Source organism: Ruminococcus bicirculans (ex Wegman et al. 2014), assembly GCF_000723465.1.
GTDB classification, from domain to species: Bacteria; Bacillota; Clostridia; order Oscillospirales; family Ruminococcaceae; genus Hominimerdicola; species Hominimerdicola aceti.
The window spans coordinates 461371-576713 of record NZ_HF545617.1 but is presented as its reverse complement, the minus strand read 5'-3'; the positions used below and the strand labels follow the sequence as shown (position 1 = coordinate 576713).

98 protein-coding genes, 4 tRNA genes and 3 pseudogenes (2 of these 105 only partly in view) are annotated in these 115343 nt (G+C 40.7%); 58 read left to right on the top strand and 47 right to left on the bottom strand.

All coding sequences use genetic code 11. From position 1 onward, the window contains the following. The 4 genes from RBI_RS13050 to iorA form a co-directional block, all read right to left on the bottom strand. Nucleotides 1–1077 carry the 5' portion of a phenylacetate--CoA ligase family protein gene (locus RBI_RS13050; RefSeq protein ID WP_041337511.1) on the bottom strand. 231 nt of this gene lie to the left of the window's left edge, so 1077 of the gene's 1308 nt are visible here — the first part of the coding sequence; its start codon is at nt 1075–1077; its stop codon lies beyond the left edge, outside the window. A gap of 64 nt (nt 1078–1141) precedes the next feature. Continuing rightward, nucleotides 1142–1639 carry an HD domain-containing protein gene (locus RBI_RS13045; RefSeq protein WP_041337510.1) on the bottom strand — a complete coding sequence of 166 codons (498 nt, stop codon included), beginning with the start codon at nt 1637–1639 and terminating at the stop codon, nt 1142–1144. Continuing rightward, nucleotides 1639–2214 (bottom strand): indolepyruvate oxidoreductase subunit beta, encoded by a 576-nt coding sequence (locus tag RBI_RS13040; protein ID WP_022287481.1) that lies wholly within the window; start codon nt 2212–2214, stop codon nt 1639–1641. Before RBI_RS13040 ends, RBI_RS13045 begins: the two co-directional genes overlap by 1 nt. Before the next feature lie 28 nt (nt 2215–2242). Then, the gene (gene iorA, locus RBI_RS13035; RefSeq protein WP_041337509.1) at nt 2243–3970 is read right to left on the bottom strand and encodes an indolepyruvate ferredoxin oxidoreductase subunit alpha; all 1728 of its coding nucleotides are present in this window, start codon (nt 3968–3970) and stop codon (nt 2243–2245) included. A 411-nt stretch (nt 3971–4381) separates the two neighbouring features. Here iorA and RBI_RS13030 point away from each other — a divergent pair, with 411 nt between their 5' ends. The 6 genes from RBI_RS13030 to RBI_RS13005 all read left to right on the top strand — a co-directional run bounded on the left by RBI_RS13030 (nt 4382) and on the right by RBI_RS13005 (nt 9482). Next, nucleotides 4382–5623, top strand: a complete 1242-nt coding sequence (locus RBI_RS13030) for a galactokinase (protein ID WP_051706952.1) — start codon at nt 4382–4384, stop codon at nt 5621–5623. Nucleotides 5624–5636: 13 nt separating this feature from the next. Further along, on the top strand, nt 5637–6173 hold the full coding sequence (locus RBI_RS13025) for a hypothetical protein (RefSeq protein WP_051706951.1): 537 nt from the start codon (nt 5637–5639) through the stop codon (nt 6171–6173). A gap of 18 nt (nt 6174–6191) precedes the next feature. Beyond that, complete coding sequence (gene trmB / locus RBI_RS13020) at nt 6192–6860, top strand: tRNA (guanosine(46)-N7)-methyltransferase TrmB (RefSeq protein ID WP_041337508.1); 669 nt, start codon at nt 6192–6194, stop codon at nt 6858–6860. Continuing rightward, a complete protein-coding gene (locus tag RBI_RS13015) occupies nt 6860–7354 on the top strand; it encodes a hypothetical protein (protein ID WP_041337507.1) in 495 nt (164 codons plus the stop codon). Before trmB ends, RBI_RS13015 begins: the two co-directional genes overlap by 1 nt. 110 nt (nt 7355–7464) lie before the next feature. Beyond that, nucleotides 7465–7956 carry an RNA polymerase sigma factor gene (locus RBI_RS13010; RefSeq protein ID WP_051707018.1) on the top strand — a complete coding sequence of 164 codons (492 nt, stop codon included), beginning with the start codon at nt 7465–7467 and terminating at the stop codon, nt 7954–7956. Then, nucleotides 7953–9482, top strand: coding sequence for a hypothetical protein (locus RBI_RS13005; protein WP_041337505.1), 1530 nt, complete (start codon nt 7953–7955; stop codon nt 9480–9482). The genes RBI_RS13010 and RBI_RS13005 overlap by 4 nt, the downstream gene beginning before the upstream one ends. Before the next feature lie 168 nt (nt 9483–9650). Here RBI_RS13005 and ilvC read toward each other — a convergent pair whose 3' ends face one another. From ilvC to ilvB, 3 genes are all read right to left on the bottom strand, one after another. Continuing rightward, on the bottom strand, nt 9651–10676 hold the full coding sequence (gene ilvC / locus RBI_RS13000; RefSeq protein ID WP_041337504.1) for a ketol-acid reductoisomerase: 1026 nt from the start codon (nt 10674–10676) through the stop codon (nt 9651–9653). 68 nt (nt 10677–10744) lie between these two features. Beyond that, the gene (gene ilvN / locus RBI_RS12995; protein ID WP_041337503.1) at nt 10745–11242 is read right to left on the bottom strand and encodes an acetolactate synthase small subunit; all 498 of its coding nucleotides are present in this window, start codon (nt 11240–11242) and stop codon (nt 10745–10747) included. Nucleotides 11243–11360: 118 nt separating this feature from the next. Further along, on the bottom strand, nt 11361–12986 hold the full coding sequence (ilvB, locus tag RBI_RS12990) for a biosynthetic-type acetolactate synthase large subunit (RefSeq protein ID WP_041337502.1): 1626 nt from the start codon (nt 12984–12986) through the stop codon (nt 11361–11363). 250 nt (nt 12987–13236) lie between these two features. Between ilvB and RBI_RS12985 the strand changes: the two genes are divergently transcribed. The 3 genes from RBI_RS12985 to RBI_RS12975 all read left to right on the top strand — a co-directional run bounded on the left by RBI_RS12985 (nt 13237) and on the right by RBI_RS12975 (nt 14517). After that, nucleotides 13237–14169, top strand: a complete 933-nt coding sequence (locus RBI_RS12985; protein ID WP_038671142.1) for an IS481 family transposase — start codon at nt 13237–13239, stop codon at nt 14167–14169. Between the two features lie 147 nt (nt 14170–14316). Beyond that, nucleotides 14317–14405, top strand: a tRNA-Ser gene (locus RBI_RS12980). Nucleotides 14406–14427: 22 nt separating this feature from the next. After that, nucleotides 14428–14517: transfer RNA gene (locus RBI_RS12975), tRNA-Ser, on the top strand. A 436-nt stretch (nt 14518–14953) separates the two neighbouring features. On the opposite strand, the gene RBI_RS12970 is transcribed toward RBI_RS12975, so the two are convergent. The 4 genes from RBI_RS12970 to RBI_RS14330 form a co-directional block, all read right to left on the bottom strand. Beyond that, entirely contained in the window at nt 14954–15361 is a 408-nt protein-coding gene (locus tag RBI_RS12970) for a hypothetical protein (RefSeq protein WP_041337500.1), read from the bottom strand. Next, entirely contained in the window at nt 15358–15930 is a 573-nt protein-coding gene (locus RBI_RS12965) for an ImmA/IrrE family metallo-endopeptidase (RefSeq protein WP_041337499.1), read from the bottom strand. The genes RBI_RS12970 and RBI_RS12965 overlap by 4 nt, the downstream gene beginning before the upstream one ends. 6 nt (nt 15931–15936) lie before the next feature. Further along, on the bottom strand, nt 15937–17334 hold the full coding sequence (locus tag RBI_RS14335) for a tyrosine-type recombinase/integrase (protein WP_051706949.1): 1398 nt from the start codon (nt 17332–17334) through the stop codon (nt 15937–15939). A 153-nt stretch (nt 17335–17487) separates the two neighbouring features. Beyond that, nucleotides 17488–18108: a helix-turn-helix domain-containing protein gene (locus RBI_RS14330; RefSeq protein ID WP_051706947.1), complete on the bottom strand. Its 621-nt coding sequence runs from the start codon at nt 18106–18108 to the stop codon at nt 17488–17490. Nucleotides 18109–18245: 137 nt separating this feature from the next. Here RBI_RS14330 and RBI_RS12950 point away from each other — a divergent pair, with 137 nt between their 5' ends. The 7 genes from RBI_RS12950 to RBI_RS12915 all read left to right on the top strand — a co-directional run bounded on the left by RBI_RS12950 (nt 18246) and on the right by RBI_RS12915 (nt 21416). After that, a complete protein-coding gene (locus RBI_RS12950; RefSeq protein WP_041337498.1) occupies nt 18246–18425 on the top strand; it encodes a hypothetical protein in 180 nt (59 codons plus the stop codon). A gap of 126 nt (nt 18426–18551) precedes the next feature. Further along, nucleotides 18552–18755 (top strand): hypothetical protein, encoded by a 204-nt coding sequence (locus RBI_RS12945; RefSeq protein ID WP_041337497.1) that lies wholly within the window; start codon nt 18552–18554, stop codon nt 18753–18755. 1 nt (nt 18756) lies between these two features. Continuing rightward, the gene (locus RBI_RS12940) at nt 18757–19050 is read left to right on the top strand and encodes a hypothetical protein (protein ID WP_041337496.1); all 294 of its coding nucleotides are present in this window, start codon (nt 18757–18759) and stop codon (nt 19048–19050) included. 3 nt (nt 19051–19053) lie between these two features. Then, nucleotides 19054–19824, top strand: coding sequence for a hypothetical protein (locus tag RBI_RS12935; RefSeq protein ID WP_041337495.1), 771 nt, complete (start codon nt 19054–19056; stop codon nt 19822–19824). A 137-nt stretch (nt 19825–19961) separates the two neighbouring features. Further along, nucleotides 19962–20357 (top strand): terminase small subunit, encoded by a 396-nt coding sequence (locus tag RBI_RS14325; RefSeq protein ID WP_051706943.1) that lies wholly within the window; start codon nt 19962–19964, stop codon nt 20355–20357. An 18-nt stretch (nt 20358–20375) separates the two neighbouring features. Then, nucleotides 20376–20939, top strand: a complete 564-nt coding sequence (locus tag RBI_RS12925; RefSeq protein WP_041337494.1) for a hypothetical protein — start codon at nt 20376–20378, stop codon at nt 20937–20939. Nucleotides 20940–21215: 276 nt separating this feature from the next. After that, nucleotides 21216–21416, top strand: coding sequence for a hypothetical protein (locus tag RBI_RS12915; protein ID WP_041337491.1), 201 nt, complete (start codon nt 21216–21218; stop codon nt 21414–21416). Nucleotides 21417–21809: 393 nt separating this feature from the next. Here RBI_RS12915 and RBI_RS12910 read toward each other — a convergent pair whose 3' ends face one another. The 5 genes from RBI_RS12910 to RBI_RS12890 all read right to left on the bottom strand — a co-directional run bounded on the left by RBI_RS12910 (nt 21810) and on the right by RBI_RS12890 (nt 30257). Then, nucleotides 21810–22460, bottom strand: coding sequence for a YczE/YyaS/YitT family protein (locus RBI_RS12910; RefSeq protein ID WP_041337490.1), 651 nt, complete (start codon nt 22458–22460; stop codon nt 21810–21812). Between the two features lie 121 nt (nt 22461–22581). Then, a complete protein-coding gene (pckA, locus tag RBI_RS12905) occupies nt 22582–24186 on the bottom strand; it encodes a phosphoenolpyruvate carboxykinase (ATP) (protein ID WP_022287493.1) in 1605 nt (534 codons plus the stop codon). Nucleotides 24187–24693: 507 nt separating this feature from the next. Then, a complete protein-coding gene (locus tag RBI_RS12900) occupies nt 24694–26226 on the bottom strand; it encodes an NPXTG-anchored protein (protein ID WP_041337489.1) in 1533 nt (510 codons plus the stop codon). A 206-nt stretch (nt 26227–26432) separates the two neighbouring features. Further along, complete coding sequence (locus RBI_RS12895; protein ID WP_041337488.1) at nt 26433–28349, bottom strand: GLUG motif-containing protein; 1917 nt, start codon at nt 28347–28349, stop codon at nt 26433–26435. 204 nt (nt 28350–28553) lie between these two features. Then, nucleotides 28554–30257, bottom strand: coding sequence for a GLUG motif-containing protein (locus tag RBI_RS12890; protein WP_041337487.1), 1704 nt, complete (start codon nt 30255–30257; stop codon nt 28554–28556). A gap of 225 nt (nt 30258–30482) precedes the next feature. Here RBI_RS12890 and RBI_RS12885 point away from each other — a divergent pair, with 225 nt between their 5' ends. The 3 genes from RBI_RS12885 to RBI_RS12875 all read left to right on the top strand — a co-directional run bounded on the left by RBI_RS12885 (nt 30483) and on the right by RBI_RS12875 (nt 33827). Further along, nucleotides 30483–31196: a LytR/AlgR family response regulator transcription factor gene (locus RBI_RS12885; RefSeq protein WP_022286578.1), complete on the top strand. Its 714-nt coding sequence runs from the start codon at nt 30483–30485 to the stop codon at nt 31194–31196. Beyond that, on the top strand, nt 31196–32518 hold the full coding sequence (locus RBI_RS12880; RefSeq protein WP_041337486.1) for a sensor histidine kinase: 1323 nt from the start codon (nt 31196–31198) through the stop codon (nt 32516–32518). The genes RBI_RS12885 and RBI_RS12880 overlap by 1 nt, the downstream gene beginning before the upstream one ends. Nucleotides 32519–32729: 211 nt before the next feature. Further along, nucleotides 32730–33827: a glycerol dehydrogenase gene (locus RBI_RS12875; protein ID WP_337795182.1), complete on the top strand. Its 1098-nt coding sequence runs from the start codon at nt 32730–32732 to the stop codon at nt 33825–33827. A gap of 160 nt (nt 33828–33987) precedes the next feature. Here the strand turns inward: RBI_RS12875 and RBI_RS12870 are convergent, their stop codons facing one another. Then, a complete protein-coding gene (locus RBI_RS12870) occupies nt 33988–34758 on the bottom strand; it encodes a hypothetical protein (RefSeq protein WP_148303625.1) in 771 nt (256 codons plus the stop codon). A 1277-nt stretch (nt 34759–36035) separates the two neighbouring features. Here RBI_RS12870 and RBI_RS12865 point away from each other — a divergent pair. Beyond that, nucleotides 36036–36224: a hypothetical protein gene (locus RBI_RS12865; RefSeq protein WP_041337485.1), complete on the top strand. Its 189-nt coding sequence runs from the start codon at nt 36036–36038 to the stop codon at nt 36222–36224. Nucleotides 36225–36246: 22 nt separating this feature from the next. Here RBI_RS12865 and RBI_RS14655 read toward each other — a convergent pair whose 3' ends face one another. After that, nucleotides 36247–36375, bottom strand: coding sequence for a LysM peptidoglycan-binding domain-containing protein (locus tag RBI_RS14655; RefSeq protein ID WP_242843700.1), 129 nt, complete (start codon nt 36373–36375; stop codon nt 36247–36249). Nucleotides 36376–36443: 68 nt separating this feature from the next. Between RBI_RS14655 and RBI_RS12860 the strand changes: the two are divergent. After that, a pseudogene (locus RBI_RS12860) lies at nt 36444–36707 on the top strand (IS66 family transposase); the annotation flags it as partial. A 209-nt stretch (nt 36708–36916) separates the two neighbouring features. Here RBI_RS12860 and RBI_RS12855 read toward each other — a convergent pair. The 3 genes from RBI_RS12855 to RBI_RS12845 are packed head-to-tail and all read right to left on the bottom strand — an operon-like array spanning nt 36917 to nt 40744. Next, nucleotides 36917–38140 (bottom strand): hypothetical protein, encoded by a 1224-nt coding sequence (locus RBI_RS12855; RefSeq protein ID WP_041337484.1) that lies wholly within the window; start codon nt 38138–38140, stop codon nt 36917–36919. Between the two features lie 19 nt (nt 38141–38159). Then, the gene (locus RBI_RS12850; RefSeq protein ID WP_041337483.1) at nt 38160–39713 is read right to left on the bottom strand and encodes a hypothetical protein; all 1554 of its coding nucleotides are present in this window, start codon (nt 39711–39713) and stop codon (nt 38160–38162) included. A 56-nt stretch (nt 39714–39769) separates the two neighbouring features. Continuing rightward, the gene (locus RBI_RS12845; protein ID WP_041337482.1) at nt 39770–40744 is read right to left on the bottom strand and encodes a helix-turn-helix transcriptional regulator; all 975 of its coding nucleotides are present in this window, start codon (nt 40742–40744) and stop codon (nt 39770–39772) included. Between the two features lie 335 nt (nt 40745–41079). Here RBI_RS12845 and RBI_RS12840 point away from each other — a divergent pair, with 335 nt between their 5' ends. Continuing rightward, entirely contained in the window at nt 41080–41391 is a 312-nt protein-coding gene (locus RBI_RS12840) for a helix-turn-helix domain-containing protein (protein WP_041337760.1), read from the top strand. Nucleotides 41392–41475: 84 nt separating this feature from the next. Here RBI_RS12840 and RBI_RS14320 read toward each other — a convergent pair whose 3' ends face one another. Further along, nucleotides 41476–45423 (bottom strand): fibronectin type III domain-containing protein, encoded by a 3948-nt coding sequence (locus RBI_RS14320; RefSeq protein WP_051706935.1) that lies wholly within the window; start codon nt 45421–45423, stop codon nt 41476–41478. Nucleotides 45424–45648: 225 nt separating this feature from the next. Between RBI_RS14320 and RBI_RS12830 the strand changes: the two genes are divergently transcribed. Together RBI_RS12830 and RBI_RS12825 are read left to right on the top strand one after the other, a co-directional pair. Further along, a tRNA-Pro gene (locus tag RBI_RS12830) sits at nt 45649–45725 on the top strand. A gap of 577 nt (nt 45726–46302) precedes the next feature. Next, nucleotides 46303–46650 (top strand): hypothetical protein, encoded by a 348-nt coding sequence (locus RBI_RS12825; RefSeq protein ID WP_041337481.1) that lies wholly within the window; start codon nt 46303–46305, stop codon nt 46648–46650. Between the two features lie 51 nt (nt 46651–46701). On the opposite strand, the gene cas13d is transcribed toward RBI_RS12825, so the two are convergent. Continuing rightward, the gene (gene cas13d / locus RBI_RS12820; RefSeq protein WP_041337480.1) at nt 46702–49458 is read right to left on the bottom strand and encodes a type VI-D CRISPR-associated RNA-guided ribonuclease Cas13d; all 2757 of its coding nucleotides are present in this window, start codon (nt 49456–49458) and stop codon (nt 46702–46704) included. An 805-nt stretch (nt 49459–50263) separates the two neighbouring features. On the opposite strand from cas13d, the gene RBI_RS12815 reads away from it, so the two are divergent. After that, nucleotides 50264–51442, top strand: a complete 1179-nt coding sequence (locus tag RBI_RS12815; protein WP_041337479.1) for a hypothetical protein — start codon at nt 50264–50266, stop codon at nt 51440–51442. Between the two features lie 228 nt (nt 51443–51670). Here RBI_RS12815 and bglS read toward each other — a convergent pair whose 3' ends face one another. From bglS to RBI_RS15460, 7 genes are all read right to left on the bottom strand, one after another. Further along, a complete protein-coding gene (gene bglS, locus RBI_RS12810; RefSeq protein WP_081856063.1) occupies nt 51671–52438 on the bottom strand; it encodes a beta-glucanase in 768 nt (255 codons plus the stop codon). Between the two features lie 114 nt (nt 52439–52552). After that, a complete protein-coding gene (locus RBI_RS12805; RefSeq protein ID WP_041337478.1) occupies nt 52553–53314 on the bottom strand; it encodes a helix-turn-helix domain-containing protein in 762 nt (253 codons plus the stop codon). A 119-nt stretch (nt 53315–53433) separates the two neighbouring features. After that, nucleotides 53434–54858 carry an ABC transporter substrate-binding protein gene (locus RBI_RS12800; RefSeq protein WP_022288049.1) on the bottom strand — a complete coding sequence of 475 codons (1425 nt, stop codon included), beginning with the start codon at nt 54856–54858 and terminating at the stop codon, nt 53434–53436. A 17-nt stretch (nt 54859–54875) separates the two neighbouring features. Continuing rightward, on the bottom strand, nt 54876–55733 hold the full coding sequence (locus RBI_RS12795) for a hypothetical protein (RefSeq protein WP_041337477.1): 858 nt from the start codon (nt 55731–55733) through the stop codon (nt 54876–54878). A 421-nt stretch (nt 55734–56154) separates the two neighbouring features. Continuing rightward, a complete protein-coding gene (locus RBI_RS12790) occupies nt 56155–57177 on the bottom strand; it encodes a glycoside hydrolase family 5 protein (protein ID WP_041337476.1) in 1023 nt (340 codons plus the stop codon). Between the two features lie 309 nt (nt 57178–57486). Further along, nucleotides 57487–58638: a M81 family metallopeptidase gene (locus tag RBI_RS15465; RefSeq protein ID WP_041337475.1), complete on the bottom strand. Its 1152-nt coding sequence runs from the start codon at nt 58636–58638 to the stop codon at nt 57487–57489. Further along, complete coding sequence (locus RBI_RS15460; protein ID WP_041337474.1) at nt 58628–58981, bottom strand: M81 family metallopeptidase; 354 nt, start codon at nt 58979–58981, stop codon at nt 58628–58630. Before RBI_RS15460 ends, RBI_RS15465 begins: the two co-directional genes overlap by 11 nt. Before the next feature lie 296 nt (nt 58982–59277). Here RBI_RS15460 and RBI_RS12775 point away from each other — a divergent pair, with 296 nt between their 5' ends. The 18 genes and pseudogenes from RBI_RS12775 (at nt 59278) to RBI_RS12690 (ending at nt 75982) form a co-directional block, all read left to right on the top strand. Next, nucleotides 59278–59616 carry a P-II family nitrogen regulator gene (locus RBI_RS12775; RefSeq protein WP_022288052.1) on the top strand — a complete coding sequence of 113 codons (339 nt, stop codon included), beginning with the start codon at nt 59278–59280 and terminating at the stop codon, nt 59614–59616. Nucleotides 59617–59634: 18 nt separating this feature from the next. Continuing rightward, nucleotides 59635–60756, top strand: a complete 1122-nt coding sequence (locus RBI_RS12770) for an ABC transporter ATP-binding protein (RefSeq protein ID WP_041337473.1) — start codon at nt 59635–59637, stop codon at nt 60754–60756. Beyond that, nucleotides 60757–61620 (top strand): ABC transporter permease, encoded by an 864-nt coding sequence (locus RBI_RS12765; RefSeq protein ID WP_041337472.1) that lies wholly within the window; start codon nt 60757–60759, stop codon nt 61618–61620. After that, complete coding sequence (locus RBI_RS12760; RefSeq protein WP_041337471.1) at nt 61621–62403, top strand: ABC transporter permease; 783 nt, start codon at nt 61621–61623, stop codon at nt 62401–62403. It abuts the gene before it with no gap. 1 nt (nt 62404) lies between these two features. Further along, nucleotides 62405–63478, top strand: a complete 1074-nt coding sequence (locus RBI_RS12755) for an ABC transporter substrate-binding protein (protein ID WP_041337470.1) — start codon at nt 62405–62407, stop codon at nt 63476–63478. Nucleotides 63479–63492: 14 nt separating this feature from the next. Next, the gene (locus RBI_RS12750) at nt 63493–64815 is read left to right on the top strand and encodes a M28 family peptidase (RefSeq protein WP_041337469.1); all 1323 of its coding nucleotides are present in this window, start codon (nt 63493–63495) and stop codon (nt 64813–64815) included. A 15-nt stretch (nt 64816–64830) separates the two neighbouring features. Further along, the gene (locus tag RBI_RS14315; protein WP_022288058.1) at nt 64831–65493 is read left to right on the top strand and encodes a cyclase family protein; all 663 of its coding nucleotides are present in this window, start codon (nt 64831–64833) and stop codon (nt 65491–65493) included. A gap of 19 nt (nt 65494–65512) precedes the next feature. After that, the gene (gene speB / locus RBI_RS12740; RefSeq protein ID WP_041337468.1) at nt 65513–66415 is read left to right on the top strand and encodes an agmatinase; all 903 of its coding nucleotides are present in this window, start codon (nt 65513–65515) and stop codon (nt 66413–66415) included. Nucleotides 66416–66550: 135 nt separating this feature from the next. Further along, nucleotides 66551–67102: a PucR family transcriptional regulator ligand-binding domain-containing protein gene (locus RBI_RS15310; protein ID WP_242843699.1), complete on the top strand. Its 552-nt coding sequence runs from the start codon at nt 66551–66553 to the stop codon at nt 67100–67102. Further along, complete coding sequence (locus tag RBI_RS15305) at nt 67096–67674, top strand: PucR family transcriptional regulator (RefSeq protein ID WP_041337466.1); 579 nt, start codon at nt 67096–67098, stop codon at nt 67672–67674. Before RBI_RS15310 ends, RBI_RS15305 begins: the two co-directional genes overlap by 7 nt. A 125-nt stretch (nt 67675–67799) precedes the next feature. Then, the gene (locus RBI_RS12725; protein WP_041337465.1) at nt 67800–69164 is read left to right on the top strand and encodes an aspartate aminotransferase family protein; all 1365 of its coding nucleotides are present in this window, start codon (nt 67800–67802) and stop codon (nt 69162–69164) included. A 28-nt stretch (nt 69165–69192) separates the two neighbouring features. Further along, on the top strand, nt 69193–70323 hold the full coding sequence (locus tag RBI_RS12720; RefSeq protein ID WP_041337464.1) for an iron-containing alcohol dehydrogenase: 1131 nt from the start codon (nt 69193–69195) through the stop codon (nt 70321–70323). 23 nt (nt 70324–70346) lie between these two features. Further along, the gene (locus RBI_RS12715) at nt 70347–71828 is read left to right on the top strand and encodes an aldehyde dehydrogenase family protein (protein WP_041337463.1); all 1482 of its coding nucleotides are present in this window, start codon (nt 70347–70349) and stop codon (nt 71826–71828) included. A 293-nt stretch (nt 71829–72121) separates the two neighbouring features. Beyond that, nucleotides 72122–72928 (top strand): hypothetical protein, encoded by an 807-nt coding sequence (locus tag RBI_RS12710; RefSeq protein ID WP_041337462.1) that lies wholly within the window; start codon nt 72122–72124, stop codon nt 72926–72928. Between the two features lie 50 nt (nt 72929–72978). Next, nucleotides 72979–73899 carry a TFIIB-type zinc finger domain-containing protein gene (locus tag RBI_RS12705; RefSeq protein ID WP_041337461.1) on the top strand — a complete coding sequence of 307 codons (921 nt, stop codon included), beginning with the start codon at nt 72979–72981 and terminating at the stop codon, nt 73897–73899. 117 nt (nt 73900–74016) lie between these two features. Then, a pseudogene (locus RBI_RS12700) lies at nt 74017–74145 on the top strand (AbrB/MazE/SpoVT family DNA-binding domain-containing protein); the annotation flags it as partial. Between the two features lie 146 nt (nt 74146–74291). Further along, nucleotides 74292–75242: a helix-turn-helix domain-containing protein gene (locus RBI_RS12695; RefSeq protein WP_041337459.1), complete on the top strand. Its 951-nt coding sequence runs from the start codon at nt 74292–74294 to the stop codon at nt 75240–75242. Continuing rightward, nucleotides 75236–75982, top strand: coding sequence for a hypothetical protein (locus tag RBI_RS12690; RefSeq protein ID WP_041337458.1), 747 nt, complete (start codon nt 75236–75238; stop codon nt 75980–75982). The genes RBI_RS12695 and RBI_RS12690 overlap by 7 nt, the downstream gene beginning before the upstream one ends. A 396-nt stretch (nt 75983–76378) precedes the next feature. Here RBI_RS12690 and RBI_RS12680 read toward each other — a convergent pair. The 11 genes and pseudogenes from RBI_RS12680 to RBI_RS12625 form a co-directional block, all read right to left on the bottom strand. Then, nucleotides 76379–77279 (bottom strand): annotated as a pseudogene (locus tag RBI_RS12680) (IS256 family transposase). A gap of 323 nt (nt 77280–77602) precedes the next feature. Next, nucleotides 77603–78064 (bottom strand): CFI-box-CTERM domain-containing protein, encoded by a 462-nt coding sequence (locus RBI_RS14855; protein ID WP_147337891.1) that lies wholly within the window; start codon nt 78062–78064, stop codon nt 77603–77605. A 13-nt stretch (nt 78065–78077) separates the two neighbouring features. Beyond that, nucleotides 78078–79250: a tetratricopeptide repeat protein gene (locus RBI_RS12670; protein ID WP_041337453.1), complete on the bottom strand. Its 1173-nt coding sequence runs from the start codon at nt 79248–79250 to the stop codon at nt 78078–78080. Nucleotides 79251–79289: 39 nt separating this feature from the next. Beyond that, entirely contained in the window at nt 79290–82022 is a 2733-nt protein-coding gene (locus RBI_RS12665) for a zinc ribbon domain-containing protein (RefSeq protein WP_148303622.1), read from the bottom strand. Nucleotides 82023–82365: 343 nt separating this feature from the next. After that, complete coding sequence (locus RBI_RS12655; RefSeq protein ID WP_041337450.1) at nt 82366–84279, bottom strand: protein kinase domain-containing protein; 1914 nt, start codon at nt 84277–84279, stop codon at nt 82366–82368. Further along, nucleotides 84269–85663 (bottom strand): protein phosphatase 2C domain-containing protein, encoded by a 1395-nt coding sequence (locus tag RBI_RS12650; RefSeq protein ID WP_041337449.1) that lies wholly within the window; start codon nt 85661–85663, stop codon nt 84269–84271. Before RBI_RS12650 ends, RBI_RS12655 begins: the two co-directional genes overlap by 11 nt. A 74-nt stretch (nt 85664–85737) precedes the next feature. Continuing rightward, entirely contained in the window at nt 85738–86430 is a 693-nt protein-coding gene (locus tag RBI_RS12645) for a vWA domain-containing protein (RefSeq protein WP_041337448.1), read from the bottom strand. A gap of 39 nt (nt 86431–86469) precedes the next feature. Next, on the bottom strand, nt 86470–87435 hold the full coding sequence (locus tag RBI_RS12640; protein WP_041337447.1) for a zinc ribbon domain-containing protein: 966 nt from the start codon (nt 87433–87435) through the stop codon (nt 86470–86472). Nucleotides 87436–87437: 2 nt separating this feature from the next. Continuing rightward, nucleotides 87438–88079 (bottom strand): zinc-ribbon domain-containing protein, encoded by a 642-nt coding sequence (locus RBI_RS12635; protein ID WP_041337446.1) that lies wholly within the window; start codon nt 88077–88079, stop codon nt 87438–87440. Nucleotides 88080–88092: 13 nt separating this feature from the next. After that, nucleotides 88093–88845, bottom strand: a complete 753-nt coding sequence (locus tag RBI_RS12630; RefSeq protein ID WP_041337444.1) for a zinc-ribbon domain-containing protein — start codon at nt 88843–88845, stop codon at nt 88093–88095. A 148-nt stretch (nt 88846–88993) separates the two neighbouring features. Continuing rightward, nucleotides 88994–90103, bottom strand: a complete 1110-nt coding sequence (locus RBI_RS12625; protein ID WP_041337443.1) for a tyrosine-type recombinase/integrase — start codon at nt 90101–90103, stop codon at nt 88994–88996. An 894-nt stretch (nt 90104–90997) separates the two neighbouring features. Between RBI_RS12625 and RBI_RS14310 the strand changes: the two genes are divergently transcribed. The 3 genes from RBI_RS14310 (at nt 90998) to RBI_RS12610 (ending at nt 94739) form a co-directional block, all read left to right on the top strand. After that, nucleotides 90998–91627 (top strand): BRO-N domain-containing protein, encoded by a 630-nt coding sequence (locus tag RBI_RS14310; RefSeq protein ID WP_051706933.1) that lies wholly within the window; start codon nt 90998–91000, stop codon nt 91625–91627. A 479-nt stretch (nt 91628–92106) separates the two neighbouring features. Continuing rightward, nucleotides 92107–92313 (top strand): hypothetical protein, encoded by a 207-nt coding sequence (locus tag RBI_RS12615; RefSeq protein ID WP_041337442.1) that lies wholly within the window; start codon nt 92107–92109, stop codon nt 92311–92313. Between the two features lie 230 nt (nt 92314–92543). Further along, the gene (locus RBI_RS12610; protein ID WP_041337441.1) at nt 92544–94739 is read left to right on the top strand and encodes a stage V sporulation T C-terminal domain-containing protein; all 2196 of its coding nucleotides are present in this window, start codon (nt 92544–92546) and stop codon (nt 94737–94739) included. A 248-nt stretch (nt 94740–94987) separates the two neighbouring features. Here RBI_RS12610 and RBI_RS12605 read toward each other — a convergent pair whose 3' ends face one another. From RBI_RS12605 to RBI_RS12595, 3 genes are all read right to left on the bottom strand, one after another. Then, the gene (locus tag RBI_RS12605; RefSeq protein WP_041337440.1) at nt 94988–96625 is read right to left on the bottom strand and encodes a recombinase family protein; all 1638 of its coding nucleotides are present in this window, start codon (nt 96623–96625) and stop codon (nt 94988–94990) included. A gap of 146 nt (nt 96626–96771) precedes the next feature. Beyond that, nucleotides 96772–97041, bottom strand: coding sequence for a hypothetical protein (locus RBI_RS12600; RefSeq protein WP_041337439.1), 270 nt, complete (start codon nt 97039–97041; stop codon nt 96772–96774). A gap of 554 nt (nt 97042–97595) precedes the next feature. Then, nucleotides 97596–98888, bottom strand: coding sequence for an AAA family ATPase (locus RBI_RS12595; RefSeq protein ID WP_041337438.1), 1293 nt, complete (start codon nt 98886–98888; stop codon nt 97596–97598). A gap of 399 nt (nt 98889–99287) precedes the next feature. On the opposite strand from RBI_RS12595, the gene RBI_RS12590 reads away from it, so the two are divergent. The 7 genes from RBI_RS12590 to RBI_RS12560 all read left to right on the top strand — a co-directional run bounded on the left by RBI_RS12590 (nt 99288) and on the right by RBI_RS12560 (nt 107290). After that, on the top strand, nt 99288–100265 hold the full coding sequence (locus RBI_RS12590) for a DUF6076 domain-containing protein (RefSeq protein WP_022126659.1): 978 nt from the start codon (nt 99288–99290) through the stop codon (nt 100263–100265). Next, entirely contained in the window at nt 100255–101070 is an 816-nt protein-coding gene (locus tag RBI_RS12585; protein ID WP_022126658.1) for a sigma-70 family RNA polymerase sigma factor, read from the top strand. Before RBI_RS12590 ends, RBI_RS12585 begins: the two co-directional genes overlap by 11 nt. 105 nt (nt 101071–101175) lie before the next feature. Further along, a complete protein-coding gene (locus RBI_RS12580) occupies nt 101176–101493 on the top strand; it encodes an RNA polymerase sigma factor (protein ID WP_041337436.1) in 318 nt (105 codons plus the stop codon). A gap of 707 nt (nt 101494–102200) precedes the next feature. After that, nucleotides 102201–104252 (top strand): N-6 DNA methylase, encoded by a 2052-nt coding sequence (locus RBI_RS12575; protein WP_041337435.1) that lies wholly within the window; start codon nt 102201–102203, stop codon nt 104250–104252. Continuing rightward, nucleotides 104249–105406, top strand: coding sequence for a restriction endonuclease subunit S (locus RBI_RS12570; RefSeq protein ID WP_347503463.1), 1158 nt, complete (start codon nt 104249–104251; stop codon nt 105404–105406). The genes RBI_RS12575 and RBI_RS12570 overlap by 4 nt, the downstream gene beginning before the upstream one ends. Before the next feature lie 37 nt (nt 105407–105443). Further along, a complete protein-coding gene (locus RBI_RS12565; RefSeq protein WP_041337433.1) occupies nt 105444–106358 on the top strand; it encodes a hypothetical protein in 915 nt (304 codons plus the stop codon). After that, nucleotides 106355–107290, top strand: coding sequence for a DUF1848 domain-containing protein (locus tag RBI_RS12560; RefSeq protein WP_041337432.1), 936 nt, complete (start codon nt 106355–106357; stop codon nt 107288–107290). The genes RBI_RS12565 and RBI_RS12560 overlap by 4 nt, the downstream gene beginning before the upstream one ends. Before the next feature lie 138 nt (nt 107291–107428). Here RBI_RS12560 and RBI_RS12555 read toward each other — a convergent pair. After that, nucleotides 107429–107504 (bottom strand) — tRNA-Thr (locus RBI_RS12555). Nucleotides 107505–107914: 410 nt separating this feature from the next. Between RBI_RS12555 and RBI_RS12550 the strand changes: the two genes are divergently transcribed. From RBI_RS12550 to RBI_RS12530, 5 genes are all read left to right on the top strand, one after another. Then, nucleotides 107915–108847: an IS481 family transposase gene (locus RBI_RS12550; protein WP_038671142.1), complete on the top strand. Its 933-nt coding sequence runs from the start codon at nt 107915–107917 to the stop codon at nt 108845–108847. 689 nt (nt 108848–109536) lie between these two features. After that, nucleotides 109537–110547: a LacI family DNA-binding transcriptional regulator gene (locus RBI_RS12545; protein ID WP_022287525.1), complete on the top strand. Its 1011-nt coding sequence runs from the start codon at nt 109537–109539 to the stop codon at nt 110545–110547. A gap of 78 nt (nt 110548–110625) precedes the next feature. Continuing rightward, a complete protein-coding gene (locus RBI_RS12540; RefSeq protein WP_041337431.1) occupies nt 110626–112140 on the top strand; it encodes a hypothetical protein in 1515 nt (504 codons plus the stop codon). Nucleotides 112141–112234: 94 nt separating this feature from the next. After that, entirely contained in the window at nt 112235–113164 is a 930-nt protein-coding gene (locus RBI_RS12535) for a carbohydrate ABC transporter permease (RefSeq protein ID WP_041337430.1), read from the top strand. A 6-nt stretch (nt 113165–113170) separates the two neighbouring features. Beyond that, on the top strand, nt 113171–114052 hold the full coding sequence (locus RBI_RS12530; protein WP_022287528.1) for a carbohydrate ABC transporter permease: 882 nt from the start codon (nt 113171–113173) through the stop codon (nt 114050–114052). A gap of 73 nt (nt 114053–114125) precedes the next feature. On the opposite strand, the gene RBI_RS12525 is transcribed toward RBI_RS12530, so the two are convergent. Both RBI_RS12525 and RBI_RS12520 read right to left on the bottom strand, forming a co-directional pair. After that, nucleotides 114126–115034, bottom strand: coding sequence for a hypothetical protein (locus tag RBI_RS12525; protein WP_041337429.1), 909 nt, complete (start codon nt 115032–115034; stop codon nt 114126–114128). After that, nucleotides 115034–115343, bottom strand: the 3' portion of a protein-coding gene (locus RBI_RS12520; RefSeq protein ID WP_041337428.1) for a hypothetical protein. Its footprint extends 35 nt past the window's final position; only the last 310 of its 345 coding nucleotides appear in the window; its start codon lies off the right edge, out of view; the stop codon is at nt 115034–115036. Before RBI_RS12520 ends, RBI_RS12525 begins: the two co-directional genes overlap by 1 nt.

Genomic DNA, 115343 nt, shown 5'->3' with positions numbered 1-115343 from the left:
CTGATAGTTAGGGCTTGCTTTTGATATCTTAAGAAGCACTGACTCTATCTGTGATGGGAACACGTTTACGCCCTTAATGATGAGCATATCATCGCTTCTGCCCATTGGCTTGCACATTTTGACGAGAGTTCTGCCACATGAGCATTTCTCTCTTGTAAGAATACAAATATCTCTTGTTCTGTATCTCAGCAGAGGGAAAGCTTCCTTTGTGATACTTGTGAATACAAGCTCACCCTTTGAGCCTTCAGGAAGCACCTCTCCTGTGTCAGGGTCGATTATCTCTGCGATAAAGTTGTCCTCATTGATGTGCATACCAGACTGTGCTTCGCACTCGAAAGCTACGCCAGGACCGCTTGTTTCTGTCAGACCATAGATATCGTAAGCCTTGATACCAAGAAGCTTCTCTATCTCATGACGCATTTCCTCCGTCCAAGGCTCAGCACCGAAGATACCAGCTTTGAGCGTAAGCTCCTCTGGCTTTATGCCCATTTCCTTTACAGTTTCACCTATATAAGCGGCATATGACGGAGTACAGCACAGGATAGTAGAACCGAGATCCTGCATGAACTGTATCTGTCTTTCTGTGTTTCCTGATGACATCGGCAGTGTAAGACAGCCCACCTTATGAGAGCCGCCGTTAAGACCTGCTCCGCCTGTAAAAAGTCCATAGCCGTATGCAACGTGGCAAACGTCGTCTTTTGTTCCGCCTGCGGCAACTATAGCTCTTGCACAGCAATTTTCCCAAAGGTCGATATCATGCTGAGTGTAGAAAGCCACAACTCTCTTGCCTGTGGTTCCGCTTGTGGAATGTATTCTCACGCACTCTGAAAGCGGCTTTGCAAGCAGACCGTAAGGATAAGCCTCACGCAGATCAGCCTTTGAAAGGAACGGCAGCTTGTGCAGGTCCTCAATGCCGTGGATATCATCAGGCGTTACGCCCTTTTCTTCCATAAGCTTCTTGTAGTATGGCACATTGTCCCAGACGTGCTTGACCTGTTTGACAAGTCTTTCGCTCTGGAGCTTTTTCATGTCCTCGTGTGCCATGCACTCGATCTCTTCGTTCCAATATTTTCCCATTGGAACACACCTCCTGTTAAAATGGTTTCGGTCATATTACTCGGGTATCAACTTTGCACAAGTATCATACGCCGTACATTTCTTCAAGCATCTTAATGCCTGTTTTCGTTTTGAACACCTTGTCACGGAAGCTTTTTATGCTCTCTTTGGAAAGGCTGTCCTCGAAAGCGTTCACAAGGAAATCGGCTTCCAAGAGTATCTGCCAGTCAAGCCCCTGGGCGCCCTCATAGGTGTGATGATGTGCGATAAGAAAGCACACCCTGTCTATGATATCCTCGTCAAAGTCAAGCTCTGTGAGCATTTTCCGTGCAGGCTCAGGACCTAACTGTTCCTGAAGCTTTCCGCCGCAGTGACCCTTGCCGTATCTCTCCTCCGCAGGCTTTATGCCTATATCATGCACCACCGACGCAACGTCAAGGCAGTACATAGTGCGGATATCAAGCCCCTCTGCCCTGCTGATAACACGGGCAAAGGTATGCACCTTTATAAAGTGCTGTATACGCTTAGGGTCGCCGCTGAAAAACTCGGTCATTTTTATGATAAGACCGCTTATCTCGTCCATTATTTTACCTCTCTGCCGAGAGCGAACGCCTTTTTATTCAGTTCAAGGAACTTTGCAGGAACACAGTTTTCAAGAGCCTTCTGCCAAACGTCCTCGTCAAAAGCCATTTTAGTTGACACAACGCCCATGAGAACAACGTTTGAAGCCTTTGCAGTACCAGCCTGCTCCGCAAGTGCCAGTGCGTCAACAGCGATAACGTCAACGCCCTCTGCTTTAAGCTTGCCTATGATATCCTCAGGATAAACAGCCGCACCTGTGATAACAGGCATTGGGTCTATCTGCTGAGTTGAAGTGATGATATGTCCGCCCTTCTTGAGATATGAAACATATCTTGCGGCTTCAAGCTGTTCAAAGCTGATGATGATATCAGCTTCGCCTTTTTCAACTACAGGCGAGCATACCTCGCTGCCGTACTTAACGTATGTAACAACAGAGCCGCCACGCTGGCTCATTCCGTGTACCTCGCTGACCTTGACATCAAACCCCTGTGAGAGAAGCACGTTTCCTATTATTCTTGACGCAAGCAGTGAACCCTGTCCGCCTACGCCCACTATCATAATTGATCTTGTTTTCATTATTTACACCTCGAAATATATGTTATCATTAGTCGCATATCGCACCCAGCTTACACATTTCCTTGCATATGCCGCAGCCTACGCACTGTGTATGGTCGATAACGCACTTGCCGTCATGGATAGATATAGCAGGACAGCCTATCTTCAGGCACTGCTTACAGCCAACGCACTTATCCTTGTTTACCTTGAGTGGTGGATTGTGCTTTACATATTTAAGAAGTGCGCATGGACGTCTTGAAATAATAACGCTTGGTTCTTCCTTGGCAAGCTCTTCCTTGATAACAGCCTCTGTTTCAGCCATGTGATATGGATCAACGACTCTTACGCTCTTGATACCAAGTGAATGGCAGAGCATTTCAAGGTCAACGGCATAAGCAGGGTCGCCCTTAAGGTTTTTACCAGTTGTAGGGTTCTGCTGATGACCCGTCATACCTGTGATAGAGTTATCGAGAATGATAACAGTTGAATTTGTGGAGTTATATGCAACGTTCACAAGACCTGTCATACCGCTGTGCATGAATGTAGAGTCACCGATAACGGCAACAGACTTCTTCTCAGCCTCTGCACCTCTTGCCTTGTTAAATCCGTGAAGTCCGCTGATAGAAGCACCCATGCAGATAGTTGAATCCATAGCACAAAGCGGTGCTGTTGCGCCGAGAGTGTAACAGCCGATATCGCCTGATACCATAACGCCCAGCTTATGCAGGCAATAGAACAGACCTCTGTGAGGACATCCCGGACACATAACAGGAGGTCTTACAGGCACGTTATCCTCAAATGTGATATACTCAGTCTTCTCGCCAAGTATCTTTTCAGCAACGATAGTCTGTGATATCTCGCCCATAAGGCTGAACAGTTCCTTGCCGATAACGTTCACGCCGTTCTTTTTGCAGTGTGTTTCGATAACATCGTCAAGCTCCTCGATTACATAGACCTTTTCGCACTTTGCGGCAAAGTCCTTTATTATCTGAATTGGCATTGGGTTTACGATACCGAGTTTGAGATATGAAGCCTTGTCGCCCAGAGCCTCTTTAGCATACTGATATGAGATACCGCTTGTGATAACGCCTATCTTTGTATCGTTCATCTCTACCTTATTGAGCGGTGAAGTTTCGGCATAATCAGCGATAGCTTTCATTCTTGCTTCAACGATAGGGTGACGGCGGATAGCGTTACCAGGCATCATAACATACTTCTGGATATTCTTTTCATATGGGATATTCTCCCTTTCCTCTCTCTCGCAAAGCTCAACGGCTGACTGAGAGTGAGAAACTCTGGTGGACAGTCTTACGATAACAGGAACATCGAACTTTTCAGAAAGCTCGAAAGCAGCCTTAGCAAACTCCTTGCACTCTCCTGAATCGGAAGGCTCTATCATCATTGTCTTAGAAGCGATAGCATGGTGACGTGAATCCTGCTCGTTCTGTGACGAGTGCATACCAGGGTCATCGGCGACAGCTATTACCATACCTGCCGTTACGCCTGTGTAGCCTGCTGTGTAAAGAGGGTCAGCAGCAACGTTAAGACCAACGTGCTTCATTCCGCAGAAGCTTCTTGCACCGCCTATAGAAGCACCAAGAGCCACTTCCATTGCCACCTTTTCATTAGGCGCCCACTCAGCATATACCTCGTCATATTTTGCAACAGCTTCTGTTATCTCAGTTGACGGAGTACCAGGGTAAGATGATACAACCTTACAGCCTGCCTCATACAGACCTCTTGCAAACGCCTCGTTTCCAAGCATTAGTTTTTTCATACAATAAATCTTTCCTTTCACTGCACCGACCATTTTTTCGTGGTCGGTAGAAATAAACAATAATTAAAATAGACATAAGTAATTATACCACAAATTTCACCAAAATGCAACAACTTTTTTGATTTAAAGCACCAATAGAGCGTTATAAAAAGTTTGCTTACGGCAATTTTGTCAGTTTGCATAAAATATCAAGGGAGCTTCTGTGCAAAAATTTATGCCAGCTTACACGTTTTGAGCAACAAAAAATAAATCGCCGCCAGGCGATACCATAATTCCTCATTCCTCACTCTTAACACTCCTCATTCCTCATTCTTACCTCCTCACTTGTTTAAAAAATTGTACTTGAAAAAAGAGCATAAATGTTGTATAATAACAAGGTATACTTATATTTACGTTCGGAGGATATACATAATGAAAAAATACACACTTGACGAGGTCTACACAGCCGATATGACAGCGTTTCAGAGAGAAAGATATAACAGAGTTGCAGATGAATTTGAAAAGCTTTTCGGTGAAAAGCCAACTGCTTTCTTCTCAGCTCCAGGCAGAACTGAGGTAGGCGGCAACCACACCGACCACAACTTCGGCTGTGTTCTTGCGGCAGGCGTTTCACTCGACGTTATTGCCGCTGTCGCTCCTGACACCGAAGAGAACGTTATTACAATAAAGTCCGAGGGCTTCCCAATGGACACTGTGAACGTTGATGACGACGCTATCTACGAGGAGCAGAAAAACACATCAGCGGCACTTATAAGAGGTATGTCCGCAGGCTTTAAGAAGAATGGCCACAATGCCGGGGGCTTCAAGGCTTATGCTACTTCAAACGTGCTCAAAGGCTCTGGACTTTCTTCATCTGCGGCTTATGAAGTGCTTATCGGAACTATCCTCAACGGTCTTTACAACGAGGGCGAGGTTTCTGCAGTGGAAATAGCTCAGATAGCTCAGTTTGCGGAAAATGTATATTTTGGCAAGCCGTCAGGTCTTATGGACCAAATGGCTTCATCAGTAGGCGGATTTATCACTATCGACTTTGCTGACGAAAAGCACCCTGTTATCGACTCTGTAAAGTTCGATTTCACAAAAAGCGGTCACGCACTGTGTATCGTTGACACAAAGGGCAACCATGCCGACCTCACCCCTGAGTATGCGGCTATCCCTGCGGAAATGAAGTCTGTTGCGGCTTTCTTTGGCAAAAAGGTGCTGAGAGAGATAACAAAGGAACAGCTTCTTGAAAACATCTGTGCTGTTAGAGAAAAGTGCAGTGACAGAGCTGTGCTTAGAGCGCTCCACTTCTTTGACGATAACGAGAGAGTTGGCAAGGAAGCTTCCGCACTTTCAGAGGGCGACTTTGACGCTTTCCTGAGCCTTATCAATGAATCAGGTGATTCATCATTCAAATATCTTCAGAACATCTATGCCTCTTCTGCTCCAAACGAGCAGGGTCTTTCACTGGCTCTGTATCTTGCAAAGCAGGCTCTTGGCGGTGAGGGTGCTTGCAGAGTTCACGGCGGTGGCTTTGCAGGAACTATCCAAGCGTTCGTACCCGAAAAGAAGCTTGAAGCTTTCAAGGCTGAAATGGAGAGAGTATTCGGTGAAGGCTCATGCTATGTGCTGTCCATAAGACCTGTTGGCGGCGTGCAGATCGACCTTTAATATAGGAGTTGTCATGAAAAATCCATTTGCAGGCTTGAAGAAAAAGCAGGTGAAGTTGCAGTTTTCCACCTGCGGAGAGATAATGATAGACGGACTTCCCTTTGCTTTCGGAGTGGAGAGTGCAGGGAAAGCGTCAGACAAAGGGCTTTGCGTTTCGATATCTGGTGAAGCTGTCAATGACGGACGTGTTACCTTTTCAAACCTTGAATACTACGAAAACCATGGCGGAAAGATAACCATTGTGAAGCATGGCTTTTCACTTGTCACCAAAAAGGACGGCAAGAAAATTTATCAGGCGAAGTTTACCAAAATACCTATCACCGAAAAGGACACCTCAATGCTTTTCAGAAAGCTCACCGAGGAAGAGGTCGTCCAACGGCTCAACTGCGAGATAGCTTTTAAGGTGACCCCTCATTTCAGCGGTGAGGACACACCCGAAGTCATGCTTACAGTTTATCCTTATGAAAATATGCTCACAGGGTCGGCTGTGCAGTGGCTAAAGGTCACGTCTGACAAGGACTATTTTCTGCACAAATATTCTAATAAATAACAGGAGAGTTTATCCCATATGAGAATGAGAAGAAAGAAAAATCTTGAGGCACGTCTTGAAGCCTGCGGAGATTATATTTTATATCTTGACCGTGACGAGAAGAATTTTCAGGACAAATCAAACAAACAGCTTATTGACTTTGAGAAGATATTCGGAAACAGCAATCCCCTTGTGCTGGAAATAGGCTGTGGAAAGGGTCAGTTTGCAAGAGAGATAGCAAAGAGAAATCCTGACAAGAATTTCCTTGCAGTAGAAAAAAGCAGTAACGTTATAGTTGATGCCGCACAAATGGCTATAGACGAGGGCATACCGAACCTGAGATTTGCAAGGGGCGAGGCTGAATATCTGGATTGCTTTATCCCTGAAAAGTCAGTGGAGTGTATCTATCTTAACTTTAGCTGTCCGTATCCTAAAAATACATATGCACGTCATAGGCTCACATACCGAGCTTTTCTTGAAATATACAGACGTATTCTTGTGGACAAGGGCGAGATATACCAAAAGACCGACAATATGCACTTCTTTGAGTTCTCCTTGGAGGAGTTCTCTGCGGCAAATTACGGACTTAAAAACATTTCTCTCGACCTTCACAACAGTGGCTTCGAGGGCAATATCGTAACGGAATATGAGAAGAAATTCTCAGACATGGGTATGCCTATCTACAGATTGGAGGCGTTCGTAAAATAATGAGCGAGCAGATAAATCCAATTGTCAGCGAGAAAGATATGGGTACTGACGGCAAGCTTCGCAAATGGTCAACAGGCAGAAAAGCCAAGTGGATAATTTGGATAGTCATAATCTTAGCAGTAGCACTCGGCTTCTGGCATCAGCACTATATGCGCTCCGACAGCCAGATAAAAGCCGTTTTCAATGACAATAAGACTAACTTTCAGACCACTGCGGAGTTTATGATAGAAAGCATTTCATGCGAAAAGCCGACACTACCAAAGGGCAAATGCTCCATTAAATCGCTCACTGAAAACAATGCCTGCAAGTCTGTGAAGAAAGAACTTGAGGAGTTGGAGCGCAGGAACGTTACATACATCGACAGCGACGGCTTGACAGTGAAATTCTATACCATTTATGATCATTACTATATTTACCGCTCACCCATAAGCTCATCAGGGGGCGAGGATAACCTCGGTGACGGGTGGTCTTATGTAAAAACAAGTAAAAGCTGATTTTTTATGGACGAAAAAATTTTTTCGTCCATTTTTTTATGCAATCAAACGGTCTTTACATTCGTGTTATAGATGAAAGGCTTTTCAAAACAACAAAGGAGGTGACAGCTTTGACAAGAGATATTGACTACATAGTTGACAAATTTTCAGACGATATCTACCGAGCGGCACTGGCAGTCACAGGCAGCGTTCACGAGGCGGAGGATATAGTCAGCGAGGTCATAATAAAATATTTCACAAGGCAGGGTGAGCTTTTCTTCAATGATGACGAGCATCTTAAAGCGTGGCTGCTGAGAACGGCGATAAATCTATCTAAAGACCTGCTAAGGTCGGCAGGCAGACGTCTACGTGCAGAAAATGAGGTAAGTGCAAGAAGCGATTTTTCATCACCTGATATGCAGATAGATGTGCAAAACGCTATAAACAGGCTGGATAAAAAATACAGGATAGTGCTTTATCTTTTTTATTATCAAGGCTGCAAGACCGATGAGATAGCCGACATTTTGGGAACAAGCAAGGGCACGGTCACATCAAGGCTGAAAAGAGCAAGAGAAAAACTAAAGCTTTCACTTTCAGACTACGAAAAGGAGATGAGCGTATGAACGAAAGAGATATAAAGAATTATTTTGCAAACGCAAGCCTATCGGAACAAAAGAAAGATCAGCTCAAAGAAACGCTCAAAAAGCGTTTTCCACAACAAAACGGAGATATAAATACGGATACTTTCACACCACAAACCGAGCCGACACAGCCTGCCATAGTCGCAAGACACAAGGGTGCAAAGGTAGTTGCGGCAGCGGCGGCAGTGGCGCTTGTAATGTCAGGCGGAATTTACATGACAAGAAATATCCATGACTACGAGCCGAACGCAGGCACAGCTCCACCTGCAAACAGCAGTGTATCCGGCGATACAGGTACACTGCAGTTGTGTTCAGCAGACTTTATAAAGCTTGCAGACACAGTGCTTGAAAGCGCAAATTCTACGGTAGGAAATCTCGACATAATACAAAACAGCCCTGCATACTGCGATATGGTCTACAGCGGCAACTATGACGAAAATATCGAGGGCAAGGAACACAGCACAAGGTATTACGTTGACCTGCTGGAGAAAACCGACAGCGGACTTCCAAGCGTGGATTTTTTGACAGATGATAACAGCTATGAGCCAAATTCTTTGGTAATCGATATCCTGTCGGAGATAAAAACCCTTGATGAGGACGCTTTTAACAAGGCGGTGAATTGCAGAATAGAAGCCCATATTGAGAATAACAACTGCAAGATAACCATTTCAGACAGCGATAACAGCGTTTCTCTCAAATACGGAAGCGGCGAAAGCTTCACTGAAAATGCCAAAATTATAGCTCAAACCCTCAAAAATGACCTGCTGGATATCTATGACGAAAGCTCTATGAAAAACCCAGACAATGCCATTTTTAGCTACTCCCCTGCTGACTATAATTATTACAACGATATCATGAACAGCAACAATACAACAGAATATGTAAAGTCAGACTATGCGCAAAATGGATATATCACAAACGAAAGTCTGAACCTCCTGGCCCTGAATATCGTCAACGATTCGGACATACAGTTCAATATGGCGACAGATTATTTCACTGTGGATATGTTCACAAACAGATTTACTCTGTATAGCTACGCCAATGACGGAAGCTGGGCGGTGTATGATTCCGCTCCGTTTTCAAGCACCAGCACTGTGGAAGCTGACCCGTCAGCCACGGCGCAGTATATTTTTGAAAAGGCGCAGGCGCTTGTAACAAAGTATAACACCAGCGGCAAGAAGCTTCACTTTGACAATGTGACCTCACTCGACCTTGCGAAAGAGCTTGCAATGTCGTATGTGCCAGATATGGACAAAGAAGATAACATCACGCCGGAGCTTTTCGCATATGGACTTTGGGTAGAAACTCTGCCATATGACAAAGAGTCCAGCTCCTATGATTTATCCGGACTTGACTTTTCAATATACTTTGAAAAGGATAAGGACGGCAGTGCATATGATGTAACCCAGGTGGATGTCACAGTTGAGGGGGATATGGTTTATTCATACACCACTGATGAGCATGACAGCGTTGAAACTTATGACCAAAATGACAGTGCATTATCTTAACAAAACAATGTTGGTAGCTCGGTTGCTCACTAAACAAAGGTAGAGTTACCGAGCCACAAAATAAAAGCTATGCTCCAAGATAGAGTAGCGAAGTAAAAAAAGAAAAAAAGTGACCTGCAAAGTTAATTGCAAGTCGCTTTTCTTTATGCAATAATATTTATCTGCAAATTAGTTGTTGATGAGCTTCTCGTCATCATTGTTCCAGCTGTAGAGCTTTCTGATCTCCTTACCAACCTTCTCTGAAGGATGCTCAGCGTGGAGCTTTCTCATAGCCTTGAAGTGTACCTGTGAACCTGCGTCAGACATATCAAGGAGGAAGTCCTTAGCGAATGTACCGTCCTGAATGTCAGACAGAACCTTCTTCATAGCCTTCTTAGTGTCCTCAGTAACGATCTTTGGACCTGTGATGTAGTCGCCGTACTCAGCTGTGTTAGAGATAGAATATCTCATGCCCTCAAAACCTGACTGATAGATAAGGTCAACGATGAGCTTCATCTCATGGATACACTCAAAGTATGCGTTTCTTGGGTCATAACCAGCTTCACAAAGTGTTTCAAAACCAGCCTGCATCAGTGCGCAAACACCACCGCAGAGAACAGCCTGCTCACCGAAGAGGTCTGTTTCTGTTTCTGTTCTGAATGTTGTCTCAAGAACACCTGCTCTTGCTCCGCCGATACCAAGTGCATATGCAAGTCCGATATCCTGTGCGTTGCCTGTTGCGTCCTGCTCAACTGCGATAAGGCAAGGTGTACCCTTACCAGCCTGATACTCAGAACGTACTGTGTGACCAGGAGCCTTAGGTGCGATCATGATAACATTGACATTCTTTGGTGGTACGATGCAGCCAAAGTGAATGTTAAAGCCGTGTGCGAATGCAAGAGTCTTACCCTCTGTGAGGTATGGCTCGATAGATTTCTTATAAAGTGCAGCCTGCTTCTCATCAGGAATAAGGATCATGATGATATCAGATGTCTTTGCAGCTTCCTCAGTTGTCATAACTGTAAGACCCTGCTGCTCAGCCTTTGCCCAGCTCTTAGAACCTTCGTAAAGACCTACTACTACGTCAACACCGCTCTCCTTAAGGTTGAGCGCATGAGCGTGGCCCTGTGAACCGTAACCGATAATGGCAACTCTCTTACCCTTGAGTACGTTAATGTCGCAATCCTGCTGATAGAATATTCTTGCCTGTGCCATTGTTAATTCCTCCAAATTCAGAAATTTTAGATTTATTTTATGTAGCCTTTCGGCTATATAATCAAAGTTTATTTGCCTGCATTGAATGTGTCAGAGCCTTTCTCTATTGCGATAGTGCCTGTTCTTACCATTTCGATTATTCCGTAAGGTGCTATGACCTCCTCAAATCTGCAAAGATGAGCGTAAGTGTCGCAAAGCTCCAATGTCATTGTCGTAAGCGTTATATCCATGACCTTAGCCCCTGTGATATCCGCAATAGTCATTATCTCACTGCGTCTGTTTGCGACCGCAGACACCTTGACTATCATAAGCTCTCTTGCTAGATACTCATTAGCCTCAAATGTCTTTACCTTGATGACTTCTATAAGCTTATTGAGCTGTTTCTCGATCTGCTCAACTGTATGCTCGTCACCGTCAGCAACTATCGTTATTCTTGAAACGTCAGGGCCATGAGTTGGACCAACTGCAAGGCTCTCGATATTGAACCCACGTCTTGAAAACAGTCCGGAAATTCTTGATAGAACACCGCTGTGGTTTTCTACAAGAACTGAGATCGTATGTTTCATAAATCAACCTCCATAAGGAAACCTTTCCTTGATTTTTTATTATATCAGCTTATTATTAAGATTTCTTGAACGCAAACGCTATATACTGTAAACGCTACAGATAGTTAAAATATTGGCCTTATAATGTTGGCATATCCTTATCCACAACGACTTCAACAAGGCAAATGCCTTTATGTTCAGCAAGCATTTCGATGCCCTTATCCATAGTATCATCGTCATAAACTCTCATTGCAGGTATGCCATAAGCTTCTGCGAGCTTGATAAAGTCAGGAGAGCCGTCAAGAAAAACTGCTGTCTGTCTGTCATGATAGCCGTTTGTCTGAAGTTCTCTTACCATGCCAAGGCGGTTGTTTGTCATTACTACCACCTTTATATCAACGCCGAACTGAACGGCTGTTGCAAGCTCCATGAACGACATCTGAAAAGCTCCGTCACCGCATATAGCAACTGTTGCTCTGCTGTTGTCAGCCATTTTTGCACCTATTGCCGCAGGCACAGAATAACCCATCGTACCCATGCCGCCTGAGGTAAGAAGTCTGCCCTCCTTGCGGAACTTATATTCAGTGCAGGTCCATATCTGATTTTGTCCAACGTCTGCCACAACAGTAACATTGGCAGGCATTTTCTTTGCAAGCCTGTCGATAAACACCCTCGGATTGACAGTACCCTTTGCAGGCTCAACATACTTTCTCTCGCCCCCAAGGGTCTTGATGTGAGCTATCCACTCATCGTGCTTCATAGGTTTTGCAAGCTCCGTCATTTGCTGTAAAACAAGCTTTGCGTCGCCAACGAGAGGCAGGTCAGCGCCGATATTCTTACCTATCTCCGCAGGGTCGATATCTATATGTATTATCTTAGTAGTTTTCTCCAGAGCCAAAGGTGTTTTAACAGCTCTGTCGCCAACTCTTGCACCCACAAGGAACAGCACGTCGCACTCGTTCACAGCGGCATTTGCCATTTTAACACCGTGAGTTCCTATCATGCCGCAGAAAAGCTGGTCGTCATCAGGGAAAACAGAAATGCCCATCATAGTTGTGATAACAGGTATCTGCATAAGGTCGGCAAGCTCTCTTATCTCGTTCTCAGCGTGAGCGGCAAAAACGCCTCCGCCAATACAGATAAGTGGCTTCTCAGCCTCTTCCAACGCCGCCATTACACGCCTTACCTGAACGTAGTTGCCCTTTGTTGTAGGCTTATAGCTTCTTATCTCGCACTTTTCAGGGTACTCAAAGTCGATAACAGACTTCTGAACGTCCATAGGAATATCTATAAGCACAGGACCCGGTCTGCCCGTACCTGCGATATAGAAAGCCTCTTTGAACACTCTCGCAGTGTCCTCAGGGTTTTTGAGAAGATAGCTGTGCTTAACGAACGGCTCAGCCGAGCCTGTAATGTCAGCCTCCTGAAAAACGTCAGAGCCTATCTGGTCGGTATTCACCTGACCTGTTATGCACACGATAGGTATAGAATCCGCATAAGCGGTAGCAATAGCAGTAATAAGATTAGTTGCACCCGGACCTGATGTAGCGATACAGACCGCAGGCTTGCCTGAAATTCGTGCATAGCCGTTAGCCGCATGACCACCGTTAGCTTCCTGTCTCACAAGCACCTGCCTGATGTCGTTTTCAGCATCCAGCAAAGCGTCATAGAAAGGACAGATAGCAGCTCCGGGATAGCCAAAGACGACTTTTACGTTCTCAGCTTTCAAACATTCAACCATAGCCTGACTTACAGTCATCTTCATAATAAAGTCGCCTCCATTAAAAATTTTCTGTATAAATTATCATATAAAGTGATAAAACATACAAAGCTGTGATTTATTATACCATATTTATAAGATTTCGTCAAGTATCGTTAGCATACGAAGGAATATTTATGTGTAGTGCTACAATAGATATTGGACAAAATTAAGAAAAAAGAAAAGAGAGATAGGCAAAAATCTGATAAAATAAAGTTACCACACAAATACAAATCAGAAAGGAAGCCTATCTCTCATGAATAGTATAACACAAGATATGAAGTTTCGTCAATCCTTAATGAATTACGCAAAGAAATATGGAGTGAGCCGAGCGAGCAGAAAATACAATAAATCACGTTCATATATATATTTCTGGCTGAAACGCTGGGACGGAAGTGTGGAGTCCCTCGCAGTTAAATCACGCCGACCGCATCATCATCCCAACGAGCATACCAAGGAAGAAATAGATCTTATCAAAAGGTATCACAAACGAAACCCAACGCTTGAGCTTCCCGAACTATGGCATCGTCTCAGAAAACAAGGGTATACACGCTGTCTTGAAAGTCTTTACAGGGTTATGAAAAAACTAGGAATGCTTCCGAAAAAGCCGAAGAAAGCGACGTATAAACCAAAGCCATACGAGCAGATGACATACCCCGGAGAGCGTATTCAGGTGGACGTAAAGGTAGTTCCGAGAAAGTGTATAGCTGACCCAGAGATGAAGCTGTACCAATACACGGCGATCGATGAGTATACCAGGATAAGATTTTTATACGGATATGAGGAGCAAAGCACCTATTCTTCAGCAGACTTTGTAAAAAGGCTGGTGAAATGGTACAAACGCAGAGGAATAACGGTGAAATGTATTCAGACCGACAATGGATTTGAATTTACTAACCGCTTTTCGCCAAGCAAAAGAGACAAGAAAACGCTGTTTGAGAATACGCTCTCACAACTTGGCATTGAACACAAACTCATTCGTCCATATACGCCCAGGCACAATGGCAAAGTAGAGCGCAGTCACCGAGAAGATCACAACAAATTCTATTCGTGCCATAGGTTTTATTCCTGCGACGACTTAAACGTGCAGCTAGCTGCACGTTTAAGTCGAACAAACAACCGTCCTATGCGTCCCCTCAAATGGTTTTCGCCTATCGAATTTCTTAATAATAGTGTCCAATATGATTGACAAACCTACACGTTAGCATACGAAGGAATATTTATGCTTAAAAAAATTTCGCAAAAAAAATTTGAAAAAGGGGTTGACAAGACAGATGAACTGTGCTATAATAATTAAGTCGCTGAGAGAGAACGACACAAAACAAATAATTAATGTGGACAGGTGTCCGAGTGGTTTAAGGAGCTGGTCTTGAAAACCAGTGATACGGCAACGTACCGTGGGTTCGAATCCCACCCTGTCCGCCACATTTTTTATATATACAGGTTTGCGGATTTACCCAAGTGGTGAAGGGGCTCCCCTGCTAAGGGAGTAGGTCTGGAAACGGGCGCGAGAGTTCAAATCTCTCAATCCGCGCCAAGTTTTAAGTCTCACAAATCACGTAATTGCGTGGCTTGTGAGCTTTTTTATTTTTCGCCGCCTGCGTTTTGGTCATTGTTTGGTCATTATGGCTTTGAAAATTGCATATCTGAAAGTAAAAGAGCAGGTTTTAACGCCTGCTCTTTGTGTTTATTATATATCTGCAACCAAGCTTTCAATAAGCAGCCTAACGCCTGCACGAAAGCCCGCTTTGAAATAATCCCGTTCCGCTCTGCACAATACATCACCTAAGTCACCACCGTCGCTGCTGTCGATTAAGTCATCACGGTTCATCTCTTTTTCGATTTTTTCTATTTTTTTATAGAACTTATGATAAGCTTCATAAAATCTCTCTGACCCATAACTTCAGAAGTCGCTTTCGGTGTGTATGAGAAGCTCTTCTATCGTTATAGGTGTAATGTTTCTTTTTATCATTTCAAATCAACTCCCTGCTTAATATCAGTGATACCGCCGTTTCAAATTCCTGAGCAAATGAATTATATCGCTCATTGTCAGTTATCTTAACAAGATCGGTCATCATATCGTTATATGTGCTTATGTTCTTTTTATTTCCGTATTTGTCCATAAACGTGTTTATTTCACTCTCAAAAGCACTATCACTATGCTCAGAGTTGCCCACACAATCCATTAGCTTTGCTAGTTCCTTTGCTGTCATTAGAATATCGCACCCCTTTACGCCCTTGTATGCCCGCTTGACGCTGCGAATATTAACACTTTTATAACTGCCGCCGCAGCGTTTTAGCTGTATATCTCTTGATTTTCTATCTTTAAAAATGCCTAGCGGCTTTTTATCTGCCGAATAAACAATATACATCATTTTCATTTAACCGACCTCGTTTTGTTCTTATCAATGAACTCTTTAAAATTGCCATACACTTCACGTTCAAGGTCACACATTGTGTATTCATTTCGTTTGTATATCGACTGCATTTGATAACATCTTATCTTTGAGGCAGTGTAAGAAATTTCACAAAACTTTGATATCTGAGCGGGCGTTTTAAGTCCAAGCCCCAAAAGAACGCAAGTAGGAGACAAAAGGCGAGAAGCAAACACATCCGCTTCCTGCTCTATCTGCGGTCTGCTTGTGTCGAATGTTCTTGCACCTTTTGAGTCAATCAACAGGTGACCCAAGAATATGTGCCCTAATTCGTGAGCAATCGTAAATCTGCAACGACCCTTGCTTTGAGTATCGTCATAAACGATAAAGTATTCCGTTCCGATCAATAAGCTAATTCCAGACTCATCAGGCTGTAGCTCATTTGCATCTGAGTTTTTTATGATTTTTACGCTTGAATTTCTTGCTATTGTAGTTAGACTTACAGGAAGTTCAGAGATTTTGTTATATGCCAAGCATTGCAGAGCCGCCAGCTCTGCCGTTTTCATGGTACCCATATCGCACTACACCGCCCCACGCTTTGCAGAAAGCGTGTTATCAAGCATTGCTGCAACAGCCACAGAAGCTGCCGCCTCTGCTGATTGTATCTCGTGTGCGTATATGTTCAGCGTTGTGCTTGCCAAGCTATGCCCCAGCAAGGCTTGTACTGTTTTAGGGTTTGCACCGCTGTTTATAAGAAGCGTGGCGTTTAAGTGCCTCAGACTGTGTACCGACACAAAGGGCAAGTTATATTCAGCGCAAAACTTCTTCAAGAACGTGTATGGCGTGCCTATTGACATTTGCGAGCCTCTTTCAGTAGTAAACACAAGGTTTTCTGAATTATCCCAATAATCGCCGTATTTTAACGCCGCCGACATTTGTTCATTGTGCTGCTGTTTGAGCAAGAACATCACACGTTCAGGCAGGCGAACAGTACGCCTTGACTTTGCCGTTTTAGGTTCTGTATAGTAAAATCCTTTTTGCTTTTCCCAATGCACCGCACGGCGTATGTGTATCAGATCATTTTCAAAGTCGATATCAGACCACCGCAAGCCGAGTATTTCGCCACGTCTGAAACCGCCGTAAATTGCTATGTAGAAGAAGCAGCGGTATTTCAAGGGTGCATATTCATCAAGGTGCTGCAAAAGCCGCTGCGTTTGCTCTATGGTCAATATGTTATGCTCTGCCGTCGGAATTTTAGGGAGCGTGCAGTTATTGCAAGGATTTACGGCTATCTCTCCAATTTTGACCGCATATGTGAATATAGTTGACAAGAATCCGTGATAACAGTGAATTGTTTTAGGTGAAAGCCTGCTGTTATCGGTTATCTTCTCAAACATTGAAGAAGTTTGCTTGTCAAGAGCCGCTGCGACTTTTGCGGCGTTATCCCACCTTATAGCCCTATCGTGGTAGCAGCTGCGCACAATATGTGTATCAATGCCCGCTCTTTCACAAAATGCCTTTTGAGTTTCGCCGTTATCCTGCAACATCTTTTTCATATCTACTTTACACTTTGCAAGCGAAGTGGCGTTGCGTTCGTTTGTCAGCCATTTCAAGAAGTGGTCAAGGTCTTTTGTCTTTATCTTGTCAAGCCTCAAATGCCCCAGCTGAGAATATATGCGAGGGCATAGATCACGATACTTTTTCAGAGTAGCGGGCTTTAAAGCGTTTTCGTGCACCTTAAACCATTCTTCAATGAAGTTTTCAAGCTTGACCGCGTTGACGATCTGACCGCCTGCGCATTTCTGCTCAAACTCCAGCGCTGCTTTATTTAAAGCCCGCTGTAATTGCTTTTCGGTCATATTCGCTTTTGGCGGTCTCCACGTCATTGATTGTGTTTTCTGTGCTTTGCCGTCGGCTGAATAACCGCAGGAAACTTTAATGCGGTAACTGCCGTTCGGTCTTTTGTCGATGTGTGCCATAAGCTCACGTTCCTTTCTGTGTACTTGACACCGAAAGGGCGTTTGTGCTATAATTTATATGCTTTGTATAGCAGGCTTTGCCCTTGCGGTGAGGTCTATTTAAACCGTTCTGTGCTGCAACACAGGGCGGTTTTTTTGTGCTTAAAATGGGGGCTAATCCTCATTTAACAAGTCTCTCATTATGTAATCTAAATCATATTTACAATTACCGATCGCATTCCCGTAAAAATCTTGATAAGAAACTAATTTCACTTTGAATTTGTCTATAAAATTATAAAAGGCTCTTTGCATTTCTTCATAATTATCATCATTAATTACATTACTTGAAGCAACTGTAATAGCATTTGATCTGCACATACGATATATTTCAGACAAATGCTTTACAAAAGTAATGAAATGCTGATGTCCTATAATGTAATTCACAACATCAATTAAATTATATTCGTCAATGTGATATGGGTCAATATTTTCAATTACAAGACTGTTAATGCTTATTAGTTTTTCTATTGCTTGACTGCTCAAACCTGTTGAAAGTCTAAAGTCAACGTGTTCAGGTTTTGTGCCTGTCAATAATTCATCGCAGGAAATTTCAAATATATTTGCAAGCATTACTATATTTGATGTTTTAATATCTCTCTTTCCATTTTCCCACATTGATACAAGCTCACGTTTTACGCGTAGCTTTTTGGCTAATTCGTTTTGTTCCATTCCTTTTGAAGTCCGGTAGTGCTTTATTCGCTTGCCGATATCCTCTAAGCTGTTACATTCAATCATCAATCCGCCCCCTGTGCCTATTTTGATACATACCATTGATTTTTCTTGATTTTGTTTTGCTTTTCTGTTACTATTATAGCAGGCGGAACGAAATCTGTCAATATCAAAATGAAACAATTTTGAAAGGAGGCAAAACAATGATTGATGTTACCAAGCTTTCAGAGGAAGAAAGATCCGTTGTGCTTGCGCGGCGTGCATACTATAGAGAATGGAAAAGAAAGAACGCCGATAAGGTCAAGGACACAACGACACGCTTCTTTAAAAAGCACGCTGAAAAGTTAACGGCAGAGAAAGAAAACAAAAAGCCGTCCGAGTGATCGCAACACTCAGACGGCAAAGCAGGCGTTAAAGCCCGCTGAAAGAAACACACACGTTTCCTCTCTTATTATACCACATTCAGGGGTGGAAACGCAAGTCTTGAAATGTGGTGGATAGGAGTTATTTTGAATAATATCAGCATAACAAGAGCCGCACCCCGTATGCGGACGATAAACGAGACGGCAAAAGAAACGGGCTTTCCTGCCCACGCTATCAGACAGCTTGTGAAAGAAAACAAGATCGTGTTTGTTCAGTGTGGAGCAAAGGCACTTGTCAATGTAGAAAAGTTCATTGAGTATCTGAACGAGGGTGAAAGGGGTGTAGTGTAGTATGACAGCAGCCGAAAGGATAGCAAACGCCCTCAGAGCAGGCGAAGAAAACGCCGTGAGCCTTTCCGATATGTGCAGGATATCAGGGCTTGACAACCGCAGCACAAGGCTTTGTATCGAGCATATGCGGCGTAAAGGTGCGGTTATATGTTCCAGCAGCAATGGCTATTATTTGCCTAGCGATGTATACGAGCTGCGGCGGTACGTTCGTACAGAACACGCAAGGTCACAAAGCATAAGAACAACGCTCAGAGCAGCGGAGGACTTGCTTAACAAGTGGGAGAGCGAGGGTTAAGCAATGGCTGAAAAAAGAATGTTTGCAAAAATCATTATTGATAGCGATTTGTTCTTAGATATGCCGCTATCAACACAGGCTTTGTACTTTCATTTGTCTATGCGTGCAGATGATGAGGGCTTTATGAACAACCCGAAAAAGATACAACGAGCCATAGGCTGCACCGATGATGATATGAAATTACTTATCGCCAAAAGTTATATTATTCCATTCAAAAGCGGCGTAATTGTCATAAAGCATTGGCTAATACATAATACTTTGCGAAAAGATAGAATGACACTAACAACGTACACTAACGAAAAATCTATGCTCAGGGCAGAGGATAACGGAGCATATTCAATGATTGACAACCAACTGTCAACCAACTGTCAACCACTTGACAACCAAGCGTCAACCAACTGCCCACATAGATTAGATAAGATTAGTATAGATAAGAATAGATTAGATGAGAATATAGAAGAAAAGGAACGCACAACGCCAAAGAACAAGAAAAATGTCAAAGACAACAAAAACAACAATGCGGAAGCTGTCACTCTCACAGAAAAAGAATATGACAAGCTAATGTCAGAACATTCAAAGCCGTTTGTCGATAAGTGCATAGAAATCTTGAACAACTATAAGCTATCAAAGGGTGTTAAGTACAAGTCCGACTATCACGCTATAAGAAGTTGGGTCATAGGCGAAGTTCAAAAGCGATACCCTCAACTTGCTTCACAGCCAAGCGAACAGCAAGACCCCGAAGACCTCTTTAAAAATCCCTGGACTGATATTTGAGGCTAATACTGCAACCATTTTTTTGTCTTGACAGTCCGTGCATATTGCATTGACAAATGAACATACGAGCAAGCACAAGCTTATGATACCACTACAAAATACTACACTAGCGGGCATTGCTGAAAGGAGGTGAAGAAATGACAGCAAGGCAAAGGAAATTCGCCGAATATTACGCTAAGAGCGGAAACGCCACGCAAAGTGCTGTTAAGGCTGGGTATTCTAAGAAATTCGCTCACACGAACGCCAGCAGGTTTCTGAACGTTGAAGAGGTCAAGGCATATGTGCGGGAGCTGACGGAAAAGGGACAGCGTGAACGCATTATGTCAGCGTTGGAACGTCAAGCCCTGCTGTCAGACATTGCCCGTGATAGTGATGAGGGTATGCCGTCAAGGCTGCGTGCGATAGACCTTTTGAACAAAATGACGGGCGTTTATATCTCTCAGGACGATGACGAAAGCGAAGAAGTTTTAGCCGCCCTTGATAGGGTATTAGGTCAAATCAATGACGGGTTTGAAAACGGGTCACAAACATAAAGACGAAAGGTGAAAACAATGTCACAAGAAAACACAAATCAAAAGCTAGTCAATTACATTTCAAGAATAGCAGCAGAAGCAGGAGCTGCAAAGGCTATTGAGATATACCAAGCACAAGAAGCCGAACGTATCAAGGACAACGAAAGCAAGAAGTTCAAGAACGTCAAGCTATTGCTCAAAGAATACCGAAATTTGAGGGCATATGCTGAAAATGCTCTTTGTGACGCTTCACAGATAAACGATCTTGTCATAAGAGAGCTTATCGGCTTTAGTGAATACGAGAAATACAAGGTTGAAAGCATAAAAAATCAGATCGTGACCACTAAAACCATAATGGAACACGTTCAAACTATGCTTGATATTTACAAAATTCGGTGTACTTCCTCAGTTCGTGAGGATATGCAAAGGCGTTGGCGTGTAGTTGAAGCCGCTTTCATCACAGGCGAGACCACCCCAACTTATGACGAGATAGCCGAAAGAGAAATAATTGACAGCAGAACAGTGTACAAGGATATAGACAAAGCTTGCAAGGATCTTTCAAGCCTTATTTTCGGTTTGAATGTAAGTGGGCTTGAAACATAGACCGAAAGGAAAATAGGCAATGAGTCAACCCAAAGAATTACTAGCACTCAGAAAAAGACTTGCCAAGAGTGGTTATTTCAACATTCACATAAACAAAAGCAGCGAGCAGCCTAATTATTACGTTATCGAAGCACAAGAGCCTTTAACTCATACCAAAGTAACAAGAGTTGAACGCCTTGAAATTTGTAGCTTGATAATGCAACACCGTAATTAACTAAGTTTACCGTCCAGCGAGTAAACCGTTCGCACTGCTCCAATAACAGAAAGGATAAAAATATGAAAAAGTACAATACTTTATTTGAACTATCACTTGACGATGATGTGATAGAATGGGTGAAAAGTTATGGCGAAGATTTTAAACCTAAGTCAAAAGCAGCCTATAAGAATTTGCTTATTGCATACTTTGAGTTTCTAAAAGCGAGATACGAAGATGACAGGCTATCAGAGCCGCAGCAAGCAGAGGACGGCAAAGTTTAAAGACGAGAGCACAGGACGCAGCACAGGAGCTGTCAGAGCGTTTGAGGGGTATTGAAAGCATAAGCGAAAATGTTATTGTGCATTATGCCGTATAGTCTCCATTGCTTGACTATCGCAAAAAATTCTGGTCATTATTTGGTCATTATAAGCGGTGAAAATCGACTGAATTTTATAAAAAGCTGTGAAATGCAAAACAGCACAAACCCTTTATTTACGGACTTTTATAAGAAGCTGTTAAACGCTGTGAAATAAAACAAGCTGAGTTCAAATCTCTCAATCCGCGCCAGCAAAAGTTTAAGCTTTTGCTTGTATCCGCTTTACGTTATGTAGAGCGGATTTTTTATTATATAAATACTAAAATACCGCAGAGATTTCTGTCCTCTGCGGCGTTTTTTATTCTGCAAGCCCTGCGGCACTTTTCATTCTGTCTTTGAAGAAATGGTCGAATACTGCCACGCACCTTCCCACAAGGAGCATTGCCGCCACCGTTCCGATACCGATACCTATTATCCGCTTGTCAAACAGCAGACCTATCACGCAGGCAATGGCAACACACGATGCGTCAAGTATATTCTTGCCAAAGCCCATGTTCTTTCCAAAGGCTTTTCCTATAGCCTGAGCAAGACCGTCGGCTGGGTTCGGCACGAACTTCATGGCTATCATCATTGACATTCCAGCACCCGTGCAGATTATCGCTGCTGCAAGATACAGCGTGTTTTGCCACAAATGTCCGAAATTAAAATCAAGCAGCTTTGAAAACATATTCAGCAGCAGGCTGAACACAATGCTGAATGGTATTTGCAGCCAGTCTATAACAGTTCTGTCGCTGCCTTTTATTATCATTTCTATCACAACGAACAGTGCATATGTAGCAAAAGTCACAAGAGAAAAATTCACATCCCATATACTCGATATGGCAAATGGCACTGATATAATAGTGGATACCCCTAGCCCTGTTTTGATGTTCATCGTTATCCCTGCGGCAAGTATCACAAGCCCCATGGCATATATAGCCGCCCTTGCGGCATAATTCTTCTTTTCCAAACTAAATCCGCCTCCATACCAATTATACCACCTTCATCACACTTTTTCAAGAGCACAAAAAAGCTGCCGTACCAAAAGGCACAGCAGCTTTTATACTATATAATAGTATCAGAGTTATTGATTATTCCTTTGGACCTGCTGATACAAGAGCCTTACCTGCTGGGTTGCCCTCATACTTAGCAAAGTTCTTAACAAATCTGCTTGCAAGATCCTTAGCCTTTGTCTCCCACTCGGAAGCGTCAGCATATGTGTCACGAGGATCGAGAATTGCAGGATCAACGCCTGGAAGCTCTGTTGGAACTTCAAAGTCAAAGTGTGGTATCTTCTTTGTAGGTGCGTTGAGAATGTCGCCGTTAAGGATAGCGTCGATAATTCCACGAGTATCCTTGATAGAGATTCTCTTGCCTGTGCCGTTCCAACCTGTGTTTACCAGGTATGCCTTAGCACCGCTCTTCTGCATCTTCTTAACAAGCTCTTCAGCATACTTTGTTGGGTGAAGCTCAAGGAAAGCCTGACCGAAGCAAGCTGAGAATGTTGGTGTAGGCTCAGTGATTCCACGCTCTGTACCTGCAAGCTTTGCAGTAAAGCCAGAGAGGAAGTAATACTGTGTCTGCTCTGGTGTGAGGATAGATACTGGAGGCAGTACACCAAATGCGTCTGCTGAAAGGAAGATAACGTTCTTTGCAGCAGGTGCAGAAGAAATAGGTCTTACAATGTTCTGAATATGGTCGATAGGATAAGATACACGAGTGTTCTCTGTAACGCTCTTATCAGCAAAGTCGATCTTGCCGTTCTCGTCAAGAGTTACGTTCTCAAGAAGAGCATCTCTTCTGATAGCGTTGTAGATATCAGGCTCAGAATCCTTATCAAGGTTGATTACCTTAGCATAGCAGCCGCCCTCGAAGTTGAATACTCCGTTGTCGTCCCAACCGTGCTCGTCGTCACCGATAAGAAGTCTCTTAGGGTCTGTAGAAAGTGTTGTCTTACCTGTACCGGACAGACCAAAGAAGATAGCTGTGTTCTCACCGTTCTTATCTGTGTTAGCTGAGCAGTGCATTGAAGCCATGCCCTTGAGTGGAAGGAAGTAGTTCATCATTGAGAACATACCCTTCTTCATCTCTCCACCGTACCAAGTGTTGATGATTACCTGCTCACGGCTTGTGATGTTGAACATAACGGCTGTCTCAGAGTTAAGACCAAGCTCCTTATAGTTCTCTACCTTAGCCTTTGAAGCGTTGTATACAACGAAGTCAGGCTCAAAGTTCTCAAGCTCCTCAGCAGTTGGCTTGATGAACATATTTGTTACAAAGTGAGCCTGCCAAGCAACCTCAACGATGAAACGGATAGCCATTCTTGTATCCTTGTTAGCGCCGCAGAATGCGTCAACTACGAAAAGTCTCTTATTTGAAAGTTCCTTGATAGCGAGTTCCTTAACAGACTTCCAAGCCTCCTGTGAAGCTGGGTGGTTGTCGTTCTTGTACTCGTCAGAAGTCCACCAAACAGTGTCCTTAGAATTTTCGTCCATAACGATGAACTTATCTTTAGGTGAACGGCCTGTATAAACGCCTGTCATAACGTTTACTGCGCCAAGCTCACTCTCCTGACCCTTTTCATAGCCTTCGAGTGTTGGCTTTGTTTCTTCCTCGAACAGCTGCTCGTAAGAAGGGTTGTAAACAACTTCTGTAGTTCCGGTGATACCGTACTTGCTCAAATCGATCTTTGACATGTTGCAATAACTCCTTTTCAAAAAAATATCGTTAATAGGCGCTATAATGAAACAGCACACACCGGCACATTCATTTTCTTTCCTTATTATTAAGCATAAGCTATACAGAAATTCATCTGACAATTGAAAACACACTGCCAGCGTTTCATGCTGTGCTCCTATTACAGCAATATAATTATACCACATATTTTTCTGAATTGCAAGGGTAAACGCAGATTTTGTGAGCTGATTTTTTACATTTCGCTTAAATCTATAACGATTTTTTATGAATAAATGTAATTTCATGGTATAAAATAGATAATAAAAGATATTGACTATTATCAATAGTTAGTCTAAGCTTGCGCAGACGATTTTGCAGTATCAATATAAAATAATTGCATTTTTATGCTTCTTTGCAAAAAAACGCCCCAAATTATGCAGGCAAATTCCGCTTTCCTGCAAACAGAAAAAAGGCAGTCCACAAGGAACTGCCCTTCTCCGAAATATCAACAATAGGGGAGATCTTATTTACTTTTTCTTCTTAGCCATGACCACAGCTGCACCGCTCAGAAGTGCAAGAGCGAATGCTCCTCCAGCAACTCCGGTCGATGGGTTTGTGTTTGAAGCGTTTGAAGCTGCCTTTGAGCTGCTGTCTGACTTGCTGTCAGTTGCCTTGCTGTCAGAAGATGAGCTGTCGGAAGATGAGCTGTCGGAAGCAGAACTGCTCGTATCTGACGAAGCATCAGAACTGCTTACGCTGTCAGGCTGTGAAGAAGCAGGTGTTTTCTTTACAAGGTTTGCCACAGCGTCATTTATAGCCTTTACCATAGCGTCCACGTCAGCCTGCTCTGTGATGTTCTTTGTTCTGTCGATAGCGGCAAGAGCCTTTTCAACTTCTGAGAAGTCCTCATAATCGTCCTTGTTGAGAGCCTTTGCTGCTTCCTCTGCCTTGTCAAGCTCTGTGTAGTCTGCTGACTTGTAAACAAGTGCCTCAACAGCATCGTTTATGTCTTTCGCCATTTTGTCAACATCTGACTGCTGTGTAAGGTTTTTAGTTCTGTCGATAGCTTCAAGTGCCTTTTCTACGGCTGTAAAGTCCACATAGTTGTCCTTATTAAGAGCCTTTGCAGCTTCTTCTGCTTTGTCAAGCTCTGTATAATCTGCCTTTGCATACTCAAATACAGCCGAACTGTCTCTATGAACTGCGAATGGTTTTTCACATTCATCAGTATGGAATGTACCGCCCTTTATCTCGCACTTTTCGCAATCGTTAAGGAAAATTCCTATGTCACCACCGAGTGTGATATCTCCTCCCGAGATAAGACCGTTCTTTATATTGTCTGTACCAAGATAAATATCCGCAAGCTTGGCATTGATATCTACCTTTCCGTCCTTTATAATCAAGCCTGTCTTAGGCTCAGGGGCACCTATACCAACTACTAATATTCCTGCTCTTCCTGCATTGATATTCACATCTCCGCCGTATATCTCAACAGAGCCGTTTGCATACAAACCGTCATTCCAGCCACCATTGGCAACTTCACTTGTGTCAATATTAAGAGTTGCGTCCATTACCTTTATGGAATAAAGTGTTATGACAGCACCGCCCTTTGCGTTGACAGTTCCTGACTCAAAAGTAACATTAGGCTGATCCATTACTGGAAGGTTGCCTGTTTCTTCAAGATTAAGCACACTGTCCTTAGTCTTTCCACTTAGTACTACACCGGTATCTTTTGCGCTTCCTTTTCTCGAAATAACTGTAGTGCCTGAGGTCATCTTGTTATCTCCTGAGAAAACTATATTAGTAACTTTTTCTCCGTCAACAATGACACAAGACTTTTTCGCCGTCGAAAAATCAACATTGTCAAGTGTAAGAGTAGAAGTTGCTGCGTCCCAGCTCCAGCCCTCGTCTTCATTTTTCTGATCGTTCTGAAATCCTGCCACTGTAAGGTCAAGAGTTGTAGTTCTCTGCTGATTTGCCGCAAAAACATTTATTGCAGGCAAAGATGCCATACATATGACTGTTGCGAGCATCGTGCTAAAAATTCTTGTCTTTTTCATATTTATCCTCCCGAAATATAAGACTTCATATCATATTTGCATTGCGATATAAAACCGCCCTGCTTATAATTATGATAGCAGAGCGGTAATAATTTTTCAACTGTTTTGACACAAACGGTCAAAAATCAGCACAAGCGGTATTCATTTAAACAAATAATGTATGAAAGTCCCACTTACTTCCTTTATATATCTATTTAATGGATATATTACTTTTTCTTCTTAGCCATGACCACAGCCGCACCGCTCAGAAGTGCAAGAGCGAATGCTCCACCTGCAACACCGGTCGATGGGTTTGTGTTTGAAGCGTTTGAAGCCGCCTTTGAGCTGCTGTTTGACTTGCTGTCAGAAGATGAGCTGTCAGAAGTGGAACTGCTCGTATCTGACGAAGCATCAGAACTGCTTACGCTGTCAGGCTGTGAAGAAGCAGGAGCTTTCTTTACAAGGTTTGCCACAGCGTCGTTTATAGCCTTTACCATAGCGTCCACGTCAGCCTGCTCTGTGATGTTCTTTGTTCTGTCGATAGCGGCAAGAGCCTTTTCGACTTCTGAGAAGTCCTCATAATCGTCCTTGTTGAGAGCCTTTGCGGCTTTCTCTGCCTTGTCAAGCTCTGTATAGTCTGCTGACTTGTAAACAAGTGCTTCAACGGCATCGTTTATGTCTTTCGTCATTTTGTCAACATCTGACTGCTGTGCAAGATCTCTATACCCTCTTAAAGCCTCAACTGCACTGTACAAGTTTGCAACGCTTTCATTTGTGTAGACAGAAAGGTCGGCAGGAATATTACCCAGCACTTCATAAACATTGCTGTAGTCAGCAGGCTCAGCACCGCAGGCAGGAGTATCGTTATCACGCTTAGTCCATACGTTTGATGAGCCGTTGAGCACATTTAAAAAGCTGTCTGTTTTCATATCGTCAATAGTAAGAGAAGCTGCTGATTCCGTATTTTTTGCTGTATTTTGTATGTTGTAGTAGCAATTTTGAATCGTACTTCTCTTCATCGTATCTTGCATTGCAAAAGCATAAGCGGAAGAAGAAATATCAGATACAAGACCTGTTGCATAGCAATTCTTTACAGTGCCATAATAGTTATTGCTTGCAGCGTCAGTACCCAAGAATGACGCACCAACAAAACAGTTGCTTACATCGCCCTTTGCATAGCAGTTGCTGATGTTAAGACCTGAGATGTTTCCAACAAAGCCGCCTGCATATTCTGCACCTGTTATATTGCCTGTGGCATAGCAATTTTCTATCAAAGTTTCATCAATTGTCACTCCATTACCTATTCCAACGAAGCCACCTACTGCGATACCACGACCATTTCCTGTTACCTCAACAGAAACGTCTGCACCGCAATATTTAGCAGATGAGCCTTTTGCGAGCGTACCAACAAAGCCACCAACATTGCCCTTTTTTGTTGATTCCTCTATCTTTCCGGAAACACGGCTGTGGCTCACTGTTGTATCTCCGTCCTGAATGCCTACTAATCCGCCTATGCTGTTAAGAGCAACATAGCTGCCGTCAGAGCCTGCCTTCATGTCAAGACCGATAACAGTACAATTTACTATATCGCCCATAGAATAACCTACAAGCGCACCTCCCATGCGGAAGCCATATCCACTGCTGTGATTTCCGCCAACATAGTTTATAGAAACATTTTCAAGAACTACGTCCTCGATAGTGCCGCTGGTCGCACCGAACAAGCCGCATACATCGCCACTGTATGGCGATGTTTCTGTTCCAATGGTAAGATTTTTGATAGTATAACCATTTCCGTCAAAGTTGCCAGAGAAAACAAAATATTCATGACCACCCATAATAAGATCCGCCACAGTTTCTCCTACTGGAGTCCACTCTTTTCCACCGAGGTCGATATCCTCTGTAAGCTCAAAGTATGTGTCTGCATATTTTTCACCATATTCCTCTGCGTTCACTCTTTTCGCAAAATACGCAAGCTGTGAGCCATTAGCTATTTGATAAGGGTCATCTTTTGTGCCTTTTCCTCCTGCAAAAGACTCCGCCACAGAGCCGTCCCAGACCTCTGTACCGTCAGCAAAAACAGAAACAGGCACTAAGCTTGCCGCAAGACCCATCGTCACCAAAAGGCTCAAAATCTTCTTTTTCATTCTAATTCCTCCATTATATTTTTCGGGGTTGATATTTCTTTTTTACTCAGAACATAAATTTTTCACGATTATTTTAACACAACCCACACACTTGTCAACAAGTTTGACACAAACGGTCAAAAATCTGCACAAATGGTATTCGTTTAAACAAATAATGTATGAAAGTCCCACTTAATTGCTTTATATATCTATTTAATGGATATATTACTTTTTCTTCTTAGCCATTACCACAGCCGCACCGCTCAGAAGTGCAAGAGCGAACGCTCCGCCAGCAACGCCTGTTGACGGGTTTGTATTTGAAGCGTTTGAAGCCGCCTTTGAGCTGCTGTCTGCCTTGCTGTCGGCTGATGAACTGTCAGGCTGTGAAGAAGCAGGTGCTTTCTTTACAAGGTTTGCCACAGCGTCATTTATAGCCTTTGCCATAGCGTCCACGTCAGCCTGCTCTGTGATGTTCTTTGTTCTGTCGATAGCGGCAAGAGCCTTTTCAACTTCTGAGAAGTCCTCATAATCGTCTTTGTTGAGAGCCTTTGCGGCTTTCTCTGCCTTGTCAAGCTCTGTATAGTCTGCTGACTTGTAAACAAGTTCAAAAGCCTGTGTATGTGTTGCGATATCTGCTGAAATAGTTATTTCCTTGCTGAGAGGCTCGCAATCGTCAGCAGTTACATCTACAGTGTAAGTGCCTGCTGTAAGCATTGCAGTATTGCTTGTTATCTCTTTTCCGTCTACCTTTATTACAACATTTTTCAGGTCAGCAGGTGTTACTTCAAAATCAACTGCATATTCCTTAGTTGGCAGGACAGGTGTTTTTCCCTCAACATACTGATACTTTGCACCGCCAGCTGTCAACTCGTCATAAAATTCTTTTGTTGTCATATAGTCATATGATTTAGCCTTGCCTGCTTCTTTATTTGAACCGCAAGCTTCAACATCTTCTGTTTCTGTGAAATAGTTGTTTTTAAAGTCAGTTGTAGACGAGGAATCCTTCCCCACTATTCCGCCGAAACGTGTATATGGCTTTTTGGCTGAGTACTGTGAAAGGTCAATTTCTCCTGCAAAATAGCAATCACTTACAGAACCGCCGGCTACTGAACCAACAATACCGCCTACATCTGTGGTTCCGTTGCCAACCGGCGTGAGTTTTCCTGTAACATAGCTGTTTATGACCTTGGAATCGCCATACAAACGTCCTACGATACCGCCGGCGTCTGGTGCAGCATATACCATATCGCCTGTGCTTGAACAATAGCGGACTTCCGTTCCATTCTGTGCATATCCAACTATACCGCCCACATAAAGACTTCCGCTGTCGCCTGAGATAGTTATGTCTGCTGTGTTCTCACAATACTCAAAAGTTGTGGCGTCTGCCTGACCTACCATGCCCATTAAGCCATAAACATATTTGCCGTTATTGTTGAAAGATACGTTTGACACACAATCAGTAATAGTACAATCACCTGCAAATCCTGCAATAGTGCCATAAAAAGTATAGTCGTTATCAGTATTTGTCACATCCAGATTTCCCTCTATAGTCAGACCTGATACCTCTGCTTCCTCAATATCGCCAAAGAAACCGACCAACACGTCTTTGCCATAGATAGGTGTAAAGTCAATATTTGATATCGTATGACCGTTTCCGTAAAATTTACCGCTGAAATAATTCTGAAGTTCACCCTTTGCGTTAAAAACATTTCCAATAGGTGTCCAATCAATGCCCGTTAAGTCAAGATCCTTATCGAGAACTACAACAGCGTCTGTCTTGCCGTTAAAATCGCCATCGTTTACTGCTTTTGAAAATGCCAACAGGTCGTCAACAGTTTTTATTACCGTCTTATTATCGTCTGCAAATGCCGTTGTCGGCACAAACAAAAGACAGCCCGTCACCAAAAGACTTAAAATTTTCTTTTTCATTCTAATTCCTCCATAATATTTTTCGTTGCTGATATTTCTTTTTTACTCAGAACATAATTTTACACGATTATTTTAACACAGACTACACACTTTGTCAATAAATTTAGCACAAACGGTCAAAAATCTGCACAAGCGGTAACAAAATAAATGAATAATGCTTGAATTTTGCTTTGATGTGTGTTATTATATATTAAGAAATCATGTATAAGAAAGGATTTTTACAGTATGAGAGTGGCATTGGTAGACGATAATAAAAACGACCTTGCACTTCTTCATGAATATATTTCCGAACAAACCGCTCACAGCTGTCAGATAGATACGTTTTCAAGCGGAGAAAGCTTTTTATCATGTTGGCAGATGGGAGCTTATGATCTGGTGGTGCTTGATATATTCATGGGGAAAATGACAGGGATAGAGGTCGCAGAAAAGCTTCGTGAAACAGACAAAAACGTGCATATCGCATTCGGCACTTCAAGCAACGAGTTTGCAAGCGAAAGCTACGACCTCAACGCCTGCTACTATCTTTGTAAGCCCTTTCAGGCTGACAAAGTAAAAGCAATGCTCGACCGGATCGGTTCTGATGAAATTGATCGTATGCGTTCAGTTAAGCTTCCCGACGGTCAGAACGTGATACTCAGAAATGTTATCTACATAGACTGTGCGTCACATATCGTGACAATCCATTGCACAGACGGTGAAAGCATAGTTTCAAGAAATTCTTTCGCTGAGATCGAGAGCATTTTTTGCAGTCATTCATACTTTTACACCTCCACCAAAGGCGTCATCGTGAATTTCTATGAGATAGCCCAGCAAAAAAGCGACCTTTTCATAATGAGCGACGGCACACATATCCCCATAAGCCGCCGAAAATCCAGAGAAACATTAGACGCCTTCGCTCAGTTTCGCTTCAGTGATCTGCGAAAAGGCGGTGAGCAGTAATGCCTCCTTTATACCGCCTTGTGGAAGTGGGCATATATTCCCTTCTGAATTTTCTGCCACTTATGGTGCTTGCCCTTTATCCCTTCCGGCATAGGCTTCGCTTTTCCAAAACAGCTACTGTGGGACTTGTTGTGGCTCTTTCACTGGTGCAGATCTTCTTAGGCTGGCAGGCGGCATTTTTCAGCACAAATGCAGGTCTGCTAAGTGCAGTCAGCACCCTGCTCTATGCGGCTTTTTACTTTTTCGCTGTGAAGGTCAAGGTGGGCAAAACAGGCTTCACACTGCTTTTGCTTTCAAATAACGCAAGCTTTATCGTCATTACCTCAAAATGTCTGGAGGGCATTCTGTTCCCGTCACTTGCCTATGAGTCATACCGCTGGTCGTTTTCCCTTTGTATGCTTATGACAGAAGCCGTGGTATGGGGACCGCTTTTTATCTACATGAAAAAGGTCTACACACCTGCGGTGGAAAGAGAGCCGTCAGGTCTGGAGTGGCGCTATCTTTGGCTTATCCCATTTACGTTCTATATAATATGGTACTATACGCTCTACGGCAACTCTACGAAAAGCAGCTTAGAGCTTGCTCTGGAGCCAAAGAACACCATAGCTCTGTTCTTTATAAACGCAGGAGCGTTTCTGGTGTATTACATCGTGGCACGGCTGGTCATCGAACAGCAGAAAAATCTGCGGCTTCAGGAAAATAACCACCTGCTTGAAATGCAGAACCTGCAATATGACTATTTGCAGGATAAGATAAAAGAAACAAGACGCTATAAGCATGATGTCAGACACCATATCGCTCTTATGCAGGAGCTTCTGAAAAAGGGCGAATACGATAAGCTTTCGGAATATCTCAATTCTTTCAGGGATTCTATGCCCGATATATCAGAACGCATTTACTGCAAAAACACATCTGTAAGCGCACTTCTTGCATATTTTGCTCAAATAGCAGAAAGCAGCGGCATTGAATACAAGGTGAGCGCTGACATCCCAGATGATATAAAAATAGACATAACCGACCTCTCTGTGCTTTTCGGAAATCTTATCGAAAACGCCATTCACGGCTGCGTGTCTGACAGTGCAAAGAATAAAAAAATAATAATCAGAGCAAAGGCTGACAGCTATTCCCTTTGCCTGGCGGTGGACAACACCTTCACCGGAACTATCCTCACCGACCCAGAAGGCGGTTTCCTTTCCTCAAAACGCAAAGGCAAAGGGATCGGCACAGAGTCTGTCAAGAACATTGCCGCCAAATACAATGGCGTAGCTAAATTTGAATACGGTGACGGAATGTTTTACGCTTCCGTAATGCTGAACATATGAAAAAAGGCGGAAAGCTCGCAAAGAGCCTCCGCTTTTTCTGTTTTATCGTCCTCCAAGCTTTACATTTTCAAATGTTGCCACAACAAATAATTCACATATCATTTATAAAATGTTTCTTGTATCTTTTGTGCAAAATGCTATAATCTAATTGAAAATACGGAGAGAATTCCGTATAAAGTTAATAAATCAAACAAATCGGAGGTAATTCATTATGATGGGAAGACTCAGAGCAATGCGTGAGCCGCTCAAATATGTTCAGGGCAGAGATGCTACACTTAAGTTTCATGAAGAAATGGGCTATATGGGCAAAAGGTGGCTGTTTGTATGTTCAAACAGTGGCTACAAAGCCTGTCATGACAAGATAGAGAAAAGCTTTGGCGAGCTTGACGATTACAGACGCTATGAAGTATTTGGTGGTATATCAAGCAAGGGCGAGATAGCCAAAATGGAAGAGATAGTAAAGGCTGACAACATCGACACAGTAGTTGCAGTTGGCGGCGGAAGCGCAGTTGATACTGCAAAAGCTACAGCATACTACACAGGCAAGCACATTGTTATCGTGCCTACAGTTGCTGCAACAGATGCGCCATGTACAGGTCTGTCAGTAATATACAATGATGACCACAGCTTTGACAAATATCTTTTCTATCCTACCAATCCAGACGCAGTAATGGTAGACACAACAGTTATCGCAAACGCACCTGTAAAGTTCCTTATTGCAGGCATGGGCGATGCACTTGGTACATATTTTGAGGGCAGAGCTTCCATAAGAACAGAGTCTGCAAGCCTTGAAGGCACAGGCATCACAAGAGCAGGACAGGCACTTGCAAGACTTTGCTATGACACGCTGAAAACATACGGCAAGCAGGCAGTTGAGGCTTGCAAGGTACACGCAGTTACACCTGCCCTTGAAGCTATCTGCGAGGCTAACGTATATCTTTCAGGTGTTGGAGCAGATAACGTAAACTGTGCGGCTGCACACTCGTTCTACAATGGCGTAACATCATTGGGAATCAAGCACGCAGACCACGGCTGTTGTGTAGCCCTTGGTACACTGGTTCAGCTTGTACTTGAGGGTGCGCCAAAGGAAGAGTTTGAAGAGGTACAGAACTTCTGCCTTGAAGTGGGACTTCCTGTCACACTCGAGGAGATCGGTGTAACTACACCTGAGCAGGTAGAAGCTATCGCAAAGAACGCTTGTATCCCAGGCGAAACTATCCACAATCTTGCAGGCGACGTACAGCCTATCGAACTTTATGACGCTATCATGCAGGCAGACGCAATGGGCAAGATAGCGCTGGGAAAATAAAGAATAGTGTATATTTAAAATGATATTGCCACCCACGACTGATTTGGCTGTGGGTGGTTTTTTGTGCGAAAAAACAGAGAAACCCGATCAATGGGTTTCTCTGCATCTTTTAGCTGTATTAAATCACAATATCTTAGTAAAGTATATCTTCCTGCGAAGCTCAGTTATCTGCAACGTCCATAAGCTCAACAGCAATATCGTCAGACCCGGTATCATCTGCATCAGCCTGAATATCGTCCGGCTTATCGTCCTCTATGAAAGCTCCTGTAAAATCAATACAAACATTCTCGCTTTTACCAAAACGAGCCATTGTCAGCAGATCGGTGACAGTCGAGCGTGTGACATGAGCGCCTGTGAAATCCATCACCACATTTGCAGAATTATCCTCGCTGTTTTTGCTGTTGATCTCATCACGAAGCTGGTCAAAATTCGTATCCTCAAGGTCTGCATAAGCTGAAAACTCTTTTGGCGCATAAAGCGTTGCAACAGCGTGCATAGCAATGAATACAAACCTGAAATCTTCGCAATCAAAGGTGCTGAAAGGTATCTCAAAAAGCCTCAGCATACCCTCGTCGGTCTTTTTGCATAAAACAGGCTTATATCTGTTCTGAGCCAGATCGTAGGTGTATCTGTCTTCGTAAGCTTCATCGGTTAAGCTGCCGTCTGGCATAGGCACAATCTCAAAACGAGAAGTTTCATTGCACGTATTGCAATAGCCTCCGACTATCACAAATCTGAAAACATAGTCGGTATTTTTCTCAAGCTTTTTGTCACAGCATATCTGCGTCCAGTCCCAATTCCAGTTTCCAATAGAATAGGCAATAACGTTTTCGCCGTCCTTATCGGTCACAAAATATTTAGCTATGACATTGTTTTCGCAGGACTTATCTGCCTTAAAATCTCTAGGATCAAAATCTATTACTTTACTCATATTATTTACCTCCGTAACATCCACGGTCGGCTTATGAGTATCCAATATTCTTATAGTACATTTTTCACAGTCGCTTGCATACTCTGCCCGACCGTTCTTAACAAGCCCCTTAGCCCTTTTGGGATAAGTAGCTCCGATTCGTTTTCCGTTTATGTCTGTAACAATAACGTTTTTTTCTATGGGTATCTCCCCCTTGCACAGCAATATTAAATTAGTGCCTGCATTATACAGGCTTGCGTTTAGCTCCGACGCTGTTATTTTCTATGGGTGTCGTCCCCAGTCTTTGCTTAGGATAAGTTTAACAGACGTCCAGCCTTTTGTCAAGACTATCTGCACCTTTTCGACATTACATACAATTGCGATCTTGCGGGCTTAGCACATATGCACAAGGGACATGAGTACATAAAATGCCCGTCACGGCGAGCATCAAACCCCTCCCAGCGTATCATACCTATGGGCGGGGGCGAAAAAATCCGCTACCATAAATGATAGCGGATTGGGTGCAGGGGCACGCCCCCTACTTTATAAAGTTTACAAACAAACTTATTGAGCGGGACTGAAGTTTGATAACAAAAAAAGCCATGACGGACAATGCCCGTCACGGCGAGTGACTGGCGGAGATGGAGAGATTAAATATACCACTTCACTCCACTTTTTATTGCTTTATAAAATTGCTTGTAAACCACGCATTTACATCATTTAAGCCGTTTCATTTGTTCCGCATTTCACAAGCATATATTTACAATTCAGCTTTATCGTGTATAATTCGTGTACGCAAAAACAGCCGCCTCAGATCACCCTGATACGGCTGAACTACTATCTGATATACTTTCTCCGACCGCAACGTATCTTCTGTACTGTAACTTTCATGTTTTTACCTCCGAATATTTAATCACTTTTTTCTGAAAAATACGATTATGGCGGCTATAAGAATAACTATCTCAGCCACATTAAGAATAATGCTTATGATCTTCATTTGACATTTCTCCTTTTGTGTGATATAATATCCGCAGCGAAGAGCCTTTCGGCTCTCTTGCGGAATGCTGTTAGTCTGTAAGCTTGTCGATAAGCTTCAGTAAACTTTCAGCGAGTTCTAAAATTGCTTTGATAATGAGTAGCTTTGCGAGGGCTTCATTATCTAAGCGGCGGCTCTTTTGAGCCGCTTTTTCTTTTTCTTACCCATTGGTTTCACTCCTTTCGTTCTTTGATGATATTATTATAGCATACTTGCGTAAGTGCTTCAAGTATGCTATAATATAGAATAAGGAGGTGCAACTATGAGTGGTAAAACATCAACAGCCAGTAAAAGACTATATAATGAAAAGGCATATGACAGAATAAGTTTAGTTGTCAAGAAAGGCAGGAGAGAAGAACTAAAAGCCTATGCAGAAAGTAAGGGCATGAGTATCAACGGGTACATTAACAAGTTAATAGATGAAGATATGAAAACAGCCGACAAGGAATAACCCTTGTCGGCTGTCTTACTACCTACTTGATTTTAATTTTCTGTCCTGCGTAAATGATGTTCGGATTCTTGATACCATTGTCCTTGACAAGCTTCACAACAGTAGTCTTGCAGCGTTGAGCTATAGCCGAGAGCGTGTCCCCACACTTCACAGTGTAAGTCACCACCTTCTTGACGGAGCTTGCAGAGGGCTTTGCGGATACCGCCCAGTCAGTGAAATGTCAATGAGAAAAAATATCTTTACACATTTCTAGAAAACGGAGATGTTCCCATAGACAACGACAGGGCAGAAAATGCGATAATGCCGTTTGCCATCGGCAGAAAAAACTGGCTTTTCAGCAACACAGCCAACGGAGCCAAAGCAAGTTCCGCACTATATTCACTTATTTCAACGGCTCAGACGAATGGACTTGACGCAGAGAAATATCTGACGGAGCTGTTTTCAAAGCCAGCGGGAACGATATTATTGCCTTGGGCTGAATAAAGCTGAGATCAAATACAATATGATCAGGTATGTATACAAAAATTTTAAATTCAAAGACAATGAATGAATATGACCCTGCAGGGACGGTGATTCCTTGCAGGGTCTGATTTTTTTGGGGGGGATGGTGCGGAGGATTTGACGGTTACTATACAGGATGGGTGGTTATGGAAAACAAAGTGTTTAAAATAAGTAAGTAATATAGTTTATGATCAAATAAAGAAATGAACAATTGACAAAAGCAATGATGTTCCAGCAACTATGTATGAAATAATAGTTGCTTTTTTATCACTTTTGGTTGCTGTCAGGTCTTCGACTAGTTTCATAAGCTTTTTGTTTTCATCTGTAAGTTTATTTATGGCTTTATCCTGGGATTTATCTCTTTCCATAATTACGTCTAATGATTCCTGATGTTCCAAAAGCTTGCTGTCTTGTTCTTCATCTTTCTGCTTTCTTTCCTCTAAGAGTCTATCGTGTTCACGATCCTTTTCTGCCTGTTCGGATAGCCATTTGTCCTGTTCTTCGTCTTTCTGTTTTCTTTCCGCCAAGAGATTGTCATGTTCACGATCTTTTTTAGCCTGCTCAGAAAGCCATTTGTCCTGTTCTTCGTCTTTTTGTTTTCTTTCCGCCAAGAGTCTGTCATGTTCAAGGTCTTTTTCAGCCTGCTCAGAAAGCCATTTGTCCTGTTCTTCGTCTTTTTGTTTTCTTTCCGCCAAGAGTCTGTCATGTTCAAGGTCTTTTTCAGCCTGCTCAGAAAGCCATTTGTCCTGCTCCTCGTCTTTCTGTTTTCTTTCAGCTAAAAGACGATCATGTTCAAGATCTTTTTTAGTGTGTTTAGATAGCGTCAGGTCTTGTTCTTTGTCTTTTTGCGCCATTTTTGCAAGGACTTCATCGTGATGTTCCGCTTTCTTTTGATGTTCTGATATCGTTTTATCCTGTGATTTTAACGTTTCAGACATTTGCTTTTGCTTATTCATCATATCTTCCTGAGCTTTCAACTGGGATATAACGCTCAGAACTTCTTTTCTTGCCAAGTCGGAAAGCTCCCCCTCTGAAGCACCTCTCAGCTTTAACTCCAATTCACGAACAACTGTCCTGTTGGCAGCTATATTACTTACGCCAAGTGCAAACAGATACTTGGTTATCTCGCTTAGCTTCTTCTGATATTCAAAAGAAAGTTGTTGTGCCTCAACGACCTGTACTTGTGATTCTGCAAGATCAACAGAAGCTTCCTGCAAAGATTCAATAGCTTCTTTTTTGTGTCCCAAACCTGCTGATTTGCCATAAGCCCTGTCAGCAGAAGTTTTTGCAGTCTGAGCCATTTTAACAGACTTCTTCACCTTATCTTCCAAACCTTGTATATCACGCCATTGATCTGTAATGATGTTTGGAAGTTCAGATTGATTGACCTTAAAAATTTCAAGTTCATTACTCATATGTAACACTCCTTTTTTATTATCCCCACTTCAAGATGTCATAAATATCATCTGTAAGTCCTGGGTTATTCTTTTCAGCTTCTGGTATAAGTTTATCTAATTTTTTCATATCTTCTGAAATTTGTTGTATACTTTCTTGATAGCGTTCTACAGACACGATCATTACCTGATATGCTTCTTCGATACTCTTTCCTGCATCCTCGGCTGCTATCCACATATTTGCTTCACAATAATATACCTTGGCATTTAGTAATCTAATACTTGTTGTATAGAGCTGCATACGCTCATTCCTAAGTTTATTTCGTTTTATGCCCATACCGATATCCGTGCCAGCGGCAATAGCAAATCTGCCCACACCTACAAAATTCACTTTGAGAATAAACTCTTTTGCAAAAACTGCTGCATTACCGCCTGACTTTGCCGCTGATCTTATTGCAGCGTCAATTAAATCAAAAGCCATAAACGTTCCAGTTGAGATTGTAAGCATACGCACTATAGTGCGATTTTTGAATGGTAAAGTTGCTTTCCAATCAACTCGTGACATTTCATCAAATGACCTGATATCCTTTGATTTTATTTCATTGCATAATCTTCTTATAAAATAAAAACCACGAACAATGCATTCGTTTATAATCACTGGAACAGCTTGCCTTTTTAATTCATTGGCAACGCCTATTTCAGTCCTCAGATCAAATTTTACAGCTTCTATTATTTTCCCGTTTTCATCTTTTTTTGCAAGCAATGTTCCGTTAAAGAGTTTAGATATCCAAACAGAAAACTTCTTATATCCATTATCATCAAGTTTACGGAATATTGGAAGTGCCGATATTTCCTTTAAAAATGAAACTAAAGGACCGGGCAAACCAGTTCCGGTATTACCTTTGCTGATCGAAGAAGATGAGCCAGCCATATCGCTTATCATATGAAAAAACCAGTTGATCAATCCAAATGTAATTTTCTCAGGCAAATTCTTACCGATCAAGATCAGGTCTGCTTGAGACACTTCAACCACTTTAAAGTGTCCGGCTACGTCTGTGCCATATAATTTATGTGTAAACTGAGTAAGCATAGAGAAAAATAAACCTATAAGTGTTGGGTGATGTGAGAAATCTCGTAAATGGTGCTGTAAACCTCCGCCGAAATCATTTGTAGCTTTATCGGCAACGATGGCATAATTCTTTTCAAGATATTTTACTGCACCATTAAGATCATCACCTGTATAACCCGCTTTTTGTGCAATTTTAATCACAAAGTTATTTACTTTATTATCACCATATTCATTTGCACGATCTAATGAAAAATCTCCAACCCATATAGAATCAATTGCTCCTGCTAATATTCCGCTTACAACTGCCACAATATAATCCATTCCGTCAGCGTGATTAGTAAGCCTATCTATTTCGGAATTAAGAGCTTCGATTTTTTTATTTGTGATGTTTAGACAATTATCTATATCTTTTATCGCAGCGTCGATGTCATAGCCGCTCTGCTTAATGTCAGTTTCACTTACGGCCGGTATGACTTCAAATTCAACGGCAAGTCCCTCATTTTCTAATTTCAATATTTCACTCATATTATACATCCTAACCTGATCTTTGTATTTAATAGTTAATTATTACCGCTGTAAAATCATTTCTCCTCATACCTTTCCCCCATCGCCCTGATCTCTGCCAGCATATCCTCCACCAGCGGTTTTGGCTCAAAGACTTTTACCCACGAGCCTTGGGAGAGCAGGTACATTATTATCCCCCTGCCGTAGTTGACCTCGGCAGTGATAACGCTCTTTGTGCCGTTCTGCTCAATGACTTTTGCGGTGGGCAGCCTGTCAAGAACAGCCTGCAAAGACAGCCCCGAAAACTCAAAGGTTATCCGCACGTTGTCCCCTGGAAACATAAACTGATTTTTCTCACGCAGGTCGCCCTCGTCAAAGCTGTGCTCACGATCAAGCTGGAAATTCTCCCTGTGCTCAACAATATTTTTTATCCTGTCAATGCGGAAATACCTCGCCTTGTACTGGGTATCATCTGCCGCATATGCGATAAGATAAAAATAATATTCGCTGAACATTATCGCCGCAGGCTTCAGCTTCCTAACAACTTCGCTCCTGTCCATTTTCAGATATGTTACCGAAATGACCTTCTTACCATCAATGCACTGCACAAGACGCCAAAGATTGTTTATCACGCTGTCGCAGTCAGAGCGTACCTCGTGATAATGATATATCTCCCTGCGGATCACCTCATCAAGAAGCTTTCGGTCATTGGCAGTGGTAAACTTTCTCAGCTTAGATACAATGAATATCATATCTTCTTTGCTGAAACAACGTGCCCCGAGTATCACTTTTACCAAGGCAAAAAGCTCCTGATTTTTCAGAAACTCGTCGCTTTTAAGTATGTAAGCCCTGTCCTTGTGCGAATATGTGACCTCGGCATTTTGCATAAGCTCCCTGTATTCCGCAAGAAAATCGTTTATCCTTGCAATGTCACGACTGACGCTTTTGGATGATATCCCATACTCCTCCGCAATAAGCTTGTTAGAAACGACCTCGCCGTGCAAAAGCCGATAAAATATTTCAAGTACTCTGTCTAAACGTTCATTTTCCATTTTATTACCCCTCTTTCTTACAATTATACCACATTTGATTTTGAATTTGTTAAGCTGGCTGCTTAGTATAACGTTTTCGAAGAATATTTTTTTATTTTAACCAAAAATGTCAAATTATTGGTGCGGCAGATCATCGTATTTTGTCGTTTTATCTTGCTTTCAGTATAGCATAATTGCCAGACAAAGGTATGTCCGTTTAAAATTAGTTTACTTTTACATTATAACCCTTTCTAGCGGTATATGTCAAGAAATAATACTAATATAAGCGGTAATATCGTCACATTATATATATTATAATAGGTATAGTGATACAAATCGACGGAGGGAGAATGAAAATGACGGAAAAGGATATCAGCAACAGAATTACGCAGCTTAGATTGCAAAAAAATGTGTCCGAATACAAGATGAGCCTTGCACTCGGTCACAGTAAGGGATATATCCAAAGCATATCGTCAGGACGGACGATGCCGTCCCTTGGTGAATTTCTTGCCATTTGCGAGTATCTTGAAGTCACTCCGAAGCAGTTTTTCGACGATGGCAGCAAAAATCCTGCACTAACGCAGAAAATAGTTGAGAGCGTATCGAAACTTTCGGAAAAAGACCAACGATTGGTGCTTGAAGTTTCTGAAAGACTAGGAAAAGAATAATTTTTGATGCCTCGAACTGCAATATCAAAGTAAAAATAAAACAGCGTACCGCAGTCCCCTGCGATACGCTGTTCTCATATAAAATTACTTCTTAGTAGTCACACTCTTTGAAGCCGACCAAGCGCCATAATACTTAGTACCCTTTACAGTTGTATACGAACGAACACGAACGTAATATTTCTTTTTGCCTGAAAGCTTTGAAATAGTGGTCTTGTCGGTCTTGTTGTTTGTTATGGTAACTTTCTTTGCACTTGTGAACTTTGAGTTGGTAGCGTACTGTATCTCGTATCCGGTAGCCGAACCTTTCTGCGCCCAATCCACAAAGAATGCCTTGCTCTTAGCAGTGAGCTTCTGTATCTCCTGCTTGGCAGGATTTATCTTGAACGTCTTTGTGATAGTGCCTGCGTAAGAGCCTTTTCCTGTGACTTTTACAGTGGCAGTACCTATATTCTTGTTGCTTAAGTAGGAAACTGTGTAGTCAGTGCCTTTTTTCAGCGTTTTGCCATTGTATTTAACAGTAAAGCTCTGAGTGATATTCTTGCCCGTATATGACTTGTTTGAAATGCCTGAAATGGTGGCTTTCTTGAAGTTATTTTTGATATTGTAGGTCTTAGAAACTGAGCCTGTGTAATTGCCCTTGCCTGTGATTTTTACAGTAGCTGTTCCGACCTTGGTGTTGTTTGAATAGGAAACTGTGTAATCTGTACCATTCTTCAAAGTTTTTCCGTTTAGCTTGACCGTTACACCAGGCTTCTTTGCCTTGCCGTCATATGCGTAGGTCGAAGTGGAAAGTGTCACGCTTGCCTTTGAAATGCTAATTCTTGAAAGTGCAGGGATCTCAGCCGTTTCAAGAACTTTCTTGCAGACTGTACATTCCTTGTGTTTTGAGCCTTTAACTCCGATAGAAGCCGCCTTGTCAACTATCCAACCGCTTGACTTGTGACCTGTGGCATATATCACTGTCTGAACCTTGATAACAGTATTGCAAACTGAGCAATGTGAGCCGTCTGTTTTGCCTGCGGTGGTGCAAGTAGCAGGGTAGCCCTTGTCGGTAACTGCAGTGTGACCCTTTGCAGGAAGCTTTTCTGTAACTGTCACATTGCACTTTGTGCAAGTCTTTATTTTTGTACCCTCTGATGTGCAGGTCGGCTGTTTTGTTACAACAGAATTTCCGTAGCTGTGACCTGTTGCATTAGTTGTGCTGTCCTTGTATGAAGTACCGCAAACTGAACACTTGTGGAGTGTATAGCCGTTAGTAGTGCAAGTAGGTGCAACAACTGTGTCAGCATATTTGTGTGAAGCCTTTGGTATAGTTTCTGTAACTGTCGCATTGCACTTTGTGCAAGTCTTTATAGCAGTACCCTCTGATGTGCAGGTCGGCTGTTTTGTTACAACAGAATTTCCGTAGCTGTGACCTGTTGCATTTGTTGTGCTATCCTTGTATGAAGTACCGCAAACAGAACACTTGTGGAGAGTGTAGCCGTCAGTAGTGCAAGTAGGTGCAACAACTGTGTCAGCATATTTGTGTGAAGTCTTTGGTATAGTTTCTGTAACTGTCGCATTGCACTTTGTGCAAGTCTTTATAGCAGTACCCTCTGATGTGCAGGTCGGTTGTTTTGTTACAACAGAATTTCCGTAGCTGTGACCTGTTGCATTAGTTGTGCTGTCCTTGTATGAAGTACCGCAAACTGAACACTTGTGGAGTGTATAGCCGTTAGTAGTGCAAGTAGGTGCAACAACTGTGTCAGCATATTTGTGTGAAGCCTTTGGTATAGTTTCTGTAACTGTCGCATTGCACTTTGTGCAAGTCTTTATAGCAGTACCCTCTGATGTGCAGGTCGGCTGTTTTGTTACAACAGAATTTCCGTAGCTGTGACCTGTTGCATTTGTTGTGCTATCCTTGTATGAAGTACCGCAAACAGAACACTTGTGGAGAGTGTAGCCGTCAGTAGTGCAAGTAGGTGCAACAACTGTGTCAGCATATTTGTGTGAAGTCTTTGGTATAGTTTCTGTAACTGTCGCATTGCACTTTGTGCAAGTCTTTATAGCAGTACCCTCTGATGTGCAGGTCGGTTGTTTTGTTACAACAGAATTTCCGTAGCTGTGACCTGTTGCTTTTGTTGTGTTGTCCTTGTATGAAGTACCGCAAGCTGAACACTTGTGGAGAGTGTAGCCGTCAGTAGTGCAAGTAGGTGCAACAACTGTGTTAGCATATTTGTGTGAAGTCTTTGGTATAGTTTCTGTAACTGTCGCATTGCACTTTGTGCAAGTCTTTGTTTTTGTACCCTCTGATGTGCAGGTCGGCTGTTTTGTAATAACAGCATTGCCATATGTGTGGCTCGTGCATCCGCAGGTGAATTTGTATGTCTTTGCTACAGACGGATTGTATGTAGGATAAATTTTTACAGTGAGTGAACCGCCGTTTTTGAATGTGATACGTCTGATATCATTAGCATAGTTTTCAAGCTTATTTACACTTACCATACTGCGATCAGAAAATTCAACTGTGTAGTCTGTATCGTCATAAAGCCAGAAATCAATGCTGTCGCCCACACTGAACTGAGTTTTGCTCAATACGCTTGAAAAGGACGTATTCGAAAGGTCTGTGCGCCAATAAACAGTGGTAGAGGTCGGAACTGTGAACTTATTCACATAACCGCAAGACTTGCAGGTCTGTGTTACAGTGCCGTCAGTTTTTGATGCGTACTTTGTTTCGTAGTCATGACCTGTTTTGACGTCAACCGTCTTTATATCGTCAAGATTTGAAAGGTTCAGGGAGTTGAAGGTAACGTTATTTTTATCGTAAACATACCAAACTGCTCTGCCGTTTTTGATAACAGGCTGGCAATCTGAAAGGCTTCCCTCAAAGGTGTGTATACTGCCGTTTACTGTGCCGTCAGCGTTTAGCTTCACACAGCTTACCTTTGTATCTCTGCTCCACAATAGCAAAAAGCTGTTATTATTTATCTTCACAAGCTGTGGAGCAGAAGCTGAGTCTGTACCCTCTGCATAAGAAGTTATCTTATTGAGCTTGTTTGTGGAAAGGTCCTTTGAAACAGCGGAAACGTAGACGTTTCGTGTTTCTGACGTATTGATATAATCAAGGTCAACTGTACTCTGTGCCACGATATAGCTTGATGATGACACATCAAAGCCGCCTATAGCCGCACCTGTATAGTTATAGTGACCGGCGGTATATTCAGGGTATGTTACAACGTCGATATTGCTGACCTGTTCAAAATAACTTGGGAAAAATTTGCCTGTAGTAAAATCAGAATTATACTTCACCAGAACGGCAGAACGTGGATGAGCGTCACCATGGTCGAGGGCGACTATATGGTTGCCGTCGGTTTTTATAAACTGATTGAAGGAGTGGCTCACATAGCCATAATCAACGTTCATGATGCCGGTATACGAATCAGTGATAGTCATTGAAGGCATATCCACTTCAATGGTAACATTAGACTGATGATTATTGCCGTCGCTTGATTTATACATTTCGTGGCAGGTTCTCACAAGCAGGTGGTCACCGCTATGGGTCATTCTTGCCGAGCCTGCATCGAATGGAACTGTAGTGTTAGCTCCATACAGACCGCAGGACTTTATTTTGTTCCAATTCTTATCATACTTCGTTATACGGAAAACCTCGAGGGAGTCGTTTTGTTTCGGATTTTCCTGACCGCTAAGTACATAATAATTATTGCCGGAGTCATAGAAAGCACCAAAGATCGGCAGTTCATTGTCGATAAGCTTAGTGCTGAGCGGTTCAAAATCAGAGCTGTAATATTCCACAAGGAGTTTGCCCTCGATAGCGCCTGACTGGACACGCATATAATTGCCGTTGTCGCACACTGTCAGGTAAGATTTCACTGTGTCAGACCATTGCACATAGTCCTGATCATTCACATTAGAGCCTGAATACGCAACACATTGCGCCACGGCAAAGGCACTGAACGATCCAGCAGACACAGCAGTAGAAACAGCCATTGCGCCAGACAGGACAATGCTCAACATTCTTTTCTTCATATTCATCAATTTCATCACCTCATACAAAAACTTTTAAACGAGAACACCTTTATATATATAATATCACAACGCAAGGCATATGTCAATGAAAATAAGTTACAATGAGAATGATTTCAATAAATTCGTCATACACCAAAGGTCAACGCAGTAAAAAAAGCAAAGAGGATACAAAACAGAAAAAAACGCCTTGACAAGGTTTGATGGGTGTGATACAATATTACAGTGGTATTTCGAGGTGTGGCTCAGTTTGGTAGAGCGCTGCGTTCGGGACGCAGAGGCCGTGGGTTCAAGTCCCGTCACCTCGACCAGTCACTCGCCGTGACGGGCATTGTCCGTCATGGCTTTTTTATTATCAGAACTTAACGCCGCAGGGGGAGTTTTTGTATTACCTAAACAAGTAGGGTTATGCTTTGAGAAACCGAAAAGCGTAACCTTTTTATTTTGGTCGAAACGCAGGCTTGAACCCACTGTTCAACGTCCCGTCACCTCGACCAGTCACTCGCCGTGACGGGCATTGTCCGTCATGGCTTTTTTATTATCAGAACTTAACGCCGCAGGGGAAGTTTTTGTATTAACTAAACAAGTAGGGTTATGCTTTGAGGAACAGAAAAGCGTAACTCTTTTTTGTATGCTCCACATAGCAAAAGTGCCTTATGACTAGCATTAAGGCACTTTATCGATTCAATCTTTCCCCAACCTCTCCGAAATCTCCAGCACAAGCTTCTGATCATTCTCAGAAAGTTTCGATACGCTGTCCACGATCTTCTGTGTGAGAGCAGGATTTTTGCTGCCATCGTCGAAAAACTGCTGATGATAAAGATATAGAGCAGATAAAACGAACCATGCTTGAACGTGTCGAAAGTATCGAGCCTAGAATAAGAGATTATGCAGAAGAATGGCATATCAACATATTCAAACAAAAAGATCTCCGTTGGAGATATAAGAAAAACTCAGCTTATCACTACATATGGTGTTGGCGCTATAGTTGACTTTAAGAACGATACTGTTGTTATCGCTTCTACAGACGATTGGGACTATTCCCCTAATGACGCTGGTGAGGTAGAAAATCGAAAAATATTCAGCTTTTTAAGGAGCTTCATCAGCTTTATGCTGCTAAGCGTTTGTAGATATCCGCATCACATTGCATACAGCGCTCTGATTTTCACTTGTCCTACTTCTTCTTTCCAAAAAACAAATCAAACAGAATATCCACCACGTCTTTTACAAGAATGAATATCACCGCCACCTCCTGTCCCCCAAGAGAGCGGCGGTATCTACACCACGCTACTTTTCAGTAAGATATTCATTTCTGTCAAACAACTGCTCAATTGAAAGATTTTTAAACCTCGGAATGTTGTATCCAAACGGCGAGTTGAGAGCCTTTACAAAGTCTTTCGTATAGCCGTGATTTTTTAAAAGATCGTCCTCATACTTTATTTTCTCTTCTTGCTTTGTGTCATTTTCCCTTTTCGTGATACAGCGCTGCATAACATAATGATAAATGGAGAAGTAAGAATCCACTGTACAAATATCTCCTATGTATTCTTTCAGTTCACGAACTACAGTAAGATGAGCAATACAGTTGCGGTATTTTCTTGTCATGCTGCTGTCTGCATTATTGATATCAACTTCAACGCACTTGCGCAGCCGCTCGTTCTTTTTCAAGAACAAATTCGGCGACTTATCACAAAGTTCACAAAGCGTCTGTGAAAGTATCCTGTAGTCATTTTTCAAGTTCTTTGAAGCCAACTCAGGAATTATCTCCTTATACAGCCCAAAATCACGTTCAAGGCAGTGTATCGCAATAACATACCTTGCATTGACATTCACAAGATTTTTCACCAGCAGATACATGACCGTAAGATAAAGCCCGATAACAGCCTTTGCCCTCTCCTTAGCCACGTTTTCTCTGCCCTTTGCCTGCTGTTTCACATTTTTGAAATCATCAAAGCTGATGTTCTTTATCATTCTCGCAAGCTCACTGCGCTTTACTCCCAAAGAACTGTTCATGTCAGGAAATTCCACACAACTCTTGTAATAACGCTCTATCTGCGTGTCAGGGATACCCCCAAGAACAAACATGACAACTTTCTCATTCTTAGCCACTTCTCTTATCTTCTGAGCGTTCGCATACTTGATAAGGTATACAAACCGAGAGGACTCGATAACATTGTTTGTTATGAAATTTCTCAGGCCATGTATGCCCTTGCCTTTTTCTTTAAGTTTTAGAATCTCGCTTATCCTATCGTCCGTGATCTTGTCGTCTATACCGAGTATAGTCAGTGCGTCACGGAACATCGTAAGCTTCGCCGAAGCCGCAGGCTTTCTCATGGAAGCAATGTTCTTTACGATAAAAAGCTCGTTGGTTATCCTCTGGCTGTCATTGAACAGCTTGTAGCCCGCCGTAAGTTCACACTCAACATCAACAGCAGAGCTTTTCATTATCTTCAAAAACTCCTTGATGTTATCAAACTTGCTGATAAGCGTTGTAAGAAGGTCGTTTATCTCCTTGCCGTCAAGAAAATATGTGAGCATATATATCATTTTGGAGAAATACAAAAGGTCAGACGCATTCTTCTTTTCGCTGTCAAGAATTTTCTCATCAAAATCCATGTCAGCCTTGCCAAGCTCCTTGATAACGTCACCGTTCATGTGGTCGGCGATATTTTCAAAATCATTCCTGAATTTGCCCCAAAGCTTTGCCGCTTCATCAGCATATATCCCCTCTTTTTCATCATCGGTCATTGAAAAACGCAGTTTGCGCACAAGAGATTCGCCTGCGGCAATGTCATTTCTGTAGTAGTTGCAGAAAAGCAGAAAATCCATAAGCTTGTACATCTTTGAGCGCACAGAGTCATATTGCTTGTCCTTAAATCTGAAGCCGTATTCGTCCAGCATTTTCTCACGAAGCTTTTTGATAGAAAAACCGAGATTTTTCTGAGATTTAAGCACAATGAAATCGTAATAAAGGCGTATGATATCATCAGCCTCATAGCCTTTCATCATATCAATAAGCAAGCTGATATTGACCTTGTTGCCCTGGATAAAGCCCTTATTTATAGAATCAAATCTCTCATCTACAAGATAGTCAAGGGTTTCTCTGTATTCGGGATCAATATTGTTAATAAAACTGTAAAGGTCAAATCTTTTTGCACCCGATTTATCATGAAAAACACACTGTCTTATCTGCCCCACAATTGCAAGCATATGATAAACACGCTTTTTGTATGCTTCCGAAGCTCTTGTATCCTTTGTCTTTGGCTCTTCAAGGCCGAAATAGCCAAGACGCTTAGTTTTCAGCAGGGCATTGAATTTGCTAAGACTTTTTCTGATATTCTCTTTCTTATCGTCGGATAAAGTGCTGCCATTAGGATTAGTAAAAACTTTATAAGTGTTAAATGTGGAAAGATACCCCATGAAATCGTAATTGCTCTCATCGCCTTCCCCAAGCATATTGTTCAGTGCATAAACGATATTCGTCACATACACTGCAAGTATCTTTTCGATATCCAGAATGTTGTAAATAAGCTGGATATGTATATTATCATCAAAATTCTTGCCGAAAAAGCGCTTTTCAAGCTCCGATTTAAGCCCCAGCATATCCCCTCTTACAGACGAGCTTTCACCGCTTCTGTGAGTAGGGTTTGAAGTGTTTATCTCCACACCGCTCTCAAAGCCACGTCTGCTCGAAAAAGTGATGTTTACTTTGCCTACATCACAGAGCTCGATATTACTGTTGTCCTTTGAGGAAAGCTGAGTTTTGTTGTAGTCATTATTATCCACCTCATATTCAAGCACCGCAGAATTGCCCTTGCCGAAAGAGGTTATGTACATTTTATTTTCACTGACAAGAATAGACTTCATTCCTGCCGCCTTTACGGAGGATTTTTTCTTCTCTGCCGCAGGTGCAGCAGCCTCTGCAGCAGGCATGGCAGCGATTGCAGGAACAGCGTTATTATTTATCTCAGCCGCTTTGAGCTGTCTGGCTTTTTTCTGAGCCTCACGCAGCTCTCTAGGCTTCATTTTATTCTTTTTTGCCATAAATATCACTCCTTATATTAGTTATCCCTTAGCGCATTGAGCGTTAAGGGATTTTTTATTTGTTATTTTTGATGTTAGACTTTGCCAGTTGGTGCAAATTCGCACCAATGTAGTAGAGTTCCTGACACGCCTAACACAGGTGTTTCGTTTTAGACTAGTGCAAATTCGCACTAGTGTAGTAGCAGTCTTGATAAAACTAAATCTATTAATGAGTTTTAGACTAGTGCAAATTCGCACCAGTGTAGTAGGGAAAAATTTATGAAAGTAACACAGATAGCATTTTAGACTAGTGCAAATTCGCACCAGTATAGTAGCTAGAGCTAACAGAGAAGCTATTGCACTAGTGTAGTAGGTCAAAGTTGACAAAATAATCAATGATATTCTGTAATAAAACACCAAACTTATTTTATCGACGCTTTAATGTATATATTATACCATTTTCAGACACAAATGTCAATAGAAAGTGGCTGTTTTACATAAAGCATTTTCATCACCTCCTGTCTGTTGTAAATTCATCTCAGTCCCCAAGCTCCTTGACAGCTGCGATAGCGCAGTCAAGTACGGCTATAAGGATAGTCGTAAGGATCGTCTTTCCCATTTTTATCACCTCCTGTCCTTTGTTCTGTATACATTATACCACCTTATCATCGTCAACAAAAGTGTAATTTTCAAAAACTTTTTTGTCTATGTTTTTGCACATTTATCACGTTTTTACGGCATTTATATCACAATTTCAACAAAATAATTTTCTATGATATTGACAAAAAGTACATTTGTGATATAATGGATACAAGAGGTGATAAAAATGAGCATGACCCCAAGCACATTTCTGCCCAAGCGTGAGGACGGCGTACCATATATCGCAGAGGTGCAATCCATACCCCTCTCACCCTCTGCATATTCCGTCATTATCAAGGACAAGTCCATATTTGAAACAAGCCTTTCCCCTAACGGCAGCGTATCAATGTCCTCATTTCTCACAAGTATATTTGATTCAGCATATATCGCATCATTAAAATACAAAAGTGACGATAACTATAAATATATTGGTATCCCACTTCTGAACGCATTCGTAAAATGGCAGATCGAGGAGATCGATGACAGCCTTGATGATAAAAGCAAGGAGATAATAAAAAGCTATCTTATCTCAAAGCTCTCTGCAAAATACGAAAAGACCAAGACCGAAAATGCAGTGCGAGTAAGGCTCAGCATATGCCGTGACCTTTACGATACACTGAGCAGTGATGACCTTTATTATGAAAACAAAGTGTACAGCTCGACCCTAAGAAGATTTCTGAAAGCCGTGTATGAGGACTATGCCCTGCTGTCAGATTGCGAACGTGAAAGGCTCATTTTCGCCGACAATATCATAAAAATAAATGAAGTCATCAAACAAAACGGCAGCAGATATTACAGCTTCATTTACGCATATTCTAATATGTACAGCCGTGAAAAGCGCCGCATAAGGCTTATCCCCTACCGTATCGTCAGCGACGAATATAAGATGTATAATTATCTTGTCTGCCTGTCCGACGAAAAAAGCGCAGGCAAAGAGTTCAAAGCCGACAGCTATCGCATAAGCAGATTGAGCGGACTAAGCATCGCAGAAAAGCTCAGCCAAAAGGAATACTCCTCCGTCACCGAATACGAACGGCTGAAAGAGGGTCACGTCAAGTCCGTGAAGCACCTACTCAGCGACCCACGTTTTGGCAGTGATGAGAGCGATATCTCCAAAGTGTACCTCACCGAAAAAGGCGTTGAAATGTTCGGCAAAATACTCTATCAGCGCCCCATACTAAAAGGCAATGAAAAGCCCAAGCCCAACGCTGTCAACGAGTTCATCTCCCCGCCTATCCAAGTCAAATACTATTTCAATAAGTTCGGCAAAGACGGCGTTATCCTATCCCCAAGCGACTCGTTTGAAGAAATGAGAACACTGTATGTCGAGGGGGCTGAGGCGTATAACCGAGAAGTTGAGATGTGAGAATATAAATGAAAATTATAGCAAAAAACGCCCCTATACAGAAATATACTCATGATATCATAAATAGTCAGGCTCATGAGAAAAGTTAATATATGGAGTTTATCTTTGTAAAATAAACCGACCCCATTCGCTAGACTTTTTGACCTAGCGAATGGGGTCGGTTCAAATATCAATATCATTAACTAAAAAAAATCAAGACATAAACGCAAGCATAATATGCGGATCACTTTACTTTTCTGCCGTAAACCTTGCCCACTCATATTCCGCTGTAAGCGGAACTGTGCCGTCAAAGGCTTTCAGCCAGCTGTCAACGCCAATGCCGTTCCACGCATTCATCATTATTTTACCAGGCGTAACAGGCAGATTTTCAGTAGCCTTGTATGCTTCCTTTCCGTCAACATACCAAGTTATGCTGTCCTCTTTCCACTCAAATGCGTAAGTGTGAAAATCCTCAGAAGCGTCAAATCCAAGATCATACATATATTCGTGCTTGCCAACACCATTGGTGTAGTAATTGAACTGCACCTTTGTTGTATCCTTGCCAAGGACTTCAACATCTATTTCGTCCCAAGGATTATCCTCCGACGGGCCTGTGTATGTAAAGAACGATGATACAACGCCGTCATTCTTTATGGCTTTCATCGATACCTCATAAAGTCCATAGCCATAGTTTTCCTTTGAACGATACTCGCCGCCTCTGTACGCTTCGGAATCGCCCATACTGTCAATGGTAAGCTGCATTTTTCCGTCATTGAAAGTTACATTATCTTCGCTCCACGAACAGTTGAACGGATCACCATTTGACCAGCCTGCTGAAATGGAAAAATCATTTGACGCACCCTTGCTGAAATCTGCCTCAACCGTGTATGGAGAATTGCTTTCCGTTTCCGCCTTGCTGCTGACATCTTGCGAAGAACTGCTGTCAGATGAAGCACCGCAGCCACCCATAGACATAACTATCATTGTGAGAATCGACATAGCCAAAACTTTTTTCATTTTTCATTACCTCCGAATAAATATCAGAATTTTATCTTCTATAAGTATTATAAATCAACAAATGTGATATTTATATCAGAAAAGTAATGCAAATATCAGATTATTAACATCAACTTATATTTTCGATCTGCTTGTGCTATGCTTGTTCCAGTTTGCACGGAAAAACTGATCTCTATACTGTTTCGGCGTAAGTCCTGTCTGTTTCTTAAAGCAGGCAATAAAATGGCTGTGCGAGCTGAAAGCAAGATAATTGGCTATATCAAGCGGACTATATTCAGAATATCTCAGCATATTTTCAGCCGCTTGTATCCTTTTTGACATAATGAAATCAGAGATCTTTACGCCAACTTCCTCTCTGAAAAGCTTTGAAAGATACTGAGGCGTTATGTTCAGTTCATCAGCTATCTGATTGACGGTCACGCCCTTGTAAATATTATCGAAAATACAGTCAAAGCACATAAGAATATGCTTTGAGTAAACGTTCTGTGACGCAGCCTTTTTCATTTGCTTTGTATAATAAACGATGACTTCTTTGTGTACAGCCATAACGCTTTCTTCATTGCGGCACTCATCACATTTATTAATGTATATATCGCTTATGGTATACGCAGTTTCCGGGTCAAGTCCACCCTCGATGCAAAACCTGCACAGCATAGCTATGGTTATGACAAGATGATACTTGACGTTTCTAAGTTCGTCTTTGCTGAGTCTGCCCTTTCCGTTTGTATCCAGCGGCGTATACAAACGTTTGACCGTTTCAAGGTCGCCCTCCCGCACCGCAGAATAAAATTCCAGTTCCGTTTCATATGGTGAATGATGATAGTCATTTTCCTTTTGCATAAACTGCCGCTTAGACAATTCTCTGTTTATTTCCATAGCTTTCACCCCCTGCTTTTTAGCTTATTATATCATATTTACAGACACAAGTAAAGCCTCATATTTATAGAAAAAGGACGGCAAATCACCCTGCCGCCCTTTTTTCTGATAATTAGATATTATTTAGCCTCTTTCATTGAAGTCATAGCCTCGTCGATGAGATAATCTATAGCCTTTTCATTTTCCTGAACGACCTGTGACCAGCTCTTTGACTCCTGCGGATTCATTGTTCCTCTTATGGCAGTATCGCAGATAGAGTTAAGGTCGGCAGATACGCCCTGTTCAAAGTCAAATACAGGATTCTGTGCAGACAGATCATAGATAGTTTCTCTCATTTCAAGCATCTCATCTGTCCAGCCGTAATCGTCCTTGTACTGATCGAGGGTTATCTGATGTGCAGCCTCGTCAAGCTCTGCATAACGGCAGCATTCAAGGAAAGCTGCCACGCCCTCAGGATTTTGAGCGTTCTTTACAATGCTAAAGCCGTGTACTCTGGAAGGGATATACTGTTTATCGCTATCAGCTGAGCAAGGAACAGGAACGAACATTACCTCTCCCTTTGATACATCGCCATAGTTTACAGTTGTTGACGGAGCATTCTCAAGTGCCCAAAGTCCGATAGGATAGAAAAGCGTCAGACCTGTTGCCATTCCGCTGCCCTCTGCGTCGCCTCTGAGTTTCCAGTTATTCTCGTGCTTTGGATAAACAACATTGTTCTTCTGCAGCTCATACATCATATTCTGAGCCTTTGCTATCATAGGGTCAGAAATATTATTTACAAGCTTGCCGTCTGTGATACCGATGAGCGGCACACCAGAAGACTGCTGCAAAGCCTTTTCATAATACCAGCCATCGAGAGCGTATTTATCGCTTTCAGCGTCAGTAAAATCAAGACACATTTCTGTGAATGTATCCCAGTTCCACTTTCCTTCTTTGAAAAGCTCAGCAGGATCGTCATAGCCGTTGTCTTCCATTGTCTGCTTGTTGTATACAAAAACATATGCAGGGTCTGTTCTGATAACGCTCACATAATGCTTATCGCCAAGCATAAACTGATCTGTCGCACCCTTTATGTCTGTCCAAAGAGGCTTTGAAAGATCGATATAATCGTCGATAGGCTCTATCATTGACTTTATAGCACCCTTAGGGAAAACGTCCATATCATCAGCACCGATGAAATCAGGTGAATCATTTGACATTACAAGTGCCGCAAGATCGTCAAACTTAGTTTCCCAAGTGGTCTGCACCCAGTTTATCTTACCATTATACTTTGTCTTGAACAAAGCAAGGTCAGCACCTATCTCCTTGTCCTCTGCCTCAGTAGGGTTGATATCCCAATGTGAAAACCACTTTATTTCGTTGCTCTTGAGATCTCTCACATCTTTCATATCATCAGCAAGTCTTTGAACTATCTGCTGCTGATCTTCCTTAAGCTTTTTGTCAACTACCTTGCTTGATGAATCACTTGAACTTCCGCAAGAAGCAAATGCTGAAAGCGAGCAAACCGCAAGGGCAAATGTTAAAACTCTTTTTGCATTATTCATAGCCATACCTCCGAATATTACTTTCTTCTCTTTGCAACGATCACTGCTGTGCCGGCAAGAGCGATAACAGCAAGTGCTCCGCCAACAGCCGCACCTGTTTCTGCTGCCTTAGATGTATTGTCAGATGCTTTTGAAGATGCAGCCGCTGCTGCAGAAGTCTTGTTTGCATCCGCCTTAGATGAAGAAACGTCTTTCTTTGACGTATCAGCCTTTGAGCTTGAAGCATCAGACTTTGAATCTGCCTTTGAAGCATCTGTTTTTGACTCTCCGCCCTCGGCAGATGCAACACCGAAATCAAGCGTCATTGAAAGTGTGCCGCCGTTGAAAGCGCCTTCCTTCTCCCAGCCTGCGACCTCAGGACAAGCCTTCTTTGTTACCTCGCCTGTTTCATCATTGACCTCGTCAGTTGGTCTGATATGTATTCTTATTCCACCCTCTGGGTCCTCGTCCAATGAAGTGATAGAATTAAGCGAATCAAAAACCGTTGTTGTGCCGTCCTCGGCAACGAACTTTGCGTCAGATATCTTAACGTCCACAGGATAAACACCATCAGGAAGATTAGCCACCATAACGCCCATATCTCCAAGAGTTCCCTTGCCTGACATTGTCTTGTCGGTGACAACTTTGCTTATCTTATATTCAACAGTTATCTTGCCAAAATCATCGATGCCTACCCAATCGCCCTGATTCCAGGTCCAGTCCTGACCCATATAAAAGCCCATTGCTCCGATAGAGTAATATGAGTCATTCATTTTTGAGTCCTCCTCTGACGGATGAACAACATCGCCAAGCTTTGCTGCCGAAACAGAAACTGACATCATTGTTGCTGCGAGAACCGCTGCTGAAAGACCTGCTACAAATTTTTTGATCTTCATAACCTTTTCCTCCTATTTTTCAATAAAATTTTTTGCTAAAAGCAATTTATTTTGTTGTTTCTGTATATATTATAACTATGTAAACGTTTTGTTTATATCAAAAACGTAACATAAATATCATAAAAGTGTTTAATATCGAATTTATGAAAGATTATAAATATATGAAAACAGACCCACTTGATATTCAAGCAGGTCTGTTTATTCGGAAGTTATTATAAGAAAGTGACTATGAATTATTATGTTTATATTATACGCTTTGTTTTAAAACTATTATATCAATATTCAATTATTTACATCAAATAATTATCGTAAATAGAATTTTATGAGCAAACATCAATTTATGAAACTAAGCATAAAAAAACAAGCTCGGCAAACGTGACCGAGCTTGTCCAAAAATGGAGTTATATTAAGAAATGAACTATTAAAGATACTTTACCAGTTCATCAAGAACGCTGTCAAGATGTCCGTCAATAAAGCCATAGTCAACACCCTTATATGACCAAGCCGCTCTTCCGATAGAACATTTCTCAAAGGCACTGCTTATATCCTTGTACCAGTTAAGAGTATTTTCAGCTGATGCAAGATTTATAACACCGTATTCGCCACAATACATAGGAACATTTCTTTCCTCTGCGACCCTTACAGCCTCAGCAAATCTTCCCATAAAATAATCAGGCGTAAATTTCTCTGTCTTGACTTCCTCGTATGTCTGCATATATTCAAGACCAAGACGCTTTACCTCACTTCTGTATTTTGGGACGCTTCCCGGATAATCGATCCTGAAATCTCTCGGCATCTCATCTACCCAATAGGCAGCCTGATGAGTGAAAAGAAATGGGTCATAGCAATGGAAAGTATAAACTATATGCTCGTCATAAGGCTTATCAAGGTCTTTCATTGAATCAATAGAGTTGTTCCAGTAGCTGCCCACAATAATATTTATATCAGCACTATATCTTCTAATAAGCTTTATGGCATTTTCAACGATAGCATTCCACTTTTTGCTGAACTTAGGATCAGTTACCTCATTGAGAAGTTCAAAAGAAATTCTGTCAGAATATTTGCTGAAACGCTTTGCAAACTCTTCCCAAAGGTCATAGAATTTCTGCTGAAGCTCAGCGTTATCAAAGAATCCGCTTTCAGCCTGAGCCTTGTCAAAGAAAAAGCCCATTGTCTTATGGAGGTCAAGTATCATATTGATACCGTTATTTCCGCACCAATCGATACACTTCTGAACATAGTCGAAGCCGCTCTCTATAAAGCCGTTTTCGTCCTGAAAGATATTATAATCCACAGGCACTCTAACGTGGTCGCAGCCCCAGCCCTTTATACGCTTGATGTCCTCCTCTGTAATAAAATTATCAAGATGTTCCTTACTGTAATCGCATTGTGACAGCCAGCCTCCGATATCGATGCCGTGCATATAGCCATTAAATCTTCTCATATTTTTACCGTCCTTTCTGATTCTAGTTTTGTTTGCAACTATATCGTAACACTATATGGCCGTAAATTATATCATAATTTTAATATTCGTGTAAAATTGTAATGTTATTATGACATTTTAAAAATATTTCTCTAAACTATTGACGAGCATTATGTTGCACAAAAAAATGGTACTCCTCAGATTGGCGGATAGACTGTACATAAAATAATGCAAGACCGCCGCAGGTCACGAATTAATGTGACCTGCGGCGGTGACTTCTTTTTTTTATAGTTATCTGTGATCTAATTACCTTGAAACATAGCTAACATACTATTTCATATCCAGCGGATAAACAGGTCTTCTTATCTTCTTAAATTCACCGATTTTTGTAACGTCAGGATTATTGACACCTATACTCTCTGCTGTAAAATATACATATTCCTTGTCGCTAAAATTTGCCTTATATGAATGGCCGAAGCCTTTGAGAACGAGAACTGAATATTTGTTGCTATCAATGTCAAGATGTCTAAAAATATTTATCATCTCCGTTGGAACTTTATTTTCAGTTACAACAATATCTGCTTGTTCCGTGCTAATAACAGCTATGCGACCATAATCAGTATATGTTTCCCCATAATCTGCAAATTCTTCACCATTAGCTTCGCACATTGGTATTGGTTTGCAAATGAGTTTAGTGACCACCGCCGTTATCGGTAAAGGTCGTCCGTGCTTATTATCAGTTTTTCCACCAAGAAGTCCCTTTATAACAGCACCCTCTCCTGCTGCAAAAGCCATTTCCGTGATCTCTCTATCACAGATAGTTGATACCCCTATTTTATTTATACCGCCCTCAATAAGTTTATCAAGAATATAAGTACCATCAGCAGGACCGCCGCCGAGCGGGTCATCACATTCATCGATAACGGCATATTTCTTTGAAGGTGCACTCTTTATTGTGCTTATTATTTTGTCAAGTGGATCAAGGTGCACAAAGAAACTATCTTTTTTGTCTATAAACATATTTGATATGTCATTACATATCGCCTGTGCATCGGATACATCTGTTGTCACCGTACAAATAATAGACGGACCTGCATTATATTTGTCAGAGCCATAAAAGCCTGCAAATGGTGATACATTGATAACGCCTGCCTGTTTCTCATATTCAAAAGCTTGGGCTATAAATGGCGTCATAGCACCACCATTTGTATCTGTATTGATCGCAGGCAAAAGGAGCGGTGGCTGAGCATATGCCGTTTTCATTACAAAGCCTTTTTCAAGCTGTCTATGATATATCTCCACACATTCCGATTCACGTTTCCTTATATCAACGTGAGGTTCTGTATTATAACCCAGAAGAAGGTCTGCATTCTTCACCATAAGAGGAGATACATTTGCGTGCAGGTCAAGTACAGCATATATCGGCGTACCTTCTCCAACAAGTGCCTTGATTGAGCTGAGCAAGTCCCCCTCACAATCCATCAAAGCCTTCAACTACTGCTGCACCATGGAGATTGAGAAACACAACATCAGGCTTAGTAAAAGCGATCCTTTCAAGCATTCTCTCTTTTATAGCGACATATACATCTTTTTCAATAAGTCCCGACGGCGTAGCAAACGCAGCTGGCAGAGGTAATACATCATCATTATACTTTGCCAATGTCCTCAAAAAGCCCGTTATCTCACGAGCGTCGTTGAAATACTCCGTAAACTCCTTAACATCATCAGCATCAATGTAATCACGAGCTTTAAAGCTGTCAAGGTCTGTGCGTATAGCACAGAATGTATTTGTTTCGTGAAAAAAGCCGCCTACCGCCGCTCTCATAAAAATCATCTCCAATAGTCATTATTAAGGGTTTAACATTACCTTATAAAAATTATATTAAATTATAAAAGAGATTTCAAGGTCATAACACCACAATTGTCTCTGTGTTCTTTGCACAATTACTGATTATTGTGCACTCACAACAACATTATTTGTAACTTGCACAACTTGATTAATCTTGTTTATTGTGATATACTTAGGTCATAGAAAGACAAAACAGAATATTTCAAAGAACAAAGACGTTATTTCCTTTTTAAAGGCAAATGGCGTCTTTTTTATTCAGGAGGTTGGATTACATGAAAAAAATCGAAATTATCACAAGAACGGAAAAGCTAGAGATTATCAAGAAGATCCTTGTCAATCACAATTGCCTTGGTCTCACCGTTTATTCAGTAATGGGTTGCGGACGTCAGAAAGGTCATATCAGCAAAGCTGAAAATGATGATGTTGCAACTAATCTTCTCCCTAAGATATATGTTATGACAGTTGTAAAAGACAGTGAGCTAAAGCTCATTATGAACGACATCTACAATGAGATTGGTACAGGAACACACGGCGATGGCAAGGTATTTGTATCTAACATCGAAGATGCCATGAGAATCCGTACAGGAGAATGTGGAGAAAATGCTTTGTAAGCAGTAAGAGAGGTAACTATGAAAGAGAAAAAAGTAATAGTGTCCTTAAAAGGCATATCAAAAACATATGACAATGATGTCAAGGTCGTCAAGAATATTGATCTGGATATTTATGAGGGCGAGTTTTTGACTATTCTTGGAGCTTCTGGCTGCGGCAAAACCACCACGCTGCGTATGATAGCTGGCTTTGAGGACGTTTCCTCCGGCGATATTTGTATAGACGGCAGCTCCGTGATAGGTGTTCCACCTTATAAAAGGCAAGTAAATACGGCTTTTCAAAGTTATGCTTTGTTTCCTCATCTTAGCGTTTATGACAACATTGCATATGGTCTGAAAGTAAAAAAAGTTTCCAAAGCAGAGATACACGAACGTGTTTCACATATGCTTTCGCTTATCAGGTTAGACGGATATGAAAAAAGGAAGCCTGCTCAGCTTTCAGGCGGACAAAAACAGCGTGTATCTATTGCAAGAGCACTCATCAATAATCCAAAGGTATTGTTGCTTGACGAACCATTGGGGGCTCTTGACCTTAATCTCAGAAAGCAGATGCAGCTGGAATTGAAAACAATGCAGAAAAAGCTTGGCATAACATTTATATACATCACTCACGATCAGGAAGAGGCTCTGACGATGAGTGACAGGATTGCTGTAATGCACAAGGGCATACTTGAACAGGTCTGTTCCCCAAAGGAACTTTATATGAAGCCAAAAACAAAATATGTTGCAGAATTTATCGGTGAGTCAAATATCTTCGAGGGCGTAGTAAAGGACAGAAATAGCGACAACTGCACAGTTGCGATTGAAAGTGGAAACATCCTGTGCAGCGGTGATGGTTATGTTGCAGGACAAATGGTATATGTTTGCATTCGTCCAGAAAAAGTACGGATCACAAGAAAAGCAGGAAGCGGCAATTCACTGCCAGCCGAGATAAAGGAGCAGATATTTACTGGCAATATGATGAAACATATTGCCGTGCTTTCTAACGGACACGAGATAAAAATTGCAGACATTGCTTCCTACAACGATATAAATATCGGTGACAAGGTATATCTTGAATGGGACGCAAAGGACGCTGTAATGATCAAAAATCCGACAAGCCCTATGGCCGAAAATTTTGACACATTGCGGGGGGTGCAGTAAATGACAACATCACGCAGCAGGTTCAATTTCACGGCACTTGTATATATTCTCCCACTAACTTTGGCACTTCTGCTGCTGGTGGTACTTCCACTTTTATATGTTGGAGCAATGAGTTTTATGGGACGTGGCGCATACGGCGGCACTATCAGAAGATTTACAGTCGACGCTTATGAGTCTCTTGCAGATTTTACTTATCTCAAAGCCGTAGGAAGATCAATATGTATGGCTCTTAAAAGCTCTGTATTATGCATATTGCTTGGATATCCATTTACCTTTATTGTGGCAAGAAAGTGGAAAAAATCAGGCAAGCTGCTTATGTTTCTGCTCATGATACCTGTTTACACCAGTAGCCTTGCAAGACTATATAGCCTTGTTATAATGTTTAATTCATCTGGCTTGATAAATACTGCTCTTATGAAGCTTCATATCATAAGCTCACCTTTGCAGATGCTTTATACAAACGGCTCGATCACAATTGGGCTTGTACAATATCTTCTGCCGTTTGCAGTAATGCCGTTATATTCATCTATAGAAAAACTTGACGAAGCAACTATCGAGGCGTCTTATGACCTTGGAGCAGGCAAGATAAAGACCTTCATAAAGGTAATTCTCCCTATGACTTTTCCGGGAATAATCGCAGCATTTATCATTCTTTTTGTTCCTGCTATAGGCACATATTTTATTACAGATGTTATCGGCGGTGGAACAGTATATATGATAGGTAACATTATATGCAACCAATTTCTCAGTGCAAGGAACTGGCCTCTCGGTGCAGCACTCTCAGTGTGCGTTGTAATATTCATTCTGCTTATGCTTTATCTTTACAGTAGGATAGGAAACCTTGATGATTTGGGGGCGATGTAAATGAAAAACAGCAAACTTGTAAATAAAATAACGAATGCTTATGTGATGCTGATATATGTGTTTGTATTTATTCCTGTAATAGTTATGGTCGCATTTTCATTCAACAGCCTGCCTTCAAATCAGCATTGGGAAAGCTTCACGCTTGATTATTACAGCAAACTGTTTTCTGATAGTGAAATGATCCAAGTACTTATAAACTCACTTACACTGGCAGTAGTAAGTACGCTTGCCGCTATCTTTATCGGCACCCTTGGTGCATATGCGCTTTGCAGGCTTAAATTCAAGGGCCGTTCGTTTCTGAATTTTATGTTTTTTGTACCTATGGTGATCCCAGAAATAGTTATAGCGGTAGCATTTCTTGGGCTTACAGGTGCAGCTGGTATATCAAAAGGCTTTGGGGTTATGGTATGTGCGCATACTATATTCATTCTTCCGTATATTATCGTTACGCTCAAGTCAAGATTTGCAGACTATGATGTTTCTATAGAAGAAGCTTCACTTGACCTTGGTGCAAACCAGATATATACATTCATACACATCATCTGTCCTATGATACTTCCAGGTATTTTTACTGGCGGACTTATGGCATTCTCGCTGTCATTTGACGATCTTATCGTATCAAATTTTCTCAGCAACACGGGATATACCACACTTCCTGTAAAAATATACTCAAATCTGAAGGAAGGTATCTCACCTGAATATAACGCATTGTTCACCATAATATTTGCGGTAATGCTTATAGCTACCGCGGCTATTGCAATAAAAAAGAAAAGAGGAAAGTAAAATGAAAAGAAGAAAATTTTTGGCGTTGACAGCAGCATTGGTATTGGCGGCAACAACCGGACTGGCTTCCTGTGGAAACAATTCAGGCAGCAAAGGCGACACAAAAGAACTTAATATGATTCTTTACCCTGACTATGTCCCTCAATCTGTCATTGACAGCTTTGAAAAAGAAACAGGCATAAAGTGTAATATCGACTATGTTGACAATGACACTCTCATCTATACCAAGTGGTCAGAAGATCCCAAGGGTTATGATATTGGTCAGCCTGCTATTTCTACTCTGCACGCACTTATCGATGCAGATATGCTTCAAGAAATAAGCTATGAAGATATTCCAAACAGCAAATATATTTCCACAGATAAATGTGATATCTCACTGAATGACAATGACAAGAAGTACTCTATTCCATATAACACCACCGGCGGTTACACTTGGATATACAACACAAAGACCTGTCCTGTCACTATCACAAAAATGGATGATCTTCTTGATGAAAAGCTTCGTGGTCAGATCGTTACAATGCCTTATTCGTTCATGTGGTATCCGTCAGCACTTATGCACCTTGGATATTCAGACTCCTCTACAGACGAAAAGGAGATTGCTGAAGCAACAGAATGGGTCAAGAAGCTTACTGCGAACGTAAAGGTGTTCGACGGCGCAACACCAAGTTCTTCTGTGAAAAATGGCGAATGCAGTGTGGCTCTTACATTTGCAAGTGACGCTTCAAGAGCGCTTCTTGATGACCCTGATCTTGATTACCTCAAGGTAGAAGACCAGACATTTATGCAATGCACACAGTATTGGGTTATTGAAAAGCAATCGCCTAACAGTAAGAATGCTGAAAAGTTTATTGATTATATATGCGACCCTAAAATTTATGCAGAGTGTTTGAATACATACCCCGCTATATCAAATAATGAGGAAGCGCTGAATTATGTTTCCGATGATTATAAGAAAATAGAAGGTATGTTTGAGATCCCTGATGATAAAAAATCATACATTCTCAATTCGGACCTCCCTACTGACGCACTTTCCGCATATGATGAACAATGGAATAAGATCATGTCAAACTAAGGAGTGATCCTACAATGAGCAAAGATTATTCTGAGATAGCATACAAACATACACGTTTTTTTGTTGAAGAATGCGGAGAGCGTATCGCAGGCACTACACCGATGAACAAGGCAGCAGAACACGCTGTCGAAGTGTTCAGATCTCTCGGCATGAAATATATCCAGCATCATTTTCAAGTACCTGTTTGCAGAACTGAAAAAAGCGTTGTTGAGTTGATCTCAAACAAGCAGATCACACCTCTGCCACATACTAATGTGTGCTTCTGCACAGATACACCAGAGGGTGGCTTAACAGCGGAAGCTGTACTTATACATTCAGACGTCAAGAAAATGGGTGTTATCGGCGAGATCTATCCTATCAGTGACAAGTGTATAAAAACAGATATCAAAGGAAAGATCGTAGTTATAGAGCGAAGCGTTCTTATGGATTACCCAGATATAGACACCTACAAGGTACTTGAAAAATATAAGCCCGCTGCCGTAATATTCACAACAGACGAGTCACAGCAAGGCATACCATATGTGTATTCAAATTTTGAGTACAGAGAAGCACAGTATATGCTGCCGTCATTCATAATGAACAAAAATGATGTGAATAAACTGTTCAGCCAAAATGATAAGGTCATACTGCACGTTGAATTAAAAACTCAGGTTCAGAAAAAAGAAAGCACCAATACGATAGGTGTGATAGAGGGTACAGACAAGCAAGATGAAGTGATCTTGATCTCAGGTCATCTTGACTCGGCAGTCAGCAGCAAAGGTGCTGTTGATGATGCAGGTGCAATAGGCACTGTTATGGCATTAGCAGAAAAATACAAGGCTCTATCCGACAAGGGCGTCAGAACACATAGGACCTTGTATTTTGCCTGCTGGTCGGGTCACGAACCTGGTCTGCACGGAAGTAAATACTTTTTGCAGCAAAACCAGGACATTTACAAACGTATAAAATATAATATCAATTACGATATCATTGGAATGGCAACGCCTTATTCCATAACCTATGCAGGCGTAAAAGACTTTGAAGCGATATTTGAAAAAGTATTTGAAAAGTGCGGCTCAACGTTGGACATTTTTTCCGGACCCGTTCCCTGTGACACACTAAATCTCACATCAAACAAAATCCCTAGTCTTACTATGTCAAACGGTGGATTCGTATGGGGACATACGCCTGCTGATGATATGAAAAACATTGACAAAAGGGGCTTTGATCAGCCTATTGATTTCTCAAGTGAGCTTATAAACTATCTTGACAGCATTGAAAAAATACCTCAGGGATACACTGATGATATTGAAAAACAGCTTGATATATATGCCACACGATATGGCTGGGATTTCTGACAGGGGGCATATGTTATGAAAATAATTGATCTGAGCGGCGAATATACAGAAAAAATGTGGTATTATGGTGAGCCATACACGCCATACAGCGTAAAAGATCTTGCGTGTGTCGATAAAAATGGCTATATCGCAAGAGAATATACACTGACAGCCCACACAGGCACTCACATAGAAAATAGCGCTCATTGGAGCGAAAATGCACAGGGAATAAGCGAGACCCCTATTGAGAAATTCGCAGGTAACGCTCGGTTACTTTACCTGCCGTTCTCAGAAAGCAAAGAGATAACAGTGAAAAGACTAAAAGCAGCAGGTGCTGATGATCTTGAAAAAGACGAGATATGTATTATCCGAACAAATTGGGATAGCTTTTGGAACAAAAAAGAATATGTATCTGAAAGCCCATATATTACAGTACCTGCGGCAGAATATCTTGTATCAAAGGGAATAAAACTCGTGGGAATGGACAGCCCTATGATAGGCGATCCGAATGACGGGATCTCATCAGTAGGAGCTGACCTCGTTCTTCCCGACTATAAGTTTTCAGAAGCAGGGATACCGATAATACTTGGTCTTGTAAATTTATCATCTCTGCCTGAAAAGTTCTTTTTTACAGCCTTTCCACTAAAACTGCATAACGGTGAAGGAAGTCCCTGCCGTGCAACCGCAATAACATTTTAAGATAAAGGAGCTATTTATTATGGAATATGAAATTCAGAAACATCTGCATTATGCAGGAATACCAAGTTTTAATCTTTATCCGTACACACAGGATACTGAATGTGCTGACATAACTATAATGGGTGTACCTTTCGATAGTGGTGTTACAAATCGTCCAGGTGCAAGACTTGGACCAAGAGCTATAAGAAATATGAGTCAGCTCACAAACTGCTTTGCCTACCCATGGAGCTACAAACTCAGCGATAAAGCAAAGATCGTTGATTACGGCGATGTAGGATACTATGTGGGTGCAAATACAACGAAGGTAATGCTTGAGGAAACGTATAATACTGCAAAAAAAGTTTTTGAATCTGGCAGCAAACTTCTTACCCTTGGCGGAGACCACACTATTCCATATGGTATGGTCAGAGCTGCAAGCGAAAAGTTTGGAAAACTTGCTCTGCTGCATTTTGACTCTCATCAGGACAGCACTCCGTCCACTGATGGAAATGTATCCCACGCAAACTTCGCATATGACTTACAGGCTGAGGGGTGTATCGACCCGTCACATTCGGCGCAGGTTTTTATAAGAACTGAAATGACTAAATGTGGATATAATATTTTCTATGCTATGGACGCTGTAAATATGAATATGAAAGAGCTAGCTAGACAGTTGAAAGCCATTGTGGGCGATATGCCTGTATACATAACCTTTGATATCGACGCTCTCGATCCCTCGGCTGCACCAGGTACAGGTACGCCTGTTATCGGCGGTCCTACCTCAGCTCAGGCAAGGCGACTACTTTACGAACTGCGTGGTATCAATGTTGTAGCAGCAGATCTTGTAGAGGTGCTTCCCGCATATGACCACAGCGAGATCACCGCACTTGCGGCGGCAACGATCGCACAGGACCTTATGTATCTTATGTATAATAAAGAATAAATCTCGCATCTCCAGCCCATAGTTTTACCTATGGGCTAAAGGTGTTTTTAGGAGTGATAACAAATGAACTGCGAAGATCTAATGAATATTCCCAAAATATATTCAGGAATGAAGCTTATAGCGGGTGGGTCAGGAATGTACAGAAACATACGGTGGATATATTTTGCCGATTGTACACAATGTCTTTCAGATGATTTTAAAGTCTCACAGTTGATACACGGAGGAGAACTTGTTATTGTCACAAATGCAGCACTCACAGACAATGATGACAAAATGCTCAGTATGATTGTGGAAATGAACCAAAAGAATATAGCTGGGCTTGTTATAAATGTCGGACAGATATCACCTATGCTGACCGAATACTGCAATGACAACGAACTACCGCTGTTTGAATTGTCCTATGATCTGCACCTCATTGATCTTTCACAGATCGTATGCAAGGCATTGGTGGAAGAAGAAAGCAACACAAACTCGATAGATCAGCTTCTTGCTGCAATAATTTATTCCTCTAATATAAATGACGCTGATATAAAGATACGGGCAGGCTATCTAGGCACTAGTATATCGGATAAAAATCATATAGTCGTGCTGAAGTTAAACAAAAACAACAAACTTCAGGACTCTTATGAAAATCTGCAAAGATATATCAGATATGAATTTAAAAACTATGGTTTGCAAAAATGCTGATGCTCTGGCAAATAGATACAGGCATAATGCTTATCCCCTCGGAGCTATTTAGCCGCGATCTGCTCTCCAATATACTCACAAGGATAATAGACCACATTAGTTCTTACTACGGCATTGACGCAAAGGCAGGGATAGGATCTGCATATGAATACATATCGGAATTAAAGAAAAGCTTTCAGGAAGCTCTGAACTCCATTAAAATATCACACTCTGAAAGTAAAAGTCAGAAAATATTCTTTTACGATAATCTCGGTATCTACTCGCTTATCGCGCAGATAAAAAATGATAAGTTTCTTGATGAATATGTAAATAATCATATAGGCAAACTGATACAATCTGATGTTTTGCAGGAGGGCGACCTTTGCAAAACGCTTGAAGCCTATCTTGATCATAACTGCAACGCTGCCGCCGCAGCAGAGCACCTGTTTATCCACAGAAATACAATGCGCTATCGTATGGATAAGATCAAAAAGATACTTTGCTGCGAACTTGATGATCTTGACGTCTATCTTGAACTTAAAATGGCGTTTGAGATCAAAAACTATCGTGAAAGTCAAAAAGATCAGTCATAATTTATTGTGTGCATACACCACAATAAAGATTATAAAGACAACACATTGCTGTTATACTGTTTTTTTCTTATAATTATATCAAAGGAAAAAACTTTCCGTAATAAAAGAACTGGAGTGACTTTATAATGCTAAGAAATTCATTGCCAACTATAATTACAGATAAGGTTCCAGGACCAAATGCCTGTGTACTTTTGAAAAAAAGGGACAACGCACTGCCTAAAGCGCTCTGTGGCTATACATATCCTATATGTATCAAGCGTGGAGAGGGCGCAATGCTCGAAGATGTTGACGGAAACATCTTTCTTGATTTTATCGGAGGTGTCGGCGTTCTCAACATCGGCTACAGCAGACCTGAGGTCGTGAAAGCTGTTCAAGATCAGGCAGAAAAATATTTTCACTGCATTTTCAATGTGGTGGCACACAGTGGTTACATTGAACTTGCTGATAGGCTCAACAAACTTATGCCATGCAAAGGTGATAAACTGAAAACATTCTTTGCAAACAGCGGTGCAGAGGCAGATGAGAATGCAGTAAAGATAGCCAAAGCATATACAGGAAGAAAAGGCATCATCTGCTTCTCTGGTGCATTCCACGGAAGAACAAATCTTACAATGGCTCTTACAGCAAAAAAATCTTATGCAAAGGGAATGGGTCCTTTCCCGTCTGATATTTACAGAGCTGAGTTCCCTTACCTTTATCATGCACCAAAAGGATATTCTGAACAAGAAGCAATAGCATATTACCTAGACAAACTCAACACTCTTTTTGATGAAGCTGCACCTGCCAGTGATATTGCAGCAATGATAGTCGAACCTGTTCAAGGAGAGGGTGGTTTTGTCCCCGCACCTATCGAATGGGTAAAAGCCGTCAGAAAGATATGCGACGATAATGGTATTTTACTTATTGCTGATGAAGTACAGTGTGGAAACTGTCGAAGTGGCAGATACTATGCCTCAGAATATTGGAAGGAAGCAGGTGCTGCACCAGATATTATAGCAACAGCAAAATCTCTTGGCGGCGGCGTTCCAATAAGTGCAATAACCGCCCGTGAGGAAATTATGGATTCAGTACCTGTGGGAACTATTGGCGGAACATATTGTGGAAATCCTCTTGCCTGTGCTTCTGCACTCAAGGTAATGGATATAATGCTGGAAGAAGATTATGCAGGCAAAGCTGAAGAAATAGGTAAAAAGGCAACTATATTTTTCAGCGGTCTTAAAGAAAAATATGAAGAGGTAGGAGATGTAAGAGGTCTTGGCTCGATGCTTGGCGTGAAATTTGTAAAGACTAAAGCAGAAAAAGAACCAAACGGCGAACTTGTTTCTAAGGTGATACAGAACGCCCTTCAAATGGGACTTATGCTTGAAAATGCTGGCACACACGGAAACGTTATAAGATTTCTTGTCCCTCTGTGTGTAACAGACGAACAACTTGAAAAAGGCTTTGAGATATTTGAGACCGCTTTGGTAAAAGCAAAGTCTGATAAATAATACAAGAAAAGAGGTATTAAACGTGAGTATGGATTTTAATTACTACCTGCCTGTAAATATTGTTTTTGGAAGAGGAAAAGTCAGCTCTGTTGGAATCATCGCAAGCGATCACGGCAAAAAGGCACTTGTTGTCACAGGAAAAAGCAGCACAAAGCGCTCTGGGTTGCTTAACCGAATTTGCAGTCACTTAAAAAAATCAGGTATCGAATATACTGTTTTTGATAAAGTACCACAAAATCCTCTTACAACGACAGCTGAGCAAGCTGCACGAATAGCAAAAGACAACGGCTGCGATATGGTCATAGGCGTCGGCGGTGGAAGCGTTATGGATTGTGCAAAGGCAGCAGCATTTATCGCAGTAAATGACGGTGATATAAATGACTACATATTCAATCGTCTGAAAAGCGGCAAAGCTCTGCCGATAATACTTATCCCAACGACCTGCGGAACAGGCAGTGAGGGAAACGGATTTGCTGTATTAACAAACCCGGAAAACGGAGATAAAAAATCACTAAGATGCAATGCAATAGTTGCAAAGGCGTCTATCATTGATTCTGAATGTATGATGACTATGCCGAAAAATGTTTTGGCAAGTGTCGGTTTTGATGCCTTTTGTCACTGTATGGAAGCCTATATAAGCCGCATTGCTCAACCATTTACGGATATTATGTGCGAAAAGGCAATGAAGCTTATTGCAGATGATCTTCCAAAGCTTTTTAAGGGTGACAATAACCCAGAGTACTGGGACAAGATAAGTCTTGCAAGCACAATGGGGGGAATGGTCATAAATACCGCAGGTGTTACACTTGCACACGGTATGGAACACCCTGTCAGCGGTTTCAAGAATGCCGTACACGGCAAAGGTCTTGCAGCCATAACCCCTGCAGTAACAGAAGCAAGCATAAAAGGTGACCCACAGAAACTTGCATTTATTTCAAAAGTGTTAGGCGGCAATAATGAGAATGATTGTGCAGAACAGATAACAAAATTTATCGACTCACTTCGTCTTACCTGTACGTTATCAGATTTTGGAGTAAAAGAAAGTGATATCGATATGCTGACAGACAGCTGTATGAAAGTTTCAGCAGCAGGTATATCCTATCATCCCGTAAAATTTGACAGGTCACACATAAGAGATCTATATTTAAAGTCACTGTAAATCAAGCCAAAGGAGTTCTTTCTATGCGCAGATATAAAACATACATTAACGGAGAATGGTTTGAAGGCGCTTCGGGAATCGTTCTGAGATCTGTTGATCCTTCAAATAACAAAGAGTTAGGCGAGATAGTGCAAAACAGCAAGGAAGATGTGGAATATGCAATAGAAAGTGCCTCACGTTCCTTTTACAAAACCAGAGAATGGCGTGATCTTGATGTTCAGCAACGAAGCGACAAGCTTCTAAAGATCGCTGATATGATAGAGAGCGAGATTGATGAAATAGCTAAGACAGAGTCAATGGACAACGGCAAGCCCTTGCGTGAAGCGCAGGCAGATGTTGACGATGCTGTGCATTGTTTCCGTTATTATGCAGGGCTTATCCGTACACCAAGCGGTCAAACTTACAATGTAAACAGCAATTTCGGCAATATGCACTCATACACAGTGAAAGAACCAGTGGGTGTCTGCGCACTTATCACACCTTGGAATTTTCCATTTTTGATGAGCGTATGGAAAATAGCCCCTGCACTTGCGGCTGGCAACAGTATAATTTTCAAGCCAAGCTCTGAAACGGTACTTTCGGCATTGAAGCTTTTTGAGATACTTGATAAATGTGATCTACCAAAAGGCACTGCAAATCTGGTCATCGGTTCAGGAAGCACAGTTGGAAATCTTTTAGCCGAAAGCAAAAAGGTAGATATGATTACATTCACAGGCAGCACATCCGTTGGGCAAGGCATAATGCGAGCTGCTGCTGGCAACGTAAAAAAAATAGGGCTTGAACTCGGTGGAAAGTCACCTAATATCGTCTTTGCAGACACGGATATCGACAAGACCGTTGAATGGGTAATGATGGGTATATTTTTAAATCAAGGAGAAGTCTGCTGTGCAGGATCAAGGCTGATAATAGAAAAATCGATAAAGGATAAATTTCTAAAAAAACTTGTCGAGAGAACTGATAAGCTTACCCTTGGCGCTCCTCTTGATAACCCTGATATGGGTCCGCTCATATCAAAAAAGCATATGCAGGACGTACTTGGATATATTGAAAAAGGAAAGGCAGAGGGAGCAAAACTTCTTTGCGGTGGATACAAATGTACAGATGACGATCTTGTCAACGGAAATTTCATCAAGCCTGCCATATTTGACGATTGCACCTCTGATATGTCAATAGTTCGTGAAGAAATATTTGGTCCTGTACTTACTGTGCTGACTTTTGAAACAGAGGAAGAAGCAATAGAATTGGCAAATGATACAGATTATGGACTCGCAGGTGCTGTTTTCTGCAATGATACCGCAAAAGCTCTAAGGGTGATAAAAGAAGTTCGTGCAGGTATAACGTGGATAAACTGCTATAACCCAGCCTTTTCAGAAGCCCCGTGGGGTGGCTACAAAATGAGTGGCATTGGCAGAGAACTTGGCACAAGCGGTCTTGATGAATATCAGGAAACAAAGCAGATAAACATAAATATATCTGGTACACCTCTTGGGTGGTATAACCACTAGATTATACAAACCGCCGCAGGTCACGAATTAATGCGACCTGCAGCGGAATTTTTTTATCCCCCTTATTTCAAAAACTCCCCACTTTTTGAAATAACACCCCTCGCTCCCCACTCCTTATTTCAAAAGCACCCCCTATCAACGTTTACATCTGCAAAATTTACACTTTGTTTACAAAATGTAATCGTTATCCTAAGCAGCCAGCTTAACAAATCGTGGAAATAATGTGGTATAATGACAGTACATAATAAATAGTGTCAAAAAAAGCACTATAGAAGAATATGGAGGAATTTCTTATGAAGAATGGTTATTTAGTATTATCACTTGTTATTTCAACATTGATTTTAAGTTCTTGTGGAAACAATACTAAAAGCAGCAATAAATCAATCAATAATTCACAGCAAACCGATTTCACAACAACAACGATCTCAACAACAACGTCAGATGAGGTTGCGACCACCACGCTAACCACAAGCGAGGTTACGCAAGATGTCCATGAAGATACATTTATAACAAATGTAAAAAAGAAATTAGATTATGCAAAAGAAAATATGTCTGTTTTTGATTATGACGAAAACAGCATTAATGAAACTGAAACCAGAAACATTGAGGTTATCTGCACTATAACTGTTAACAACACACCAACAAAACTTAAATGCACTATTACCGGCTCAGATGATAACAGCATTGAAAGTATGTCTATCATATATGATGATCTAGGAGAATGGATAAGGGAATATTACGAAGACGCAGACTGTACTATTGAAAAAACGAGCGATGAAATTTCGGAAGTTGACGCTTTAAATATACTCAGAATGTTTTATGCCAGTGCAATTTTATACACTGATGTTGGTCTTTCTTCTGAAGATATTAGCGATTCGTGTGATATTCTTGACACTTCTTTAGAAAGATATAGGTACACCGGAGATTACTTAACTGACGAGTCTGATTCGGTTTCGGTAAAATGCGGAAACTATGTCTACCTGTTATCCATAACACCAAATGGAAGTAATGCACTCTCATTGTCAGTATATAGTATTGATTATTATAACGAAAACATGGATTTAGCTGGTTTACCACATTATAGCGGACCAGAAATATAATAATTTTTTTAATCACGAAAATACAAATCACAGAAAGAAGATGTTAAAGCATGAAACAAATCGTATGCGAAGTTTGCGGTAGCAATGATTTAGTCAAAGAGGACGGCTGCTTTATCTGTCAGTATTGCGGTGCTAAATATTCACCTGAAGAAGCTAAACGTCTTATTGTCGAAGTTAATGGCAAGGTCGATGTGTCAGGAAGTAAAGTCACAGTCGATAACACCTCTTTTGTAGAGCGTTCCCTCGAAAACGCACGCCGTGCAAAAGCTAAAGAAGATTGGGAAGAATGTGAAAAATACTATAACATGGTAGAGCAGTATGAGCCAACAAATATTGAGGCTATTTTTTACTCCAGCTATGGAAAAGCAAGAATGGCACTTGTAGATTCTGACCGCTTTAAAAGAGAACAGAAAATTAAAGTGTTAAAAAATTCGATATCTGTAATTGATGACAATTATGATAGCTCACCAAAAAAATACGAAGAAAACAAAGCTTTGATTCAAAGAATCAATTCTGATTTGCTTGCTTTTTTAAATAGTTCATTTGTAATGAATACAACGACTGAATATGGTAAGAATGGCAGTTATACAACTAATGATAGTGAATACACTTATGATATGTTCGTGGAACTATCATTGGGAATGATCGAATCAATAGAACATATCATACATACTATACCGGACAAATATAAGACAACATATCTTTGGAAAATCATACGCCAACAATATGCATATATATATTCTGTATGTCGAAAAACGTCCTACCGCCATAACTATAAAAATAAAAGGCAATGGCTTGATTCAATAAATAGAGTTGACGAAAAATTGAAACAGTTAGATCCTAATTATTTAGAAGCTGATCTTGAAGAACTTCCAAGGACAACCAATGAAGTAAATGCCATTATAGCCGCTGCAATCGTAATAATAATGATAATCATATTAGTTATATACTACATTTCCCAATCAATGTGATAATGAACAATAAAAGCTAAAATCCATACGATTATCACTCGCTTTTTTCCTGCATAAATTCCCCACCTCTGCAAATAATATTACTGCAATTTTGAAAAAACAACGGAGGTCATAAATATGAAAGCAACAGGAATTGTCCGCAGGATCGACGATCTCGGCAGAGTTGTCATACCTAAAGAAATAAGGCGCACCATGCGTATCCGTGAGGGCGACCCGTTACAGACAACGTTGAACTACGAACTGGAATGCTGTATGTGTCTGCTGAGAATTGCGGACAGGCTGTACATAAAATAAATTAAAAGCAAAAACTATAAACAGCTTGACATTTTGATAAGAATGTGTTATTTTAAATCTGTAACTTAAATTACGTTATAGATTTAAAAGGTGAGCATATGAGAGAATACCTAAAAAAAACGTTAAGACAAAACGTTAAAATAAAAGAGAATAATGACCTATACGACCGATTGCCGCTTGCTTTCAAAGGGAGATACGATCTATTTGATGTTGAAATCAACGGAATAGACTGGCTTGCAATTCAACCAAAAGGCGATGTTGGTCTTATTGCGCTCCGAAAGGACAGAGCTAAAGTTCAGAATATTTCAGGACTTAACTGTGCAATATTTCTTAAATCGACCACCCCTTATATCAAGGAAAAACTTGTCGAGGACGGCATCCCATTTGTACTGAAAGGCAAGCAGGTTTATTTGCCGTTTATAGGCTGCCTGCTGTCTAATTCAGGTGAACGTGATATTGCACCTGTTGATATTATTTCGTACTTGACGCAAAAGCTAATACTTATGGCAATCTATGAAAGGTGGAACAAGGTAACAGTATCAGAAGCTGCCACAAAGCTGGGCGTATCCAAAACGTCTGCGAGCAGGTGCTTTGATGAAATAGAATATCTGAATGTCAATATCCTTGATACAAAGGGCAAAGCAAGAGCTGTTACCGTTCCGTCTGATATAAAGCAGCTGTGGGAACAGCTTCAGCACATTCTTAGAAGCCCTGTTATTAGAAGATACGAGTTTCCGAATGATATATATTTAGACAAAAAGGCAGGAATCACTGCTCTGTGCGAGTATTCATTGCTCTCTGATAATGCTTACACTACCTATGCGGTGACAAAAAAAGAGTTATCTGACACAGGGGTAAAAAAGCTGAAGCAAGTTCGAAAAGGAGAAGCTATTGGCTGTGCAGTTCTTGAAGTGGGCTATTTCATTGACTATAACCATAAGCCGATACAAGACCCACTAAGCGCATCCCTGTCATTGACCAATGAAGAATTGCAGGACGAAAGAGTAATGAAATCTATAAACGAGATGTTGGAGGAATATGTGTGGTAAAAGGATTAGATACTTTCAGAAACTATTTTGCCGACTACGAAGAACAATATGTGCTTATAGGCGGTGCAGCCTGTGATATTATATTTGAAAGCAATGACGCAACTTTCAGAGCAACAAGGGATCTGGATATGGTTTTGATAGTCGAGGCTCTTACGCCTGAGTTTGGAGAAAGATTCTGGAAATTTATTCAGAACGGGAGATACCGAAATAAGACAACAAGTGTACAAAAGCCGCAGTTTTACAGATTTGATAAACCTGAAGATGATACCTATCCTAAAATGATAGAACTGTTTTGTAGGAATAATTTTGAACTTCGTAAAATGACAGGGATCACACCAATACACATAGATGATTCTGTTTCAAGTCTGTCAGCAATTCTGCTTGATGATGAGTATTATAAAGCTTTGCTGGAAGGAAAAGTTGTAAGAAACGGCCTGTCTGTTCTTCGCCCTGAATATCTTATTCTGTTCAAGGCAAAGGCATATCTTGACTTGAAACAAATGAAAGAGAAAGGCGAAGCTGTTGATTCGAGCGATATAAAGAAGCACAAAAAGGACATTTTACGAATAACAGCTGAGCTAATGCTTGAAAGCGTATCTGAATTACCCGCAAAAGTTAAATTAGATATTGATACTTTTATTGACTTGTTGGGGCAAGACCCATTTGACAGCAATTCCTTGAAAAGCTATGGACTTAAAAATGATGATGTAGTAGAGGTATTACATAGGATCTTTGGATGATAAGCAGTGTTCTTAATTATTATGAAGTACAGCGGTTGTGTTTTTATGCTACAGCAAAAAAATTCAACTCCGTTTTGAAATTGGTGCGTTTTTATTATATTTTCTGCTTGCGTTTTTGAGATTGACGGATAGGTTGTGCATAAAGTAAAACGGAAACTGGACGGATAGTGCAGACACGCATTTTTTACCGTTTGTGAGCGAAGCTGGCTCTGCGAAAAAATCTCTGTAAATTAATCAACTGTGATAAAAACATTAGTTGGGAGTGGCATAAAATTTGCCACTCTAATTTTTTACAGTATACAATGGGTACTGTAATTTGTCAAGGTTCTTTTTGAAAATCAGCCTGATGGAGTGGAGCACAGCGCAATGGAATCAGGCTGATTTTCAGCGGCTCGCTCAGCCAAGCCTGTCGGGATACATGATTTCAAGCTCACCAAGAACTCTGCACCAGTTTCTCAGTGGCATAGTCCATTTTTTCGCTATTTTATGAGTTGCAAGATACAGAGCCTTCAACAGCGCCGTATCGCTCGGAAATACGCTTCTCTGTTTGTTCAGACGGCGGTATCCGCTGTTACGGCTCCTTTCATACCCGAAAGACCATCGGCACATATCACGAGGACGTCCTTTACGCCACGATTTTTTAGCTCGTTCAGAACGCCAAGCCAGTACTTTGCACTCTCGTTTTCACCGATATGTATGGACAATACCTGCTTATGTCCTGTAAGACTGACAGCAAGAACAACATACGCTGCAAGCTTTTTATCTGTCCGTTTTCTCGTACAGAAAGATGTACAGCATCAATAAATACAATGGGATAAACCTCATCAAGCGGACGTTTCTGCCAGTCCTCTATCTGCGGAAGGAGACGGTCTGTGATATCGGATACCATACCATCGCTGACCTCAAATCCGTAAATATCTTCGATGGTATCGCTTATCTGGCGTGTTGTCATGCCCTTTGCGTACAGCGATATTATCTTCTGTTCGATACCTGAAATATCCTTTTGACGCTTTTTTACGACCTTAGGCTCGAATGTTCCGTCTCGATCCTGTGGTACTTCGATCTCGGTTTCGCCTAAATTTCCACGTATCTTCTTTGTTTTCTTTCCATTACGGTAATTGGAGTTGTCCGAGCGTTCATATGAACTGTACCCTAAGTGTTCATCCAGCTCTGCCTCAAGCATTTCCTGTATAGTGCCGCCAAGAAGATCCTTCAGAGCATCTTCTATATCCCTTGCTGACCGGATATCATACTCCTTGAGCAGCATTCCGATGATGTTCTTTTTTCCTTCACTCATTGGTTCTCTTTTTCTTCTTCCCATAAAAAATCAGCCTCCTGTGTTATTTCTATTTTACCACAGTTGACTGACTTTTTACAGACTTTTTTTTCAGAGGGTCGAAAAGCAGCGACATTGCTGCCGCTGCTTTCCACCGTTTTATCTCGCAGCTTGCATAGGGTCGCTCCTCAGCGTTGCCCTATTTGGCTGCAAATATAGTATTGATTTTATTTTGGGTGTTATACGCATTTACACAGTTGTTTTTTCAGAACCGAAATAGGACCTAATGGATACGTCACTATATTGAAAATGTCTTTTAGTATACTATTTATTAATTTTACGAGTCATAATTTTTCTGCCCAAAACATCATACGTACATACTCACATACAGCATCGTCGTATTTTTTAGTTTCAATAAGATCTACGATATAAACGATTTTACTATAGATTTCATTGTAAATCTCATCTTTTCTATCTAATTTGTTGATCTTTTCTATAATTGCAGGTGCTGTTTCATAGTAAATTTTTATTAACCCATTTCCGAAAACAGACTGTTTCATATAATGATCTCTTAAAGATCTTAATGTTGTTAGCTCGTAGCAATCATCAGGTAAGCCTTTATGTTCGCAGCAAGCTGTTGTTAAAAAACATCCTCCGGTGCTTGATATGTTTCCCTCTTCCCAATGGCTACACGAGTCATCTGCATAGTAATAAGATTTATACCAACTGCAATAGCCTTTCTTATATTCCCCCTCATAAGTATAATACTTACAGGAACCGCATTTATTCATTTCTACATAATCCATAATTATCATTTCCCTATCTGAATTTTAATTTTCCGAAAATATCCCTTTTGAATCTGATCAAAAATTTTTTTGCATCTTCAAACCCAAGTTTATATGCTGAATCAAAAGAATCATAAGCCATTGAAATCTCATTTATATTTAAACAAAAGATACCGTGTTTATAACATAATAAGCCTTCTAAATAAAATGTGATTTCAGCAATCTGAGGATAAGCGTCAGTCATTTTAGAAAGCTTTGATAAAAGACCATCTAATTTATCCGTATGGTTTTCATTTATATATAGATCACTTAATGAATCAATAATTGAATAATATAATTGATTTTTATCTTCAGAATCACTATTACATTCACCAATAATATATAAATAATCAGTACACAATTCAAGACCTTCAATATTTTTCGCTTTATCAAAAAAAAGAAACATTGCTTTTAAAATAAAAAATGAACTTTCATAATTATTATTGGTTTTTAAATATTTTTTTGCTACTGATATACCTTTTGGGACATTTGTCCACAATTCATTTATAGAACCATAATATAAATTTAAAAATGCATATTTTGCACAACAATCCATATTATCCGACATTCCGAGCTCATAATAATAGCTTGCTAATTTATAATTTGGCTCAATATTTTTTTCATCTGAAAATAAATCACCAAGTATTTTATAATTTTTTGAACGTTCAAGATAAAATACAGCTTTATTAATATCCTTCGGAAAGTCTGGTGTACCTGCAATATATAACTGACCAATAAGCGTATCTGATAATGGACATCCGCCTAATGCCTCACTTTTCTTTAGATACTCCGGAATTTTTTCATCTCTATTCGGCAAGTTTTCATTTTTCAGATATAAAAAAGCTGCGGCTGAGTATCCGGTTGGATCATGCGTTTCTTCAGAAAATGCACAATAATAATCTTCTGCTTTTTTTAGATCAACAGTTGTTCCAAGTCCTTCTTCATATATATTCCCCAAAATAAATCCCGATCCTGCACCTTCATATTCGTAAGCTATTTCAAGGAGCTGTCTTGCTTTCTCATAGTTTTGAGGTGCACCATTTTTTCCGTGACGAAAAAATACTCCTAATATCCATACAGCGTTCGGGTTGTGCTGATAATATGCTTCACGAACATATTCATAAGGCATTTGAGACAATTCTTGTTTTGTGCAATTCCTTAAGTCCATATATTACCGACCTCCTTTATATTTTTCAACCCGTATCAATCAAAATTTATTTCTTTCGGCATTTGATTTTAAATCATCAATAGTACAGCCATTACATTGCTCAATAGTTATTTCGTAAAAATTGTAATATGAATATTCATTCTCAGAAAATTCAAGTGCATCTCCTTTATAAATTTCCTCTGACGTTAATTTACCATTAGACAAGGAATACTTTGTAAGAAAGGTTATTATTCCACTGGGTGTATTTGCATTAACATCACAACCATGAGAATAATAATCTACAAGGCAATTGAGCGTTTTTGAATAATACAGATCATCCCAGCCAGTATCACTATCACCTGTAGATACTACCGATCCATCATCAGGGTCATATTCATATACATGAAACCTTGAGGCTGCTGCTGCTATATCATATATGTAAATCAATTCATCTGTACCATCTCTATTTATGTCAAATAAAGCGTAAGCGGGTTCTACGGAAGATTGTTGATTTAATTCCGATAATTTGTCAAGATATGCACTGTATATATCTTTAACATCAGTGTTCTTACCATCGTCGGGATTTTTATTTTTTTCTATGTTATCGGTGTCCTTTTTATCAGAACTGTCTTTAGGAATACTATCGATCATATCTTTAAGCGGAGGCCTAATGCTTTTATCTTCGGTATATTTAAAAGCATAATAAGATTCAGTCAATGCCTTTTTACGTTCTTCCTGAGTCATTTTTAGATAATCCAGCTTTTTTATAGTTTTAACTGACGCTTTTAAAGGAGTTTTATCTGCAAAATAATTGTTATATGCATTAATGACTTCACTTGATGTAGTTTCATCATTTCCTACTTTAAATGAAGAATACTTTTTATTTTCACCGTCATAATTAAAGTATATCTTCTCGGTACACCTTACTTTTTTATCGTTCTCTCCTAAAACAACTTCATTTAAGGTATATGCGCCTGCATCTTCAGGAAGATCTGTACCTGTGTATGCATAAAATTGTCCGTCTGCCAATATTATTTTTCCGTTTGAATCTTTATATGGAGTAAAGGTAAACGCATCATGTCCATAATCACTTCTGTTACTACTCCATACGGTATAGAGATCTTCTCCCGTTGCAATAATTCCATTATCTTTTTCATAAACAGTGAAGCATTTTTGCTCCTCCTGTCCGATCATAAGTCCATATCCGCCAATAATAAGTTCAGGTTCCCCATCTCCGGTTAGATCCTGGAACCACATTTCATCCTTTTCAGCATAATTATGACCAATATAACCTTTATACATTTCATATGAATCAAGCCAACCGGTACCGCTGTCCATAGGTTCATGTTCTTCCGACCAGCTTAATATTTCTTCAACGAATTCCGGCGTTTGTTGAGATGTGTTTTCATTTACTTCAACAAGCTTATTTTGACCTCCTATTGCAATTTTGGGAGTAGCAACTTCTGGCTTGATCTCATTATCGGTTAGATACATATCAGCCCATTCTATATCACTTTCACCCCAGATATCTGTTGCAAAATCAAGGGCTTCGTCTATGCTGTCTCCGCACATTAAGCTATAAACAAATGCGTCCTGAATATAGTAATTGTAATATGTATATACTGTTTCTGTATTTGCAATTACACTTAATGCTCCTGCGTCTTTGAATGCATTCACAAGCTTATCGTTTATGTATGCTTTACAGGAACCTAAAAATACTATTGATCCTTCAAGCTCGTTATTTTTATAGTGAGATGTAAAATAGGACGGCATAATACAGTAATAAGTATTTCCGGAGCTATCGTCATCATATGTCACTTGAATAATATTACCGTTAATTATATCATCAAAATATTCTCCGATATTTTGTTCAGTCACAACTTCCTTTGTACATATAATAGGAGTATCATTATAAAGTGTACCATGCTCTTCAATATCAATAAAATCATATCCAGCCAATTCCTCTGCAAAATCTGCAACAGTACAATCTGTGTCGATATCTGTTAAAAGCTTTTCGCTTGTCCACACATCTGAACGCTGATTTAACAATTCAAGCATATCATCGTATCCAAGACCATACATTACTTTTGCTTTCATATCAGTTTTGCTGTATGAATATTTTTCCGAATCAAAGGCTACTTTATTATCGATTGCTTTGATTTGACCGTTTTGATCTACATCGGCATAGTTTTTTGCTATTCCATTAACACTCTCGTCAAAAGGTTCCAGCATTACTCCGCCCAAAGAGCCATCGTTATAGACATATTCATAAATCATAGTATCTTCACTGTAGTCAATGTCGCTGATCATTGATTCCTCGACCATACAGTTTAATGCATTTTCGATTTTTTCTTTTTTGTCGTTCTCTGATCCATTCTTATAATCAGGATCGGATATTATATCTCTCAAAGTAGAGTTTACCTTTTCATAGCTTTCATAAGCGGTTTGGACTTGTTGAACAGTAGGTTTATTTGAGGATAGATATTTATATGCAAAAAAAGCTCCTATTCCCAGAACTGCAACAGAAAAAACACAAGCAGCTATTTTCTCAACACGATTTTTCTTCCGGGAAGAATTTATTTTAGACCTATTTTCCATGCAATTGGGGCATAATTTTCCTGGGTTAGAGCTGTGAATGGTAAATCCGGTGCCGCATTTGCTGCATTTCCTCATAACAATGGGATCGTAGTTGGGATCGTAGGGTATATTAATTTTAAATTTATATCCGCATATATTACAGCTTCTCGCATCTTCATTTAGCAGCTTCCCACATTTAGGGCATCTTTTATTCATTGTATGTCACTTCCTATGAATTACTTTGAAATTGTGGCTTTGTTGAGTATTTTTCCTTTTTTCCGTATATACTTCTATCGTTTTTGTCTTATAATCAATTTTTATAATATATTGCTCATCATTTTTTAATGTCAGAAGCGATCTCGTTCCGTCTTCGGGTTTGTCAAATGCCGTATAAACGAATTTTGCGCTTCCTTTCGGAATTTGACATGATAAAAAGGAATCTTCCGGCGGATAACAGTATGCTATAAAGGTACCATTTTTATTAAAAAAATAACCATTCATAATACATAAACTATCTCACTCCTGTATTAATCATCTATAATCAACGCCTTAATATGTATTAAATTACTTCAACTTCCTTTTCTGCTACAACATCATCACCATAAATATAAGAAATCGTTAACTTGCCTGTAGACTTTATTTCAAACTGTTCATCACCAAATGTTATAATATCTTCGTTACTTGAAACAAATTCACAGTCTTTCCACGCTATATCTATCGGGATTTTTTTTAAAACTTCACCATTTGATTTTTTTATAAATAGATTTCCTGAACATGGAGCTGCATAGAAAAGGCTTACGGTCGCATGACCGTTTTCTTTATCATAAAAGTCAATACCATTTTTAGAAAATGGATCTACATAAGCTTTATCGCAATCCGTTTCTGCGATAAGGTCATAAACCGTTGCGTCCGAATCAAAAGATATATCGATATCATAAATATTAACACTAAAACTGAGGGTAGGTGCAGGTATTGTAGACGACTCATACGAAGAGATAGTTTCGGGAACATCCCAAATTACCTCCTCGTCAAAGTCTATCTCAGCGTAAGCCGATATTTCATCAACATTAGTTTCTATATTTTCAATTGATATTTCTTGTTTATTTTCTGACAATTCATTTTTATCTATAGTTGACATCGGAGTAAAAATCGAATTTGTTTTATACAAACTGCTGTCGATAGTATCATCGTAATAATTATATGTATCAGTAACATTTTCAGCATAATTTGGGGAGGATTCATCTGAATAAATACCAATCAAAGCAAGTATTAAAAAAAATGATATTATGAGAATCGTAGCTATCAATGCTCTTGTCGCTTTCTTGTCTTCGTTGTGAGTTTTTGTATTTATTTCATCTTTTGATGCTTTTTCTTTATTTTGCTTCCTGCGAAATTCCTCCCATCCGTCGTCAATTTTCAAATCTCCCGGATTTGGCTTTGATTTATTTCTTATTTCCATGTCAAGCTTACACCAAGGACAACTGCTTAGTCCTATAAAGTATTCATGCTTTGGATTGTCGGTACATTTGCACAATCTCTGACTTAAAGAATCAAGTGCGTAAAACCATTCGTCTGCTCTCGGTCTGGCGCTCTTGCTTTGTTGACCTTCAATAAATGCTCTTTCAAATAGCTTTTGAATATCTCTCGGAAGAATACCTATATTAGGTGAATAGCGCGTTTTTGCTATTTTCCCATTAATATTACTTTTTGTAAAATAAGGACAATATCCATTTTGTATGTTCTTTACAGGTTGGAAATTACTCATAGATTCTTTGGTGGTAACAACGCATGAAAAAGGATGAACGCCGTTCATTAAAAGCCTGAAAATAATAACTGCAAGAGCAAAATTGTCTGTGCTTTCGTTAAACATATTCCGTGCATTATTTTCATCAAAAGTTTTACCCTGAAGCTCAGGAGGAATAAACTCCGGAGTAACTACAGTACATGGAAAAATTTCTCCTGATTTACTTTTGATATGATATGAATCCGTATCTACAAGCATAACTCGACCAGTGTTCACATCTAACATGAAATTATTTGGGTTCAGATCTCCGATTATATGTCCGCTGTCGTGAACATTATTCACGGCGGCAGCAATATTTTCTGCCACTTTTACATATTGTGACCACAAATATTTTTTTCTGTTATCATAAACGTAAAAATCTATCAAGCTGCTTAACCCTGACACTTTTTGCATTACATATCCGCAAAAATTGTTATCCTGATACAGAATGGCGTGAGGCCATGCACATTCAGACAAGTCATTTGAATCTGTTTCAAGCATAGCCAGAAGTTTATTTTTCCTGTTTTCGGTACGATTCTTTTCATGATAGATCTTTGCAACCAAATCGGGCATACCTTCTATATTATAAATGCTGCCCTCGCCGCCGGAAGTAATGCTTTCTTCAAATAATACATATTTTTGTCCGCTATTCAAATCGTAATAAATTCTTCTATCATTATTAGAAGCCACTGCTGGAACCCCCCGTTATATTACTATAGTGCTCATCAACAGCTTCTGAATTAATATAAGTAAAATGAGTCGATGTTCCCACCTCTTGGAGAGCTTGTTTCATTCTTGGTAAAGCATCTTTTATAGCTTTATCTTTAGCTTTATCATTTTCAGAATTTGACGCCATACTATCGCTTTGTGTAGAATCATCTGCATGATCAGAAGTATCATCATCCGCAATAGCGCTTCCCTGCGTATGTTTGCCGTTGTAAGCGCTATCCTTACTTATACTGGAAGATTCCATACTCTTTTTCGATGTATCCTGAACGTTACCTTTGTTTAAAAAAACAATACAGATAGAACAAATAATAAGCACTAATATCACTATCAGCTGTATCAAAACGATTTTCCTTAGTTGGCGGTTGATTCTATACGAATTTTGTAATCTTTTCTTTAACTTTCTGGATTCATCATTAATTACTACGCTTTCACCAGTAGGAGTTACTTTGATTATATTTGTAGGCTTTTTTATATCAATAGGAGTAGGTCTGCGGCCTTCACGGAGTTTGCGTTTCATGTTTTCGTTTAACTTATCCCAATCAGGTTCCTTGTAATATTCCTCGTCTTTTAAATCTGCTAAAATATCAGTGTTTATCAATCCTACGATAGTTTTATCATCTGTTACATTAGGCAAGCCGTTTCCCGAAACAAATTTAGATATGCTTTTTTGCAGATTTTCAAAATCAGTTTTGTTATTTGCCCTAAGAATATTTCTGTCCATAAATCGGCGGATAAATGGAATATTTATTTTTTGAGCTTCATTTGCAAGCAGAGGATGACACACAATATCAAATATGCCGTCTGTCATAAGCGTTAATGCACAGACCTCGTCGGGATATTTTCCAAAGGACCAATTGTCGGGACCGCCCAAGAGCGGATATGTTTCATTGAATGCTTCTCCCTTTTTTACTTCTGTTGCACAATCATAATTACCGCTCGGCGTTAAAACGATAATACCGCCGTCACCGCATTGACCGTAATATAAGTTTTTACCATTATAAATCGCAGCAGTGAGGGTTGTATTATATTCCGAAAAATCTATTTTCATGTCTTCGGCAGTATTCATTACGTTGTTATATGCTTCTTGATATGCCTGTGATATAAGATCAATGTAAAACTTATCGCTTTTTTTGGTTTTAATATGCAAATTTATGTAAGCCAAGAATGAATTCACAGCCACTTTTGCACCTATATCCGATTTACTTGCACTGCCTAAACCGTCGGCAATTACAGCTATTGTATATCCGTTGTCAAGCTTTAGCACATCAGAATAATCCTGACATACACCGTCAGGATTTTCTAAATGTGCTGTTCCTATTGCCGAAATTTTAAAATATCCAATCATTCTTACAAACTTACTCCTTTATCAGCAGAGTGTATCTTCCGATCTATTTCATATCTTTAAAAATTTCCGCAGGCTCAATCAAGCGGAACCTTAAACATTGTATCAGGTGCAGGAATATTTAACGAACCGGATTCCTCAGTACTGTTTCTCAAAGCATCCAGACTGGATGAAACAAATTTAAACAGCCCAGTGAAATCACAATTTTTTAATCCGTATATATTATTTGGATCAAATATTTGTTTCATAATATCGGCTCTAAAACCGTCCACGCCAACACAGTATGCAATCGCCTTTCCGTTATTCTCCATCCACTTTAATCTCTCAGCTGACTCACGGTAATCATCATTTGGACCACCATCAGTTACGCAAAAGATCCAAGGTCTGAAATAAGGTGTTCCTGCGTAGTTGTATTTATTTTTTTGCATCGTGACCATATCCATTGCAGTTTCCAGGGCTTTGCCCATAGCAGTATTTCCATATGCTTTTAGTTCAGGTAATTCCATTTCTTCTACCGGAGCAAAATCCTGAATTACCTTGACATCACTGTCGAACGTAACAACAGCCACATCAATACAAGCCTTTGCATGGGTATCAAGACTTGATAGGGTCTGCTGCTTGAATACTCTGAGTCCCTCGTTAAGCTGTTTTATTGCTTCATTGCTGTTCATTGAACTTGACGTATCCAATAGAAAAACACAGGCAACGTGTTTTTCCGTAACGTATTTTACCGGTTCGTCATTGAAATCTCTTTGGTTTAATTTTGGCATAATAAGTCCTCCTAAATTTGTTATATATAATTAGAATATTTACTGGTTTGATTTTATAATCATACCTACATCATTAACTGAGAGAGGCACATCAATTACCAAATCAGTAATAATACATCCGTACATTTGAAATACTATCCCACCATATTCTGTATTGTCATCGTTTATAGTAGCGTTGTTTTTTAGATAAGATATGGCTTTTGCAGAAAGATTGAAAGAAACTGTCTCAGGCTTAAAGTCAAATAAACAGAAAAAACCGTCTGATTGTATAAATGTTCTTGTATTTTCAATAATGTCATTACTGATCTCATTTGGAAAAGTATATGATTCATTATTAATGCTGACTGCATCTGCTGCCGTAGGTACACCGGTTATGTAATTCCCGTCAAGCTTATAAAGAGCATTCCAATCTACAGCATCTTTGGGTGCAAATACATAATAATCAGTATTAAGATATTTTAAAGTAACAGTTATTGAACAACCTGTTTCTTCGAAATCAGAAAAGTATTTGTTATCGATATACTCTACTTCGTTTCCGTCAGTATCATAAAAATTTGCAGCTGACCAGTCGTCATAATTATCGATTCCAATGAATTCAATCGATTCATAGGTTTTATTATTTGAGTCTGTTTTTTCAGACTCTATTTCAACGTTTGTATTAGAATCTGTTATTGATTTGGCTGATTTGCTTTTAATAGCATTATCAGTAACACCAGATCCAATCTCTGTTTTTGATAAATCGTCATCCGTGACAATATTTTCTTGTTTATTATGTATTTTAATAATAACTGTTATCAAAACTATAGCAGTTAATACAGTTATAATAGAGGATAGTGATATTATAATATTTTTTTTCACTTGTTTAGACTTTATTGCAGAACTGTTTTCGGTTGGGGTATTTAAATACGCTTTCTGGCAAGATGATTCCGCAGATACTTTGTATCCGCAAAATTTGCAAAAAGTTGAGTTATCATCTATTTTATTGCCGCATTCTTTACAAATCATAGTTATAACCTCTTAAAAACATACGTTCTATCTGTATTTATTTTCCTCAAAATCAATTTGTTGGAGGAAAGCTTTTCAATTACATACCTTTTAGAATGTCCAAGTAACTTACTTACTCTATAATCATCATCATATATTTCAAGAGTATCACCATCGATTGAGTAGTAGCCTTCCTCGGAATAAGCACCGGAAATGAGTAACCTTCCATTGGTAAATTCCCAAGTCACTTGATCTTCTTTATCTACCAATTCGGTACCATCAGAATAAAGCAACCATTTTCCTTGAATCTTACTCTCGTTGCTCTCAAATATCCTGAATAAAATAAAAGCAATTATAACAATAAACAACATTAATATAATAGCAATAAGTATATTACGTTTTTTATTAGTTTTCATTATTGCTGCAAATCCTCCATCTTGAGGGTTGAAGTTATTTAAAACACATCCGCAATGTAGACAGAATTCCGCATTAGGTGCAACGGCATTACCGCATTTAGGACAATAACTCACCTGAGGGGCAGGAGCAGGCTGCGGCTGAGGGCGTGGCTGTGGTTGAGGGCGTGGCTGCTTTCCCGTAGGTTCTCCGCAAACGGGACAAATAACTGTGTTGTCTGATAATTTCTTTCCGCATTTTTTGCAAAACATAGCTGGTCACTTCCTAAAAATTATTTTGCATGGTTGAATACATTCTTTGAGAAATAATCTGATTTATCATCTCTTCAATGTTTTCACATTTTGTTTTTTCCATAATGTAAAATGGAATTTCTTCTACGTTTCCCGATGTCTTTTCTATGACAAGCATTGTTGTAAAAGAATCTATAATATACAATGCTGCCAGTAATAACAATATAATTCCCCATGCAGGAGATCCACCTAAGCATATAATGGCAGCAATTAAAGCAACAAGTCCGCAAATAAAGGATTTTGGATTCAATGAGAAATTTGAATTGACTGATGAAATTTGATTAATAGGAATACTTTTTCGTTTAGTGCCAAATGGTATGAATAAAATCGCATTCGGAAGTTTGGTTTTAATAAAATTCTGTTCCATTCTAATCTCACCTTTCATATAGAATAATAAGAGTGAGATCATAAATGTTATTACTTTCGGGTTTTGCCCGGTTAGTTGACCTGCTTGGCAATTGCTGCATAGAGTCTGCCCATAAGGCAAAGCAGCACCGCATTTACGGCAATAACTCACCTGAGTGGCAGGATCCGGATGAATGGGTGGCTGTGGTGGAGTGTAAGGCGGCATCATTCCCGTAGGTTTTGGTGGAGTGTAAGGCGGCGGCATCATTCCCGTAGGTTTTGGTTGAGGGAAAGGCGTCGGCTGCATTCCCGTAGGTTCTCCGCAAACGGGACAAATAACTGTGTTGTCTGATAATTTCTTTCCGCATTTTTTGCAAAACATAATAAAGCTCCTTCACTTGAATAAATCTAAGTGTCTATACCTATCTTATAATATACCACTATAAGAAAAAGAGCCCCGCAATCCCCGATAAATCAAGGCTTTGCGGAGCTTTCCGACCACAATTCTGACCAGAAATAAAAAAGAAAAGCTAAACATAAGCATACAGTTTTTCAAGCTGTTTACGCTTCATATCCATGTTGGAATGCACATATCTTTCAAGAGTAATTTTCACGCTTGCATGACCCAGCAGCTCACTGACCGTCTTTACATCAATCCCAAGCCGAATGCACTCCGTAGCAAAGGTATGCCGCAGAACATGAAAATTCTTATACGTTACACCAATGTGTTTCAGAAAAGTTTTGTACCTGTACTGATAAGTCCTCGGTTCGGTATAATTCAAAGAGCAAGTCAGGAAGTAGCAGTCAGGATTGACATTTCGTTTGATTTTAGCAATCTGCGACAGCATAAAAGTCGGAATAGGAATATCACGGATAGACTTTGCACTCTTAGGCTCATCGATTATTACAATAGTTTTAGGACTAATTCCGTTCGGATTTTTAATCCGCTGGAGCGTTTTCCATACATGAATTACCTGATTTACAAGGTCAATATCCTGCCATTTCAAAGCGCATATCTCGCCTATTCTCAGACCCGTATAAAGACACAGCAGAACGCCAAGTATTTGACAGTCATCACACAAAGCATTTTGACGGATTTTTGCCATTTCAACGCTTGTAAAAACCTCAATTTCCTTATGTTCCGATTTTGGCAGCGATACATTTTTAGCAGGGTCATCTAGCTTGTATTCAGTTTCTCCGTATGCGAATACAGATTTCATCATGATCAGAATTGCCTGCACGCTCCTTGATGAAAGCCCTTTTCCGTCATCTCCGCCGCATTCCAACAGTTCGGACACATAGCGATTGATTATAAATGAAGTCACTCTGCCAACACGCATATCTCCGAACGGCGCAGCGATGTAATTCTGATACATAGTGCGATAACTGACATAGGTTGATGATTTAATGCTATTTTTGCGACTTGCAAGCCATACCGAGAACAGTTCTGATACCGTTATCGGATCGTTTTTCGGCAACAAATCAACTTTAGCAAGCTGTAGTTTCTGCGAACATTCCACATAGCTGTAAGCGTAAACAGACGAATACTTTGCTCTACCGTTTTCCATGTAACTTGAAATATACCTGCCCTCCCAGCGACCGTCCTTGCGTTTGAATATGTTTTTTCCTCGTCTTGACATGGCGAAACCTCCTTAAAATATGTACTTTAAGTATACACCCGTTTTGACGAGATTTTTGACCAGAAATAGAAGAAAAAAGAGTTAAAAACAGCCTAAAATCCTTGATATTTTGCAATTAAATATACAGATTGTGAGATTTCGTTCGTTGAATTTGTGCAAAACATACAGTAAATTTTGTCAGTTTTAGTCAATCCGTGGATTGATTTTTTTTTCTTATAGTGGTATATTATAAGATAATTTCGGCGTATACTGCACATTTTGTCGTATGTTAACTCTGTTTTAGGGAGAAGTCAAGTCCATTTTAAAGGTTTATTGCTTATGCTTTAAGTTGGTTACTGAATTTTGTAGCATTGTGTGATATACTTGTAGTTCAAAACAAAGCGCTCTCCGAGAATAAAAATATTGGAGTGCCAAAAAGTTTTTTATCAGCCCTTGACAAACGAGTGTTCTAATGCTATAATATCAAATAGAAACAACAGCATTTAACATAAAATTACAATTTAATAAATAAGTGCCTTTTACTTACATAAACATATCGGCAAATACTTTTAGAGCTTAATGCTCGTACATATTTAAGGCACGATTTTGATAGCAACGGGATAATTATATCCTTTTGCACTAATCGTGAACTTGAAATATGTGCGAGCTTTTTTGTTGTCTAAATAAATTCAATGTGGTATGTAACGAATTGGCAACGCGGTCAGAATTACATAAATTGCGATACCCTCCGTGTCACATAGACATACCTTTAATATAACATACTAATAATATTAATATAGCAGAAGAAAGAATGTATAGTAGAGATAAGTATTGGTAGGTGCGTAACGAAATGGAGGCGGAATATCAAATTGCGCATCTGCGATTTTCATTTTTCTGCTATGGAAAGGAATTTTTATGAAGTTGAAAAAATTAATGATAATTGATGGTAATCCTTTTGCGGACACAGAGTTCGGTCAGCTTGAGTGTGTTGAAGTTAACGGAAAGCTGTACTTCCCCGCATCGGAGTGTGCAAAGGTTCTCGGATATCACAATCCGAGAAAAGCTATCATAGACCATTGCGACGAGCCAATAAAGCTTACTGTTCCGCATCCGCAAAGTCCGTTAAAAACTATCGTGAAGAATTATATCAGCGAGGGAGATCTGTATTCGCTGATTTTCAATTCAAGGTTACCGATCGGCAGACAGTTTCGTGCTTGGATATGCGACGAGGTGCTCCCGACGATAAGGAAGTACGGATTTTATGTTACGCCGAAGGTTCTTGCGGAGTGCGACGGCAATCCCGAAAAGCTTAAGCGTAAGCTAATGGAAATACAATGTTATCAGTTCTGGAACTACTGTCTGGACCATCCTGATAAGGCGGCAGATTTGATATCGAAATTTTATGAAAAGGCTATGAAAGAAGATGATATTATAGACGCTGAATTCTGTGATGAGGTAAGTAACGAAACCAGTCGCTTGATTGAATGCTCTGCGGTGAGTAACGAACTGCGCACGGCAAGAAACGCCGAAATCTCGCCCGTGTGAGCCTGCCGATTCTCGGCGGTATCCTTGCCCCACCTATGTTGGTTAAAGCCCATACACGCCGAATGTGTGCGACGTCCGAGGCGGTTAACGGTGATTTCTGATGAGAGAATGAAAGTCCGGTAAAAATTGCTCCTGTCAGTATTGCACGATCACCGATATGCAGAGGTTAAAGCAAATCGAAATATTGTAAAGCAAGTTAAAGCATCGGGGTCGTAAGCCCCCGATGCAGTCACAGCGGACAGCAAAGCTGACCGCAAAAGTGCCGAAAATACGCAGTTTCAGCAAAATTGTTGTGCATAATTTTTATGGGGTCATAAATTCGAGGTTTGAAGAATTCAGGGGTCGTAAGTACTGAAAATCACGTAAAATCGGTGTGATTTCAGGAGTCGTAACAGAAAATCAAAGGACATTGCCGCATTTTTCAAAATTGAATAACTTAAATCCCAAAGTCAAAAATGAATCAAAAGGAGTGTTGCCTATTGGAAATTAACGTCAGTGAAAATAAGCGGATCGTAGAGATCTGGCTGACAAATCAGGAGCAGGAGGACGATAGTATCAGCGAATTCGTGCAGAATACTGCAGACAAGTACAGCGATAAAAAATACAAGGTTGCCGTATTTATGTCGGGGGACAACGACTTGTTTGACTGCACGGAGGGATTGATAGAGCACAACCTCTGCCTATGATTTGTGGTGCGCAATCAGGCGCACCGTACATAACTGACGTAAAAAAACATAAATTGCGGCAAAGTCATAAAATCTTCACTCGGATATTTATTGCCTTTGCCTATTGCAATTCTGAAAGATATATGATACAATATTGATATAAATTAAAACGAATATTTCTGACAACATTGTAAGTATTCGCAAAGGTAAAACCGAACCGAAAAAATAATCAACATTGAAAGGGTGAAACAATGAGCATAAAGTACAGCATAGCAGGCTATTGCCGAATTTCTGTCGACGAGGAAATGGACAGAGACAACACCTCGATAGAAAACCAAAAAGCTATCATAGCCGACTTTGTGAAACGCAAGTTTCCAGACAGCACGCTTGATTTCTATGAGGACCGTGACCGATCGGGATATACGTTTGAACAGCGTGAGGGCTATCAGGAGCTGCGAAAGAAAATGCTTCGATTAGAGTACGATATTCTGATCATCAAGGACTTCTCCAGATTTTCCCGACGAAACAGCAAGGGACTGGTGGAATTGGAAGATCTGCGTGACGCAGGAATGAGGATTATCTCGATTGGCGATAACATTGATTATCCTACCTATGACGACTGGACGGCAATTCAGTTCCGCTTTCTTATCAATGAAATGCCTGTTACCGATACGTCCAAAAAGGTCAAATCGGTCATCAAACGCCGTCAGGAGGAGGGCAAGTGGATATGCGCTGTGCCCTACGGCTACGTTATGATAAACAACAAGACCATGCAGTTCGAGGTTGACGAACCTGCGGCGGAGGTTGTCCGAGATATTTTTGACAGGTACAACAGCGGCTGGGGATACAAAAAAATTGCCAACTATCTTACGGACAAGCATATTCCCACGCCTAGAATGTGCGAAAAAATGCGCAGGGAGGCTAAAGGCGAGGAGTGCAAGCGTGAGGTAAAGCAGACGTGGAGTATCATCACCGTCAGCGAGATATTGCAGAACGATTTTTATATCGGCACGCTCCGTCAGGGCAAGTACAGGCGTAAGAAGATAAACGGCGGGGAGGTCAAGCAGGACGAAACAGACCACATAGTATTTGAAAATAATCACACTCCTATCGTCGATTACAAGGTGTTCGCTCTGGCTCAGGAGCAGCTGAAGAAGCGTACGACCTCTCACTATCGGGGAGTGAAAAAGTACGACAATGTGTACTCGGGCTATCTTTTCTGCGGAGACTGCGGCTCACCCATGTTCGCAATGAGCCGTAACGATCTTGCTCCTGCCTACACCTGCGGAACCTACCACAAGCGAGGAACAAAAGGCTGTACCTCGCACCATACCAGAGTTGATATGCTGGACGATCTGCTGAAAAGCTATATCAAAAAGGTGCGTGACAACTCCACAGAGATGATCGAACGCTTGCAGGAGTCCATTGCTAAAGAACAGCATGAAACGAAAAGCAGTCAGTCCACCGTTGACGTGATTAAGGGGCAGATAGAGGACGCAAAGGCGGAAATGAAAATGCTCACCCGACAGCAGGCGAGGGATGTTATGAAACACCCCGACCGTGCGGAGATAATCGAGGAGACCTACACCGAGATGATAGACGAGCTTACTCTGCGTATCGAGGGACTGAAAAATCAGATGCAGCTTGCAGTCGACAAGCACAACACCGTTGTCAGAGTGAACCGCACCGCCAGAACCGTGCTGGAGATTTTCGATGACATCATTAACAAGCCCGCTCTTGACAAGAACGACCTGAATTTTATAATTGACAAGATAGTGGTCTTTGAAAACAGAATTGAAATTCATCTCAAAGCGGATATCGACTGTTTGCTGAAATACGGCACGCTTACAGAGCAGCAGCTTGTGACAGTCGGAGCAGATGGATCAGCCGAAAATTTTAATCAAGGCACTAAGATCGGAAAGTCAGCCGGACAGCTTGCAGCTGCTGTAACGGACAGCAGAGGCAGGAATCTTAGTGTCAACGTTATCAGTAACGGCGACCCCCTCGAGATCTACACCAATCCCGACGGCGAGGTCATCTTCAAAAAATATTCTGCCATAAACGAAATGTCCGAGGGCGCAGCTCAGGCAGCGGAAGTCATCTCAAAGCTTGGGGGAGCGCCTGCCGTGGTGTTCGATAAGGACCACGTCGTGGCAGTGTCAGGCGTGCCGAAAAAAGAGTATTCACAGCGCCGCCTCTCCCCTGCTCTGGAGGAGCTTTTGGAAAACCGCAAAACCTTTGACTATACCGATACCACAGCCGAGCCGCTTAGAGCCGTCGAGGGTATCACCACCCACGCCCTCACCATCGCCCCTATCCTCACAAACGGCGATATAACAGGCGCAGTGGCATTCATGGCTACCGACGATACCGAGCTTTGTACCGATAAACAATCCATGCTCGCCAAAGCCGCCGCCATGTTCTTGGGAAAACAAATCGAAGAATAATACCAAAAAGGACCGCCGCCTGACAGCAGCAGTCCTTTTTTCTGTACTATTATATCAGCCATTGCCCCATGTCCTACACTGCCAACATAACAAAACCCTCCGACCCATACAAATGAATCGGAGGGCAAACTGCAGACCACGCTGCGATGGAGCTGATAGTCGGACTCGAACCGACGACCATGGGCTGTCGATAAAGCGACGTCATATCGTATTTTGATTTTTCGTGTGTAACCGCTGTATTTGCACGGTTATGCCGCCTTGGATAATTCATTCTCCGTGCCGAGTTTTCCGACAAATCTGTAATAAATCTCAATCTGCTGAAATGTTCTTCCGTCCTCAGCTTGTTCTTTGTGATGAACAACAATTTTGTCTATCAGCTCATTTAGTATTGCGGCATCCAACTTGTCGATTATGGTGTATTTTTTTATAACGTTAATAAAGTTATCCGCACAATCTGATTGTCTTTTCAACTCGTCAATTTTCGATTTGAGAATAGGTAACGCCTTTTTGATTTCCACCTGTTCCAACTCGTAACTCTGCGACATAGACTCATATCTCTCATCGCCTATCCTCCCAAGAACATTGTCCTCATAAAGTCGGCTGATAATCTTATCCAGTTCCTCACAGCGTTTTTGCTTTTGCTCATATTCGAGTGTGATTTGTTCCGCTTGCTTTTGTGAATCAGACTGATATTTCCGACTTAAAATCGACTTGAATTTATCCGTATTTTTGCGGTACTGAAACAAGTTACGCTGAATGTCGATCAGTACAAGCTCGTAAATTGTATCAAACGTAATGTAGTGCGAAGCGCAGTATTCTTTGCCGTGAGTTTTGTACATCCAACAGGAGTACGCTCCGTGATAACTGCCGTCTTTACGCTGTTTCTGCGAGTAAGTCAGGCAATGACCGCAATCCGAACAGTAGAGAAGTCCGGCAAACATCTGAACCTCTCCCGCCTTTGCAGGACGGTGCTTGGCATTCAGAATTTTGTGTACCGTATCCCACAGTTCCTGCGTAATGATAGGCTCGTGGCAGTTTTCAACCACGATCCAATCCTCTTTAGGATTGCGTACCTTTTCTTTACTTTTCATGGATTTGTTTCTCTGCTTGCCGTAAACAAGCTTGCCTAGATAGACTTCATTGTTGAGTATCGCGCGGATTGAAGTAACGTGCCAGTCAAATTCCTTGCGCCAGTAATCCGATTTGAAGTAATCCGGATTGTTGAGGTTGAAGTAGGCAATGGGAGTTAGTACCTTTTCTTCTCTAAATATTTTTGCCATTTTGTTGTAGCCAACACCCTCTGATGCAAGTCTGAAAATTCTTTTAACAACCTGTGCGGCAGGCTCGTCCACGATTAAATGATGACGGTCATTTGGGTCTATCTTGTAGCCGAACGGAGCTTTTGATCCGATAAACTGTCCGTCCCTCGCCTTAGCTTTTTTCGCCGCTTTGGTCTTTTTTGAAACGTCACGAGCGTACATTTCGTTGACTACATTCTTTATCGGGAACAGCAAATCGTCGCTGTTCACAAGAGAATCATAGTTATCGTCCGCCGCAATAAATCGGATATTGCTGTCGGTAAACCGTTGAACATACATACCTGCCTCGACATAATTTCGTCCAAACCGAGAAAGGTCTTTGACGATAACAAGATTGATTTTGCCCTCATCAATGTCCGAAAGCATTTTTTTGAAGGACGGTCTGTCAAAGTTCGTTCCGCTGCAACCGTCATCACAATAGAATTTGTAGTCTGTAATTTTATGATCTTTGCAGTACTGCTCAAGCAGAATTTTCTGAGTTTCGATAGAAACACTTCCTCCAAAGTTTCCGTCATCAACCGAAAGTCTGCAATAAAGTGCTGCCTTGTAATGCTGCTGTTTTTTCATAGTAACTCCTTTCTCAGCAGCGGATTTAATAAGCCTTGCGGTATCTTCCGCTCCACAAGTATATCACAACTATGCTGTAAATGCCAGTAAAATCCGCTGTCTGTAAAAATATTTGTTGAATGTTGCTAAGTCCGATTATTGAAATTTTACATTGTTACTAAGGAGCTGTTATTGATACGCTCTATTCCTTTTTGAAATTCATCGACTACCTCTCCGACCTGTTCGCCTGATTCCAGTTTGCGAAACATTAGTCTGCTGAGACTATCAGCTACATTGGTTTTACCCTCAAATGCAGACCACACACGATAGGTCACACCGTTGATGTAGTGATCGGTATATTCAGCCGACTGCACCTCTGTGTTGTCCTGACACAGAGGTTTATCAAGGCTGTATCTTTTAGTCTTTTCTTCTGCCATTCGCTTATCACGCTCCGTTTCATTACGTCGATTGTTAATTTTCGTATAAACAAATCAGTTCAGTCCTTTCATATTTAAATTTTGATGGTGCTAATTAGTTACGCACCATCTTAACTGTTTTTTAATATACAGCTTTTTTCTTGTCGTAAATTCACATTTTCCAATTACAACGCCTGAAAATATGCCGATTTTGTGCAGTCTTCTGCACTTACGACCCCTCAATCATTCAAAGCTCAAATTTATGACCCCATAAAAATTATGCACAATCATTTTGCTGAAACTGCGTGTTTTCGGCATTTTTGCAGCGAGCTTTGCTCGTCCGCTGTGAACGTTTAGGGGGCTACGACCCCGAAACTTTAACTTGCAATGAAATATTTTACTTTGCTTTAACTGCTGCATATCTGGTATTTGTGCAGATTAACAACTGCCTTTTTATTATCAGAATTAAAACCTCTCACACATATCGCCCACAGCGGCTAACAAATCGCCTGTGTCGGCTTTTAAGCTGTTTCTGCTAGACTTACCCGACAAAAATTCAAGCCACGCAAATCGGCTTACGTTGCCTTTCTTTGCGTTTCAAACGGCGGAATTTCAATCCCCTTATTCGCAAGCTGACTTCTTATTTTATTAGCAGACATATGCAGTACTTCATCAAGGCTCATTAACTCGATTTCATAAACTTCATTAGCGGCAGGGTCAGTAACGTCATCAACAGGGTCGGCAGAATCACAAACAGTGACAGCGGATTTTTCTGCCTCAACTTCGTACTCATCAATCGCAAGCAACGTATTTAAAGGCTTTTCAAGCATTTCACTGTTACCGCAAGTGACAGCAGGGTCAGCGTTTTCACACACCTCCGGCATAAGATTTCTGCCGTCACTGCTGTCACTTTTCATATCGTAATTCAGAATAATTATTCGCTGTCCGTTGCTGCGTTTGGATTCAAACGTCACTCCGTAATTCAGCAATTCATAAGCGTGCTGAATTAAATCTTTTTTGACACGATTTGAAAACACTTCTTTGTCCAGCAGAGCAGATAACTTTTCAGCAAGTTCAGTAGCAGAGCCTTTGAACGTTTTCTGAGTTACCATAAAGTCATGAACAGCAAATGAAAAATAGTCGGGTTCGATATTTTTAATCTCATCAGACACTTTCCATCTGCTGCTTTCAAACACAACATTGATCTCTTGATTTTCAATATCTCGACCTACACAATGAAGCTTTGCTGTACGACTTCCACGTTTACTTTCAATCAGAACCATACTTCCGTCAACGCAACCGCTCAAACCTGTACTGCCCGAAATCATATTAAATGGGTCGCTGTCAGAACACTTTCGTGTGTGATGAACCAGAACAATAGCTACGCCAAGCTTATCTGCAAGAGATTTCAACACAGACAACTCTTTGTAATCAGAACTGTAGCCTGACTCCGATTCGTTACGCACCTTTTGTAATGTATCTATCACAACAATTTTCAAATCGTCAAACCGCTTCCTGCAGTATTCAATTTGTTCAGGCAGACCGTTTGACATTGATTCCGCCATAATTGCAAAGTGAAGATTGTCGGACGGCTCGTCTGTCAGTTCATACAACCTGTTTTGCAGACGTATCAGGCTATCCTCTAAGCCAAGATATACCGCATGACCGCATAACGTTTCTTTTCCAAGCACCTTTTCTCCTTTTGCAATGGACAGGCACATATCGAGAGCCAGCCACGATTTACCGACTTTCGGTGCTCCTGCGAGGACGAACAATCCTTGCGAGATCAAACCGTCAACACAATATTCGATCGGTTTCATCGGAGTATTCATAATATACTCGCTGCTGTACATTTTTAATTCTTTCATTTTATCGACCTCCTTTTGATATGCAAAGCCGCTGACCTCGGTTCTGCAAACAAAAAACGCCGCAGATTTAGTTTTCTGCGGTGCGTTTTTTACCCTCTGATATTATTATATGCGGAAATTCAGAAAATGAATAAAATCACATAACATTATTTTTTTATTCAACACGACATTTTCAGTTGCATATTGCGGCAAAATATGATATACTTAATTTGGAAACTGTAAAAACGACAGCCTTGAGGTGTAATTATGTTTAACGATATTTGTTTTTATGTCAAAGGAAATATGATTGAGGTCAACGGTCAGGACTTTTTATTGGGCGAGCTTTCGGCATCATGTATGAATATACCTCCTTCCGAATTCGAAGAGATATATGATAAGTATAGATCGGCGGAATACATAATGAACCATGAAATCAATGCTGAAAAGGATAATTCCGTTGAATATATACCGCCCTTAAAAAAGGAGTGGGGCAGGCTGAACAGCATGATGGTCGAAATAGATACGGCTTTGAAAAAACATAAAATATTTCAGGTTCTTGATACTCAGAATGCTGTCGAATTTTTCAAAGGATTTACTGATATGGACGGCACAATTATGAATTCCGAAAACTGGGAGCTTTATTACAAGACCGCAAGTCTTTACAAGCCTGTGATCGATGATATTTTTAATTTCAATAAGACTATGTATTACTTTGTGAACGATTTTCTGTCACATCTTAAAAAGCTTGATCCCGAAAATTTTGCCGCCGCTTACTATGACTTTCTTACAAATCCTATGGCGTACAAGATGATTGCAAATCCTATCATGAATGAATATATGTCGTATACAAGCGCTGATTTTCTTGAAATGAATATGATCCCCAAAGAAATAACCGATGGCTGCGGAGAGTATGTAATTGCGGAATACTACCATGTTGATAGATTGCAGAGCTTTTTAAAGGTCGATTTTCTAAAAGGTCTTATGGCAGGACATCATATACGCAGATGTGAACATTGCGGACGATTCTTTCTTATGACCAAAGGCTACAAAACAAGATACTGCGACAAGGCTGCGCCTGAAAATCCGAGGTTTACCTGTAATCAGATGGCTTACAGAACGGTCAGAATTAAGGAAGAAAATGCGGATAATCCGAAATATCAGTCATATCGGCGCTGTCTTAACAGGGTTATGCGAAGCTATCAGAGAAAAGTTATTGATGAAAAACAAAAATCTGTTCTTCTGCGACAAGCAGAAGAACTGTACCATAGAGCAATGACCTCTCCCGAATTCAGCAATGAGGAATTTGAACAGCAAATGCAGTCTGAAAATCTTTACAAATTATGCGGTTTTGACGTTCCGAAGAGAGGCAGACCAAAGGCGGTTAAGAATGACAAATGAGGAACTGATATCGAAATATTATGACGGTAATATGCAAGCTTTATATGATCTGTACGAGCAGAATGTCGGGTTCATACAGAGCGTTGCTGCTGCGGTCGCAAAAGACTACAAAAATTATTTGCGTTTCAGCGATACCTTTGAAGACCTTGTTCAGGTTGGCAGTTTGACGTTCTTTGAAAAGCTGAAAGCAAAAAAATATGACGCAAGAAAGGGCAGTCTACTGACATATCTTACTCCCCAACTTCGATATGCAATGCAGGAGTTTATTGAAAATTTCAGTTCTCCGGCAGGACTTTCACATTCCGATTTCTCAAAAATACAAAGATGCCGCAAGCTGCATAATGAAGGTATGTCAAATTCGGATATATCCAAGGAGCTTGGCATGGACAGGAAAACCGTTCAAAGCTGTCTGTCATTCTCTTTTAAAACGGAAACGCTGATGATACGGGCGGAAACAGAGAACGGAATTGAGTACATTGAAAATCCTGGGCTTGTCGTTAACGATCTGCACCCCGATAACAAGGTTTACATTGAAGTTAGCCTTGAGCTTTTCAAGGAATTGTTTGAAAACTTATCAGCCAGGGACAGAGAAATTCTCGGCAGAAAATATGGTGCATTCGGGTATGAAGAGACCTCCGTTAACGACATTGCGGACTATATGCTGATCACCAGAAACGCTGTAAACAAGGCTGTTAATTCTGCAACAGAGATTCTTCGCAAGGAATACCATAACGGGAGTAAGCTGAAATGGTGGCGGTTGTGTAACCGGGCGGTTAAGGATGCCTTGGAGGGTAGGACAGCATAGGAATCCGTTGAAATATCTGACGAGTTTAAGGCGAAATTACGGGCGTTGGCGGAGTTTTTGGTTTTGCTGTATGAAAATGATAAACAAAAATAAATGGGGGGCATTATGCTTGCAATATACTTAACCTTAATTGATAACGAAGACGATAAGAAATCATTTGAGGATTTATATAATCAAAATAGGTCTAAGGCTTATGCGATTGCGTTTAATATTTTGAAAAATAAAACGTTAGCCGAAGAAGCTTGTTCGGAGACTTTTTTTAGTCTCGCAAAAAGTTTTCAAAAAATTAAAAATTTAGAATCTCACAAATTGGACTATTATATTGTCATTATGTTATCGTTAAAAATCTCAATTTTTCTGTTTCAACCTCTACTCACTGCCATTTTTAAGGCAAATTTACACCTTGTTTCACAGAAGATTTGAAATAAAATTACAACCTCTACTATTCAAGACGAATAAAAATGACGGGGTAAACCCAAAATGTCACATTTTACATTAATACCATTTTGTCACGTCTCTTTGAGCCTACATAAAAAACGCCATCTACTATATACAGTAAAAATTCGGGCAGGTGACCATCTTTTCTCTTGAATTTTCATCAAACTTTCACAATTTCAGTTGCGATGAAAATTCCCCTCACTTTTATACGCCAAAAAATCTGGCAGGTGCTAACCTTTTGTCCTGAATTTTTATCAAAATAACATTCCGTTACGCACCTCTGCGTCTGTTTGAAAAACACCTTCTACTATATACAGTAAAAAATCGGGCAGGTGACCACCTTTTCCCGTGAATTTTCATCAAACTTTCACAATTGCAATAACACCGAAAATCACCACTCACTTTTATACGCCGAAAAAATGGACGGGTGGTTCACTGTTTAAGCAAATTTTCATCAAATTTTCACATAACGGCTCATAAAAAATCCGCCTGAGCGTTTTCAGACGGATAAATTTATGCTTATTTAGCAGAAATATGGAAATTCCCATTGAATTTTGACAAACGTTGTGGTATAATAAATAATGAAAAGTTATACATATTCGGCACTATCACCGATTGAGTTATCTCCTACGGGGTGGGCGGGTGAAGATAACTCAATTGTCATCATAAAAAACTGATAAGGAGAATTCAAAATGGCTAAAATAAAAGTTCAGTCGGTTGAACCCAATATTGCTGATTTAGTAAATGGTTGGCTTAAATCATATAAGCTTGATTATAAATTGGAGCAGGAGTCGTTAAACACTGAAATAGACCAGGCTTTAAACGACTATTTTTCAAAAAGCGGTGGCAAAGGCGGTAACAGACCTGATGCAAAGCTGTTATTGCGTAGCAGTGATGGTAAGTACTATCCTATCCTTATTGAATATAAGGGCTATAAAGATAAGCTTATTAAGCTTGATAGTGAAAAAAATGTTGCAAACAAGAATTCCAAAAACGAACCTGACTATAAGAATATAAACTCTTATGCAGTGAATGGAGCTGTTCACTATGCAAACGCTATACTTCATTATACAGGCTATACCGATGTAATCGCTATCGGAGTTACCGGCTTTAAAAACGATAGCGGAAAACTTGAACATTCTATCGGAGTGTATTATGTTTCAAAAAGCAATTTCGGTGTTGGTCAGAAAGTTGATGACTATACCGACCTTTCTTTTCTTAAAAAGGAAAACTTCGATGCTTTTATAGAAAAAGTAGGACTTCTGTCTCTTACGCAGGAAGAAATAGAAAAATTAAAGGAACGCCGTGAGCGTGAAATAGATGCAAGCCTTGTAAAGCTGAATAATGATATCTATCAAAACGAAAAGGGGCTTGGTGAAAACGACAGAGTATATCTTGTTGCCGCCTCTATTATGGCAACGCTCGGCGATGTCGAGCACAATGTATACCCTTTGAAAAAATCTGATTTGATTTCTTCCGATGAAAAAGACAATACCGACGGCGATATTATGGTGCGGAAAATCAAAGCTTTTCTTGCTGCCAAAAAGCTTCCCGAAGATAAAAGAGATTTAATTGTAAGAACACTTCAGAATACACTTACTACCGACAATATCAACAAGGTTGAAAACGGAGAAACCCAGCTGAAGCGTGTTTTCACAAAAATAGTTGATGACCTCGGTATTTACTATAAAATAGGACTCACAACAGACTTTACCGGCAAGCTGTTCAATGAAATGTACGGCTGGCTTGGGTTTACACAGGACAAGCTCAACGATGTAGTTCTTACTCCCTCCTATGTCGCAACTCTGCTTGTTAAGCTTGCAAGGGTAAACAAGGATTCGTATGTATGGGACTTTGCAACAGGCTCGGCAGGTCTTCTTGTTGCTGCTATGAACGAAATGCTCATTGATGCGAAGGACAAAATTAAATCTCCCGAACAGTTGGCAATAAAATCCGCCCAAATAAAAGCAACTCAGCTTCTTGGTCTGGAAATTCTTTCGAGCGTTTATATGCTTGCCATACTTAATATGATTATGATGGGTGATGGCAGCTCTAATATCTTGAATAAAGACTCATTAAAAGACTTTAACGGTAATTACGGCTTTGGCAACACCAATGATAAGTTCCCGGCAAACGCATTTGTTCTTAATCCACCATATTCAGCGCCCGGAAATGGTATGGTATTCGTTGAAAAAGCTTTATCAATGATGGAAAAAGGATATGCTGCTATTATTATTCAGAACTCCGCAGGTTCGGGAAAAGCAAGCGGATATAACAAGAAAATACTGAAACACAGCACACTTCTTGCAAGTATAAAAATGCCCATAGATTTATTTGTCGGAAAATCAAGCGTTCAGACAAATGTATACGTTTTCCGTGTTGGCGAAGCTCATCAGAAGGACGATGTTGTAAAATTCATTGATTTTTCCAACGATGGTTATACACGCAGCAATCGTAAAAAAGCAAGCTGCAATTTATTTGATACAGACAACGCCAAGGGCAGATATCAGGAAGTTGTTGACCTTGTTCGATATGGAAAATCAAAGCTCAATATTTTCACTGAAAAAGAATACTACGAGGGAACAATAGACCCTGAAAACGGTGCAGACTGGAACCAGACATCACCGATTGATACAAAGCCTACGCTTGAAGATTTCAAGAAAACAGTAAGCGACTATCTTGCCTGGGAAGTATCAACATTGCTTAAAAATCAGGATAACGAGAACGAACGCCTGGGAAAATAAATGCCTCACTCAATGAAAAGCTGAGCAATGTTGAGTGGGGCGAGTATAGGCTTGGGGATTTGTTTGAAAAAATTTCAGTAAACTCTTTAAAATACAAAACTTCGGAATTGCCAAATATTCCTACAAACGAGTGTGTTCTTCCTGCTTTAACAGCAGGAATCCAAAACCAAGGTCTTAATAATTATGTTCCAAGAGATAATGCCACTATTTTGAAAAATGTTATTTCTATTTCTGCTAATGGTGCAAATACAGGTGCAACATTTTATCAAAGTAAAGAGTTTACAGTATTGCAGGACGCATATGCTATTAAATGGATATACACAGATGAAAAATTGTCGGATAACAGTTATATCTTTTTAACAAGCTCAATACATAAAACAATTTATGGTAATTATGAATGGACTAATAAAGCTGGTTGGGAAAGAATAAAAAATGACAAAATTAAACTCCCCACCAAAAACGGCAAAATCGATTTTGATTTTATGGAGTCCTTTATAGCGGAGCTGGAGGCGGAGCGAGTAGCGGAGCTGGAGGCGGAGCGAGTAGCGGAGCTATCCGCTTACTTAAAAGTAAGCGGATACGACAATTATGAATTGTCGGACGAAGAGCTGGACGCTCTTCAAAAATTTGAAATGCTTGAATGGAGTTCGTTTAATCTTAAAGATTTGTTCGGTCAATCTACACGTGGCAAGAGATTAAAAGGTGCAGATAGAATAAGTGGTACTTTACCGTTTGTTACAGCCGGTGAAGCTGATGAGGGCATTTCTGCTTACATCAGTAATGATGTTGAAGTTTTTGAAAAGAATACTACCACCATTGATATGTTCGGCTCAGCAAAGTATCGGAATTACAAATACGGTGCAGATGACCATATTGCAGTTGTTCACACAGAAAAGCTGCCTAAGTATGCTTCTATATTTGTGACAACAGCGATACATAAATCTTCACATAACGGTCAATTTAATTATGGGAAGAACTTCTATGCCAAGGATGCAGATGAATTATTCATTCAGCTTCCTGTGAAAAATGGGACACCTGATTTTGAGACTATGGAATTGCTTATTTCATCAGTACATAAGCTTGTTATCAAGGACGTTGTTTTGTATTCCGACAAGAAAATTGCGGCAACAAAAAAGATTGTATCAGATAATTAAGCGGCAAATATATAAATATAAGTAGGAGGGAAATAGTATGTTGATTTATGAAATCCTTGAAAAATGCATAAATCGCTATGAGAAACCGGAATGCGAACAATGCGAAGATTGTTCATATGGAGAATATTGTCCGCACGACTGCGAAAAATGTCTGGATTACTTACATAATCCCAAACATGCCCCTCAAAATGCCCCCGAAAGAAAATATGATTGTGTTCATATGGCTGATTTTTATACCTGCAAGTACTCTTGTAGGTATACATCAGAGTTAATGTATGCAATTCAAAGATGTTCAGGCATACAAAATGTTGACGAATTAAAAGTTTTATCTTTTGGTTGCGGTCCTTGTACAGATTTGTTTGCTTTAGATGCTCTTAAAGAAAAAAAGCTAATATCGTTTAATAGCATTAAGTATCGTGGTGTAGATTACAGCAAAGATGTTTGGGCAAATATCCATCAAGATATTAATAAACTTAAAAAAGACAATATAGATATACATTTTTACTATAAAGACGCATGTATTCTGATTGATGAAATTGCAAACGGAAAATGGGTCCCAAATCTTATCGTTTTTCAGTATGTATTTTCAGATATTCAAAAACATACGACTGCAAATGATATCAAACACTCTATAGATACATTCGCAGAATACTACAATGCCAAAGTTTTACAAAACACATATGTAATTCTAAATGATATTAACTTAGGATGCGGATATGGCGGCGGAAGAGATCATTTTGATACTTTATTAAGCAAGTTAAATAATTCACAATATTCAAAAACTCACTTTTGCAATGATAATGCTACCAGTGAATACTATCCAAGAGGATATACATACGGTGAAGAATTACCTGACAATCAAAATCTTTTTAATCTAACGAATCTGAAGAAGTTTTCACCATTTAATACTTGTGCCAGCGCTCAAATGATAATAAAGAAGGTGAATAAATGATTATAAGTGCAAGCAGAAGAACAGACATTCCTTCATTTTACTCCGATTGGATGTTTAACAGATTAAAAGAAGGCTATGTTTGTGTAAGGAATCCAATGAATATACACCAGATAAGCCAAATAAGTCTGTCACCTGACGTTGTTGACGGTATAGTATTCTGGACAAAAAATCCTACACCTATGCTTGAAAGAATACACGAACTTGATAAATACACATATTATTTTCAATTCACCCTTAATTCTTATGGAAAAGATGTAGAAAAAAATATACCGTCCAAAAATGATGTGATTATACCAACTTTTAAAAAGCTTTCATCGATAATAGGAAAAGAGCGCATTGTATGGAGATACGACCCGATATTGATAAATGAACACTATACAATAGAATATCACAAAAAATACTTTAAAAAGTTATGTGAATCCTTAAGCAATTATACGGAAAAATGCACAGTAAGCTTCATAGACCTATATAAAAACACAGAAAGAAATATTCAGCCTCTGAACATTCATATACCTTTAAATGATGAGGTCATTGACTTAATGGACTTTTTTTCGACAGTTGCAAAAGATAATGGAATATATATTGATACTTGCGCTGAAGAATATGACCTTTCATCTTTAAATGTCGAACATGCCTGCTGCATTGATAAACAACGCCTTGAAAGGATAGGTAATTATCAGCTTAAGATAGGGAAAGATAAAAATCAAAGGGGCGTTTGCGGCTGCATTGAGAGTATTGATATAGGTATGTATAACACATGTGAAAACGGTTGTATGTACTGCTATGCAAATTTCAACGGCGAAATGGCACGCAAAAATCATGAGAAACACAATCCGTTATCCCCACTCATCTCTGGCAAAATCGAAGATGATGATAAAGTGAATATACGTAATGTAAAATCAAATATCGATGGACAGCTTCAGCTGTTTTGATAAAGAGCCATACTGCAGTTGCGGTATGGCTTTCTTATGTTATCAGTGCTTAAATCTTACCCTCATCACAAACACTTCAAGATCAGGCATAAAAACAAGAAAGTCCGAGCACTTTCCAGTGTTCGGACTATTACAATATGGAGCTGGAAACGTGACTTGAACACGCGACCTGCTCATTACGAATGAGCTGCTCTACCAACTGAGCTATTCCAGCATATATTAAATTTTTCTGTTAGCTTATTTGATCCGCCGCCGTGTCGCTTTATCAACAACCCACGACCTGCTCATATACGGTCAGAAATATAGTCGCCTTGCTCGGCTGTCGCTGTCGCAATTCTCCTTATTTCTTCCCTTCGCAAGCTCCCTTCATCTGCCTCTGGCAGCGGTCGCTTGCTCAGCAAATGAGCTGCTCTACCAACTGAGCCATATCAGCACATCAGACCTAAGTATTATACACCAAAACCACACATTTGTCAACATCAATTCAAGATTTTTTTCAAAGCTTTGTGTAGTGCTACAATAGATATTGGACAAAATTAAGAAAAAAGAAAAGAGAGATAGGCAAAAATCTGATAAAATAAAGTTACCACACCAAATTCAAATCAGAAAGGAAGCCTATCTCTCATGAATAGTATAACACAAGATATGAAGTTTCGTCAATCCTTAATGAATTACGCAAAGAAATATGGAGTGAGCCGAGCAAGCAGAAAATACAATAAATCACGTTCATATATATATTTCTGGCTGAAACGCTGGGACGGAAGTGTGGAGTCCCTTGCAGTTAAATCACGCCGACCGCATCATCATCCCAACGAGCATACCAAGGAAGAAATAGATCTTATCAAAAGGTATCACAAACGAAACCCAACGCTTGAGCTTCCCGAACTATGGCATCGTCTCAGAAAACAAGGGTATACACGCTGTCTTGAAAGTCTTTACAGGGTTATGAAAAAACTAGGAATGCTTCCGAAAAAGCCGAAGAAAGCGACGTATAAACCAAAGCCATACGAGCAGATGACATACCCCGGAGAGCGTATTCAGGTGGACGTAAAGGTAGTTCCGAGAAAGTGTATAGCTGACCCAGAGATGAAGCTGTACCAATACACGGCGATCGATGAGTATACCAGGATAAGATTTTTATACGGATATGAGGAGCAAAGCACCTATTCTTCAGCAGACTTTGTAAAAAGGCTGGTGAAATGGTACAAACGCAGAGGAATAACGGTGAAATGTATTCAGACCGACAATGGATTTGAATTTACTAACCGCTTTTCGCCAAGCAAAAGAGACAAGAAAACGCTGTTTGAGAATACGCTCTCACAACTTGGCATTGAACACAAACTCATTCGTCCATATACGCCCAGGCACAATGGCAAAGTAGAGCGCAGTCACCGAGAAGATCACAACAAATTCTATTCGTGCCATAGGTTTTATTCCTGCGACGACTTAAACGTGCAGCTAGCTGCACGTTTAAGTCGAACAAACAACCGTCCTATGCGTCCCCTCAAATGGTTTTCGCCTATCGAATTTCTTAATAATAGTGTCCAATATGATTGACAAACCTACAAATTCAAGATTTTTTTCAAAGCTTTGCAAAATCCCTATCAAATAGTCATATCATATGTAGTTTGTGAGTATAATGTATGAAATAAATACGTTTTCTTTCCACATCGTTATTTTGCACAATAAAAAAATGCTGAAATATGCTTAAACGTTTCAAAATATCTTCGCAAACACCGAATATTCCAACTTTTCCGATCAAATGACTATCATATTTTCATATCAAGACAATATTTTAACAATATCATATGTCACAACACATTTTTCAACAATTATTATCCGAAAACGTTTAATGAATAAAGTTCTTTAATGGTTTTTGTAATTTCACATAACATAATTGTATACAAAAGAAATGTTTATATACATTTTACACATACCACACAGCCTGGTTTCATATACCCCTCAGAAAACGCAGTGCATTTTCGCAGCTTTTTGATTAGCCTGTCAGTTCCTTTGTAACAAATCGATTACAATTGTCCAAATAGCATTGTTAAAATGCACAAAAGTAAAGTTGAAAAATTGGCTAAACCTCCATAATTTATTACAGAGGGCATAAAAATGTGAAAAAAGACTTGAAATTATGCCGAGAATATTGTATATTTTTATTAACGGAAACGTTTGAAATAAGTTTTCACGGAAAACATCAAGCGTAAACGTTTAAAATCTACGGAAAGGCGGAAATATCATTGGTTTCCTTAAAAGACATTTCCGTTCGTTGCGGAGTATCCGTCGCAACCGTAAGCAAAGCCCTCAACGGCCATAAGGACGTAAGCGAGGCAACAAGAGAAAGACTTATGAAAGCCGCCAAAGAAATGGGTTACTTCCCAAATTCTCAGGCAAGAGCTTTAAAGACCAACAGGACCTATAATCTCGGGGTCATGTATCTCGATGAAGCAGGAAGCGGTCTTACCCATGAGTTTTTCGCAAAGGTGCTTGACAGCTTTAAGACTACGGCTGAAGCAGCAGGATATGATATAACCTTTATAAATAGAGATGTGGGCAAGCAGAAAATGTCTACATACGAACATTGCAAATACCGCAATGTTGACGGTGTTATCATTGCCTGTACGGATTTTACGTCGCAGGACGTGTACGAGGTGATAAACGGAGATATACCAGTGGTCACGATCGACCACATCTTCGATTGCAGAACAGCGATCATGTCCAATAATGAAAAAGGTATGGAAGAGCTTATCAACTATGTGACGAAGATGGGGCATAGGAAGATCGCTTTTATCCAGGGCAACAGATCGGCAGTAGCCGAAAGACGTCTGGCAGGCTTCTATAAAGCTTGTATGACAAGAGGAATTTCAGTTGATCCCGATTGGATACTTAACGGTGATTATCACAACCCTGATCTGACTTATAAGCTGACAAAAGAACTTCTTAGCAGAGAGAACAAACCGACCTGCGTTTTCATGCCCGATGATTATTCAGCAATGGGAGCTTTCAATGCAGTCAAGGAAATGGGTCTTTCAGTACCGGAGGATATCTCGATAGTGGGCTACGACGGAATAGCTTATTCACAGCTTCTCTCTCCAAAGCTTACGACTTATCTTCAGGACACAGACCTTATCGGTGTAACAGCCGCAAAACAGCTGGTATCACTGATAGAAAACCCACAGACCACCTTTAAAGAGGTGATAACAGTCGACGGAAAGCTGCTGGAAGGCGGCTCGGTAAGCGACATAAACTAATTCAAGGCATTAATTTTCCGCAGAAATGCTGCGGAGCAAATCAAATAAACTAATGCGATTTTAAGGAGGAAAATTATTATGGCAAATCTTAAGAAAGTACTTGCAGGTTCATTGAGCCTCTGTCTGGCAGCTTCAATGTTCACAGCTTGCGGCAGCACAGATTCATCTTCAACATCTGACAAGAATGGCGGCAGCACATCAAAGGCTGGCGACGGCACAGGTATCAACAAGGACGCAGACAGAGTAAACACAGCTGAACTCCACGGTGTAGACTCATCAGAGGATTCAAAGAAGACTCTTACAATTTACTGCTGGAACACAGAGTTCAAGTCAAGACTTGATAAGTACTATCCACAGGGCACATCAAACGAGCTTACATACAACGAGCTTGCTGATGGTTCTAAGGAGATCGCAACAATCAACGGCGTTAAGCTGAACTGGGTACAGGTTGAAAACGAAGGTAACGCTTACCAGACAAAGCTGGACGAGGCTCTTAAGGGTCAGCAGGACAGCACAGAGAAGGTAGATATGTTCCTTATGGAAGCTGACTACGCTCTGAAGTATGCTAACGGCGACGTTGCACTTTCTATTCAGGACCTCGGCATCACAGACGACGATATGTCACAGATGTATCAGTACACAAAGGACGTTGCAACAGATACAAAGACAGGCGAGTTGAAGGGTGTATCATGGCAGGCAACTCCAGGTCTGTTCCTCTACAACACAAAGATCGCTGAGGACGTTCTCGGCACAAGCGATCCAGAGAAGGTTCAGGAAGCTGTTAAGGATTGGGATACATTCACAGCAACAGCTCAGAAGATGGCTGACAAGGGCTACAAGATGGTATCTGGTTTCGATGATACATACAGATGCTTCTCAAACAATATGTCAAGCCCATGGGTAACAGACAACAAGATCACAGTTGACCCACAGATCAAGGCTTGGGCTGACCAGACTAAGGAATACACAGACAAGGGCTACAACAACAAGACTTCCCTTTGGGACGATGCTTGGGCTGCTGGCCAGAAGATCGACGGTGGCGTATTCGGCTACTTCTTCTCAACATGGGGCATTCCTTTCACACTTCTTCCAAACACAGTTGACGAAGAGATCAAGGCTGATGGTTCAAACGCTAAGGAAGGCAACGGCGGTTATGGTCTCTGGAAGGCTTGCTCAGGCCCACAGGCTTACTACTGGGGCGGTACATGGATCTGCGGCGCTATCGACTCCGATAACCAGGATATCGTTGCTGATATCATGAAGGTTATGACTTGCAACAAGGACGTAGCTAAGGCTATCACTGAGGGCGAGCAGGACTACACAAACAACAAGGCTGCTATCAAGGAGCTTATCGACGGCGGTTATACAAACGCATTCCTCGGCGGACAGGATCACCTTGCACTTCTTACAGAGGCTGCTGACAAGATCTCCCTCGAGAACAAGCTTTCTGCTTATGACCAGGGCTGCAACGAGAAATTCCAGGGTGCTATGAAGGACTACTTCCTTGGCACAGTTGATTCATATGAGGCTGCTCTTGAGAACTTCAAGAAGAACATCACAGACCTCTATGGTAACCTTACTTGCGATTTCTAATCGTATAAAAAAACAGTATCTAATTAAATATAGGGGGTGGAGGATATCCCCCCCTATTATTTATTAATCTCACGAAAGGAATAGGTATACTTATATGAAGAGAAAAAGCATAAGCTATGCCAAGTGGGGATATATTTTCCTTATCCCATTCTTTGTAGTTTACATCATCTTCTCACTATATCCTCTGTTCCAGACTTTCTATTACAGCTTTACGGACTATGTTAAGGATCAGGGCTCTATCGGCGGTGGTTGGACAAGACAGGCTGTCGAAGTAACACCGACATTCTGCGGTTTCGATAACTATTCAACTATATTCACATCAGGAAGTGACCTTCTCCAGTCTTTCTGGAATACGATCATCATGTGGATCGTAGGATTTATCCCACAGATCGTTATCTCTCTTATCCTTGCAGTATGGTTCACTGACCTTCGTCTTAAGATAAAGGCTCAGGGATTCTTCAAGGCTGTTATCTATCTTCCAAACGTAATCATGGCATCTGCTTTTGCATTTCTGTTCTACAGCTTGTTCAGCAGAGGCGGCGCTATCTATGATCTTATCAAGGTACCACTCCTTGAAAGCGTTTGGGGATCAAGAGGTGTAGTTGGACTCATCAACTTCATACTTTGGTATGGTAATACAACAATTCTTCTTATGGCTGCTATCATGGGTGTTGATACATCACTCTATGAGTCAGCACAGATCGACGGTGCAACTTCCAGCCAGACATTCTGGAAGATCACAATTCCGCTCATCAAGCCTATCATGTCATATGTTCTTGTAACATCACTCATCGGTGGACTTCAGATGTACGACGTACCTGCCCTCCTCACAAAGGATATGGGTAGCCCTAACGGAAAGCTTAAGACCGTCGTAATGATAATCCAGGCAAATAAGCAGGGCGACATCGGTAAGGCGTCTGCACTCTGCGTAATAATCTTTATCGTTTCCGCTATTATCGGACTTGCACTTATGTTTGCGTCTGCTGACCATGACGGAAAGAAGAAAAAGAAGAAAAGGGGGTAAGCTGAAATGCCAAGAAGTACTGAAATAGTTGGTGAAAAGACAAATAGTACTGGTCTTATCATACATAGGATAATAGCTTATGTTGTCCTTGTTCTTTTGGTCGTTGTTTCACTTTTCCCATTCTATCTTTTGATAATCAACGCAACACGAGGCAGATCACAGGCAGGTATCAGATGGTATCCTGACCACTTCCTCGCAACAAACTTCAAGAACCTTTTCAGCGGTTCAACAGCCGTAGCATACGGAAGCGTATGGCGTTCACTGGCTAACTCACTGTTCATATCAGCTTGTGCTTCATTGCTCAGCGTATACTTCTCAGCACTGACAGCATATGCAACACACGTTTACCAGTTCAAGCTGAGAAAGTTCGCAGATATGTTCATTCTCATCGTAATGATGGTTCCAACACAGGCTTCAGCTATCGGTTTCTACCAGTTCATGAACAAGCTTGGCTGGACAGATACTTATATTCCGCTGATCATTCCTGCTGTCGCAGCACCAGCTACATACTACTTCATGAAGCAGTATATGGCGTCTGCACTTCCGCTTGAGATCGTAGAAGCCGCCCGTATCGACGGCTGCGGAGAGTTCAAGACCTTCAACAAGATCGTTACTCCTATCCTCAAGCCTGCATTCGCAGTTCAGATCATCTTTACATTCGTAACAAACTGGAACAACTACTTTATGCCAAGACTTATTCTTACATCAAAGAGTAAGTACACAATCCCTCTGGTACTCAACGCAATGCGTTATGCAGGACCACAGGAGAAGGACGTGGGAATGTTCAGCTTGTACATCGTACTTGCTATCCTCCCTGTAGTAATTGTTTACCTTTGTCTTTCAAAGTTCATCATTCGTGGTGTTGCTCTGGGAAGCGTAAAGGGTTAATACGAAGCTTCAAACAGCGTACAGTTTTTCTGTACGCTGTTTTTTTGCTCTATTCATTCCTTACTTCTCTTTCCTATTCACATAAAAGCTTCGTTTGCATACCTTTGCTATTGACCGTTATCTCCATTCTGCTCACTCTTTTTCCATTTACGCCATATCCATTACAAATTATTTTATCCGTGATATCCTCACCGCAATACCCCTCATAAGTGATATGCTCCACCAAATACTCCCTCTCTGCAAACTCTATCCTATCTTTAAGCCCGACAACTACATTATTGAGCCACTGCTTATCAAGACCATAATACTTCTCCCTCGTGATACCATGTGGTATAGTTTTACCGCTTGAAAAGCTATATCCATACTCCCCGTCCACGTTTTTCATATATATCTTCGACAGCAACGATCTCGTATCAAGCTGTTTTCCGTATTCAATAATACGCTGGGTACCGATATTCACCGAAAGGATACTCAGCGACACATTGACCTGCCTGTCCCCTCTGATATATGCACGCCTGCCGTAAGCCTTGACCGCATATACGCCGATAGCCTCCCACAGTGTAGACTTCTCTTTGATGTTCACATAGTTCACAGTGTCAGTTCCACTCTCGTAGGTTATCTCGCTTGAGGGGCTGTAGCTCTTCATAATATTTGTCAAACTCACCTTAGACCATACCCCAGGTTCAGGCTCGTTCTGCCCCAGCATAAGTGTTATCCCACGGCTTATAAGTTCAAGAACAGTTTTTCCGCCTCTCACCCTTGTTCTGATGTAATCCGCAGGACCGTAGTGCATACGCTTGCTGCCTATATAAAGTGCCACACGCCTGATATTGTTAAGATTTATGCTGTTATTCAGAAGGACAGACGCTCTAAGTTCACTGTATGGCGTATAGCGGTCTTTCACAAGCCTTGCTGAAACAATGTTTCTATAGTCCAAATTGCCACTGCCAATAAGTTCAAACCTGATGTATATCTTCGCCATTATTCCGCCCCCCTAAGCTTTATCATAAGGCTTCCGATCATCCTGTCAGGCTGAAAATCCATTTCTATCTCTGAGAGTATGTATCCGCTGTATAAGACCCCGTCTGCCGTGAAATTGATCGCCTTTCCTCCGTTCTCGCTTAGAGCAGCCCAAGCGTAAGCCTTGTCCGACGGAGCGATCCTGCCGCTGAACTGAAATATCTCCGCTGCCTTGCCTGAGATATTTCGCAAAATACCATTCACAGCCTTTGTTTCCTCCTGAATGTAACCTCCGCTTCGCTTAACTCCGTCCATGTAAAATGACCGTGTG

Coding starts and splice junctions, on each gene's coding strand:
- RBI_RS12575 (WP_041337435.1), top strand. CDS start 102,201: ATGGCTAAAATAAAAGTTCAGTCGGTTGAACCCAATATTGCTGATTTA.
- RBI_RS12525 (WP_041337429.1), bottom strand. CDS start 115,034: ATGGCGAAGATATACATCAGGTTTGAACTTATTGGCAGTGGCAATTTG.
- ilvC (WP_041337504.1), bottom strand. CDS start 10,676: ATGGCACAGGCAAGAATATTCTATCAGCAGGATTGCGACATTAACGTA.
- ilvN (WP_041337503.1), bottom strand. CDS start 11,242: ATGAAACATACGATCTCAGTTCTTGTAGAAAACCACAGCGGTGTTCTA.
- RBI_RS14320 (WP_051706935.1), bottom strand. CDS start 45,423: ATGAATATGAAGAAAAGAATGTTGAGCATTGTCCTGTCTGGCGCAATG.
- RBI_RS12925 (WP_041337494.1), top strand. CDS start 20,376: ATGTCACAAGAAAACACAAATCAAAAGCTAGTCAATTACATTTCAAGA.
- RBI_RS12790 (WP_041337476.1), bottom strand. CDS start 57,177: ATGAGAAGATTTAATGGCTATATGCACGGCATCGATATCGGAGGCTGG.
- RBI_RS12825 (WP_041337481.1), top strand. CDS start 46,303: ATGCAGAAGAATGGCATATCAACATATTCAAACAAAAAGATCTCCGTT.
- RBI_RS13025 (WP_051706951.1), top strand. CDS start 5,637: ATGAAAAATCCATTTGCAGGCTTGAAGAAAAAGCAGGTGAAGTTGCAG.
- RBI_RS12705 (WP_041337461.1), top strand. CDS start 72,979: ATGAAACAAATCGTATGCGAAGTTTGCGGTAGCAATGATTTAGTCAAA.
- RBI_RS12695 (WP_041337459.1), top strand. CDS start 74,292: ATGAGAGAATACCTAAAAAAAACGTTAAGACAAAACGTTAAAATAAAA.
- RBI_RS13045 (WP_041337510.1), bottom strand. CDS start 1,639: ATGGACGAGATAAGCGGTCTTATCATAAAAATGACCGAGTTTTTCAGC.
- RBI_RS12560 (WP_041337432.1), top strand. CDS start 106,355: ATGATTATAAGTGCAAGCAGAAGAACAGACATTCCTTCATTTTACTCC.
- RBI_RS12610 (WP_041337441.1), top strand. CDS start 92,544: ATGAGCATAAAGTACAGCATAGCAGGCTATTGCCGAATTTCTGTCGAC.
- RBI_RS15465 (WP_041337475.1), bottom strand. CDS start 58,638: ATGGATTGTGAGGGGGACTTGCTCAGCTCAATCAAGGCACTTGTTGGA.
- speB (WP_041337468.1), top strand. CDS start 65,513: ATGGAATATGAAATTCAGAAACATCTGCATTATGCAGGAATACCAAGT.
- RBI_RS12760 (WP_041337471.1), top strand. CDS start 61,621: ATGAAAAACAGCAAACTTGTAAATAAAATAACGAATGCTTATGTGATG.
- pckA (WP_022287493.1), bottom strand. CDS start 24,186: ATGTCAAAGATCGATTTGAGCAAGTACGGTATCACCGGAACTACAGAA.
- RBI_RS12630 (WP_041337444.1), bottom strand. CDS start 88,845: ATGTTTTGCAAAAAATGCGGAAAGAAATTATCAGACAACACAGTTATT.
- RBI_RS12605 (WP_041337440.1), bottom strand. CDS start 96,625: ATGAAAAAACAGCAGCATTACAAGGCAGCACTTTATTGCAGACTTTCG.
- RBI_RS12595 (WP_041337438.1), bottom strand. CDS start 98,888: ATGAAAGAATTAAAAATGTACAGCAGCGAGTATATTATGAATACTCCG.
- RBI_RS12850 (WP_041337483.1), bottom strand. CDS start 39,713: ATGAGTGAAATATTGAAATTAGAAAATGAGGGACTTGCCGTTGAATTT.
- RBI_RS12890 (WP_041337487.1), bottom strand. CDS start 30,257: ATGAAAAAGAAAATTTTAAGTCTTTTGGTGACGGGCTGTCTTTTGTTT.
- RBI_RS12715 (WP_041337463.1), top strand. CDS start 70,347: ATGCGCAGATATAAAACATACATTAACGGAGAATGGTTTGAAGGCGCT.
- RBI_RS13030 (WP_051706952.1), top strand. CDS start 4,382: ATGAAAAAATACACACTTGACGAGGTCTACACAGCCGATATGACAGCG.
- RBI_RS14335 (WP_051706949.1), bottom strand. CDS start 17,334: ATGGCACACATCGACAAAAGACCGAACGGCAGTTACCGCATTAAAGTT.
- RBI_RS12640 (WP_041337447.1), bottom strand. CDS start 87,435: ATGATTTGTAAAGAATGCGGCAATAAAATAGATGATAACTCAACTTTT.
- ilvB (WP_041337502.1), bottom strand. CDS start 12,986: ATGAAGATGACTGTAAGTCAGGCTATGGTTGAATGTTTGAAAGCTGAG.
- RBI_RS12755 (WP_041337470.1), top strand. CDS start 62,405: ATGAAAAGAAGAAAATTTTTGGCGTTGACAGCAGCATTGGTATTGGCG.
- RBI_RS13005 (WP_041337505.1), top strand. CDS start 7,953: ATGAACGAAAGAGATATAAAGAATTATTTTGCAAACGCAAGCCTATCG.
- RBI_RS12985 (WP_038671142.1), top strand. CDS start 13,237: ATGAATAGTATAACACAAGATATGAAGTTTCGTCAATCCTTAATGAAT.
- RBI_RS12940 (WP_041337496.1), top strand. CDS start 18,757: ATGACAGCAGCCGAAAGGATAGCAAACGCCCTCAGAGCAGGCGAAGAA.
- RBI_RS12710 (WP_041337462.1), top strand. CDS start 72,122: ATGAAGAATGGTTATTTAGTATTATCACTTGTTATTTCAACATTGATT.
- RBI_RS15305 (WP_041337466.1), top strand. CDS start 67,096: ATGCTGATGCTCTGGCAAATAGATACAGGCATAATGCTTATCCCCTCG.
- RBI_RS12805 (WP_041337478.1), bottom strand. CDS start 53,314: ATGGAAATAAACAGAGAATTGTCTAAGCGGCAGTTTATGCAAAAGGAA.
- RBI_RS15310 (WP_242843699.1), top strand. CDS start 66,551: ATGTACAGAAACATACGGTGGATATATTTTGCCGATTGTACACAATGT.
- RBI_RS12865 (WP_041337485.1), top strand. CDS start 36,036: ATGAGTGGTAAAACATCAACAGCCAGTAAAAGACTATATAATGAAAAG.
- RBI_RS12870 (WP_148303625.1), bottom strand. CDS start 34,758: ATGAGTAAAGTAATAGATTTTGATCCTAGAGATTTTAAGGCAGATAAG.
- trmB (WP_041337508.1), top strand. CDS start 6,192: ATGAGAATGAGAAGAAAGAAAAATCTTGAGGCACGTCTTGAAGCCTGC.
- RBI_RS12885 (WP_022286578.1), top strand. CDS start 30,483: ATGAGAGTGGCATTGGTAGACGATAATAAAAACGACCTTGCACTTCTT.
- RBI_RS14325 (WP_051706943.1), top strand. CDS start 19,962: ATGACAGCAAGGCAAAGGAAATTCGCCGAATATTACGCTAAGAGCGGA.
- RBI_RS12840 (WP_041337760.1), top strand. CDS start 41,080: ATGACGGAAAAGGATATCAGCAACAGAATTACGCAGCTTAGATTGCAA.
- RBI_RS12875 (WP_337795182.1), top strand. CDS start 32,730: ATGATGGGAAGACTCAGAGCAATGCGTGAGCCGCTCAAATATGTTCAG.
- RBI_RS12535 (WP_041337430.1), top strand. CDS start 112,235: ATGAAGAGAAAAAGCATAAGCTATGCCAAGTGGGGATATATTTTCCTT.
- RBI_RS12720 (WP_041337464.1), top strand. CDS start 69,193: ATGGATTTTAATTACTACCTGCCTGTAAATATTGTTTTTGGAAGAGGA.
- RBI_RS12650 (WP_041337449.1), bottom strand. CDS start 85,663: ATGATTGGATATTTTAAAATTTCGGCAATAGGAACAGCACATTTAGAA.
- RBI_RS13040 (WP_022287481.1), bottom strand. CDS start 2,214: ATGAAAACAAGATCAATTATGATAGTGGGCGTAGGCGGACAGGGTTCA.
- RBI_RS12895 (WP_041337488.1), bottom strand. CDS start 28,349: ATGAAAAAGAAGATTTTGAGCCTTTTGGTGACGATGGGTCTTGCGGCA.
- RBI_RS12625 (WP_041337443.1), bottom strand. CDS start 90,103: ATGTCAAGACGAGGAAAAAACATATTCAAACGCAAGGACGGTCGCTGG.
- RBI_RS12645 (WP_041337448.1), bottom strand. CDS start 86,430: ATGCCAAAATTAAACCAAAGAGATTTCAATGACGAACCGGTAAAATAC.
- cas13d (WP_041337480.1), bottom strand. CDS start 49,458: ATGGCAAAAAAGAATAAAATGAAGCCTAGAGAGCTGCGTGAGGCTCAG.
- RBI_RS12750 (WP_041337469.1), top strand. CDS start 63,493: ATGAGCAAAGATTATTCTGAGATAGCATACAAACATACACGTTTTTTT.
- iorA (WP_041337509.1), bottom strand. CDS start 3,970: ATGAAAAAACTAATGCTTGGAAACGAGGCGTTTGCAAGAGGTCTGTAT.
- RBI_RS12725 (WP_041337465.1), top strand. CDS start 67,800: ATGCTAAGAAATTCATTGCCAACTATAATTACAGATAAGGTTCCAGGA.
- RBI_RS14855 (WP_147337891.1), bottom strand. CDS start 78,064: ATGGATTATGTAGAAATGAATAAATGCGGTTCCTGTAAGTATTATACT.
- RBI_RS12900 (WP_041337489.1), bottom strand. CDS start 26,226: ATGAAAAAGACAAGAATTTTTAGCACGATGCTCGCAACAGTCATATGT.
- RBI_RS12845 (WP_041337482.1), bottom strand. CDS start 40,744: ATGGAAAATGAACGTTTAGACAGAGTACTTGAAATATTTTATCGGCTT.
- RBI_RS12950 (WP_041337498.1), top strand. CDS start 18,246: ATGATTGATGTTACCAAGCTTTCAGAGGAAGAAAGATCCGTTGTGCTT.
- RBI_RS12540 (WP_041337431.1), top strand. CDS start 110,626: ATGGCAAATCTTAAGAAAGTACTTGCAGGTTCATTGAGCCTCTGTCTG.
- bglS (WP_081856063.1), bottom strand. CDS start 52,438: ATGAAAAAAGTTTTGGCTATGTCGATTCTCACAATGATAGTTATGTCT.
- RBI_RS12585 (WP_022126658.1), top strand. CDS start 100,255: ATGACAAATGAGGAACTGATATCGAAATATTATGACGGTAATATGCAA.
- RBI_RS12580 (WP_041337436.1), top strand. CDS start 101,176: ATGCTTGCAATATACTTAACCTTAATTGATAACGAAGACGATAAGAAA.
- RBI_RS12855 (WP_041337484.1), bottom strand. CDS start 38,140: ATGAGTAATGAACTTGAAATTTTTAAGGTCAATCAATCTGAACTTCCA.
- RBI_RS12635 (WP_041337446.1), bottom strand. CDS start 88,079: ATGTTTTGCAAAAAATGCGGAAAGAAATTATCAGACAACACAGTTATT.
- RBI_RS12600 (WP_041337439.1), bottom strand. CDS start 97,041: ATGGCAGAAGAAAAGACTAAAAGATACAGCCTTGATAAACCTCTGTGT.
- RBI_RS12550 (WP_038671142.1), top strand. CDS start 107,915: ATGAATAGTATAACACAAGATATGAAGTTTCGTCAATCCTTAATGAAT.
- RBI_RS12935 (WP_041337495.1), top strand. CDS start 19,054: ATGGCTGAAAAAAGAATGTTTGCAAAAATCATTATTGATAGCGATTTG.
- RBI_RS14310 (WP_051706933.1), top strand. CDS start 90,998: ATGAAGTTGAAAAAATTAATGATAATTGATGGTAATCCTTTTGCGGAC.
- RBI_RS14315 (WP_022288058.1), top strand. CDS start 64,831: ATGAAAATAATTGATCTGAGCGGCGAATATACAGAAAAAATGTGGTAT.
- RBI_RS12880 (WP_041337486.1), top strand. CDS start 31,196: ATGCCTCCTTTATACCGCCTTGTGGAAGTGGGCATATATTCCCTTCTG.
- RBI_RS12800 (WP_022288049.1), bottom strand. CDS start 54,858: ATGAATAATGCAAAAAGAGTTTTAACATTTGCCCTTGCGGTTTGCTCG.
- RBI_RS15460 (WP_041337474.1), bottom strand. CDS start 58,981: ATGAGAGCGGCGGTAGGCGGCTTTTTTCACGAAACAAATACATTCTGT.
- RBI_RS12590 (WP_022126659.1), top strand. CDS start 99,288: ATGAACCATGAAATCAATGCTGAAAAGGATAATTCCGTTGAATATATA.
- RBI_RS12795 (WP_041337477.1), bottom strand. CDS start 55,733: ATGAAGATCAAAAAATTTGTAGCAGGTCTTTCAGCAGCGGTTCTCGCA.
- RBI_RS12565 (WP_041337433.1), top strand. CDS start 105,444: ATGTTGATTTATGAAATCCTTGAAAAATGCATAAATCGCTATGAGAAA.
- RBI_RS12765 (WP_041337472.1), top strand. CDS start 60,757: ATGACAACATCACGCAGCAGGTTCAATTTCACGGCACTTGTATATATT.
- RBI_RS12670 (WP_041337453.1), bottom strand. CDS start 79,250: ATGGACTTAAGGAATTGCACAAAACAAGAATTGTCTCAAATGCCTTAT.
- RBI_RS12915 (WP_041337491.1), top strand. CDS start 21,216: ATGAAAAAGTACAATACTTTATTTGAACTATCACTTGACGATGATGTG.
- RBI_RS13015 (WP_041337507.1), top strand. CDS start 6,860: ATGAGCGAGCAGATAAATCCAATTGTCAGCGAGAAAGATATGGGTACT.
- RBI_RS12970 (WP_041337500.1), bottom strand. CDS start 15,361: ATGAAAATGATGTATATTGTTTATTCGGCAGATAAAAAGCCGCTAGGC.
- RBI_RS12815 (WP_041337479.1), top strand. CDS start 50,264: ATGAGCATGACCCCAAGCACATTTCTGCCCAAGCGTGAGGACGGCGTA.
- RBI_RS12965 (WP_041337499.1), bottom strand. CDS start 15,930: ATGGGTACCATGAAAACGGCAGAGCTGGCGGCTCTGCAATGCTTGGCA.
- RBI_RS12665 (WP_148303622.1), bottom strand. CDS start 82,022: ATGAATAAAAGATGCCCTAAATGTGGGAAGCTGCTAAATGAAGATGCG.
- RBI_RS12775 (WP_022288052.1), top strand. CDS start 59,278: ATGAAAAAAATCGAAATTATCACAAGAACGGAAAAGCTAGAGATTATC.
- RBI_RS14330 (WP_051706947.1), bottom strand. CDS start 18,108: ATGATTGAATGTAACAGCTTAGAGGATATCGGCAAGCGAATAAAGCAC.
- RBI_RS12770 (WP_041337473.1), top strand. CDS start 59,635: ATGAAAGAGAAAAAAGTAATAGTGTCCTTAAAAGGCATATCAAAAACA.
- RBI_RS12530 (WP_022287528.1), top strand. CDS start 113,171: ATGCCAAGAAGTACTGAAATAGTTGGTGAAAAGACAAATAGTACTGGT.